General features: G+C 66.7%; 98 protein-coding genes and 3 tRNA genes (1 of these 101 only partly in view). 60 read left to right on the forward strand and 41 right to left on the reverse strand.

Annotated elements, in window-relative coordinates; all coding sequences use genetic code 11:
- From AB3347_RS04435 to AB3347_RS04445, 3 genes are all read left to right on the forward strand, one after another.
- Window positions 1-1,884 carry the 3' portion of a CHASE2 domain-containing protein gene (locus tag AB3347_RS04435; protein ID WP_369090577.1) on the forward strand. The gene continues 36 nt to the left of window position 1, outside the view, so only the last 1,884 of its 1,920 coding nucleotides appear in the window; the start codon falls outside the window, past its left edge; it ends in the stop codon at window positions 1,882-1,884.
- A complete protein-coding gene (locus tag AB3347_RS04440) occupies window positions 1,881-3,119 on the forward strand; it encodes a tetratricopeptide repeat protein (protein ID WP_369090578.1) in 1,239 nt (412 codons plus the stop codon). Before AB3347_RS04435 ends, AB3347_RS04440 begins: the two co-directional genes overlap by 4 nt.
- Before the next feature lie 169 nt (window positions 3,120-3,288).
- On the forward strand, window positions 3,289-4,398 hold the full coding sequence (locus tag AB3347_RS04445; RefSeq protein WP_369090579.1) for an acyltransferase family protein: 1,110 nt from the start codon (window positions 3,289-3,291) through the stop codon (window positions 4,396-4,398).
- 12 nt (window positions 4,399-4,410) lie between these two features.
- Here AB3347_RS04445 and AB3347_RS04450 read toward each other — a convergent pair whose 3' ends face one another.
- A complete protein-coding gene (locus AB3347_RS04450; protein ID WP_369090580.1) occupies window positions 4,411-5,373 on the reverse strand; it encodes a VirK/YbjX family protein in 963 nt (320 codons plus the stop codon).
- A 430-nt stretch (window positions 5,374-5,803) separates the two neighbouring features.
- On the opposite strand from AB3347_RS04450, the gene AB3347_RS04455 reads away from it, so the two are divergent.
- The 16 genes from AB3347_RS04455 (at window position 5,804) to AB3347_RS04530 (ending at window position 26,310) form a co-directional block, all read left to right on the forward strand.
- Entirely contained in the window at window positions 5,804-6,106 is a 303-nt protein-coding gene (locus AB3347_RS04455) for a VanZ family protein (RefSeq protein WP_369090581.1), read from the forward strand.
- Between the two features lie 22 nt (window positions 6,107-6,128).
- Entirely contained in the window at window positions 6,129-6,890 is a 762-nt protein-coding gene (locus AB3347_RS04460) for a Crp/Fnr family transcriptional regulator (protein ID WP_369090582.1), read from the forward strand.
- Between the two features lie 74 nt (window positions 6,891-6,964).
- Window positions 6,965-7,258 carry a hypothetical protein gene (locus AB3347_RS04465; RefSeq protein ID WP_369090583.1) on the forward strand — a complete coding sequence of 98 codons (294 nt, stop codon included), beginning with the start codon at window positions 6,965-6,967 and terminating at the stop codon, window positions 7,256-7,258.
- A gap of 179 nt (window positions 7,259-7,437) precedes the next feature.
- Entirely contained in the window at window positions 7,438-8,238 is an 801-nt protein-coding gene (locus AB3347_RS04470) for an ABC transporter permease (protein WP_369090584.1), read from the forward strand.
- On the forward strand, window positions 8,238-9,458 hold the full coding sequence (locus AB3347_RS04475; RefSeq protein WP_369090585.1) for an ABC transporter ATP-binding protein: 1,221 nt from the start codon (window positions 8,238-8,240) through the stop codon (window positions 9,456-9,458). The genes AB3347_RS04470 and AB3347_RS04475 overlap by 1 nt, the downstream gene beginning before the upstream one ends.
- On the forward strand, window positions 9,455-10,882 hold the full coding sequence (locus AB3347_RS04480) for an FkbM family methyltransferase (protein WP_369090586.1): 1,428 nt from the start codon (window positions 9,455-9,457) through the stop codon (window positions 10,880-10,882). Before AB3347_RS04475 ends, AB3347_RS04480 begins: the two co-directional genes overlap by 4 nt.
- A 1-nt stretch (window position 10,883) precedes the next feature.
- Window positions 10,884-13,778 carry a glycosyltransferase gene (locus AB3347_RS04485; RefSeq protein WP_369090587.1) on the forward strand — a complete coding sequence of 965 codons (2,895 nt, stop codon included), beginning with the start codon at window positions 10,884-10,886 and terminating at the stop codon, window positions 13,776-13,778.
- Entirely contained in the window at window positions 13,771-15,216 is a 1,446-nt protein-coding gene (locus AB3347_RS04490; protein ID WP_369090588.1) for a UbiA family prenyltransferase, read from the forward strand. Before AB3347_RS04485 ends, AB3347_RS04490 begins: the two co-directional genes overlap by 8 nt.
- 3 nt (window positions 15,217-15,219) lie before the next feature.
- Complete coding sequence (locus tag AB3347_RS04495; RefSeq protein ID WP_369090589.1) at window positions 15,220-17,142, forward strand: hypothetical protein; 1,923 nt, start codon at window positions 15,220-15,222, stop codon at window positions 17,140-17,142.
- Entirely contained in the window at window positions 17,139-18,185 is a 1,047-nt protein-coding gene (locus tag AB3347_RS04500) for a glycosyltransferase family 2 protein (protein ID WP_369090590.1), read from the forward strand. The genes AB3347_RS04495 and AB3347_RS04500 overlap by 4 nt, the downstream gene beginning before the upstream one ends.
- Window positions 18,186-18,187: 2 nt before the next feature.
- Window positions 18,188-18,571 (forward strand): GtrA family protein, encoded by a 384-nt coding sequence (locus tag AB3347_RS04505; protein ID WP_369090591.1) that lies wholly within the window; start codon window positions 18,188-18,190, stop codon window positions 18,569-18,571.
- Window positions 18,571-19,437 carry a GNAT family N-acetyltransferase gene (locus AB3347_RS04510; RefSeq protein ID WP_369090592.1) on the forward strand — a complete coding sequence of 289 codons (867 nt, stop codon included), beginning with the start codon at window positions 18,571-18,573 and terminating at the stop codon, window positions 19,435-19,437. The genes AB3347_RS04505 and AB3347_RS04510 overlap by 1 nt, the downstream gene beginning before the upstream one ends.
- Window positions 19,427-20,251, forward strand: coding sequence for a PIG-L deacetylase family protein (locus AB3347_RS04515; protein ID WP_369090593.1), 825 nt, complete (start codon window positions 19,427-19,429; stop codon window positions 20,249-20,251). Before AB3347_RS04510 ends, AB3347_RS04515 begins: the two co-directional genes overlap by 11 nt.
- Window positions 20,248-22,365: a glycosyltransferase family 39 protein gene (locus AB3347_RS04520; protein ID WP_369090594.1), complete on the forward strand. Its 2,118-nt coding sequence runs from the start codon at window positions 20,248-20,250 to the stop codon at window positions 22,363-22,365. The genes AB3347_RS04515 and AB3347_RS04520 overlap by 4 nt, the downstream gene beginning before the upstream one ends.
- Before the next feature lie 29 nt (window positions 22,366-22,394).
- A complete protein-coding gene (locus AB3347_RS04525; protein WP_369090595.1) occupies window positions 22,395-24,500 on the forward strand; it encodes a hypothetical protein in 2,106 nt (701 codons plus the stop codon).
- 121 nt (window positions 24,501-24,621) lie between these two features.
- Window positions 24,622-26,310 (forward strand): histidine kinase famiy protein, encoded by a 1,689-nt coding sequence (locus tag AB3347_RS04530; protein WP_369090596.1) that lies wholly within the window; start codon window positions 24,622-24,624, stop codon window positions 26,308-26,310.
- A 154-nt stretch (window positions 26,311-26,464) separates the two neighbouring features.
- Here AB3347_RS04530 and AB3347_RS04535 read toward each other — a convergent pair whose 3' ends face one another.
- The 4 genes from AB3347_RS04535 to AB3347_RS04550 all read right to left on the reverse strand — a co-directional run bounded on the left by AB3347_RS04535 (window position 26,465) and on the right by AB3347_RS04550 (window position 30,207).
- The gene (locus tag AB3347_RS04535) at window positions 26,465-27,988 is read right to left on the reverse strand and encodes a DEAD/DEAH box helicase (protein WP_369090597.1); all 1,524 of its coding nucleotides are present in this window, start codon (window positions 27,986-27,988) and stop codon (window positions 26,465-26,467) included.
- A 324-nt stretch (window positions 27,989-28,312) separates the two neighbouring features.
- Window positions 28,313-29,080: a hypothetical protein gene (locus tag AB3347_RS04540; RefSeq protein WP_369090598.1), complete on the reverse strand. Its 768-nt coding sequence runs from the start codon at window positions 29,078-29,080 to the stop codon at window positions 28,313-28,315.
- A 19-nt stretch (window positions 29,081-29,099) separates the two neighbouring features.
- A complete protein-coding gene (locus tag AB3347_RS04545) occupies window positions 29,100-29,720 on the reverse strand; it encodes an LON peptidase substrate-binding domain-containing protein (RefSeq protein ID WP_369090599.1) in 621 nt (206 codons plus the stop codon).
- Window positions 29,721-29,772: 52 nt separating this feature from the next.
- A complete protein-coding gene (locus AB3347_RS04550; protein ID WP_369090600.1) occupies window positions 29,773-30,207 on the reverse strand; it encodes a hypothetical protein in 435 nt (144 codons plus the stop codon).
- 208 nt (window positions 30,208-30,415) lie between these two features.
- On the opposite strand from AB3347_RS04550, the gene AB3347_RS04555 reads away from it, so the two are divergent.
- Entirely contained in the window at window positions 30,416-32,692 is a 2,277-nt protein-coding gene (locus AB3347_RS04555) for a CHASE domain-containing protein (RefSeq protein WP_369090601.1), read from the forward strand.
- A 16-nt stretch (window positions 32,693-32,708) separates the two neighbouring features.
- On the opposite strand, the gene AB3347_RS04560 is transcribed toward AB3347_RS04555, so the two are convergent.
- Together AB3347_RS04560 and AB3347_RS04565 are read right to left on the reverse strand one after the other, a co-directional pair.
- On the reverse strand, window positions 32,709-33,197 hold the full coding sequence (locus AB3347_RS04560) for a hypothetical protein (RefSeq protein WP_369090602.1): 489 nt from the start codon (window positions 33,195-33,197) through the stop codon (window positions 32,709-32,711).
- Window positions 33,198-33,304: 107 nt separating this feature from the next.
- On the reverse strand, window positions 33,305-35,221 hold the full coding sequence (locus tag AB3347_RS04565; protein WP_369090603.1) for a diguanylate cyclase: 1,917 nt from the start codon (window positions 35,219-35,221) through the stop codon (window positions 33,305-33,307).
- 265 nt (window positions 35,222-35,486) lie between these two features.
- Here AB3347_RS04565 and AB3347_RS04570 point away from each other — a divergent pair, with 265 nt between their 5' ends.
- The 9 genes from AB3347_RS04570 (at window position 35,487) to AB3347_RS04610 (ending at window position 45,454) form a co-directional block, all read left to right on the forward strand.
- Entirely contained in the window at window positions 35,487-35,867 is a 381-nt protein-coding gene (locus tag AB3347_RS04570) for a YbaN family protein (protein ID WP_369090604.1), read from the forward strand.
- 165 nt (window positions 35,868-36,032) lie between these two features.
- Window positions 36,033-37,007, forward strand: coding sequence for an MBL fold metallo-hydrolase (locus AB3347_RS04575; RefSeq protein ID WP_369090605.1), 975 nt, complete (start codon window positions 36,033-36,035; stop codon window positions 37,005-37,007).
- Window positions 37,008-37,027: 20 nt separating this feature from the next.
- Window positions 37,028-37,339: a hypothetical protein gene (locus AB3347_RS04580; RefSeq protein WP_369090606.1), complete on the forward strand. Its 312-nt coding sequence runs from the start codon at window positions 37,028-37,030 to the stop codon at window positions 37,337-37,339.
- A gap of 295 nt (window positions 37,340-37,634) precedes the next feature.
- Window positions 37,635-39,980, forward strand: coding sequence for a PAS domain S-box protein (locus tag AB3347_RS04585; RefSeq protein WP_369090607.1), 2,346 nt, complete (start codon window positions 37,635-37,637; stop codon window positions 39,978-39,980).
- Complete coding sequence (locus AB3347_RS04590) at window positions 39,977-40,612, forward strand: response regulator (RefSeq protein ID WP_369090608.1); 636 nt, start codon at window positions 39,977-39,979, stop codon at window positions 40,610-40,612. Before AB3347_RS04585 ends, AB3347_RS04590 begins: the two co-directional genes overlap by 4 nt.
- A gap of 417 nt (window positions 40,613-41,029) precedes the next feature.
- The gene (locus AB3347_RS04595; protein WP_369090609.1) at window positions 41,030-41,557 is read left to right on the forward strand and encodes a chemotaxis protein CheW; all 528 of its coding nucleotides are present in this window, start codon (window positions 41,030-41,032) and stop codon (window positions 41,555-41,557) included.
- A gap of 3 nt (window positions 41,558-41,560) precedes the next feature.
- Entirely contained in the window at window positions 41,561-43,264 is a 1,704-nt protein-coding gene (locus AB3347_RS04600) for a methyl-accepting chemotaxis protein (RefSeq protein ID WP_369090610.1), read from the forward strand.
- Between the two features lie 248 nt (window positions 43,265-43,512).
- Window positions 43,513-44,154, forward strand: coding sequence for a hypothetical protein (locus AB3347_RS04605; RefSeq protein ID WP_369090611.1), 642 nt, complete (start codon window positions 43,513-43,515; stop codon window positions 44,152-44,154).
- A gap of 205 nt (window positions 44,155-44,359) precedes the next feature.
- Window positions 44,360-45,454, forward strand: coding sequence for an HAF repeat-containing protein (locus tag AB3347_RS04610; RefSeq protein WP_369090612.1), 1,095 nt, complete (start codon window positions 44,360-44,362; stop codon window positions 45,452-45,454).
- A 101-nt stretch (window positions 45,455-45,555) separates the two neighbouring features.
- Here AB3347_RS04610 and AB3347_RS04615 read toward each other — a convergent pair.
- The 7 genes from AB3347_RS04615 to ybiB form a co-directional block, all read right to left on the reverse strand.
- Window positions 45,556-45,634 (reverse strand) — tRNA-Ile (locus AB3347_RS04615).
- A gap of 122 nt (window positions 45,635-45,756) precedes the next feature.
- The gene (gene rpoD, locus AB3347_RS04620) at window positions 45,757-48,009 is read right to left on the reverse strand and encodes an RNA polymerase sigma factor RpoD (RefSeq protein ID WP_369090613.1); all 2,253 of its coding nucleotides are present in this window, start codon (window positions 48,007-48,009) and stop codon (window positions 45,757-45,759) included.
- A gap of 228 nt (window positions 48,010-48,237) precedes the next feature.
- A complete protein-coding gene (dnaG, locus tag AB3347_RS04625; protein ID WP_369090614.1) occupies window positions 48,238-50,034 on the reverse strand; it encodes a DNA primase in 1,797 nt (598 codons plus the stop codon).
- A gap of 223 nt (window positions 50,035-50,257) precedes the next feature.
- Window positions 50,258-50,707 (reverse strand): GatB/YqeY domain-containing protein, encoded by a 450-nt coding sequence (locus tag AB3347_RS04630; protein ID WP_369090615.1) that lies wholly within the window; start codon window positions 50,705-50,707, stop codon window positions 50,258-50,260.
- Window positions 50,708-50,840: 133 nt separating this feature from the next.
- Complete coding sequence (gene rpsU / locus AB3347_RS04635) at window positions 50,841-51,053, reverse strand: 30S ribosomal protein S21 (protein WP_005665410.1); 213 nt, start codon at window positions 51,051-51,053, stop codon at window positions 50,841-50,843.
- 112 nt (window positions 51,054-51,165) lie between these two features.
- Window positions 51,166-52,389, reverse strand: a complete 1,224-nt coding sequence (locus AB3347_RS04640) for an NAD(P)/FAD-dependent oxidoreductase (RefSeq protein ID WP_369090616.1) — start codon at window positions 52,387-52,389, stop codon at window positions 51,166-51,168.
- Window positions 52,390-52,492: 103 nt separating this feature from the next.
- The gene (gene ybiB, locus AB3347_RS04645) at window positions 52,493-53,458 is read right to left on the reverse strand and encodes a DNA-binding protein YbiB (protein ID WP_369090617.1); all 966 of its coding nucleotides are present in this window, start codon (window positions 53,456-53,458) and stop codon (window positions 52,493-52,495) included.
- Between the two features lie 119 nt (window positions 53,459-53,577).
- Between ybiB and AB3347_RS04650 the strand changes: the two genes are divergently transcribed.
- The 3 genes from AB3347_RS04650 (at window position 53,578) to AB3347_RS04660 (ending at window position 56,820) form a co-directional block, all read left to right on the forward strand.
- Window positions 53,578-54,639 (forward strand): 3-deoxy-7-phosphoheptulonate synthase, encoded by a 1,062-nt coding sequence (locus tag AB3347_RS04650; RefSeq protein ID WP_369090618.1) that lies wholly within the window; start codon window positions 53,578-53,580, stop codon window positions 54,637-54,639.
- A 152-nt stretch (window positions 54,640-54,791) separates the two neighbouring features.
- On the forward strand, window positions 54,792-55,832 hold the full coding sequence (gene tsaD / locus AB3347_RS04655) for a tRNA (adenosine(37)-N6)-threonylcarbamoyltransferase complex transferase subunit TsaD (protein WP_369090619.1): 1,041 nt from the start codon (window positions 54,792-54,794) through the stop codon (window positions 55,830-55,832).
- 142 nt (window positions 55,833-55,974) lie between these two features.
- Window positions 55,975-56,820, forward strand: coding sequence for an endonuclease/exonuclease/phosphatase family protein (locus AB3347_RS04660; protein WP_369090620.1), 846 nt, complete (start codon window positions 55,975-55,977; stop codon window positions 56,818-56,820).
- Between the two features lie 3 nt (window positions 56,821-56,823).
- On the opposite strand, the gene AB3347_RS04665 is transcribed toward AB3347_RS04660, so the two are convergent.
- The 3 genes from AB3347_RS04665 to ybaK all read right to left on the reverse strand — a co-directional run bounded on the left by AB3347_RS04665 (window position 56,824) and on the right by ybaK (window position 58,836).
- Window positions 56,824-57,489, reverse strand: a complete 666-nt coding sequence (locus AB3347_RS04665) for a DsbA family oxidoreductase (protein WP_369090621.1) — start codon at window positions 57,487-57,489, stop codon at window positions 56,824-56,826.
- A gap of 140 nt (window positions 57,490-57,629) precedes the next feature.
- The gene (gene plsY, locus AB3347_RS04670) at window positions 57,630-58,250 is read right to left on the reverse strand and encodes a glycerol-3-phosphate 1-O-acyltransferase PlsY (RefSeq protein ID WP_369090622.1); all 621 of its coding nucleotides are present in this window, start codon (window positions 58,248-58,250) and stop codon (window positions 57,630-57,632) included.
- A 94-nt stretch (window positions 58,251-58,344) separates the two neighbouring features.
- Window positions 58,345-58,836 (reverse strand): Cys-tRNA(Pro) deacylase, encoded by a 492-nt coding sequence (gene ybaK, locus AB3347_RS04675; protein ID WP_369091066.1) that lies wholly within the window; start codon window positions 58,834-58,836, stop codon window positions 58,345-58,347.
- 38 nt (window positions 58,837-58,874) lie between these two features.
- Here ybaK and AB3347_RS04680 point away from each other — a divergent pair, with 38 nt between their 5' ends.
- Window positions 58,875-59,849: an endonuclease/exonuclease/phosphatase family protein gene (locus AB3347_RS04680; RefSeq protein WP_369090623.1), complete on the forward strand. Its 975-nt coding sequence runs from the start codon at window positions 58,875-58,877 to the stop codon at window positions 59,847-59,849.
- On the opposite strand, the gene AB3347_RS04685 is transcribed toward AB3347_RS04680, so the two are convergent.
- From AB3347_RS04685 to AB3347_RS04705, 5 genes are all read right to left on the reverse strand, one after another.
- A complete protein-coding gene (locus AB3347_RS04685) occupies window positions 59,830-62,034 on the reverse strand; it encodes a putative bifunctional diguanylate cyclase/phosphodiesterase (protein WP_369090624.1) in 2,205 nt (734 codons plus the stop codon). The genes AB3347_RS04680 and AB3347_RS04685 overlap by 20 nt on opposite strands.
- Window positions 62,035-62,323: 289 nt before the next feature.
- Window positions 62,324-62,503, reverse strand: coding sequence for a hypothetical protein (locus AB3347_RS04690; protein WP_369090625.1), 180 nt, complete (start codon window positions 62,501-62,503; stop codon window positions 62,324-62,326).
- Between the two features lie 82 nt (window positions 62,504-62,585).
- Complete coding sequence (gene xerD, locus AB3347_RS04695; RefSeq protein ID WP_369090626.1) at window positions 62,586-63,491, reverse strand: site-specific tyrosine recombinase XerD; 906 nt, start codon at window positions 63,489-63,491, stop codon at window positions 62,586-62,588.
- Complete coding sequence (locus tag AB3347_RS04700; RefSeq protein ID WP_369090627.1) at window positions 63,464-63,988, reverse strand: methylated-DNA--[protein]-cysteine S-methyltransferase; 525 nt, start codon at window positions 63,986-63,988, stop codon at window positions 63,464-63,466. Before AB3347_RS04700 ends, xerD begins: the two co-directional genes overlap by 28 nt.
- A gap of 379 nt (window positions 63,989-64,367) precedes the next feature.
- The gene (locus tag AB3347_RS04705) at window positions 64,368-65,354 is read right to left on the reverse strand and encodes a TRAP transporter substrate-binding protein (RefSeq protein WP_369090628.1); all 987 of its coding nucleotides are present in this window, start codon (window positions 65,352-65,354) and stop codon (window positions 64,368-64,370) included.
- Between the two features lie 126 nt (window positions 65,355-65,480).
- Between AB3347_RS04705 and AB3347_RS04710 the strand changes: the two genes are divergently transcribed.
- The 3 genes from AB3347_RS04710 (at window position 65,481) to AB3347_RS04720 (ending at window position 68,675) form a co-directional block, all read left to right on the forward strand.
- Window positions 65,481-67,484, forward strand: a complete 2,004-nt coding sequence (locus AB3347_RS04710) for a nitrogen regulation protein NR(II) (protein WP_369090629.1) — start codon at window positions 65,481-65,483, stop codon at window positions 67,482-67,484.
- Window positions 67,485-67,540: 56 nt separating this feature from the next.
- On the forward strand, window positions 67,541-68,140 hold the full coding sequence (locus AB3347_RS04715; RefSeq protein WP_369090630.1) for a response regulator transcription factor: 600 nt from the start codon (window positions 67,541-67,543) through the stop codon (window positions 68,138-68,140).
- 157 nt (window positions 68,141-68,297) lie between these two features.
- Window positions 68,298-68,675, forward strand: a complete 378-nt coding sequence (locus tag AB3347_RS04720) for a DUF3052 family protein (RefSeq protein WP_369090631.1) — start codon at window positions 68,298-68,300, stop codon at window positions 68,673-68,675.
- Between the two features lie 4 nt (window positions 68,676-68,679).
- On the opposite strand, the gene queG is transcribed toward AB3347_RS04720, so the two are convergent.
- On the reverse strand, window positions 68,680-69,777 hold the full coding sequence (queG, locus tag AB3347_RS04725) for a tRNA epoxyqueuosine(34) reductase QueG (RefSeq protein WP_369090632.1): 1,098 nt from the start codon (window positions 69,775-69,777) through the stop codon (window positions 68,680-68,682).
- Window positions 69,778-69,831: 54 nt separating this feature from the next.
- On the opposite strand from queG, the gene tsaE reads away from it, so the two are divergent.
- Genes tsaE through AB3347_RS04740 form a run of 3 tightly spaced genes read left to right on the forward strand, consistent with a single transcriptional unit; the run spans window position 69,832 to window position 72,529 of the window.
- On the forward strand, window positions 69,832-70,320 hold the full coding sequence (gene tsaE, locus AB3347_RS04730) for a tRNA (adenosine(37)-N6)-threonylcarbamoyltransferase complex ATPase subunit type 1 TsaE (protein ID WP_369090633.1): 489 nt from the start codon (window positions 69,832-69,834) through the stop codon (window positions 70,318-70,320).
- A complete protein-coding gene (locus AB3347_RS04735) occupies window positions 70,281-71,714 on the forward strand; it encodes an N-acetylmuramoyl-L-alanine amidase (protein ID WP_369090634.1) in 1,434 nt (477 codons plus the stop codon). The genes tsaE and AB3347_RS04735 overlap by 40 nt, the downstream gene beginning before the upstream one ends.
- A 17-nt stretch (window positions 71,715-71,731) precedes the next feature.
- Window positions 71,732-72,529 carry a D-hexose-6-phosphate mutarotase gene (locus tag AB3347_RS04740; protein ID WP_369090635.1) on the forward strand — a complete coding sequence of 266 codons (798 nt, stop codon included), beginning with the start codon at window positions 71,732-71,734 and terminating at the stop codon, window positions 72,527-72,529.
- An 88-nt stretch (window positions 72,530-72,617) separates the two neighbouring features.
- Here the strand turns inward: AB3347_RS04740 and AB3347_RS04745 are convergent, their stop codons facing one another.
- Together AB3347_RS04745 and AB3347_RS04750 are read right to left on the reverse strand one after the other, a co-directional pair.
- The gene (locus AB3347_RS04745; RefSeq protein WP_369090636.1) at window positions 72,618-73,688 is read right to left on the reverse strand and encodes a carbonic anhydrase; all 1,071 of its coding nucleotides are present in this window, start codon (window positions 73,686-73,688) and stop codon (window positions 72,618-72,620) included.
- A 125-nt stretch (window positions 73,689-73,813) separates the two neighbouring features.
- Entirely contained in the window at window positions 73,814-74,458 is a 645-nt protein-coding gene (locus tag AB3347_RS04750; RefSeq protein WP_369090637.1) for a VTT domain-containing protein, read from the reverse strand.
- A gap of 155 nt (window positions 74,459-74,613) precedes the next feature.
- Here AB3347_RS04750 and AB3347_RS04755 point away from each other — a divergent pair, with 155 nt between their 5' ends.
- From AB3347_RS04755 to AB3347_RS04775, 5 genes are all read left to right on the forward strand, one after another.
- A complete protein-coding gene (locus AB3347_RS04755; RefSeq protein ID WP_369090638.1) occupies window positions 74,614-75,543 on the forward strand; it encodes a peptidylprolyl isomerase in 930 nt (309 codons plus the stop codon).
- A gap of 18 nt (window positions 75,544-75,561) precedes the next feature.
- Window positions 75,562-77,478, forward strand: a complete 1,917-nt coding sequence (mutL, locus tag AB3347_RS04760; RefSeq protein ID WP_369090639.1) for a DNA mismatch repair endonuclease MutL — start codon at window positions 75,562-75,564, stop codon at window positions 77,476-77,478.
- A 5-nt stretch (window positions 77,479-77,483) separates the two neighbouring features.
- Complete coding sequence (gene miaA, locus AB3347_RS04765) at window positions 77,484-78,434, forward strand: tRNA (adenosine(37)-N6)-dimethylallyltransferase MiaA (protein ID WP_369090640.1); 951 nt, start codon at window positions 77,484-77,486, stop codon at window positions 78,432-78,434.
- Between the two features lie 82 nt (window positions 78,435-78,516).
- Window positions 78,517-78,593: transfer RNA gene (locus AB3347_RS04770), tRNA-Met, on the forward strand.
- A gap of 69 nt (window positions 78,594-78,662) precedes the next feature.
- Window positions 78,663-78,739 (forward strand) — tRNA-Met (locus AB3347_RS04775).
- A 45-nt stretch (window positions 78,740-78,784) separates the two neighbouring features.
- Here the strand turns inward: AB3347_RS04775 and AB3347_RS04780 are convergent.
- The 7 genes from AB3347_RS04780 to AB3347_RS04810 form a co-directional block, all read right to left on the reverse strand.
- Window positions 78,785-79,567 (reverse strand): hypothetical protein, encoded by a 783-nt coding sequence (locus AB3347_RS04780; RefSeq protein ID WP_369090641.1) that lies wholly within the window; start codon window positions 79,565-79,567, stop codon window positions 78,785-78,787.
- Window positions 79,568-79,703: 136 nt separating this feature from the next.
- The gene (locus AB3347_RS04785; protein WP_281910376.1) at window positions 79,704-79,862 is read right to left on the reverse strand and encodes a hypothetical protein; all 159 of its coding nucleotides are present in this window, start codon (window positions 79,860-79,862) and stop codon (window positions 79,704-79,706) included.
- A 94-nt stretch (window positions 79,863-79,956) separates the two neighbouring features.
- A complete protein-coding gene (locus AB3347_RS04790; protein ID WP_369090642.1) occupies window positions 79,957-80,271 on the reverse strand; it encodes a DUF2007 domain-containing protein in 315 nt (104 codons plus the stop codon).
- Window positions 80,272-80,304: 33 nt separating this feature from the next.
- Window positions 80,305-81,573, reverse strand: coding sequence for a DUF445 domain-containing protein (locus AB3347_RS04795; protein ID WP_369090643.1), 1,269 nt, complete (start codon window positions 81,571-81,573; stop codon window positions 80,305-80,307).
- Window positions 81,574-81,623: 50 nt separating this feature from the next.
- Window positions 81,624-82,781, reverse strand: coding sequence for a CaiB/BaiF CoA transferase family protein (locus tag AB3347_RS04800; protein ID WP_369090644.1), 1,158 nt, complete (start codon window positions 82,779-82,781; stop codon window positions 81,624-81,626).
- A 22-nt stretch (window positions 82,782-82,803) separates the two neighbouring features.
- Window positions 82,804-83,949: an acyl-CoA dehydrogenase family protein gene (locus AB3347_RS04805; RefSeq protein ID WP_369090645.1), complete on the reverse strand. Its 1,146-nt coding sequence runs from the start codon at window positions 83,947-83,949 to the stop codon at window positions 82,804-82,806.
- A gap of 8 nt (window positions 83,950-83,957) precedes the next feature.
- The gene (locus AB3347_RS04810) at window positions 83,958-85,139 is read right to left on the reverse strand and encodes a lipid-transfer protein (RefSeq protein WP_369090646.1); all 1,182 of its coding nucleotides are present in this window, start codon (window positions 85,137-85,139) and stop codon (window positions 83,958-83,960) included.
- 92 nt (window positions 85,140-85,231) lie between these two features.
- Here AB3347_RS04810 and AB3347_RS04815 point away from each other — a divergent pair, with 92 nt between their 5' ends.
- From AB3347_RS04815 to AB3347_RS04825, 3 genes are all read left to right on the forward strand, one after another.
- Window positions 85,232-85,879, forward strand: a complete 648-nt coding sequence (locus AB3347_RS04815) for a TetR/AcrR family transcriptional regulator (RefSeq protein ID WP_369090647.1) — start codon at window positions 85,232-85,234, stop codon at window positions 85,877-85,879.
- Window positions 85,880-85,981: 102 nt separating this feature from the next.
- A complete protein-coding gene (gene ybaL / locus AB3347_RS04820; protein ID WP_369090648.1) occupies window positions 85,982-87,676 on the forward strand; it encodes a YbaL family putative K(+) efflux transporter in 1,695 nt (564 codons plus the stop codon).
- A 249-nt stretch (window positions 87,677-87,925) separates the two neighbouring features.
- Window positions 87,926-90,739 carry a DUF4214 domain-containing protein gene (locus AB3347_RS04825; protein WP_369090649.1) on the forward strand — a complete coding sequence of 938 codons (2,814 nt, stop codon included), beginning with the start codon at window positions 87,926-87,928 and terminating at the stop codon, window positions 90,737-90,739.
- A 350-nt stretch (window positions 90,740-91,089) separates the two neighbouring features.
- Here the strand turns inward: AB3347_RS04825 and AB3347_RS04830 are convergent, their stop codons facing one another.
- Window positions 91,090-93,060, reverse strand: a complete 1,971-nt coding sequence (locus tag AB3347_RS04830) for an AAA family ATPase (protein ID WP_369090650.1) — start codon at window positions 93,058-93,060, stop codon at window positions 91,090-91,092.
- 573 nt (window positions 93,061-93,633) lie between these two features.
- Here AB3347_RS04830 and AB3347_RS04835 point away from each other — a divergent pair.
- Complete coding sequence (locus tag AB3347_RS04835; RefSeq protein ID WP_369090651.1) at window positions 93,634-93,903, forward strand: hypothetical protein; 270 nt, start codon at window positions 93,634-93,636, stop codon at window positions 93,901-93,903.
- 99 nt (window positions 93,904-94,002) lie between these two features.
- Here AB3347_RS04835 and AB3347_RS04840 read toward each other — a convergent pair whose 3' ends face one another.
- Entirely contained in the window at window positions 94,003-94,548 is a 546-nt protein-coding gene (locus AB3347_RS04840) for a DUF1697 domain-containing protein (protein ID WP_369090652.1), read from the reverse strand.
- A 58-nt stretch (window positions 94,549-94,606) separates the two neighbouring features.
- On the reverse strand, window positions 94,607-95,212 hold the full coding sequence (gene gstA, locus AB3347_RS04845) for a glutathione transferase GstA (RefSeq protein ID WP_369090653.1): 606 nt from the start codon (window positions 95,210-95,212) through the stop codon (window positions 94,607-94,609).
- 167 nt (window positions 95,213-95,379) lie between these two features.
- On the opposite strand from gstA, the gene AB3347_RS04850 reads away from it, so the two are divergent.
- A complete protein-coding gene (locus tag AB3347_RS04850) occupies window positions 95,380-95,709 on the forward strand; it encodes a hypothetical protein (RefSeq protein ID WP_369090654.1) in 330 nt (109 codons plus the stop codon).
- Entirely contained in the window at window positions 95,706-96,563 is an 858-nt protein-coding gene (locus AB3347_RS04855; RefSeq protein ID WP_369090655.1) for an HDOD domain-containing protein, read from the forward strand. The genes AB3347_RS04850 and AB3347_RS04855 overlap by 4 nt, the downstream gene beginning before the upstream one ends.
- A gap of 192 nt (window positions 96,564-96,755) precedes the next feature.
- On the opposite strand, the gene AB3347_RS04860 is transcribed toward AB3347_RS04855, so the two are convergent.
- Window positions 96,756-97,160, reverse strand: a complete 405-nt coding sequence (locus AB3347_RS04860) for a hypothetical protein (protein WP_369090656.1) — start codon at window positions 97,158-97,160, stop codon at window positions 96,756-96,758.
- A 613-nt stretch (window positions 97,161-97,773) separates the two neighbouring features.
- Between AB3347_RS04860 and miaB the strand changes: the two genes are divergently transcribed.
- From miaB to AB3347_RS04910, 10 genes are all read left to right on the forward strand, one after another.
- Window positions 97,774-99,132, forward strand: coding sequence for a tRNA (N6-isopentenyl adenosine(37)-C2)-methylthiotransferase MiaB (gene miaB, locus AB3347_RS04865; RefSeq protein ID WP_369090657.1), 1,359 nt, complete (start codon window positions 97,774-97,776; stop codon window positions 99,130-99,132).
- A complete protein-coding gene (locus AB3347_RS04870) occupies window positions 99,129-100,223 on the forward strand; it encodes a PhoH family protein (RefSeq protein ID WP_369090658.1) in 1,095 nt (364 codons plus the stop codon). The genes miaB and AB3347_RS04870 overlap by 4 nt, the downstream gene beginning before the upstream one ends.
- Entirely contained in the window at window positions 100,204-100,671 is a 468-nt protein-coding gene (gene ybeY, locus AB3347_RS04875) for an rRNA maturation RNase YbeY (protein ID WP_369090659.1), read from the forward strand. Before AB3347_RS04870 ends, ybeY begins: the two co-directional genes overlap by 20 nt.
- Window positions 100,672-100,795: 124 nt before the next feature.
- Window positions 100,796-101,674, forward strand: a complete 879-nt coding sequence (locus AB3347_RS04880) for an HlyC/CorC family transporter (RefSeq protein WP_369090660.1) — start codon at window positions 100,796-100,798, stop codon at window positions 101,672-101,674.
- Window positions 101,674-103,263 (forward strand): apolipoprotein N-acyltransferase, encoded by a 1,590-nt coding sequence (lnt, locus tag AB3347_RS04885; RefSeq protein WP_369090661.1) that lies wholly within the window; start codon window positions 101,674-101,676, stop codon window positions 103,261-103,263. The genes AB3347_RS04880 and lnt overlap by 1 nt, the downstream gene beginning before the upstream one ends.
- A gap of 111 nt (window positions 103,264-103,374) precedes the next feature.
- On the forward strand, window positions 103,375-104,304 hold the full coding sequence (glyQ, locus tag AB3347_RS04890; RefSeq protein ID WP_369090662.1) for a glycine--tRNA ligase subunit alpha: 930 nt from the start codon (window positions 103,375-103,377) through the stop codon (window positions 104,302-104,304).
- An 18-nt stretch (window positions 104,305-104,322) separates the two neighbouring features.
- Window positions 104,323-106,428: a glycine--tRNA ligase subunit beta gene (gene glyS, locus AB3347_RS04895; RefSeq protein ID WP_369090663.1), complete on the forward strand. Its 2,106-nt coding sequence runs from the start codon at window positions 104,323-104,325 to the stop codon at window positions 106,426-106,428.
- Between the two features lie 18 nt (window positions 106,429-106,446).
- Window positions 106,447-107,001, forward strand: a complete 555-nt coding sequence (gmhB, locus tag AB3347_RS04900) for a D-glycero-beta-D-manno-heptose 1,7-bisphosphate 7-phosphatase (protein WP_369090664.1) — start codon at window positions 106,447-106,449, stop codon at window positions 106,999-107,001.
- A gap of 54 nt (window positions 107,002-107,055) precedes the next feature.
- Window positions 107,056-107,796, forward strand: coding sequence for a lysophospholipid acyltransferase family protein (locus tag AB3347_RS04905; protein WP_369090665.1), 741 nt, complete (start codon window positions 107,056-107,058; stop codon window positions 107,794-107,796).
- A gap of 44 nt (window positions 107,797-107,840) precedes the next feature.
- Window positions 107,841-108,743 (forward strand): M48 family metallopeptidase, encoded by a 903-nt coding sequence (locus AB3347_RS04910; protein WP_369090666.1) that lies wholly within the window; start codon window positions 107,841-107,843, stop codon window positions 108,741-108,743.
- Window positions 108,744-108,896: 153 nt separating this feature from the next.
- Here AB3347_RS04910 and AB3347_RS04915 read toward each other — a convergent pair whose 3' ends face one another.
- The 5 genes from AB3347_RS04915 to AB3347_RS04935 form a co-directional block, all read right to left on the reverse strand.
- Window positions 108,897-109,469: a YcxB family protein gene (locus tag AB3347_RS04915; protein WP_369090667.1), complete on the reverse strand. Its 573-nt coding sequence runs from the start codon at window positions 109,467-109,469 to the stop codon at window positions 108,897-108,899.
- A gap of 50 nt (window positions 109,470-109,519) precedes the next feature.
- On the reverse strand, window positions 109,520-110,788 hold the full coding sequence (waaA, locus tag AB3347_RS04920; RefSeq protein WP_369090668.1) for a lipid IV(A) 3-deoxy-D-manno-octulosonic acid transferase: 1,269 nt from the start codon (window positions 110,786-110,788) through the stop codon (window positions 109,520-109,522).
- Window positions 110,785-111,765, reverse strand: coding sequence for a lipopolysaccharide heptosyltransferase I (gene waaC, locus AB3347_RS04925; protein WP_369090669.1), 981 nt, complete (start codon window positions 111,763-111,765; stop codon window positions 110,785-110,787). Before waaC ends, waaA begins: the two co-directional genes overlap by 4 nt.
- Before the next feature lie 10 nt (window positions 111,766-111,775).
- The gene (locus tag AB3347_RS04930) at window positions 111,776-113,158 is read right to left on the reverse strand and encodes a phosphomannomutase/phosphoglucomutase (protein WP_369091067.1); all 1,383 of its coding nucleotides are present in this window, start codon (window positions 113,156-113,158) and stop codon (window positions 111,776-111,778) included.
- Window positions 113,159-113,400: 242 nt separating this feature from the next.
- The gene (locus tag AB3347_RS04935; protein ID WP_369091068.1) at window positions 113,401-113,733 is read right to left on the reverse strand and encodes an H-NS family nucleoid-associated regulatory protein; all 333 of its coding nucleotides are present in this window, start codon (window positions 113,731-113,733) and stop codon (window positions 113,401-113,403) included.
- Between the last annotated feature and the right edge of the window lie 176 nt (window positions 113,734-113,909).

Consider the following 113,909-nt stretch of genomic DNA (forward strand, 5'->3'; position numbering starts at 1 on the left):
CTGGCGCCCCGCCGGCAGGCAAACTTTGCACGCGCGGCGATCGCCATCGCAGCCGTGCTGCTGACCGTGCTCGCGCAATGGGGTCCCTCCTCTGGCCTGTCGTATTTCGGCAACACTTCTTTTGGCAGCGAGATCCTGCGCGACGGATTCATCCGGTGGCGCGCAAGCACCGCGCCCGAACCCCGCATCCTGGTGGTCGATATCGACGAAGCGAGCCTGGCGGCAGTCGGCCCGTGGCCGTGGTCGAGCAGCCGCATCGCCGACCTGGTGGAGATCCTGCTTGGCCGCTACGAGGCACGCGGAGTGGCGCTCGACATCGTGCGCGAGAAGGCGGGCGACACCGAGGGCGACATGCGGCTCAGGGCACTGGCTACCCACGGGCCGCTGGTGCTGGGGCAGGTCTTCGATTTCGACTACGAGGGCAAGCGCCCCCAGCCCCTGCGCGAAGGCGTGCTGGCGGGCGCCCTGCCGCACCTGCAGCCGCGCGCGCGCCAGGCCGACGGCTACATCGCCAACCATGCCGGCCTGAAAGGCGCGCGCCACGTCGGCAACATGGGTTTCGTGCCCGGCAAGGACGGCGTGCTGCGCCACGTGCCGCTGGTGACCCGTTTCGAAGGACGCGACTATCCCGCGCTGACGCTGGCGCTGGTCGGCTGCTGCAGCGGCGCGCGCCTGCCGTCGATTCCCGACGCCGACCACATGCGCATTCCCTACAAGCGCGACTGGAACGCCTTCACCCTGGTGAGCGCGACCGACATCCTGGATGAAGCCATCGCGCCAAGCAGCGCCAAGGGCCGTCTGGTGCTGGTCGGGTCGTCGTCGCTCGGACTGGGCGACCGCGTCACCACGCCACATGCGGCGAAGCGCCCGGGCCTGGGCGTGCAGGCCGAGATCCTGTCCGCCCTGCTCGACCGCCAGGAGGGCAAGACGCCGGCGCCGTGGCCGGGCCGCCTGATCGCCTGCGCATTCGCGCTGGCGTCGGCGCTGCTGGCGACCTTCGCCTTCCCGCGCCTGCCGGCCTGGGCCAGCGTGGCGCTGCTGGCGGCGGCATCGCTGCTGTGGCTGGGCGCCGCCTACGCCATCGCTCCGCACGACCCGCTGTTCTCGACCACCGGGCCGTTCGCGACCAACCTGTTCCTGCTGGCGGTGGCCGTGCCCTACCAGTGGCAGATGGCGCAGCGCCGCTCGCGCCGCCTGCTCGGCACCCTGCAGCAGTACGTGGCGCCCTCGGTGGTGCGCGAACTGCTGCGCAGCGACCTGGAAGACCCGCTGGCGCCGCGCCTGCTCGACGTCACCACCCTGATCGCCGACATGGAGGGCTATACCACCCAGGTCGAAGCCCTGTCGATGGAAGAGTCGGCGCGCCTGACGCGCGAGTTCCTCGACTGCCTGACCGGTCCGGTGATCGCCGGCGGCGGCACCCTCGACAAGTACACCGGCGACGGCCTGGTGGCCTTCTGGGGCGCGCCGCTGCCGATCGAGCAGCACGCCGACCTGGCGCTGGACGCGGCGCGCGCCATCGTCGAGCGGGTCGCGGCGCTGTCGCGCGTGCGCGAGGCGCTCGGGCACCCGCCGCTGCGGGTGCGCATCGGCATCGAGAGCGGTCCGGCGGTCGCCGGCGACTTCGGCACCTCGTTCCGCAGTATCTATACCGCCGTCGGCGACAGCGTCAACACCGCCTCGCGCCTGGAACAGGCCGCGCGCGACTTCCCGCACGACGTGATCGTCGGCGCGGGCACGGTCGAGCGCGCACTGCGCCACCGCTTCCTTGCGCTGGGCGAACGCCGCCTGCGCGGCAAGGGCAAGCTGACGGCGCTGTTCACGCCGGCCCAATTCCCCCCTTCGCGGGTCGTCCCGGCCGCGGCAGTCGAAAGTCGTTCATGAGGCTGGCATCGCTGCGCGCCTGGTGCGTGCTATCCCTCCTGCTGCTGGGCGCCGGCGCGCGCGCCGGTGACGAGCCCCAGGCCGCGACCGGAGAAGACCTGTACCTACAGGCGCTGCAGTCGATATCGGAAGGCCGCCGCACAGATGCAACGGCCGAGCTGCGGCGCGCCATCGAGCAGTCGCCCAACCATGCCGGCGCCTGGCTCGAGCTGGCGCTGACTCACTGCGCGCTCGGCAACTCGGACGAGGCCGAGCGCCTGTTCGCCCTCATCGAGACGCGTTTCAATCCCTCGCCGGCGCTGCTCGAGCTGATCGCGCAAACGCGCGAGCAGGGCTGCTCGCGCTGGGACGTGTTTTCGAGCGCGGTGATCAGCGCCAGCCGCGGCTACGACCAGAACGTCAACCAGGGCGCGCGCACCACGCGCTACGTGGTCGATGCGCCGGGCGGCCAGGTGGAATACGAGCTGTCGGGCGACTTCACGCCGCGCAGCGACCGGTACACGCAGGTGGCCGGCGAATACCTGCGCGAAGTGACGTCCAACGGCGTGCTCGGCTTCGTGCAGTACCAGCTGCGCCACAACGACAGCCTGCACCAGTACGACACCAGCTCCCTGTTCGCCGGCCTGGAAGCGCCCTATCGCTGGGGGGGCTGGCGCCTGCGCGCCACCGGCACGCTGGGACTGGTGACGCTGGGCGGCCAGCTCTACCAGCGCCAGGGACAGCTGCAGGCGCGCGTGGTGCCGCCGCTGCACCTGCCCCAGGGCGCCCAGTTCAACCTGGTCGGCGCCATCACCTACAACAGCTTCCCCTCGCTGACGAATTTCGATTCGACCACCCAGGAGTTGCGCGGCCACCTGTCGTGGCGCGGCGGCGACAGCTACGCCAGCGCCACGCTCGGCTACCTGAACGACCATGCGCTGGCGCAGCGCCCGGGCGGCGACCGCAAGGGCTCGTTCGCCAACCTGCTGCTGCGCCGCCACCTGGGCTACGGCATCAACACCGAATTCGGCTATTCGCGCCAGACCTGGCACAGCAGCCGCGCCTATTCGCCAGGGCTGATCGAACAGGTGCGCGAACAGGTGACCCAGGTCGTGCGCGGCAACCTGAGCTACGCGATCAACAAGCAGCATTCGCTGGTGCTCGAGGCGCGCATGGTGCGCAATCGCGAGAACATTTCGATCTTCCAGTACAACAACCGTCAATTGCAGCTTAGCTGGCAATGGCAGTTGCCATGAATTGGCGGCGACACGTAGGGTGGGCGGGTTTCCCGCCCACGCGTTCAAATCACGGCAGCGGACCACGAACGCTTATAAATGCGCGTGAGCTGGTTGAACGCGTGGGCGGCCCAGCCGCCCACCCTACGAAAAGCCGACTGGCATCTGATATCTGACTTTGCAATCACCCATGGAAAATCAACAGCAAGGCCGCAGCCTCGAAGCGGCAATCGCTTCCCACGACAACGGCTTCAACCTGGTGCGCCTGGTGTGCGCGCTGCTGGTGGTAGCCTACCACACCTGGGTGATGAACCGGGCCGCGCCGCACGCCGATCCCGTGACCCGGCTGCTGGCGCCGAACGGCGACCTGGGCGCGCTCGCGGTCGGGGTGTTCTTCGTCATCAGCGGCATGTTCATCGCGCGCAGCTGGATGGGCGACCCGCACCTGGGGCGCTTTGCCCTGCGCCGCGTGGCCCGCATCGTGCCGGGCCTGTTCGCCTGTCTGCTCATCAGTACCGTGGCGGCGGTGGTGTTCTTCTCCGCACCCGGCTGGCGCGGCCTGTTCGACCCGGCGCCGTGGCGCTTCATCTTCGGCAACACGGTGCTGCACGGACTGGTCTACGACATCCCGGCCGCGGAACTGCGCATCGCCAGCGTGCTCGGCGGCCAGGACCTGAACGGCCCGCTGTGGACCCTGTACTGGGAAGGCCGCATGTACGTGATGGTGGCGCTGGTCGGCCTGGCCGCCGCTACGCCCCTGCGCAGCTGGATGCGCGGCGCCGCGCTGTTCCTGCTGCTGGCGGCCAACCTGTTCCCGCAAGTGGCCGGCGGCTATGTATGGGAAGTGCGGATGTGGTCGCTGTTCCTGGTCGGGATCGTGCTCCAGACCCTGGCCCCGGACTTGCGCATCGGCTGGCGCCACGTGGCCTGCGCGCTGGGCCTGCTGCTGCTCAACTGGACCCGCTCCGCCGCCCTCACCCCGAGCCCCCTGACCTGGTTCGGCATCGCCCTGCTCGCGGTCACGCTGGCCCTGTGCGTCGGCAGCCGGCAGCTGCCCTGGGCGGCGCACGTGCAGCGCCACGACTACTCGTATGGCATCTATATCTGGCACTGGCCGGCGATCATCATGCTGCGCGAAGTGCTGCCGCCGGTGGGCCCGGTGGCGCTCACGCTGGCGACGCTGGCGCTGGTGCTGCCGCTGGCCATGCTCAGCTGGCACCTGGTCGAGGCCCCCGCGCTGCGCGCTGCGCGCCGCTGGCTCGGGCGCGGGACGCCGCAGCCGGTGGCGCTCGCGGCCTGAGTTCCTTCCGTCTCAGGCAGCCATCGGCACCGGCGTACGGGCCGCTTCCAGCTGCTGCGCCACCGCGGCCGACAGCGATGCCAGCAGGGCATGGCGGCGGCGCGCTTCCGCGCGCTTCTTCGATGCCACCGCCTCGAAATCGGGCGCGGTCAAGGCTTCGCAAGGCAAGCTGTAGTCGCCGTCCGGCAGGCGGCGCGCCCCCAGCTCTTCCCACAACTGGTCGTAGTCGGCGTGCACGGTCCCGTTGCGGATCGCGCTGCGCACCACGCGGTTGGCGTTGGCGACCAGGCGCATCTCGCGGCAACCCAATGCCTGGCCCAGCGCGCGCACGATGCCGACCAGGAGCTGCTTGGGCCGCAGCCCGTGCAGCTGCCGGGTGGCGCGCCGGATCGCATCGCGCGTGCCCTCGTCCGCCGCTCCCTGGATGCAGCCGACATTCACCGCCAACTGCCCGTCGCGCCGGGCGAAGGTGAAGGCGACCGCATACAGCGCCACCCCGTCTTCGCGCAGCTGCAGCACCAGCTCGCCCTCCCGCTCCAGCAGGCCGATCGCGCGCAGCGCGATGTCGTAGTCACCGCCGTCGCGTCCCGCGAAGCGCACCAGCGACACCGGGCCGCGCGCGGCCCGGGCCACCAGCTCGCCCAGGCCATGCGCGAACACGGTCTGGTAATGCCCGGCCAGCGCCGCCAGGCGCTCGCCGATCGGCAGGTGCAGCGTCATGTAGGGACGATAGATCTTGTACAGCAGGCGCGGACAGTGGCTGACGTAGTCGGCAAAGGCCGGATGGGAGTTAAGCAGGCTGAGCCAGCGGCGCGTCGCACGCGGGTGCGCCAGCGAGCGCACCTTCAGCTTCACCAGCTCGCGCATGTAGGGAAGCCGGCCCTGCTTGCGTGAGATGCCCATCTGGATGGTCACGCGGGGAGAAGAGGCAAGGCGGCGGGGAAGCGCCGGGAACTTGAGGGTGAACTGGGTCATCGCTGTCACAACATCTGTCTGGGGCAAATGTGAAATTACCCAATTGACATATGTAAACCTTTGTAAATCAATGTAACATAGTGTATCAACGCCCTTTCCGCGACGTAAATACCGGCATTCATCTGTTTGCATTTTGTTGCAATCTAGATACAAAAGCTGCGTCACGGCAGCACTTGGCAACGCGGGCACGCGGATGACCCGGCCTTGATCTGAACCGGGCGGAAGATGGCCGGGGCAATGCCCAGCGGGGTGACAGGCATCCTCACCGGACGAGCTTGCCAGCCTGGCCACGCTTCGTTGCTGGCACGCGCCACACGGGCGCGGCGCCCTTCCTAATCCCACCGAAAGCAGGCTCGACCGTATACAATCACGGCTGTCGGAGATTCTGGAAGGCCGTTAGATCGTGGTGGAAGACATGATGTTGTTGGGCATGGTCGCAACTGCCGTCTGCGTGGGATGCCTGGTACCGAACCGCTGGCTTCCGCCGCTGCCGAACGACAAATTCCTTCACTTCGCCAGCTTTGCCGTGCTGGCCATGCTGGCGCTGCGCATCGCCCAGGGCCGTACCGAAGCGCTGCTCTGGCTGCTGGGCCTGCTCGTTGCGGGCTGGCTGATCGAATGCCTGCAGGCACTGGTGCCGGACCGCCGCTTCTGCTGGCGCGACATTGGCGCCAACGCGGCCGGGATCGCCTTTGCGGCCTTGTCCGCCCAACTCTACGTGACTTTTTTCTGAGGCCTTTCTTTCAGAACCCACCATGACCGCAACCGCCAAGACCGCCGCTGCCCGCCGGGCTCCCGCCGTGAACGATGCCGCAGCCGTGCCGGAAGAGCGCCAGGTGCAGATCCACCTGCGCAAGATCCCGCTGCTGTCCGAGCTGTCGGACGAGGAGATCATCCGGGTCAAGCAGGATTTGCGGATCCGCCAGTACGGCAAGCGCGACATCGTGCTGCAGAAAGGCGGCCATGGGGATGGCCTGATGTTCCTGCTGTCGGGCCAACTGCAGGTGATCGACGTGACCGAAGACGGCCGCGCGATCGGCCTGCGCATGCTGGCGCCGGGCGACTTCTTCGGCGAAATCGCGCTGATCAACAATTCGACCCGCTCGGCCTCGGTGGTGGCGATGTCGGACGCGCTGGTGGCCTTCCTGCCGGCGCCTACCGCCATGCACTTGTTCGCGCACTCGCCCTCGGTGGCGACCCAGATGCTCAAGCACCTGGCGCAGAAGATCCAGCGCGACTCGGAATTCCGCTCGCTGCTGAGCATTAACAACACCGCCAAGCGCATCTACACCTACCTGGTGCTGATGCAGAAGAACAAGCAGGCCGAACCGGGCGCCCCGGCCGTGGTGGAAAACCTGCCGACCCACCAGGACATCGCCAACATGATCAACACCAGCCGCGAGACCGTGACGCGCGCGCTGACCGCGCTGGCGCAGCAGGGGATCGTGCAGAAGGATGCGCATCGCCTGATCATCGTGAAGCCGGACGCGCTGCAGAAGCTGGTGCAGGGATCGTGAGGCGCCGCGTGCTACATTATTGTCCTACCCCTTCATTCAAGGAGACAACGATGGGCACGATGAGCAGCAAAGGCATGCACGTCCAACCCGGCCTGGGCAAGAGCCTGCTGGCGGTGGCCCTGGTGACGGCGGTGGTCCTCATGATCCCACTCGTCGCCATGCAGTTCACCGCCGAAGTCAACTGGACCGGCCTCGACTTCCTTGCCGCCGGCGCCCTGCTGGCGCTCGCCGGCCTGGTGCTGAGCTTCGCCCTGCGCAAGCTCCGCAGCAGGCAAGGCCGCCTGCTGGCCATCGGCTTGATCGGCCTGGGCTTCTTGTATTGCTGGGCAGAGATGGCCGTCGGGATTTTTACCAATCTCGGTAGCTGAATCCGCGTCGACGCAACACAAGTCATGACAAATCGACGTTGACTTGCGACAAGGTGTTACATCTGTAACAACGGATTGGCTGTTGGATGAAGTATAATTTTGGGCTCATCCGCCAAGCCAATCCAAATGAATTTTTCCCTGACGTACCCGAACGGGGCACTGCCAGCGCGGGCCGCCCCATGATTTCGCCAATGATGCTGCGAGGCCTGTGGGCCTATCGCGGTTTCGTGCTGGGCAGCGTCAAACGCGAATTCCAGTCGAAATACGTGAACGCGATGCTGGGCGCCGTCTGGTCGGTGCTCAGCCCGCTTGCCATGATCCTCGTGTACACCGTGATCTTTTCCGAGGTCATGCGTGCCAAACTGCCGGGCAACGATTCCGGCGCCGCCTACTCGATCTACCTGTGCGCCGGCATCCTGACTTGGGGCCTGTTCGCCGAGATCGTCTCCCGTGGGCAGAACATGTTCCTGGAGCAGGCCAACCTGATCAAGAAGATCAGCTTCCCGCGCATCTGCCTGCCGATCATCGTCGTCTGCAATGCCCTGGTGAACTTCGGCATCATCTTCGGCCTGTTCCTGGTCTACCTGCTGGTCTCCGGTCATTTCCCGGGCGCAGTGTTCTTCGCCATCATTCCGGTGCTGCTGCTGCAGATCCTGCTGGCCATCGGCCTGGGGATGGTGAGCGGCATCCTGAACGTGTTCTTCCGCGACGTCGGCCAGTTCGTGACCATCGCGATGCAGTTCTGGTTCTGGCTCACGCCGATCGTCTATCCGGCCAGCATCCTGCCGGAAGCGGTGCGCCCGATCCTGGTCTACAACCCGATGGCGGCGGTGGTGCAGGCGCACCAGTCGATCCTGGTCGAAGGCCGCCTGCCCGACTGGAACAGCCTGATCCCGGCGGGCCTGATGGCCCTGCTGCTGTGCATCCTGGGCCTGCGCCTGTTCCGCAAGCGCTCCGGCGAAATAGTGGATGAACTCTGATGGGCAGCATCGTCGTTTCCAATCTGGGCAAGGCCTATAAACAATACCCGACCCGCTGGTCGCGCCTGGGCGAATGGCTGCTGCCCGGCGGCCCGCGCCACAAGCTCAAGTGGGTGCTCACCGACATCAGCTTCCAGGTCTCGCCGGGCGAGGCCGTGGGCCTGATCGGCATCAACGGCGCCGGCAAAAGCACCCTGCTCAAGCTGATCACCGGCACCACCCAGCCGACCACCGGCGCGGTCTGGATGGAAGGCCGCGTGGCCGCCCTGCTCGAGCTGGGCATGGGCTTCCATCCGGATTTCACCGGCCGCCAGAACGTCTACATGGCGGGCCAGCTGCTGGGCATGACGGTGGACGAGATCACCCGCCTGATGCCGCAGATCGAGGACTTCGCCGGCATCGGCGAGTACATGGACCAGCCGGTGCGCGTGTACTCGAGCGGCATGCAGATGCGCGTGGCCTTCTCGGTGGCCACCGCGCGGCGCCCGGACATCCTGATCGTCGACGAGGCGCTGTCGGTGGGCGACGCCTACTTCCAGCACAAGTCCTTCGACCGCATCCGCCAGTTCCGCAAGGAGGGCACCACCCTGCTGCTGGTCTCGCACGACAAGCAGGCGATCCAGTCGGTATGCGACCGCGCCATCCTGCTCGATGGCGGGCGCCTGGCCAAGGAGGGCAAGCCCGAAGAGATCATGGACTATTACAATGCCATGATCGCGGAACGCGAAAACGAAACCGTGCGCGTCAACGCGCTCGACGACGGCAAGGTCCAGACCATCTCGGGCACCGGCGAAGCCACGGTCAGCGACATCGCCCTGCTCGACGAGCTGGGCGAGCGCGTCGAAGTGGTCGACGTGGGCGCGGCCGTCACGCTCGAGGTCAGGGTCAAGGTGAACGCGCCGATCCCGCGCATGGTGCTCGGCTACATGATCAAGGACCGCCTCGGCCAGCCGATGTACGGCACCAATACCCACCTCAAGCAGCTGCCGCTCGACGACGTCGCGGCCGGCGAAGAGGTGGTGTACCGTTTCGCCTTCCCGATGAATCTTGGTCCAGGCACGTATTCGGTCGCGACCGCGATCGTCAGCACCGAGACCCACCTGGTGAACAACTACGAATGGCGCGACCTGGCGCTGGTATTTACCGTGATGAACATGCGCCGTCCCCACTTCGAGGGTTCGGCCTGGCTCGACCCGGCCATCGACATTCAACGCTCATGACATTTATCTCTTATTCGCAGAATTCCGAGGACGTGCTGCTGTGGCGCGCGCTCGGCCACGTCAAGAACGGCTTCTACATCGACGTCGGCGCCAACGATCCGGAAGAGCATTCGGTCACCAAGGCCTTCTACGACGCCGGCTGGCGTGGCGTCAGCATCGAGCCGCTGCCCTCCTTTCACCAGGCTTTCCTCGCGCAGCGCCCGCGCGACGTCAACCTGGCGATCGCCGCCGGCAGCGCCAACGGCGAACTGACCCTGTACGACACCCCGCAGGTACGCGGCTGGGCCTCGCCGGAGCAATCCGTCGCCGAGCTGCACCGTGCGGAAGGCCACGAAGTCGTCGAACTGACCGTGCCGGTGCGCACCCTGGCCTCGGTGTGCGAAGAATACGTGCGGGGCGAGATCCACTTCCTGAAGATCGACGTCGAAGGTTTCGAGGGCGAAGTGCTGAAGGGCATGGACTTCGCGCGCTGGCGCCCGTGGGTGCTGGTCATCGAGGCGACGCTGCCGAACAGCCGCGAAACGAACCACGCCGCCTGGGAACACATGGTCACCGGCCAGCGCTACCGCTTCGCCTGGTTCGATGGCCTGAACCGCTATTACGTGGCGGAAGAACACGGCGAACTGCTGCCCCACTTCGGCATCCAGCCGAACGTGTTCGACGACTACATCTCGCACCACCTCGACAAGGCCTGGGCTTCGACCAGAAAACTGGGCCGCTCGCTGAGCGACTCCGAGCGCCACGCGGCCGAACTGTCGGCAGCCGTCGAACAGGCAGCGCGCCAGGCCGATGCATTGCGCACGGAGCTCGACTACGCGCTGGTGCGCGCCGACGCCGCCGAACAGGAACGCCGCATGGCCGACCAGGAACGCCGCGAAGCCGAGCTGGCGCGGCGCCAGGCCGAGCACGACCGCCGCACCGCCGAGCTGGGCCTGGCGCAGTCGGAACAGAGCCGCCTGGAAGCAGAAAAGTCGCTGCTGGTCGCGCAGCACGATCTCGGTACGGTGCGCGAGGCGCTGGCCGCAGCCCAGGCCAGCGGTCATCACCTGACCGTGTGGGCGCAGGACATCGAAGCGCGCCTGGCGGCCACCTACGCCAGCACCTCGTGGAAGATCACGGCGCCGCTGCGCGCGGTCGGCCGCGTGGCGCGCGCACTGCGCCGTCCCGGCCTGGCGCGCCGCGTCGTCACCCGGGTGACCAAGAACGAGCGCATGCGCCGCCTCCTGATTCCGGTGCTGCTGCGCTACCCGTCGCTGGGCCAGAAGGTCAGCACCTCGATCGCCGCCATCAAGCAGGCTGCGCCGGAGCCGCTGGCGCCGCTGGCCATGGCGGTTCCCGAAGAACTCAAGGGCTTGCCGCTGTCGGTACGCGCGGTGCTGGGCGACCTGCAGCGTGCCCGCGGCAACCAGGCAGGTAACTCATAGCATGCGTATCGTCATCGACTTACTCCATGCGCAGGACGGCGCCGCGCCGGCCGCGCTGAGCTTCACCAAGGCGCTCGCCGCCGCCGCGGGCACGCGCGAACTGCGGATCGCCGCGCCGCTGTCCAATCCGGCCCTGCTGGAAGACCTGCGCCTGGCCTTCGGCGCGCGCGTACGCGCGTTCGACCTGGGCGCACCCGAACACCTGCAGCCGGCACTGCGCGAACACGCGCTGGCCAGCCTGTCGCCCGACGTGGTGCTGGCGCCGCGCGAAGCGGACAGGCACGGCGCCGCCCTGCCCTTCCCGGTGCTGCATCGCGCGCCGCAGGAGCTCGACGCTGCCGCCCTGCTGGTCGAGCTGGACGCCACCGCCGCCGAGCGCGCGAGCCGTCCGCAGGCGTCCCGTCCGAAGCTGGCCTACGTCTCGCCGCTGCCGCCGGTCAAATCCGGCATCGCCGACTACAGCGCCGAGCTGGTGCCGGAGCTGGCCAAGCACTACGACATCACGCTGGTCGTGGACCAGGAACGCGTCGACGATGCGCGCCTGGACGGCCTGCCGCTGCGCGCGCCCGAGTGGCTGCGCCACCATGCGCACGAATTCGAGCGCGTGGTCTACCACGTCGGCAATTCGCACGCGCACCAGCACATGTTCGACCTGATCCGCGAGGTGCCGGGCATCGTGGTGCTGCACGACTTCTTCTTCTCGGGCGTGCTCGACAACCTGGAGCGCGAGGAATACCTGCCGCAGGGCTTTATCAAAGCGCTGTACGAATCGCACGGCTACACCGGCCTGCTCAGCCACCGCAAGGAAGGCCGCAACCCGTCGATCTGGAAATACCCGGTCAACAAGGGCGTGCTCGACAACGCGGCCGGCGTGATCGTCCATGCCGACTTCTCGAAGCAGCTGGCGACCGAGTGGTACGGACCCGGCGCCGCCGAGGGCTGGCGCACCATCCCGCTGCTGCGCGGCCGTCCGGAGGGCTCGGCCACGCCGGAAGCACGCGCGGCCGCGCGCCGGCGCCTGGGCATCGCGGACGGCGACTACCTGGTCACCACCTTCGGCATGCTGGGCCGCACCAAGCTCAACGAAGAGCTGCTCGATGCCTACCTTGCATCGAAGCTGGCGCAGGACAGCAAGTGCCGCCTGGTCTTCGTCGGCGAGAACGACCCCGGCCTGTATGGCGCCGGGCTGCTGCGCAAGATCGCCGCCAGCGAGGCCGCCGGCCGCATCACGATCGCCGGCTTCGTCGACGCCGCCACCTATGCCGACTACCTCGCCGCCAGCGACTGCGCGGTGCAGCTGCGCGCCTCGACCCGCGGCGAGACCTCGGCCTCGGTGCTCGACTGCCTGCTGTACGGCATCCCGACGATCGTCAACGCGCACGGTTCCACCGCCTCGATCCAGGACGACCTGCTGGTCAAGCTGCAGGATGGCTTCACGACGCCGGAACTGGCCGATGCGCTGGCGCGCCTGCGCCAGGACGACGCCCTGCGCACAAGCCTGTCGCAGCGCGCCCTGGCCCACATGGAGCGCGAGCATGCGCCGGCCCGGGTCGGCGAGCTGTACGTCGAGGCCATCGAAGCCTATGCCACGCGCAGCCCGCTCGCCGCCTACCGCAAGGTGGTGCGCGCCAGCGCGCCGCAGGCGGCGGACGCCGAGCTGCCGGCGCTGGCATCGGCGATTGCCTTCAACCGCGCCCCGGCCGCGCCGCGCCAGCTGCTGGTGGACGTCTCGGCCGTGGTGCAGTCCGACCTCAAGACCGGCATCCAGCGGGTGGTGCGCAGCATCCTGCTGTCGATGATCGCCGACCCGCCGCCGGGCTTCCGGATCGAGCCGGTGTACTCGCACGGGGGCAACCGCAGCTACCAGTATGCGCGCCAGTTCGGCCTGAACATGGTAGGGGAAACCGCGCTCGCGCTGGAAGACGCGCCGGTCGAGCTGCGCCCCGGCGACATCTTCTTCGGCCTCGACCTGTTCACCAACGGCACCTCGCAGAACGAGCAGCTGCTGCTGTCGATGCGCGACCGCGGGGTCGGCATCTATTTCGTGGTGTTCGACATCCTGCCGATGCTGCGCCCGGACGTCTTCCCCTTCGGTACCGAGCAGTACTTCGGCGACTTCCTGCGCACCGTGCACAAGGTCTCGGACGGCGTGCTGTGCATCTCGCGCGCCGTGGCCGACGAGCTGGCCAGCTGGATCGAGAGCCAGGGCCTGGCGCGCCGCGCCCCGCTGAAGCTGGGCCATTTCCACCTGGGCGCCGACATCGACGCCAGCGCACCGAGCTTCGGCCTGCCGCCCGACGCCGACGCGGTGCTGGCGGCGCTCAAGCAGCGCCCCAGCTTCATCATGGTCGGCACGGTGGAGCCGCGCAAGGGTCACACCCAGACGCTGGACGCCTTCGAGCTGCTGTGGGAACGCGGCGAGGACGTCAACCTCGTGGTGGTCGGCAAGCAGGGCTGGATGATGGAAAAGCTGTGCGAGCGCATGGCCGCGCATCCGAAAAAATCGAAGCGCCTGTTCTGGATGAACGGCATCTCGGACGAGATGCTGCTCAAGCTGTACGGCGCGTCCTCGGCCCTGCTGTCGCCGTCCGAAGGCGAAGGCTTCGGCCTGCCGCTGATCGAGGCGGCCCAGCACGGCATCCCGATCATCGCGCGCAGCCTGCCGGTGTTCCGCGAAGTGGCGGGCGAACACGCCTATTATTTCGACGGCCTGGCGCCGCAGGACCTGGCCGACGCCATTCACGCCTGGTTGCTGCTGCAGCGCGACGGCAAGGCGCCGCAGTCGACCGGCATGCCCTGGCTGACCTGGGACCAGAGCGCGCAACAGGTGCTCGACGGACTGGTGCGCCAGCACTGGTACCGGGTGCTGCCCGGCGCGGGAGACGGCCATGCATAAGGAAATTGGAACCGGCGTGGACGCGGCGGCCGCGGCGCGCCCGCTGGTCGTCGACCTCGACGGCACCCTGATCCATTCCGACCTGCTATGGGAATCGATCGTGCTGTTCTTGAAGAAGAACATCCTGCGCGCCTGGCTGTTGCCGTTCTGGCTGTTTGCGGGCAAGGCCGGCTTCAAGGAGCGGCTGGCGCACGAAGTCGAACTGGATCCGGCCGCCCTGCCCTACGACAAGCAGGTGCTGGCCCTGGTCGAGGCGGAACGCGCGCGTGGCCGCGCCATCGTGCTGGCCACCGGATCGCAGCGCCGCTTCGCCGAGCAGATCGCCGCCCACCTCGGCCTGTTCGACCTGGTGCTGGCCACCGGCGACGGCATCAACCTGACCTCGCACAACAAGGCACGCCGCCTGGCGGAGCTGTACGGCGAGCGCGGCTACGACTACATCGGCAATTCGCGCGCCGACCTGCCGGTATGGCTCGGCTGCGCCCATCCCTGGTCGGTCACCGCCAGGCCGTTCCGGCTGGACGACGGCCGCGACACCGTCCATTCCGGCAGCGTGCGCGGCAACACGGCGCGCGCCCTGTTCAAGGCACTGCGCCCGCGCCAGTGGCTGAAGAACCTGCTGGTGTTCGTGCCGATGCTGGCCGGCCATGCGCTCGACCTGCCCACCTTCACGGCCTCGCTGGTGGCCTTCGCCGCCTTCTCGCTGTGCGCCTCCAGCGCCTACCTGCTCAACGACGCGCTCGACGCCCAGGACGACCGCGTGCACCCGACCAAGCACACCCGCCCGATCGCCTCGGGCGCGCTGCCGCTGCCGCTGGCCCTGTTCGCCAGCCCGCTGCTGGCCCTGGCCGCGATCGTGCTGTGCGCCTCGTACAACGTGTTGCTGCTGGCGGCCGTGCTGGTGTACTTCGCCAGCACCGTGGCCTATTCGGTCTGGCTCAAGCGCCTGATGATGGTCGACATCGTGACGCTGGCGATCCTGTACAGCCTGCGCGTACTGGGCGGCGCCGCCGCGACCGGCATCCCGCCCTCGTTCTGGCTGCTGTCCTTTTCCTTCTTCGTCTTCCTGAGCCTGGCGCTGCTGAAGCGCCACAGCGAACTGATCAACTTGCACAAGCGCGGCAAGGACAAGACGCGCGGGCGCGGCTACACGGTCGAAGACCGGATGCCGGTCGGCGTCATGGGCGTCAACAGCGCCTTCCTGTCGGTGCTGGTGTTCATGTTGTACTTCAATTCCGACAATGTGCTGGACCTGTACCGCTCGCCGGCCTGGCTGGCCGGGATCCTGCCGCTGCTGGTGTTCTGGCTCGGCCGCCTGTGGGTGCTGTCGTTCCGCGGCCAGGTCAACGAAGACCCGGTCCTGTACGTGAGCAAGGACAAGGTCAGCCTGGTCGTGGTGGCCTGCTGCCTGGCGCTTGCCACCCTCGCCGCCCTCTGACCCATGCAGACCGCTCCCATCTCCCGCCTGCCGTCCTGGCGCTTTCCCCTGCTGGTGGCGCTGGCGCTGTGCGCGCTGCTGGCCATGTACAAGCCCTTCTACGGCGGCGACGTGGTCGAGTACACGCTCGCCACCGTGGCCATCGCCGACCATGGTTCGCCCGACATCCGCCTGGAAGACATCGCGCGCGTGCGCGCCCTGTTGCCAGGCATGTTCGCCGAACCCTTCGACCTGCTGGAGCGCGGCATGCGCGCGGGCGACCAGCAGCTGTACGCGGCCTTCGTGCGCGGACGCGATGGCGACGTGTTCCCGGTGCACTACTTCGGCTATTCGCTGCTGGCGGCGGCGCCGTTCAAGCTGTTCGAGGCGCTCGGCATCCCGCCCTTCAAGACCTTCCAGGCGGTCAACCTGATGGCGGTGTTCGCGCTGGCGCTGGCACTGCGCCGCTTCTTCCGGTCCGAGACCGCGGCCTGGCTCGGCCTCGGCCTGTTCATGCTGTGCGGCGGCGCCCTCTACCTGCACTGGACCAGTCCCGAGTGCGTTAGCGCGGCCCTGCTGCTGGCGGGCCTGCTGTTCTACGTCAGCGGCGCGCCGCTGGCCGGCAGCCTGCTGGCCGGGCTGGCCGGGCAGCAGAACCCGACCATCGTGTTCTTCTTCGCCTTCGCGCCGCTGTTCAAGCTGTGGCTCGACTACGATCGCCAGCTGGGCTTCGGCAGCAACCTGCGCGCCCAGCTCACGCGCCGCAACGTCCTCGGCCTGGCGGCCGGCATGGCGGTGTTCGCGCTGCCGCCGCTGTTCAACCTGTGGCAGTTCGGCGTCCCCAACATCATCGCCAAGCTGTTCTCCGACCCGGGCCTGATCGGCGCGACCCGCCTGGCCTCGTTCTACTTCGACCTGAACCAGGGCATGATCATCGGCGTGCCGGGCCTGCTGCTGGTCCTGCTCCTGCTGCTGCCGCGTGCGGACCGGCGCGCGCGCGGCACGCTGCTGCTGGCCGCGCTGCTGACGCTGGCGCTGGCGGTGCCCGCGCTGGCGGTGCTGAACTGGAATTCCGGGGCGGCCGGCGTGATGCGCTACGCCTTCTGGGCCGCAATGCCCCTGGCGTTCGCGCTGCTGGTGCTGCTGCGCCGCCTGCCGCGCTGGCCGGCGGCGCTGGTAGTGGGCCTGGCCGCGATCCAGGCCGTCGCCATGCTGCACGCCCAGCGCTACGACTACGTGCATTTCAGCCCGGCCGCGGTACGCATGCTGGCCTGGGCGCCGCAGTACTACCATCCGGAACCCGAAATCTTCGCCGAGCGCGCGGGCAACCACGACAACTACATCCAGCCCGACAAGCTGTACACGCTGCAGCGCGACGGCGTCGTGGTCAAGACCCTGGTCCATGCCGCCAACGCGCATGCCGACGAACAGCTGTGCGGCAAGGGCGCGAGCCTGGCGCCCGACATGCCGACCGTGCCGAGCGCGCGCGGCTGGCGCTACCTCGACGGCCCGCTGCGCTGCGCCGCCGGCGGCTACCTGCAGCGCAGCTTCCAGTTCGACGCGCTGCGCGCCGGCAAGCCGGTGGCGCTGGTCTCGGGCTGGTACCCGCTGGAGGCCAACGGTCCCGGCTGGGACGGCGCCTGGTCGCACGGCCCGCGTTCGCGCGTGCGCATCCAGCTCGACGGCGGCGCGGCTGAATCGCTGCTCATCGCCGGCAACTACCTGGCCCCCAACCGCGAGACCCGGGTGCTGGTGAACGGCGTCGACCTTGGCTGGCACGCGCTCGACCAGGCAGGCCAGCTGGCGCTGCCAGCCGGCGCACGCTCCGCCACCCTCGACATCGAATTCGAACACGCGTCGCCAACGGCCCCCGGCCCTGGCGACCCGCGCCCGCTCGCCTTCTTCCTGCGCGAGATCAGCGTACGACAAACCCCAAGCAAGCCATGAACGCCCCTGACGCCGTGAACCGTCCCATCACTTCCACTTCGCCGCACGCGCCCGAGGCATCGAATGCCGTCGCGGTCGTGATCCCGAGCTTCAGGGTGACTCGCCACATCCTGGGCGTGATCGCGGGCATCGGCCCCGAGGTCGCGCGCATCTACGTCGTCGACGACAAGTGCCCCGACGGCAGCGGCGCCTTTGTCCGCGAACACTGCCGCGATCCGCGCGTCGTGGTGCTCGAACACGCCGAGAACCAGGGCGTCGGCGGCGCCGTGATGACCGGCTACCGCGCGGCGATCGCCGACGGCGCCAAGGTCATGGTCAAGATCGACGGCGACGGCCAGATGGACGGCAGCCTGATCCCGAATTTCATCGCGCCGATCCTGGCCGGCGAAGCCGACTACACCAAGGGCAACCGCTTCTTCAACCTGGAACGCCTGGGCGCGATGCCGCCGCTGCGCCTGTTCGGTAACGCGGTGCTGTCGCTGATGACCAAGCTGTCCTCGGGCTACTGGGACCTGTTCGACCCGACCAACGGCTTCACCGCGATCCACGCCGACTGCGCGCGCTACCTCCCCTTCGAGAAGATCAGCAAGCGCTACTTCTTCGAATCGGACATGCTGTTCCGCCTGAACATCCTGGGCGCGGTGGTGGCCGACGTGCCGATGGACGCCGTCTACGGCGACGAGGTCAGCAACCTCAGGATCTCGAAGATCGTCACCGAATTCCTGAGCAAGCACGTGCGCAACTTCGGCAAGCGCATCTTCTACAACTACTACCTGCGCAACATGTCGGTGGCCTCGATCGAGCTGCCGCTGGGGCTCCTGCTGGCGAGCTTCGGCACGGTCTACGGCATCTCGCACTGGATCGCCTCGGCGCGTTCCGGCACCGAAACCCCGGCCGGCACCGTGATGCTGGCGGCGCTGCCGGTGATCATGGGCGTGCAGCTGGTGCTGGCCTTCCTGGCGTACGACGTCGCCTCGGTGCCGCGCAATCCGCTGCACAAGAAGACCCTGTTCCGCCATAAGCCCGCGGCCCCCGGCGCATGAGCGTGTCCGCACTCGCTGCGCGCCTGTTCAGCCGCCAGTTCGCGGTCTTCGTCACGGGCGGCCTGATCTGCGCGCTGGCCGACATCGGCCTGATGCAGCTGCTACTGCAGGCCGGCGTGCAGGCCACCGCCGCCGCCAGCGCCGGCTTCGCGGCCGGGCTGCTGGTCAACTACGCCTTCCACAGCCGTGTTACCTTCAACGCCGCGGCCAATCCTGCGAATTTCGCGCGCTACCTGTGCGTGGTTGGGGTCAACTACCTCCTGACCATTGCCTGCGTCGCAGCGGCGAGCGCCGTCCTCGACAACCCGCTGGCCGGGAAGCTGCTGTCGCTGCCGCTGGTGGCGGTGAACGGCTACCTGCTCAGCAAATACTGGATCTTCAAGTGATGCACGACTTGCAAACAGCGCTGCGTTTTGCGCCCGTCCAGAACGACCCCGCCACCCTCGCGCAGTACGGCGCGCTGTTCGCCGCCTGCTTCCCCGGCACCGACAAGTTCACCCCAAGCTACCTCGACTGGCTGTACGTGGCCAACCCGGACGGCGCCGCGGTCGGCTACGACGCCTGGGACGGCGAGCGCCTGGCGGCGCACTACGTGTGCGTGCCGGCGCGCGCCTGGGTCGAAGGACAAGAGGTGCGGGTGCTGCTGTCGCTGAACACCGCCACCCACCCCGACTACCAGGGCAAGGGCCTGTTCACGAAACTGGCCGCGATGACCTACGAAGCGGGGGCCGGGGCCGGCTTCGACGGCTGCTACGGCGTGGCCAATGCCAACAGCACCCCGGGCTTCGTGCGCAAGCTCGGCTTCCAGCTGGTGCGCCCGCTGGAAGCGCGCGTCGGCCTGGGCCGCCTGCGCCACGCGCCGAAACCGGCCGCGGCCAGCCTGTCGTTCGAACGCAGCTGGAGCCTTGATGCCCTGGCCTGGCGCTGCGCCAACCCGCACAACCGGGTGCACGGACGCAAGGCCGGCGGGCGGCTGCAGTTCCATGCCGCCGCCCTGGGCCACATCCCGGCCTATGCCGAGCTGGAAGCGGACCGCCTGCCGGTCGTGCCGGACGGCGGTGCGCCTTCGCCGCTGCGCCTGTTCATCGGCCTGACCCCGGACGCCACCAGCCGCTACTGGAATTACGCCAGCATCTCGATGCGGCTGCGCCCCTCGCCGCTGAACCTGATCTGGCGCGCCTTCACGCCGCGCGTGCCGCAGCTCGACGCATCCCGCATCCAGTTCACCTTCCTCGACTTCGATGCCTACTGACGCCGGGCCGGACGCCGACGCGCACGGCAGGCAGGAGGGGGGCCATGCCGCCCTGTTCCTGTTCGCCCACCAGGACGACGAATTCGGCGTCTACCAGCGCATCCTCGACTGCCGCCGGCGCGGGCTGCGCGTGGCCTGCGCCTACCTGACCGACGGCCAGACCGCGACCGCGTCGGCCGCGCAGCGCAACCGAGAGTCGCTCGGCGTGCTGGCGCGCCTGGGAGTCGCACCGGAAGACGTGTTCTTCGCCGGCGGCGAACTCGGCATCGGCGACGGCCGCCTGCCCCAGCACCTGGCGCCTGCCGCCGACTGGATCAGGCGCTGGCTCGCGCGCTATCCCCTGGTCGACGCCCTGTACGTCACCGCCTGGGAAGGCGGCCACCACGATCACGACGCGCTGCACGCGCTGGCGGTCGTGCTGGCGGCCGAACGCGGCCTGTTGCAGCGCACCTGGCAGTTCTCGCTGTACCAGGCCAGGAGTCTGCCCGGCCCGCTGTTCCGGGTGCTGGCGCCGGTGCCGGAGAACGGCCCGGCGATCGCCACCCGCATCCCCTGGCGCGGCCGCCTGCGGCACCTGCGCGCCTGCCTGTCCTACCCCTCGCAGCGCAACACCTGGATCGGCCTGTTCCCCTTCGTGCTGCTGCACTACCTGCTGCGCGGCGTGGAACAGCTGCAGCCGGTCGCCCTGGCGCGCCTGGACGAACGCCCGCACGCGGGCGCGCTGTACTACGAAAAGCGCCGGTTCTTCACCTGGCCGCAGATGCAGGCGGCGCTGGCCGGCTGGCGCGCGGCCTCCCGCCACTCGACGACATGATCCTTTCTTCGCCCCCCGCACATGCATTCGGGCGCGCACGCGCGCGCTCCCTCGTTCCCGCGCTCCTGCTCGGCGCCGGCATGGCCCTGATCGGCTGGTACCTGGTCCAGCGCACGCTCGGCCTCTATCCCGGCGTCTTCATGGACGAGTGGTACTACAGCAAAATGGCGCGCCTGGCGCCGCTGTCAGAAGCCGCCGTGCCCTCCTATCTCTACCTGCTGGTGTTCGGCGCCGGCAGCAGCTGCGGCCCGGGCTTCCTCGACTGCGTCCGCATCGGCAACGTCCTGTTCCACGTCGGCGCCGCCCCCTTCCTCTACCTGGTCGCGCGCCGCGTGCTGCCCGCGCCGCTGGCCTGCACGGTGGCGCTGCTGGCGCTGCTGCTGCCGCTGAACCTGTACACCAGCTACTTCATGCCCGAGTCGATGTATTTCTTCGGCTTCGCGCTGCTGGCCTGGGTGGCGCTGGCCGGCGTCGCCTGGCGCGCCTGGCTGCATGCGCTGCTGGCGGGCGCGGTGCTGGGTCTGATGAGCCTGGTGAAGGTGCATGCCGTGTTCCTGCTGCCTGCGCTCTGCCTCTACCTCGTGTATGCGAGCCGCTTCCGCGATCCCGCTGCGACTGCCCGCACCTGGATCGTGCGCGGGCTGGGCGCGGCGCTGCTCGCCGCCCTCGCCACCGCCGCGGTCAAGCTGCTGCTTGGCTGGCTGCTGGCGGGCGACGCCGGCCTGACCCTGTTCGGCAGCTTCTACGCGGCCGGCGCCAGCTCGGCCTCGCAGCAGGGTTTACTGTCGCGCCTGCTGCCGGCCTCGCTCAGTGCGCGCGGCCATGCGATGGGCCTGGCGGTGCTGCTGGGCTTCCCGCTGGCGGCGCTGCTGCACGCCCTGGTGCGCCGGGACACCCACCGCGCCGGCAATCCGCTTGGCCTGCTCACCGTGTTCACCGCGCTCATGCTCGGTTCGGCGCTCGGCCTGGCGGTGCTGTACACGGCCTCGATCGCCTCCGACGGGCCGCTGGAAGGCTTCCGCCTGCACTCGCGCTACTACAGCTTTGCCCTGCCCCTGCTGCTGGTCGCCGCCGCCGCCGCCACCCGCGATTGGCGCGATGCCGCTGCGCGCCCCGGCGTCGCGCAGATCCTGATCGCCCTGGCGCTGGCCGGCCTGCTGGCATTGGCCTGGACACGCCTGCCGGGCTTCGACCCGCGCATCACCGACGGGCCGGAATTCACGCCCCTGATCAAGCATGACAACCCGGTCATCGCCCTGTTCGCGCTCCAGGCGCTGTTGCTGGCGCTGTGGCTGCGCTACCGCCGCGCCGCGGCCTGGGGCTTCCTGCTGGTCGCGCTGCCGCTGGCGCTGTTCCTCACCGACGCCGACGTGCGCACCTACCTCGGCCACCTGCGCACGGCGCCGCCGGCCGACCGCGCCGGCATCGCCGCACGCGACCTGATTCCGCCTGCCGAGCGCAGCGCCACGATCATCGTCGCCAATGGCGCCGACCTGTTCCGCACCCAGTTCCACATCGACCATCCGGACATGATCCTGCTCGACCTGCCCGACGGCGCCCCGATCGAGGCCTACCGCCTGCCCTCGACGGCGCGCTGGCTGGTCGCGGTGGGCCGCCATCCGCTGCCGCCGGGGATGGCGCCGGCGCTCGCCAACGACGCCTTCGCGATCGTCAAGCTGCCGCGCCCCGAACGCAGCCTGGTCGGCGAGTTCGCCTTCCACGTCGCGCCCGGCCCGGGACGGCTGGTCGACCATGCCGAAGGCTTGTCGAACGTGGAAGCCTGGGGACGCTGGTCGGACGGCAAGCGGGTGACGCTGCGTTTCGCCCGGCCGCTGCCGGCGCGCCTGACGGTGGTGCTGACCGCCGGCGCCTTCGGCCCGAATACCGCCGAGCCCTTCACCCTGCGCGCCGGGGAAGCCGCGGCACAGTTCCGCCTGGCCTGGGAAGCGCGCGAAGTGGTGCTCGATCTCGACACCGACGGCCGCCAGCAGACCCTCGTCATCGAGGTGCCGCGGCCGACGCGGCCGAGCGATCTCGGCAACTCCACCGACACGCGCCTGCTGGGTATTTCGCTGACACGCCTGCGCATCGAGGAGCGCAAGCCCAAGGATTGATTCACGCGGTTCACCTATAACAACACATAATGAACACGATCCCCGCCAAACCGCAGCGCTTCGCCTGGCCGCTGCTCCTGACCGTCGCCCTGGCCTGCATTGCCTGGCTCCTGTACCAGCGTAATGCCGGCCTGCAGCCCAGCGTCTTCGCCGACGAGTGGTATTACAGCAAGATGGCGCGCCTGCTGCCGCTGGCGGAAGCCATCGTGCCGTCCTACCTCTACCTGTGGCTGTCTGGCGCGAGCAGCGCCTGCGGCGACGGTTTCCTCGACTGCGTCCGGATCGGCAACCTGGCCTTTTTTGTTGGCGCCGCCCCCTTCGTGTACCTGATCGCGCGCCGCTTCTGCAGCGCGCCGGTGGCCTGCGCGGTCGCGGTGCTGAGCACGCTGGCGCCGCTGAACTCCTTCACCGCCTATTTCATGCCCGAGGCCATGTATTACTTCGGCTTCTGCGTGCTGAGCTGGGTGGCCCTGCAGGGCAGCGACTGGCACCCGGCGCTTCACGGCCTGGCCGGCGGCGCCGTCCTTGGCCTGATGAGCCTGGTGAAGGTGCATGCGCTGTTCCTGCTGCCCTCGCTCGTCCTGTTCCTGGTGCTGGCCAGCCGCCAGCGCGGCGGCGCGTGGGGCGCGCGCGGCCTGGCCATGGCGGCCCTGGCGGTGCTGGCCGCCCTGGCGCTCAAGTTCGGCCTCGGCTGGCTGCTCGCCGGGCAGGCCGGCCTGAGCCTGTTCGGCCCCTTCTATGAATCGACGCGGATGGGCAGCGACAGGCTGGCGCTGCTGGTGGCGGCTTCGGTCAGCGCGCGCGGCCACCTGATGACGCTGACCCTGGTGTACGGACTGCCGCTGGCCATCCTTGCCTACGAGCTGTGCACGCGCGCGCTGCCCGGACCGGGCGACCCGGCCACCGACCGCCGCAAGCTGCTGCACCTGTACGTGCTGCTGATGCTGGGCGCGGCCGCCGGCGTGACGATCCTGTACACCGCGGGCCTGCACGCTCCGGGCAGCCACGAAGGCTTCCGCCTGCACCTGCGCTACTACAGCTTCGTGTTCCCGCTGCTGGCGGTCGTGGCGGCGGCCGCGATCGCGCCGCCGGCGCCGCGCGAGCGCGCCGCGCCGGAGCGCCCATGGCTGCGCTGGGCGCTGGCCCTGTCGCTGGGGGCGGTGCTGCTGTTATCGATGTCCAGGTTGCAGGGCTATACGATGAATGTGGTGGACGGCCCCGACATCCATGGCATCGACCTCCAGGGAAAATCCTTCCGTATCCTGGTCGGGCTCCAGCTGTTGCTGCTGCTGGCGTGGGCGGCGCGCCTGCGCGCGGCGCCGCTGCTGTTCGTGTGCCTCGCCCTGCCCGCCGCCCATGCGGCCAGCAACCAGGGGGTGCACCGGCACCTCGAGGCGCACCGCCCGGCAACCCAGGCCGACCTGGCGTCCCGCTTCGTCCACGACTTCGTGCCGCCGGCCGAGCGCAGCGAGGTGGTGGTCGCGGGCGTCGACCTGAGCCTGATGATGCGCGCGCAGTTCCACATCGACCACCCGGACACCACCACGATGATGCTCGACTTCGGCCCGGTCGCCGAATACCAGCTGCCCTTGAAGAAGAAGTGGATGCTGCTGCTGGGCGACTACCAGCTGCCCGGGAACGTCACCGTCGTCCGCCAGACGCCCCACTACGCGGTGGTGCGCCTGCCGGAGCCGGAGCCGACGCTGCACCATGTGAAACTGTCGGCGCCGCCCGACCCGCAGGTCGTCACCGGCGTCGAGGGCCTGTCGCACATCGAAGCCTGGGGCCGCTGGTCGGACGGGAAGCAGGTCGTGATCCGCTTCGCGCAAGCGCTGCCGCGCCGCGTCGGCCTGGTGCTTGCCGCGCGCGCCTACGACGTCAACGCGAATCTGCCCTTCAAGGTCCACCTGGGCGGCCAGACCCGGGAATTCCGGGTCGGCTGGCAGCTGCGGGAGATCGGCCTGCATTTCGACCTCGACGAGGATGCGCGTACGCTGGTGATCGAGGTGCCGCAACCGGTGTCGCCGGCCGAGCGCGGCAACCCCGGCGACACCCGCAAGCTCGGCATCGGCATCGGCGAGATCGTCATTACCCAGGGCGCCGACGCCACCCGCCCGGCCCAGGCCGCGCGTTGATCCAGCGCAAACCTGCCCGTTTGCTGGGGGCGCTGTGTGAAGTCACGTACGGAATGGCGACCCCGGCCCCGATAGAGTGAATCCCACACCGGTCGACCTGACGGCCGGGCTCGGGGTACACATGGCAACTGGATCGGACAAGCAAGAACACCTCAACAAACCACTGGACGTCCAGGGTGGCGGCCAGAGCGTGGGCGTGCAGGCGGTCGGCGAGGTCGAGGGCAACGCCGTCAATCCGTCCGGCGGCCCCGGCGTCAATCACTGGCAGGCCAGCTACATCGGACGCGGCGGGCTGGAAGACCGCGGCAACATCTTCTTTGCCGCGGTCGAGATGACGCGCATGCCCATGATCGTCACCGACCCCAACCAGCAAGACAATCCGATCGTGTTCGCCAACGGCGCCTTCTTCGACCTCACCGGGTATGCGGAAAAGGAGGTCCTCGGCCGCAACTGCCGCTTGCTGCAGGGGCCGGACACCGACCGCGGCACGGTGGCCGAAGTCCGCAACGCCCTGCGCGAACAGCGCGCGGTGGCGGTCGACATCCTCAACTACAAGGCCGACGGCGAACCCTTCTGGAACGCCCTGTTCATCGGCCCGATCTTCGGCCAGGACGGCAAGCTGCTGTACTTCTTCGCCTCGCAGATGGACATCACCGAGCGCCGCAGCATGCTCGAGTCGAACCTGCAGGCGCAGAAGATGGAAGCGATCGGCCAGCTGTCGGCCGGCATGGCGCACGATTTCAACAACCTGCTGCAGGTGATTAACGGCAACCTCGAGCTGGCCCTGCTGACGGCCGGGAAGACCCCGGCGGCGGCCGAGCCGATCCGGCGAGCCCAGCGCGCGACCATGCAGGCCGGCAAGCTCACCCAGCAACTGCTGAGCTTTGCACGCAAGCAGCGCCTCGAGCACAGGCGCGTCAGCCTGAACACCCTGGTGGTCGAGTTTTCCGACATGCTGGTGCGCACCCTCGGCGACCAGGTCGAGCTGCGGCTCGACCTGCGCCCCGGCCTGCCCTCGTGCTCGATCGACCCGACCTACCTGGAAATGGCCCTGCTCAACGTGGTCATCAATGCGCGCGACGCCATGCCCCAGGGCGGCGTGGTGACGGTGGGGACGGCGGTGCTCGAGGATGGGCGGCGCATCGCCAACCGGCTGCCGCCGGGCGATTACGTGGCCATCTGCGTCAACGACCAGGGCGAAGGCATGCCGGCCGACGTGCTCAAGCGCGCCACCGAGCCGTTCTTCACCACCAAGGGCCTGGGCACCGGCCTGGGCCTGGCGATGGTGCACGGCTACGTGCAGCAGTCGCACGGCCGGCTCGACATCGAGAGCGAGCCGGGACGCGGCACGCAGGTGCGCATGATCTTCCCGGCGGCGCAGCAGTCGCGCCACGACGAAGGCGACAGCGACGCCGGCATGGCGCGCGAGGCCGGCCGCAAGCACCGCATCCTGGTGGTGGAAGACAACGAGGACGTGCGCGACCTGGCCGAGGCCATGCTGGAGGCGGCCGACTACGAGGTGCTGTCGGCGCCGAGCGGCGAACGCGCGCTCGAGCTGCTGGAAAAGGAACAGGTGGACCTGGTGTTCACCGACGTGATCATGCCGGGCGGGATGAACGGGCTGCAGCTGGTCGAACAGGTCCATGCCAGCAAGCCGGGGATGCCGGTGCTGGTCACCACCGGCTACATGGACGAACTGCCGGCGCGCGGGGCGCGCGACAAGTCGCTGGAGGTGCTGGCCAAGCCCTACCAGCATCAGGATCTATTGGATCGGGTGCATGCGGCGCTGCATGCGCGGCGCGCGGCTTGAACTCTCGAACAGATGCTGTTCGTAGGGTGGGCGGGTCTCCCGCCCACGCGTTCAACTACAGCCAGTATGGCCGCGATATATCAAAGTGAGGCAATCACCGCGTGGGGTGTATCGCGCCAGTGGCCCGATACACGAGCCGCCCACCCTACGAAAATCAGTTGCTACGCGGTCCGCCGCCCAGCAGGAAGGCCAGCTTCTGCTTGCCCGGCTTGCCCTGGGCCGGCGCCGGCGTGACGACTTCCCTGCTGGCCGCGCTCGACGGCTCGTAGGGCTTGAGGAACCACGGATCGACCTTTTCGCGGCGCGGCGCCGGGCTGTAGCCGCTGCTGCGCGGCGGACGCTCGCTGCGCTCGGCACGCGCACCCGCCTCGTCGCGGCGCCCACGGCGTTCGCCGTCGCGGGCGAATTCGCCGCGTCCGCCTTCGCGCGGACGGCTCGACGGCGCCACGAAGCCGGGCAGCTCGCCACGCGGGACGGTCTGCTTGATCAGCTTCTCGATGTCGGCCAGCAGGCGCTCGTCCTTGTCCGAGAACACCGACAGCGCATCGCCCGAGGCGCCGGCGCGGCCGGTACGGCCGATGCGGTGCACGTAGTCTTCGGCGTTGTACGGCAGGTCGTAGTTGATCACGCAGGGCAGGTCCGAGATGTCGAGGCCGCGCGCGGCCACGTCGGTCGCCACCAGCACTTCGATCGAGCCCTGCTTGAAGGCCTCGAGGGCGGCCATGCGCTCCTGCTGGGTCTTGTCGCCGTGGATCGCCGAGGCCTTGATGCCCTTCTTCTCGAGATGGGACGACAGGCGCGAGGCGCCGATCTTGGTGTTCGAGAACACGATCACCTGCTTCAGGTTGCGCTCGCGGATGATGTGCTCGACCACGTCGCGCTTGAGCTCCTCGTCGACCTTGTACACGATCTGCGTGACCCGGTCGGCGGTGGCGTTGCTGCGCGCCACTTCGATCAGCACCGGCTTGTTCAGGAAGCTGCCCGCCAGCTTCTTGATCTCGGGCGAGAAGGTGGCCGAGAACATCAGGTTCTGGCGCTGCTTCGGCAGCAGGTTGATGATGCGCTGCAGGTCGGGCAGGAAGCCCATGTCGAGCATGCGGTCGGCTTCGTCCATGACCAGCATCTGCACCTGGCCCAGGCTGATGTTCTTCTGTTCGACGTGGTCGAGCAGGCGGCCCGGGGTGGCGATGACGATCTCGACACCGCCCTTCAGGATGGTGGTCTGGCCCTTCATGTCCATGCCGCCGAACACCACGGTGGAACGCAGCGGCGTGTGGCGCGAATACGCCTTGACGTTGTCGGCCACCTGCACCGCCAGTTCGCGGGTCGGCGTCAGGACCAGGGCGCGCACCGGATGGCGCGCCGGCGACATGCTGCTGTTGGCGTGCGCCATCAGGAGCTGGATGATCGGCAGCGAGAAGCCGGCGGTCTTGCCGGTGCCGGTCTGGGCGGCGCCCATGACGTCGCGGCCCTGCAGCACCAGCGGGATCGCCTTGGCCTGGATCGGGGTCGGGTGTTCGTAGCCCTGGTCAGTCAGCGCGCGCAGGATTTCCGGCGCCAGGCCGAGGTCGGTGAAGCGCACGGTCGGCGCTTCGTCGGCCTTCACTTGTTCGACCGGCGCGGCCAGGGTAATGTCGGCAGGTTCGGCGTTGGCGGAAGTATTCTGGATATCAGACATATTCTTGTTGGACAGTATTTCGTTAGCTCTACGGCTGCGCCTGCGGGCAAGGATCGGCCTGCGCGGGTAGCTTCCAGAGGGGCGGCGGGCCGGCAAACCGGTCCGCATGGGCCGCGAAGCGCCCAGGCAACAAGCCTGGACTGGGCGGACGTAGAGGCACTTTAGCGGGCTACACGATACCTCAAATCTACTCCACTGTATATAAGGTCTTGTTTTTGTAGGGCGGTCAACGGCATGGGCAAGCCACGACGCGTCGATTCAAACGTGATCTGCACGCGCGGTCGGGCAAGCCGACCACCCTCGGTGAAACCAGGCAATGGGTGCTCAAGGCGTCCAGCCGCGCTGCTGGGCCGCGCGCTCGGCCGTCGGGTCGAGGGTGGCGCCGACGATACGGGCGTCGATCGCGGCCTGCACCGACGGCGGCAGGGTGCTGCCGTCGAGCCAGGCGGTGCCCGGCTGCGACTGGGCCAGCACCGGAATGGTCCAGCGGCCGTTGCCGCGGCAGGCCAGGCCGGCCGTGGTATCGACCACGAAGCTGCGGCAATAGCTGCCGTCTTTCGAGACGAAGGTGACGCCGATGCGCACCCCGGTTTCCGACGGCCCCGGGCTGGCCAGCTGGCCGCCGAGGGCGTCGACCAGGCGCCCGCGCGCCACCAGGGCGCCGTCGCTGGCTTCGAGCATCACCAGGCCCGGGTCGGGCCGCAGCTGCTGCCAGCCGAAGGCGCCGCCGACGGCCCCGAGCGCGAGCGCGGCGGCCAGCGCCAGCCAGTGGCGCGGCGTCCAGTCGGGGCGCAGCGGCTGGGGCGGCGCCGGGGGGGCGCCGCGGCCGGGGCGGACGGCGTCGAGGTGGACCACCTTGGCGCCGCCCGGGGGCAGCGGACGCTGCTGGCGGCCGCCGCCATGGCCGTTGGACACGCTGAAGATGTGCGAGCGGCCGGCGTCGCGGCCGGCGCCGCTGCTCTCGCGCCGATGCTGGGCGATGCGCGCGGCCAGTACCGGGTCGGCGCCCATGGCCCGCTCGACCGCCGCGCGCGCCGGCTCGGCCAGCTCACCTTTGATGTATGCGATCAGGAGGTCGTCCGAGAATTTCATGCCAGAACGCCAGCTTGGGCTAGGAAGTGATCAATCCGTGTTCGTCCAGGACGTCGTGCAGCAGTTCCAGCCGGATCACGGGGTTGTCGAGCATGAGCATACGGTGCTTCTGCTGGTTGGGCAACGGCAGCAGTTCGCACCAGCGGTTCGCCACCCAGCCGCAGTCGTCGAGACGGAACGGCGGCTGCACCGGCCAGCGGTGGCGTGGTACGTCGTGCAGCGAGGACAGCACGCGGTCGAGCGCATCGGAGGCCCCCTGCAGTTCGGACGGCACCTTGACGTCGTGGTCGTCCTCGACCAGTTCGGCCTCGGCCATCCACAGCCCGTTCAGGCGCTGTTCGGCGGTGACCACCGTGAAGCGCGAACCGCCGCGGCACAGCACGTGCAGCACGCCGGGCGTGGTGGTGGTCAGTTCGGTAACGGAAGCGATGGTGCCGGCGGCGGCGAAGCGCTCCGACTCGGCATCGGGCTGCCGTACTTCATGCCCCTGCGTGAGCAGCACCACGCCGAACGGCGCGTCGTCCGTGAGGCAGCGGCTGACCATGTCGAGGTAGCGGGCCTCGAACACCTGCAGCGGCAGCACCCCGTGCGGGAACAGCACCGTACTGAGCGGGAACAAGGGCATCGAAATCGTGGACATAATCCCATCATGACAGAATCGCCGCCGAAACGGGAGCACGATTGGGACCTCCTTACGGCCCCTGCAGCGGCATGGTTCGCAGGGCGTGGCCGAAGTTGCCCAGGCGCCAGCGCAGCCGCTCCATGCCCGGGTCCGGCATCGGCACCACGCGCACCCGCAGCACCCCGCCGGGCAACGCCGGGCACGGGATATCCTGCACCCCGGCCTCCTCCACCGGCAGGCGGAATTCGCCGCCCGGGGCCAGCTGCACCGGGCCGAACACCAGCGGCTTGCGGGTGGCGTTGCGCAGCAGCAGCACGTCCTGCACGCCCAGGGTCAGGCGCACCGCAGCGGGCGCATCCGGGCCGCGCACTTCCAGCAGCAGCTCGTGGCTGGCGCCACGCAGCGGCGCCAGCATGCCCCACAGCAGGACCAGCAGCAGCGCGCCGCCGAGGGCCGCGAGCGGCCAGTGCAGGCGCAGCAGAGAAGGCAAGGGCGGCCGCTTCATGGATGGGCTGCGCCCGCCTCATGCAGCAAGGGTGACGGCGCGCCGATACGAAGGATACGATGTTGCATTGAGTCAATTTTAAGAGATAATGCTGTTTCCGTACGCGCATGGTGGCGTGCGCCCCAACACAGCAAGGATGCGTATCCTACCGTCTTCCGCGCGTTTCCGATCAACCATGCCCCATGGCGCCCCTCGCGCGTACGACACGATGCCGCAGTCCCAACCATCCGCCCAGCCCAGCCGCATCCCCCTGCCCGGTTCCGGACAGATGCCGCTGCTGCTGGCGATGCTGGTGCTGCTGGTAACCCTGCTGGTGACCTTCAGCGCCTGGACCGGCGCCAAGCGCACCGCCGAGACCCAGCTGCTCGAGACCTTCGACTACCGCACCCGCGACATGGTGTTCAGCATCAGCCGCCGCATGGCGGTGTACGAGCAGGTGCTGCGCGGGGCGCGCGGCTACCTGCGCGGTTCGGTCGATCTCGACCGGCGCGACTGGGACGAATACTACCGCCTGCTGCGCCTGGACCAGTCCTTCCCCGGCATGGAAGGGCTCGCCATTTCCACCATCGTCCCGGCGGCGCGGCTTGCCGAGCACGAGGCCGCCATGCGGCGCAAGGGGTATGCCGACTACCGGATCCATCCGCCGGGGCCGCGCGACATGTATACCTCGATTACCCACATCGAACCCTTTGGCGGGCGCAACCTGCGCGCCTTCGGCTACGACATGTTCAGCGAACCGGTGCGGCGCGCCGCGATGGAGCGCGCGCGCGACAGCGGCCAGGCGGCCCTGAGCGGCAAGGTGGTGCTGGTGCAGGAAGGCACGGCGCACGAAGGCCCGGCGCGCCAGCAGGCCGGCGCCCTGATGTACCTGCCGGTCTACCGCGCCGGCGAGCTGACCGGCACCGTCGAGCAGCGCCGCAAGGCCATCGTCGGCTGGGTGTACGCGCCCTTCCGCATGAACGACCTGATGCGCGGACTGGGCGGCGCCCATTCGACCGACCTCGACATCGAGATCCATGACGGCGACCCGGCCGGCGAAGTGACCCTGCTGTACCGTTCGCAGGCCGCCGCCAACGCCAGGGCGCAGCTGCGCGCCAGCGCCCAGATCGTGCCCGGCGGGCGTACCTGGACCATCACGATGCGCTCCAGCGCCGCCCTCGAGAACAGCCTCGACACCACGCGCCCGCAGCTGGTCGCGGTCACCGGCATCGGACTGAGCGTCCTGATCAGCCTGGTGGTGTGGCTGCTGGCCAGCGAGCGCCGCCGCGCGCTGCAGCTGGCGCATGGCATGACGCTCGAACTGCGCCAGTCGCACGACCAGGTCGCCAGCGAGCAGAAGCGCATCCAGGTGATCCTCGAGACCGCCCCCGACGCCTTCGTCACGGTCGACGCCGAAGGCCGCATCACCGACTGGAACGCGCAGGCCAGCCGCCTGTTCGGCTGGAGCGCGGCCCAGGCCATCGGCCGCGACGTGCGCGAGCTGCTGCCGGAAGATCGGCGCGCCGCCTTCGGCGCCGGCTTCGCCGTGTTCGCGCGCGGCGGCGGCTGCCCGATGCTGGGCGCGCCGACCGAACTGACGGTGGTGGACAGCAACGGGCGCCGCATCCCGGCCGAGGTGACGGTGGCCCAGCTGGCCCTCGGCGAGGGCTTCGGCGCCACCGCCTTCGTGCGCGACATCTCGCAGCGCAAGGAGACCGAAGCGCGCGAACAGCAGCGCCAGCAGGGCCTGGACCAGGCGCGCCAGCTGCTCGCGCGGGCCCAGAAGCTGGAAGCGGTGGGCAAGCTCACCGGCGGCGTGGCGCACGACTTCAACAACATCCTGCACATCATCAGCGCCAACGTGCAGCTGATGCTGCGCGCCGACAGCAGCCAGCGCAAGCGCCTGCTCAGCATCCTCGACGCGGTCGAGCGCGGCGCCAAGCTGGCCGGCCAGCTGCTCGCCTTCGCGCGGCGCCAGCCGCTGCATCCGCTCGAAGTCCACGTGGGCCAGCTGCTGGAACGCATGGACAGCCTGGTGCTGCGCGCCGCCGGCGACCAGATCGCGCTGGACAAGCGCGTCCCGCCCGAGCTCTGGCCCACGCTGGTGGACCCGAACCAGCTCGAGAACGTGCTGCTCAACCTGGTGATCAACGCGCGCGACGCGATGGAAGGCAACGGCCGCATCGTGCTGGCCCTCGAGAACGTCCACGTCGCCGACGATGCGGTGCTGGCGCCGGGCGACTATGTCGCGGTGGCGGTGACCGACACCGGCCACGGCATGCCGCAGGACGTCGCGGAACGCGCCTTCGAGCCCTTCTTCACCACCAAGCCCGAAGGCAAGGGCACCGGCCTGGGCCTGTCGATGGCGCACGGCTTCGCGCGCCAGAGCGGCGGCGACATCCGCATTGCGAGCGAACCCGGCAAGGGGACGACGGTGACGATCTATTTGCCGCGGCATAGTGCGGCGGCGCCAACGGCCGCCATTGGCGCCGCCGCCGTGTCTTGAGACGGCCCCCGGCGCGCTACCTGTCGACGTTCGAGATCGGGTCCATGCGCAGGCCTGGTTTCACCAGACGTTCGCGCGTTTCGTGCGGCGGCAGGCGCAGCAGCCGCTCCTTGCCGTCGGCACTGGGTTCCAGCTTCCATGCGCAGATGCTGCGCGCAACGCATGCCATCAGCATCGCGTCGTTGATGCCCCGGCTTGCCAGGACCGATACCTGGGTCACCTCGCCGGCCGGAGACACCCGCGCGCCATACTGGATGCCGGCGGCACTCGGCAAGCTGCCCTCGCGCTCGACGAATTTCGTGAAACACCGGCCGCTTGCGCGCTTGTCCTGGACCAGCAGGCGCTCGACGTGCGCGCCGGTGCGCGGATCGGCATCGAATGCCTGCACCTTCCCCGCCACGAAATCCCCGGTCGGATCCTTCTGGACGTAACAGGCCGCGGGTTCATCGGCAAAGGCGGTACCGGCGCACAGGGCGGCCGCGGCAAGGGCAAGGGCGTAGCGCATGGGATCGCTCGGCAAGCGTGGCTGGGAGGGGCATCCTAGCAAAACGAGTTCCCACATGAAACAGTGCCCCATATCATGCGGCCGGCATGCAGGCGGGTGGCGCCGACTTAATTTGTCCGGCCCGACACCCGGCTGCGCCCATGCGACTTGGCGTCGTACATCGCCAGGTCGGCGGCGCGCAGCAGGGCTTCGGCATCCATGGCGTCGTCCGGGAACAGCGCCACGCCCAGGCTGCCCGAGATGCGGTGCACCAGTGCGCCATCCTCGAAAGGCAGGTTCAGCTGGACCAGGATGTTCTCCGCCACCTTGGACGCCTGCTGCAGGCTGTCGCAGCGCGGCAGCAGCACCACGAACTCGTCGCCGCCGATGCGCGCCAGCGTATCGGACTCGCGCAGGCCGGCGCGCAGGCGCCGCGCCACCAGCTGCAGCAGGCGGTCGCCGGCCGCATGGCCGTAGGTATCGTTGACCGGCTTGAACTTGTCGAGGTCGAAGTAGACCAGCGCCACCTTGTGGCCGTCGCGGCTGGCCGAGCGGATCGCCTGGCGCAGGCGGTCGCCCAGCAGCACGCGGTTCGGCAGCCCGGTCAATGCATCCTCGTGCGCCATGCGGCGCATGCGCGCCTCCTCGTGCTTGCGGGCGTCGATGCTGGCGAAGGTGCCGACCATGCGCAAGGGCATGCCCACGTCGTCGCGCTCGCTGATGGTGCCGCGCGCATCGATCCAGCGCCAGTCGCCGTTGCGCAGGCGCACGCGGAACTCGGCCGCGAGGTCGCCGGTGCGTCCTGCCAGGTGCTTGCGCAGCTGGGTGCGCAGTTGCGGCAGGTCGTCGGGATGGACCATGGTGTCGAGCGCGCTGCCGTACCACGAGATCATCGCGCGCTCGGTGTCGAGGATGCGCTGGGCGCGCGGCGACAGCGTGGCCAGGCCGGTGACCAGGTCGCAATCCCAGACGCCATCGCCGCTGGCGGTGAGCGCCAGCTTCCAGCGCGCCTCGGCGGCGCCCAGGGCTTTCAGGGCGCGGCGGCGGCGGTCGGTGGCGCCCAGTGCGGCCCAGCCGAGCAGCGCCAGCACCACCGACACGGCGGCGCCCGCCCAGCTGAGCACCGCGCGCTGCCGGACGAAGCGCGCCTCGGCGTCGAGCACGGCTTCGCCCACGGACACCACCAGGCCGTACTCGGGAATCCTGTGCCAGGCATACTGGCGCTCGACGCCGTCGACCTGGCCGGCGCGGCGGAAGCTGCCGGTCAGGGTGCTGTGTTCGCCGAACGGATTGTCCTTCAGGACGATGCCCATGCCGTGGTTCTTGCTGCCGCGCCGGCTGCGGGCGATGAGGGCGCCATCCTGGCGCACCAGCGCCACCACGGCCCGGGGGCCAAGGTCGATGTCCTCGTAGAAGCGCACGAAATAGTCGGGCGAGACGGTGGCGACGATCACGCCCTGCAGCCGCCCGCGCGCATCGCGGATCGAACGGCTGAACTGGACCGTCCAGGCATCCGTGAGCGGGCAGATCACCGGACGGCCGACGTAGATGCGGTCGTCGCCGATGCCGAGGTGGGCGCGGTAGCCGGCCATCGTGCCCAGGTCCAGCCCCACGTGCGCGGGACCGGTATTGGTGTAGGCCACCCTGCCCCTGGCGTCCAGTACCGTCACCTGGATCGGCAGCCGGTGGCGCAGCTGGCGCGCATGTTCGCCGACGACTTCGGGGAAGTCGGCGCGGTCGCGCTGCCAGGTGGCGCGCAACTGCAGCAGCGACAGGTCGACGATGCCGACCGTGGCGCGCACCTCCTCGGTGAACACGCGTGCATAGTTACGCAGGTCGCGGCTGCTGCCCGACTTGGCGAGCGCGGCGAAACGCGCCTGCTCGACCGCCACCAGCCCCCATACGATCGGCAGCATCAAGGCAAGATAGATGGCCAGGTCGCGCAGCACCCGCGGCCGGAAAAAGCTGAGCAGGCGGCCGTGCTGCGAGGGCTTGGGGGCCGGCGACGCGGACGAGGGGGTGGACGACGGGATGGACGAAGACATGGGCGACGGGTGCGCGGCAACCGGAAAGTGCAAACCAGGCGAAGCCGGGCGTCATGCCTGCGCCTGCAAGATGGTGGAGCGCGCCCTTCGTGAACGCATCCATTATACATATAGTTTCCTCCTGGAACTTATTGTTGCCTAGAATTTGATGGATTTGATGCCGATGAGCAACAGCGAAAGAATATTTCATATTTGATTAATTGATGAAATATTATTTCACTACCGCGCCTGCGCCAGCCGTCATGACGCATGCTAGAGTGACATCATGAAACCGTTCTATAACCTCGTCGGCGCCCTGGCGGTCTTGCTGGGAATCCTCGGCCTGTTCCTGCCGCTGCTGCCCACCACGCCCTTCCTGCTGCTGGCGTCCTGGTGCTTCGCGCGCGGGTCGGAGCGCCTGCACGGCTGGCTGCTGTCGCACCGGGTCTTCGGCGAGTACCTGCGCAACTTCGAAGCCGGACGCGGCATCCCGCTGAAGGCCAAGATCGTGGCCACGCTGATGTTGTGGGCCTCGCTGCTGGTCACGATGCAGCGCCTGTACGAGACCCGCGGCCCGGCCCTGCCCGCCCTGCTGGCGCTGGTCGGCGCCGGCGTCAGCCTCTACCTGTGGCGCTTCCTGCCGACGCTGCGCCTGGAGCGCCGCTGAGCGCACTCAGGAACAGCCGCGCCGCAGGCGTCGCGACAAGTGCATGCAGGCGCCTTCGCTTGCGATACCCATTGAGCGCGATCAAATCGACGCCTCGTTGTAGGGATGGCGGATAATGGCTTACCGACCAGTTCATCTCCGTCCACCCCAGCAGCGGCACAGTACATGGAAATCCAGTTCCTCGGCACCTCTTCCGGCACCCCGACCAGGACCCGCAACATGACCGCGATCGCGGTCCGCACCCGCGGCGCGCGGCACTGGTCGCTGGTCGACTGCGCCGAAGGCACGCAGCACCGGCTGCTGCGGACGAACCTGTCGCCGGTGAGCCTGCGCGCCATCTTCATCACACACCTGCACGGCGACCACTGCTACGGCCTGCCCGGCCTGCTGGCCAGCGCCGGCATGCTCAACCGCACGGAACCGATGACGATCGTCGGCCCGCCGGCGCTGCGCGGCATGATCGAATGCATCATGGCAGCCTCGGAGCTGAGCCTGCCCTACCCGATCGCATGGGTGGCGATCGAGGACCTGGCGCATACCGACATCCTGCCCGACCTGCGGGTGCGCGCCACCCGGCTGTCGCACCGCATCGATTCGCACGCCTACAGCTTCACCGAGGCGCAGGTGGAACGCAAGCTCGACATCGACAAGCTGAAGCTTGGGGGCATCCCGTCCGGGCCGGCCTGGGGCGAGATCCAGCAGGGCCGCAACGTGGTGCTGGCCGACGGCCGCGCCGTGGTGGCCGAACACTACCTGGCGCCGCCGCGCCGCGCGCGCAAGCTGATCGTCGCCGGCGACAACGACACGCCGGAACTGCTGGCGCCCGAGGCCGCCCACGCGGACCTGCTGGTGCACGAAGCCACGTACACGGAAGCGATCCTGCACAAGGTCGGGCCCGGGCCGCAGCACAGTTCGGCCGCGATGGTGGCGCGCATGGCGCAGCGGGTGGCGCTGCCGCACCTGATCCTGACCCACTTCAGCCCGCGCTACCTCGACCCCACGCCCCACCGCGAAGGCGCCCTGAGCCTGGACGACATCGAGCGCGAAGCGCGCGAACACTACCGCGGCAGCCTGGCGCTGGCGCGCGACCTGGCCAGCTACGAGCTCAGGAAGGACGGCAGCCTGCATCTGTTGCCGTAAGCTCGGGCTACAATCCCGGCATGCCCAAGAAAACCCCCATCTTCCCCGGACCGAACACCGCACGCGGCGCCGTGCTCGCCGTGCTGCTGTCGAACGAAGACCAGCTGGGCGCCGAACCGCTGCGCGGCCGCATCACCCTCGCCGCCATCGTCCGCGCGCTCAAGCGCAAGTACCACTGGCCGATCGAGACCGAGAGCTTCCCTTCCAACAGCGCGGACGGCCGCGCCACCTGGGCCACCGTATACAGCCTGCCGCCGGAAGTCATCGCGCGCGCCCTGAACGCCGGCGGACGCGACTGGCTCAAGAGCCGCAAGGCGGGCGGCGCAGCCTGACATCCGGCCCGCACGCGCCTTGCAGCGGCGCATTGCGATTCCCATTTGGCAACAAACATGGTTATTTCGCAATTTTTGATGTAAATCAATTTTTGTTTAGTAGTTATGATGCATAGTCGCGTCCGAGCTGCATTGCACCGGCAGGTGCATCGCTCGACGCAAGCATGCCTCGCCCCTGTGCCTGGCCATCGCATACTCTCACCGCTGAGCCATTCGGTTGCCGTAGCCGCCATCCACCATCGTCGTGCCCACACCTGCGTTCCCCCGTTTTGCTCGCGAGCACATCGCACGCCTGATGTTCACGTCCGCGACCTTGCTCGCTGCGGGACTCGCCGTCGTCGCGCTCCCTGGCTACCATGTAGCGGCGCTCCTGCCGATCGGGACGGGAGCCTGGCTGATCCATCGGCACGTGCGCGCGCTCCGTGGCCGCCTGGCGCGCGCGCATGCGCGCCTGGACGCCATCCTCGACAATGTACCGAGCGGTGTCATCCTGCTCGACAGCGAAGAGCGGATCATGCTGGCCAACCGTACGGCCGCCGGCCTGTTCCGCCACGGCGACGCCAGCCTGGAGGGCATGCATGCCGGGCGGCTGTTGTCCGGCCCCGGCGGCGGCGCAGGCACGATCCGCAGCGGAACGCAGGAACTGTCCGTACGGCGTGCCGAGGGCGAAGCCCGCCAGCTGCAGGTGACGGCCAGCGATGTCCTGCCGAAGCTTGCATCCGGGAGAATCCTGATCGTCCAGGACCTCACCCAGCGCAGTGCCGGCAAGCGGCTGGAGCAGGAACTGCGCCACAACGAAAAACTGCTGCGCGACATTCTCGATGCCTTGCCGGTCGGCGTTTGGGTAGCCGATGCCGGAGGCCGCATCCTCATGGCCAATCCGGCAAGCGCGGTCATCTGGGGGAGCGAAGTCCCCGGCAAGTTCTGTGTCCAGGAAAGCGGCGGGCGCTGTCACGCCAGCTGGCAAACGCCCCTTGCGGCAGGCGGCCGGCCGGGTTTCATGCCGGCCCCGGGCGACGGCGACAGCCTGCACCCGCAGATCGTCACGCTGGACTGCTTCCACGGCAGGCGCAAGACCATCCGTTACTCGGTGCTCCCGTTGCAGCAGGGAGACGACGGCCATGCCGGTGCGGTGCTCGTCAGCGAAGACATTTCGGTAGCGCGCGAGGCGGAACTGGCCTTGCGACGCAGCGAGGCCAGCCTGGCCAATGCCCAGCGCCTGGCACGCATCGGCAACTGGGAACGCGATATCGCAACGGGCAGGCAGTTCTGGTCCGACGAAATGTTTCGCATCTGCGACATGGAACCCGGCGGCACGCCGCCGGATTTCCTGTCCCAGCTCGCGTTCATTCCGGAAGAAGACAGGCAACGGGTCAGGCGGCTGGCCGAGGAAGCGAGCCTGGGCACGAAGCCCTACGACATCACTTACCAGGCAATCCTGCCGAGTGGGGCCCGCAAGGTGTTCCACTCGCTCGCCCAGGTGGAGCGCGACGGGCTGGGCAGGATCGTCCGCGTGCGCGGCACCTTGCAGGACATCTCCGAGAAGAAGCAGGCCGAAGAACTGCTGCGCAAGCGCGAACAGGAATTCCGGGCGCTGGTCGAACATTCGCCGGACGTGATTGCCCGCTTCGACCGCGAGCTGCGCTGCGTGTACGTCAACCCGGCGCTCAAGCGGGCGACGGGTTTGCGCCCCGAGCACCTGATCGGCAAGGCGCTGCAGGACAGCCCGGTCTTCGATGCCGCCGCGACGCAATGGCGCGCCGCGATCAGCCGCGTCTTCGGCAGCGCCATGCGCGATTCGTTCGAGTTCGCCTTTACGCGGGCCGCGCGCGTGCGCCATTTCCAGGTGATGCTGGTGCCCGAGTTCCGGAACGACGGAATGGTTGCCAGCGTGCTTGCCATGGCGCGCGACGTGTCGGCGCTCAAGCGCGACGCGGAAGCGCTGCGGCAGTCCAGGCAGCAGCTGCGTGACTTGTCCGCGCATATGGAACAGGTGCGGGAAGAAGAACGGAAATCCGTCGCCCGTGAAGTGCACGACGAACTGGGCCAGGCGCTGACGGTGCTGCGCATGGAGGTGTCGCTGCTGCGCGTCCATCATGGGCAGGATAATGCGCCCCTGCTGGAACGGATCGAATCGATCAAGCAGGGGATCGACCGGACCATCCATATCGTGCGCCACGTGTCGGCGACGCTGCGGCCGGTCGCGCTGGACCTGGGCCTGACCGCCGCCCTCGAATGGCTCACCGAGGATTTCCGGAATCGCTCCGGAATCGATTGCCGGCTGCATGCCGGGGCGCGCGACGTCGTCCTGGGCGAGAGCGAGGCCACGGCACTGTTCCGGATCGCCCAGGAGTCGCTCACCAACATCCTGAAACATGCAGGGGCGACCGAAGTCAGGCTGTCCTTGCGCATGGCGAAAGGCCGGGTGCGCCTGGAAGTGCGCGACAACGGCATCGGCTTTTCGCCGGCGGCGCCAACGGCCGCCCCGACCTATGGCCTGGTCGGCATACGCGAACGCGCGGCGATGCTGGGCGCAAGCGTGGACATCCGGAGCGCCCCCGGAAACGGCACGCGCGTCATCGTACGCCTGCCACTCAGTAACACGACAACAGGACAAGCCATGGGAGCTCAGCATTCATGATCAGGATTCTCATCGCCGATGACCACAAGATCGTGCGCCAGGGCCTGAAGCAGTTCATCGCCCTCGCACCGGATCTGCAGGTGGTAGCCGAAGCAGCAACCGGCCAGGAGGTCGTGGAAAGCCTGGCGCGCAGCACCTGCGACGTGCTGCTGCTCGACCTGGCGATGCCCGGCCTCAGCGGCGTCGAGCTGATCAAGAAGATCAGGCAGGCGTCGGCGCCGCCGCACATCCTGGTACTCAGCATGCACAACGAAGGGCAGGCGGTTTCCCGGACGCTCAAAGCGGGCGCGGCCGGCTATCTGACGAAAGACAGCGATCCCGAAATGCTGATCACCGCCATCCGCAAGGTGGCCGGCGGCGGCCGCTATATCGATCCGTCGCTGGTCGACAGGATCGTGTTCGACCAGGCCCTGGGCGACGACCGGCCGCCGCATAGCCGGCTGTCCGACCGCGAGTTCCATGTCTTCCAGCGGCTGTTGGCCGGCGACTCGATCAATACCATTGCCGACAACCTGTCGATCAGCGCCAAGACCGTCAGCACGCACAAGCTGCGGCTGATGCAGAAAATGCAGATGGAAAGCATGACGGAACTGATTCGCTATGCTGTGCAGCATCAGCTCATGACGGTGTAGGCCAACGCGGCCTTGGCGGTGTCCACTGCCCTGGTCGCAGCCTGCCTGTGAAAAGTGATTTACCTAAGGAAATCCTTACAGCCAGGACTGCCCTATCCCGACATGAAAATCATTTCAGGCTGACTGCGTTCCCGAGCCGGAACCGTCAAGATAACAGCCAATCGCGACCACCGGTTACCCGCCGGTCGAGGGCACGCATGCCTGGTCCAACCGTGGCCGGCATCGCCCGCATGCAGGGAGCGCACCGCCGCATACCGCATTCCTGCCGCACACAATCATACGAAGACGGAACGACTCGCCTTATCCGCTGCGGTACGGCGATACGCGTCCGCACACGGGGCACGGTCGATCCCGATCATACTCAACCGGAGACTGTCTTGAATTTCATGGCAAAGCAGGATTGCAGCGAGGGCGCCGATGGATAGCACCGCCGCCCAGGATAGAAAAACAGAGGTGCTCGCGTTCAAGCTCGGGAGCGAAGAATATGGCATCGACATCCTGAAGGTGCAGGAAATACGCGGTTACGAACGGGTAACGCGGCTCGCCAGCAGCCCCGCTTTCGTCAAGGGTGTCATCAACCTGCGTGGCGTGATCGTGCCGATCTTCGACATGCGGATCCGCTTCGGCCTCGGCACGCCGTCCTACGACGAGTTGACGGTGGTGATCATCCTGCATCTCGGCCATCGCATCATGGGCATGGTGGTGGACAGCGTATCCGACGTCATCTCACTGTCGCCAGAGCAGATCAAGCCGCCGCCTCCGGGCGCCCACCTGCATGGAGAGCACCTTACCGGCATCGCTACCGTGGATCAGCGCATGCTGATCCTGGTCGATATCGACGCCCTCATGTCCTCCTCCCAGGAGTTCTCCAGCGACACCTCCGCTCCCGCCTCGCCTGCGGCCGGCGACAACCGTGAACACGCAACCGCCCTTACCTCGAGCTAAGACATGTTAAACAACCTGACGATCAAGACCCGCCTCGTTATCCTGACCGGCTTCCTGTCCCTGCAACTGATTCTCGGCGGCGTCATCGGCCTGGTCAGCCTGGGCCAGGCGAATGGCGCCCTGGAATCCGTGTACGACGACCGCCTCGTTCCGCTCGGCCAACTGGACCAGGTCATCCGCCTGCTGAACATCAACCAATTGAACATCGCGAAGTCGCTGGCGAGCGATCCGGCCGGCGTCGAGCACAACCTGGCCGAGATCGAGTCCAATGTCCAGATAAATTCCAGGATCTGGGACGAGTACATGGCAACGCGCCTGACCCCGGATGAAAAACGGCTGGCCGAGGCCTTCGCCCAGCACCGCAAGGCCTTCGTGACGGAAGGACTGCTGCCGGCCATGGCCGCACTGCGCGCCCAGGACGCCAGGCTTGCCGCCGACATCATGAATGGCAAGATGTCCGTCCTGTTCCAGCCCGTGCGTAAAAGCATCGACGAACTGATCAAGCTCCAGCTCGATGTCGCCAAGACCAATTACGAAAATGCGCAGAGCGTGTACCGGGTGGTACTGGTGGCCTGCAGCCTCGGCATCCTGTTCGGGCTCGTCGTGGCGGTCGCCCTCGGCGCCTGGATCATCCGCTCGATTTCCAGGCCCCTGGAGTCGGCCGTCCAGATCGCCGGCGCAGTGGCTGCCGGCGACCTCACCCGCGAGATCCGGGTGGAATCGACCAACGAGATCGGCCGGCTCATGCAAGCCCTGAAGGGCATGAACGACGGACTGGTGACCATCGTGGCGCAGGTACGCGCCGGCACCGACACGATTGCCACCGCGTCCGGCCAGATCGCCGCGGGCAACCTCGACCTGTCGTCGCGTACCGAAGAGCAGGCCTCCTCGCTGGAGGAAACCGCCGCCTCCATGGAGGAGCTGACCTCCACGGTGAAACAGAATGCCGACAACGCAAGGCAGGCCAACCAGCTGGTGGCCTCCGCATCGGGCATCGCCCTCAAGGGCGGCGAGGTCGTCGCCGAGGTCGTGAACACGATGGAAGACATCAACGAATCGTCGCGCCAGATCGTCAACATCATTTCGGTCATCGACGGCATCGCCTTCCAGACCAACATCCTGGCCCTGAACGCGGCGGTGGAGGCGGCGCGGGCGGGCGAGCAGGGCCGCGGCTTCGCCGTGGTGGCCTCGGAGGTGCGCAACCTGGCCCAGCGCTCCGCATCGGCGGCCAAGGAAATCAAGGAGCTGATCGGCAGCTCGGTCGAGAAAGTGGATGCGGGCAGCAAACTGGTGGAACAGGCGGGCGCCACGATGAACGAGATCGTGGACAGCGTGCGCCGCGTCAGCGACATCATGGGTGAGATCACCGCGGCCAGCCAGGAGCAGAGCGCCGGTATCGAACAGGTCAACCAGGCCATTGCGCAGATGGACCAGGTGACCCAGCAGAATGCCGCCCTGGTCGAGGAAGCGGCCAGTGCGGCGGACTCGATGCAGCACCAGGCCGCAAGCCTGGCGCAGGTCGTCAGTGTCTTCAAGGTCGGACAGGACGCCGCCGCGCGGCATGCCCCAGCGCCGCTGAGCGCGCCCGCGGAGGCAAGCGCCAGGCCGGCTCCGGCGCGGGTGGCGCCCAGCACCCGCAAGGCCCTCCCGGCGGCGTTGCGCACCAGCGCCGCCAGGGAAGACAGCGAGGAATGGACGAGCTTCTAAGCGCACACGGCAGCGGCGGGCACGCGCATGGCCAGTCGGCCTTGTCGATCGTTCACCCGCCGCTGCGCGCTTTCTTTCATGACATTCGGCGCCCATGCTGATCGAATCGGCATGCGTCGCCCGCTGTGCCCGATGTGCCTTGTGCGGCGCCAAACCGGCAAGAGCTCGACGGCGTAGCTTGATCGATGGGCGCGCTGGCCGGCGCAAGCCTTTTCGTCAAGGAGATTGCCGTGAGGATGCAAAAATGCTTGAGCCTTGTCCTGCCTGCGCGCGCCGAACGGCAGCTACCCGCTGATCGCCGCGCTGCCTACCCGAACCCGACCACCCAGGTGGAGGCGCTCAACAACCGCAACCAGGTCACCGGAGAATCCGGCGAACTCATCCTTCCGGAAATCCAGTTCCACGCTTTCGTGTGGAGCAAGGGCGTGACGCGCCAGCTGGGCGACTTCGGCTACGCCCCCAACGATGGCCTGGACATCAACGACCGCGGACAGGTGGCCGGCTACACCTCGACGCCGACCTTCCGCGAGGCGCTCGCCACCGTCTGGACCCATGGCCGCCCCACCCTGATCGACACGCGCCCGGCCAGCAGCTACCGGTTCAGCTCGGCCGAGGGCATCAACAACCATGGCCACGTGGTCGGCAACGCCAACCAGATCGGCCCCTTCGTCTACCGCGGCAGGCGCATGGAGAGCCTGAACGCGCTGATCGACCCGAAGTCGGGCTGGAACATCACCTTCTCGCGGGCGATCAACGACGCCGGGCAGATCGCGGCCGACGCGGTGCGCAACGGCGTGCAGTACGCGGTACGGCTGGACCTGATTCACCCGCATGCGCTGGGAACGCCGCTCATCGAGGCCGACGACCAGGCAGAGAACGAGACGCAGTGAGCCGGCGCCGCCTGCCGCAGCATCGAACCCCACACGCGCCGTGGCGGTCCGAGTGTGTCAGGCGCTGTGGCCACATGCGTCTGCGGTCGGGTGGCAGCCCTGGCGGCGGGCTCCATCCGGCCTCGGGCAGCCATCGCTTGCCCTTTGCCGCCGATTCGTGGAGCTCGTCATGGACACACGCGCTCGTATATCACGCATGCCGGGCATGTCCCGCATGTCCCTGCTCCTGCTCTCGTTCACCCTGGGCCTGGCCAATGCCGCCCCAGCGTGCCCCGAATACCGGGTAACCATCGTCGGCCCGGCGGGCAGCGACCCTACCGACATGAACCAGGCCGGCGCCGTGGTCGGCTTTACCCCGGCCGGCGACACCAGCTCGCGCGCTTTCGTCAACTATGGCCACGGCCCGCGCGACCTGGGCCTGCTGGGCGGCACCAGCAACCGGGCGGCGGTCATCAACGACAAGGGCGAGGTGCTCGGCAACTGGCGCACCAGCGCCGGCCAGGTCCGCGGCTACGTCTACTTCCGGGGCAGCTTCCGCCTGCTCAATCCGATCCCCGGCCGCCTCACCAGCTACGTGGACATCAACAACGCCGGCTACATCCTCGCGCACGGCAGCCTGCCGGCCGGCGACGGCCCCCTCACCTACCTGCGCGCACCGAACGGCAGCTACCGCAACATCGGCACGCGGCCCTTCGAAAACGCCATCACCCAGGGCGAGGCACTCAACAACCGCAACCAGGTCACCGGCGAGTCCGGCACCTTCATCCTTCCGGAGATCCCCTACCACGCCTTCATCTGGAGCCGCGGCACGATGCGCCAGCTGGACGACTACGGCGACACGCCCAACTACGGCCTGGACATCAACGACCGCGGCCAGGTGACCGGCACGGCGGCGGTGTCCGGCGGGATCCACTCCCGGGTGGCCACCCTGTACAGCAACGGCCGCCTGATCGACATCGACCGGCGCCCGGCCACCGCGGAGCGCTTCAGCACCGGCCAGGCCCTCAACAGCCACGGCCACGTCGTCGGCAACAGCAACCACCTGGGCGCCTTCGTTTACCGCGGCAGGCGCATGGAAAGCCTGAACGCGCTGATCGACCGCAGCACGGGCTGGGACATCAGCTTTCCGGTGGCGATCAACGATGGCGGGCAAATTGCGGCGCGCGGCGTGCGCAAGGGGGTGAAGTACGCGGTCAGGCTGGATTTGATACGGCCGCATGGGTTGGCGGCGCCGGCTATCGAGGCGGATGAGGGGGAGGAGCCGGCGGGTGATGCCCAGGTAGGGGAGCCGACGCAGTGAAGAAGTGAAGCCGAGTTGGCGCGGTGGCAGGCTGTGCGCCGCGCCAATCGATGGCTTGGGTGTTGGCTAGATACGGTGCTATACGGCTTGCTGGAGAAAAGTGGTAGGCCTCCCCGGAGTCGAACCGGGCACCAACGGATTATGAGTCCGCTGCTCTAACCAGGCATGAGCTAGAGGCCCAGAAATCGGGACAGTGGCTAGAAAGAACGTTCGCCACCCGCTTCAGCGGCGCGGAACCGTGAAGCAGAGTGGCGAGAGGATATTGCTTTTAGTACAGGTCCGTCAAGGATAGCTTACAACAATCAGCTGCTGCCCTCGAGGAAGCTCTTCAGCTTGTCCGAGCGCGACGGGTGGCGCAGCTTGCGCAGGGCCTTCGCCTCGATCTGGCGGATGCGCTCGCGGGTCACGTCGAACTGCTTGCCGACCTCTTCCAGCGTGTGGTCGGTGGACATCTCGATGCCGAAGCGCATGCGCAGCACCTTGGCTTCGCGCGGGGTCAGCGAATCGAGCACGTCCTTCACCACACCGCGCATCGAGGCGTGCAGCGCGGCGTCCGAAGGAGCCAGCGTGTTGTTGTCCTCGATGAAGTCGCCCAGGTGCGAATCGTCGTCGTCGCCGATTGGCGTCTCCATCGAAATCGGCTCCTTCGCGATCTTCATGATCTTGCGAATCTTATCTTCCGGCATCTCCATCTTGATGGCGAGGGTGGCCGGATCCGGTTCGGCGCCGGTTTCCTGCAGGATCTGGCGCGAGATGCGGTTCATCTTGTTGATGGTCTCGATCATGTGCACCGGAATACGGATGGTGCGCGCCTGGTCGGCGATCGAGCGGGTGATGGCCTGGCGGATCCACCACGTTGCATAGGTCGAGAATTTGTAGCCGCGGCGGTATTCGAACTTGTCCACCGCCTTCATCAGGCCGATGTTGCCTTCCTGGATCAGGTCGAGGAACTGCAGGCCGCGGTTGGTGTACTTCTTGGCGATCGAGATCACCAGGCGCAGGTTGGCCTCGGTCATCTCGCGCTTGGCCTTGCGCGCCTTCATTTCGCCGGCGGCCATCTGCCGGTTGATGTTGCGCAGGTCCGGTAGCGGCAGCACGACGCGGGCCTGCAGGTCGATCAGGCGTTGCTGCAGTTCCTTGATGGTCGGGATGTTACGGCCCAGGATGGCGCTGTAGGCGTGGCCGGCGTTCACTTCGCCGTCCACCCAGTCCAGGTTGGTTTCGTTGCCCGGGAAGACCTTGATGAAGTGGGCGCGCGGCATGCCGCAGCGGTTCACGGCCACGTCCAGGATCTGCTTCTCGATGTGGCGCACTTCGTCGACCTGGCCGCGCAGCGTGTCGCACAGCTTCTCGACCACCTTGGCGGTGAAGCGGATGCCCAGCAGCTCGTTGGAGATCGCGTCCTGCGCCTTGACGTAGGCCTTGCTGTTGTAGCCGTCCTTCTCGAAGGCCTTGCGCATCTTGTCGAACTGGTCGGCAATGTTGCCGAACTTGCCGAGGGCGGACTGCTTCAGGGCTTCGAGCTGCTCGGCCGAGTAGCCGGCCGCGCCCGAGGCGCTGCTGCTCTCTTCTTCCTCTTCCTCGGCGTCTTCCTCGTCGTCGCTGTCCTCGTCCTCGTCGTCGGTCGCGGTCGGGGCCACGGCGGTCGGCGAGGTCTGCTCTTCTTCTGCCGGGTCGACCATGCCGTCGACGATCTCGTCGATCTTGATCTCGTCGCGCTCGATCTTGCTGGCGGCGTCGATGATCTCGGCGATGGTCACCGGGCAGGCCGAGATGGCCTGGATCATGTCCTTCAGGCCGTCTTCGATGCGCTTGGCGATCTCGATCTCGCCCTCGCGCGTGAGCAGCTCGACCGAGCCCATTTCGCGCATGTACATGCGGACCGGGTCGGTGGTGCGGCCGAAGTCGGAGTCGACGGTGGACAGCGCCGCTTCGGCGGCGGCCTCGGCTTCGTCGTCGCTGGTGACGTTGGGGACGGCGTCGGACAGCAGCAGGGTTTCGGCGTCAGGGGCGTGCTCGTAGACGGCAATGCCCATGTCGTTGAAGGTGCCGATGATGCCTTCGATCGCTTCCGGATCGACGATATTGTCCGGCAGGTGGTCGTTGATCTCGGAATACGTGAGGAAACCGCGCTCCTTGCCCGACTTGATCAGGGCCTTGAGCTTGTTGCGGCGGATCTCGAGCTCTTCTTCGCTCGCTTCGGTATCCGACGAGAACGCATCCTTGAGCAGTGCTTTTTCCTTGGCCTTGCGGTCCTTGGCCTTGGCCTTGTCCGCGGCTTTCAGTTCGGCGCGCTCGACCGCGTTCAGCGCGGCGATCTCGTCGTTCTCGGGCGTGAATTCTTTGGGCTTGCGACCACGGCGCCCTGGCACCTTGACGGATGGCAGGACGTAGCCGGACGTGTCGATGGCGGCCAGTGCGGCCGCATCGGTCGTCGCGTTGACCGGTGCCGGGCTCGCCGTACGAACCTCGGCCGTGTCTTGACCTTTGTCCACCTTGGCGGACGCTCTCGTGGTTTTTGCAGCCACTTTGGTTTCGGGTTTCTTGGTTGGCACAGGCGCTTTCGAAGTCACAACGACTAACTTTACGATGGTTAAAGATAAAGTTTTGTTACCTTACATCACCCTGCAGACAACATTCTGTTGCCTCGCTAACTGAAACTCCACGCCGCGATTGAAACGAAAAATGGTTTCAACAGTTGCAATAGTTAGCGTTTTATTATAGCACGCACCCCTGTTTTTCCAAGTTGCACAAATGACCACAATCGTGCTGCGTGGCCAGCATTAACGGGGCGTCATTGCCGCTGCATCTTCCCGGTCCAGGATGTCCTGCTGGGCAACGATCTCGCGATAGCGAGTACTCACCTGATCTGGGGGCAGGCCAGAGGAAAACAACTGGTTAAGTTCTTGTTTTAAAGCGTCCTTCTTGATTTGGCGCACAGCGCTGAGCAGCCAGATTCGATCTGCCTCAAGGTCCGATTCCGGCTCGGCGGCGATTTCCGAGATCAAACTGTCGTATTCTCCCGTCACTTCTTTTAACTGTTGTGACAAGGCGGCGAAAGTACCGTACTCGCCCAGGCTTTGCGCCAGTTGCACTAAGTGGCGCAGGGCATCGGCGGCCTCCTGGCCGAAGTAGTCGAACGAGGCCTGGGCCGCGTCGTCCAGCAGGTTCGCCAGTTGCGGATGCGACACCAGGATGCGCAGCATCTGCAGTTCCAGCCCGACCGGCTTGGGCCGGCCCTGGCGCGGCGGGGCGCGGCGCACCACCGATACCGGCTTGGACAGTTCAAACAGCGATTCGATCTCGGCCGGCGTCGATTGGGTCAGGCTGGCCAGGCCGCGCACGATCTGCAGGCGCAGCGAGGTCGGCGCCATCGCCTGCAGCATGGGCTTGGCCTCGTGCTGGGCGTGGGCGCGGCCCTCCGGCGTGTCCAGGTCGTGCTCGGTGGTGACTTCGCGCAGCAGGAACTGCGACAGCGGCATCGCTTCGTGGATTTCTTGCTCGAAGGCATCGGCGCCGCGCTCTCGCACGAAGCTGTCCGGGTCGTGCTCTTGCGGCAGGAACAGGAACTTGATGGTCTTGTCGTCCGTCACCTGCGGCAGGCAGGCCTCCAGGGCGCGGCGGGCGGCGCGGCGGCCGGCCTTGTCGCCGTCGAAGCTGAAGATCACGGTGTCGGTCTGGCGCAGCAGTTTTTGCACGTGGGTGCTGGTGCAGGCGGTGCCGAGCGTCGCCACGGCCTGCGGGAAGCCCAACTGGGCCAGGGCGACCACGTCCATGTAGCCTTCGGTCACCAGCACGTAGCCGGCGTCGCGGATCGGCTGGCGCGCCTCGAACAGGCCGTACAGCTCCAGTCCCTTCTGGAACAGCGGCGTTTCCGGCGAGTTCAGGTACTTCGGTTCGCCGCCGTCGAGCACGCGGCCGCCGAAGCCGATCACCTGCCCTTTGGTGTTGCGGATCGGGAACATGATCCGCTCGCGGAAGCGGTCGTAGCGTTTCTTGTTGTTGCCGTCTTCGTCGACCTTGTCGATCACCAGGCCGGATTCCACCAGGGCCAGGGCATCGTAGTCGGGGAAGACCGAGCGCAGGTTGTCCCAGCCGCCGGGGGCGTAGCCCATGCCGAAGCGGGCCGCCACTTCGCCGGTCAGGCCGCGGTTCTTCAGGTAGGCGATGGCATTCGGCGCTTCGCGCAGCTGGGCGCGGTAGTAGGCGCAGGCCTGGGCCAGCGCGTCGGTCATCGCCAGCGATTGCGCCTGCTGGGCGGCGCGCTGCTGCGGCGGGATCTTGTCGTCCTGGTCCGGGACCACCATGCCCACGCCCTGGGCCAGGTCCTTGACGGCATCGACGAAGCCCATGCCGGAATATTCGATCAGGAAGCCGATCGCGGTGCCGTGGGCGCCGCAGCCGAAGCAGTGATAGAACTGCTTGGTCGGGCTGACGGTGAAGCTGGGGGACTTTTCGTTGTGGAACGGGCACAGGCCCATGTAGTTGGCCCCGCCCTTTTTCAGCTGGACGTAGCGGCCAACGATGTCGACGATGTCGACACGATTGAGCAAATCGGTAATGAAGGATTGCGGAATCACTAGAAGGTACTCAGTGTTTGTCTCAACTCAGACTATACCGCAGTGGTGACTGCAAATTGATCTACGACAAGGCATCCGTTTGGATGGGGTCGGCTGTGGGGCGCACGCGTCGCGATCATGTTAAAGCTGGTTGAACGCGTGGGCAGGAAACCTGCCCACCCTACAATCCACCGCTCTCTGTAGGGTGGTCGGCCATGCCGACCGCGCGTTCGACCAAAGGCGATCAGCCGCCGCTCAGCGCTTTCTTCACCAGGCCGGACACCACGGTCATGTCGGCACGGCCAGCCAGCTTCGGCTTGAGCACGCCCATCACCTTGCCCATGTCCTGCGGGCCTGCGGCGCCGCTCGCGGCCACGGCGGCGGCCACTTCGGCGGCGATTTCCTCGTCCGACAAGCCGGCCGGCATGTAGGCCGACAGGATCGCCAGTTCCGATTTCTCGATGTCGGCCAGGTCGGCGCGGCCGCCGGCTTCGAACTGGGTGATCGAGTCCTTGCGCTGCTTGATCATCTTTTCGACGATGGCCAGGATCTGGGCGTCGTTCAGTTCGATCTGCTCGTCGACTTCCTTGCGCTTGATGTCGGCAAGGATCAGGCGGATGGTAGCCAGGCGGGCGCTTTCCTTGGCGCGCATCGCGGCTTTCATGTCCTCGGTGATTTGTGCTTTCAGGCTCATGGTCGCTCTAGAGTAAAGGTGAATGGGTATAAACGACAAAACCCGCCGCGGTAACAACCGGAGCGGGCTTGCGGACGCTCAGCGGCTCGCCGGGACAGTGATGTCGCCGGAACAAGCCGTCAATGCCGTCTAATTAGTACAGCTTCTTCGGCAGCTGTTGGCTGCGGATACGCTTGTAGTGACGCTTCACTGCGGCAGCCAGCTTGCGCTTGCGCTCTGCAGTTGGCTTTTCGTAGAACTCGCGAGCGCGCAGTTCAGTCAGCAGACCGGTTTTTTCGATAGTGCGCTTGAAGCGACGCATAGCGACTTCGAACGGCTCGTTTTCTTTAAGGCGGATAGTGGTCATGTAAAAATCAAACCGTTGGATTTAGGGAAGAACGAAATTCTAGCACCATTTATCGATCAGTGGAAGGGTTTATCAGGATGTGCCCGAATTGCCACAACGCTCATTTGTCGCGTTATACGCTCTGTCCGGCCGCATAGCCCGAGGCCCAGGCCCACTGGAAGTTGTAGCCGCCCAGCCAGCCTGTCACGTCCACGGTCTCGCCGATGAAGTACAGGCCCGGCACCTTGTTGGCCATCATGGTCTGCTGCGACAGCTCGCGCGTGTCCACGCCGCCCAGGGTCACCTCGGCCTTCTTGTAGCCTTCCGAACCGGTCGGGACGATGGCCCAGCGGTTGATGGCGTCGCCCAGCTTGCGCAGTTTGGCGTCGGCCAGGTCGGCCAGGCGCGCGTCCGGCGCGAAGCCGTTGGCGACCAGCAAGCCGTCGACGAGGCGCGCCGGCAGCCACTGGGCCAGCACGTTGCCGAGCTGCTTCTTGACCGTGGTTTTCGACGAAATCAATTCCTCGACCACGTCCATGTCGGGCAACAGGTTCAGCACGATGGGCGTGCCCGGCTGCCAGTAGCTCGAGATCTGCAGGATCGCCGGGCCGGACAGGCCGCGGTGGGTGAACAGCAGGTCTTCGCGGAAGTGGCCGCCGGCATTCCCCTTGCCGCCCTTCCCCTTGCCCTTGCCGCCGCCGGTGCTGACGTCCACTTCCAGCGCGATGCCGGCCAGCGGCGCGAAGGCTTCCCAGCTGGGGCCGTCGAAGGTGAGCGGCACCAGGCCCGGACGCGGCTCGACCACCTGCAGGTCGAACTGCTTCGCGATGCGGTAGCCGAGGTCGGTGGCGCCGATCTTCGGGATCGACAGGCCGCCGGTGGCGATCACCACGCTGTCGCAGTCGATGTCGCCGCCTTCCGCGGTGATGTGAAAACCGGTGTCGCTCTTTTCGATGCTGCCGATCTTGCAGGGCATGCGCCAGCTGACCTCGCCCAGCTTGCATTCGGCGCGCAGCATGCCGATGATCTGTTCCGACGAATCGTCGCAGAACAGCTGGCCCTTGTGTTTCTCGTGGTAGGCGATGCGGTATTTCTTGACCAGCGCGAGGAAATCCTGCGGCGTGTAGCGCGACAGCGCGCTGCGGCAGAAGTGCGGGTTCTCCGACAGGAAGTTGGCCGGGCCGGCGTTGATATTCGTGAAATTACAGCGTCCGCCGCCGGAAATGCGGATCTTCTCCGCCAGGCGCTCGGCATGGTCGAGCAGCACCACGCGCCTGCCGCGCTGGGCTGCGATTGCCGCGCACATCATGCCGGCCGCGCCCGCGCCGATTACCGCTACATCATAGTGTTTTGCCATGCCTTGCTACCGTGTCCTCGCCGTGGCGCTGAATTCGCCAAAACCGGCCATTGTATACGGTTCGGCGCATCTCCACAGCGGCAAGTCAGGGCTAGAGCTAGGGCTAGGGCTGGGCGCGCAGCCCCCGCGCCACCGCCACGCAATGCGCCACCTGGGCCACGATCGGCGCCGGGATGGGCGCCTCGCCGCGCAGCGCGGCCGCGATCCAGGCCGCCGTGGTGGCCGCATCGCGCGCCTCCGGCACCTCGGCCAGCAGGTCGGTGGGGGCGTCGCGCTCCACCAGCACGGTGCGCTCGCCGCCATGGAACCAGTCGATGCGCGGGGTGCGGTGCGGGTTGGCGACGGTCTCGCCCTCGGTGCCGCGCATCAGGAAGGCGTCGCCGCGCGCGGGCGGAGCGGCCGTGCTGAAGTACTCGCCCAGCGTCTCCAGGTATTCGGGGTGCGTATACGACACCAGGCGCAGCGCCGGGCCCTCGAAGGGTTGCAGGATTTTTACCAGGGTGTGCGTGGAATTGCGCACCCCGAGGATGCGGCGCAGCGACAGCATGTGGGCCAGGCTCGGGGCCAGCTGCTCGATCGGGATGAAGGCGGGACGGCGCTGGGCGAAGGCGGCGCCGATGTCGGCGCTCGACCCGGTTTCGGCAAAGCCGAGTTCGGCCAGGATCTCGGCGGTGGTGATGCGTCCCGGATCGCTGCGCACGCCATGCACCAGGGTCGGCACGCCTTCGCGCGCCAGCAGCAGCGCCAGCAGCGGGGTCAGGTTGGCCAGCTTGCGCGCGCCGTTGTAGCTCGGTATGAGCACCGGGGCGAACTCGCCCGGCGGCGACGGCAGCGGCGCGAACGAACTTTCCGCCGCATCCATGAAGCCGGCCAGCTCGTCCACGGACTCGCCCTTGATGCGCATCGCCAGCAGGATCGCGCCCAGCTCGAGGTCGGACACGCGCCCGTCGAGCATGGCGGCATACAGCGCGCGGGCATCCTCGCGCGACATGCTGCGCGCGCCTTTGACGCCGCGGCCGATTTCCTTGATGAAGGGGGCGGCGGCGAATCCTTCGGTGTTCTTGTCCATGGCGCAAGCATACAACGCCTGCGCGCCCCTCGTGAGCGCGGCGTGAGTTTTTGGGCGCTTGTGTGCAAGTGCAGCATTTTCGGTCTACACTGGATATTCCCACTAGAAACCACAGCACCATGATCAACACGCCCGCCATCGAAAATACCAATGTCAGTTCGTTCGCGCAGATGCCGACGCCGACCGAACTCCACACCACCCTGCCCCTGAGCGACCGCGCCTTCACCACCGTGATGCAGGGCCGCGAAACCCTGCGCAACATCCTGGACCGCAAGGACAAGCGCCTGTTCGTGGTGGTCGGGCCTTGCTCGATCCACGATCCGGAAGCCGGCCTCGACTATGCACGCCGCCTCAAGGCGCTGCAGGCCGACGTGGCGGACACCATGGTGCTGGTGATGCGCGTGTATTTCGAAAAGCCGCGCACCACCACCGGCTGGAAGGGCTACATCAACGACCCGTTCATGGACGACTCCTTCCGCGTCGACGTCGGCATGGAACGCGCGCGCCGCTTCCTGCTGGATGTGTGCGAACTGGGCCTGCCCACCGCCACCGAGGCGCTGGACCCGATCTCGCCGCAGTACCTGGGCGACCTGATCGCCTGGACCGCGATCGGCGCGCGGACCACCGAGTCGCAGACCCACCGCGAGATGTCGTCCGGCCTGTCGACCCCGGTCGGCTTCAAGAACGGCACCGACGGCGACGTCTCCATCGCGGTCAATGCCGTGCTGTCCTCGTCCAACCCGCATGCCTTCCTGGGCATCAACGGCCAGGGCACGGTGGCGATCGTGCGCACCAGCGGCAACGCCTACGGCCATGTGGTGCTGCGCGGCGGCGGCGGCCGTCCGAACTACGATTCGGTGTCGGTGGCGATCGCCGAACAGGCGCTCCAGAAAGCCGGGCTGCCGGCCAACCTGGTAGTGGATTGCTCGCATGCCAACAGCTACAAGAAACCGGAACTGCAGCCCCTGGTGATGTCGGACGTGATCCAGCAGATCAAGCACGGCAATCGCTCGCTGGTGGGCGTGATGATCGAATCGAACATCGTCAGCGGCGCCCAGGCGATTCCGGAAGACCTGTCGCAGCTGAAGTACGGCTGCTCGGTGACCGACGGCTGCATTGGCTGGGAAGAGACCGAGGCGATGCTGCGCAGCGCGCACAAGGAACTTCTCCAGCGTCCTTGACGCTTTCGTAGGGCGGGCGGGTCCTCCCCCTCACGCGCTCAACCGGACTATGAATATCGGCGCGTCGTTTCATACGTGATTTGAACGCGTGGGCGGGAAACCCGCCCACCCTACTGTAAAATCTCCGTTTTTCCTCCCTGCTGTTTCCCCCCATGATTGTTCTCGGCGTCGAATCCTCCTGCGATGAAACCGGCCTGGCTCTGTACGACACCGAGCGCGGCCTGCTGTCCCATGCCCTGCATTCGCAGGTGGCCATGCACGAAGAGTACGGCGGCGTGGTGCCGGAACTCGCCTCGCGCGACCATATCCGGCGCGCCCTGCCGCTGCTGGAAGAGGTCTTGAAACGCGCCGACATGCCGGCCTCGAACATCGACGCCATCGCCTACACCCAGGGCCCGGGCCTGGCCGGCGCGCTGCTGGTCGGTTCCTCGGTGGCCTGTTCGCTGGCCCTCGCCCTCGACAAGCCGGTGCTGGGCGTGCACCACCTCGAGGGCCACCTGCTGTCGCCGCTGCTGGCCAGCGAGCGTCCCGAGTTCCCCTTCATCGCGCTGCTGGTTTCGGGCGGCCACACCCAGCTGATGCGGGTCGACGGCGTCGGCCGCTACACCCTGCTGGGCGAGACCCTCGACGATGCCGCCGGCGAAGCCTTCGACAAGTCGGCCAAGCTGCTGGGCCTGGGCTATCCGGGCGGTCCGGCGATTTCGCGCCTGGCCGAGTTCGGCGATCCGAACGCCTATACGCTGCCGCGGCCGATGCTGCACTCGAAGGACTTCAACTTCAGCTTCTCGGGCCTGAAGACCGCGGTGCTCACGGTGGTCAAGAACCACGAAGAGAAAGTGGTGGCGAACATCTGCGAGCAGGACAAGGCCAACATCGCGCGCGGCTTCGTCGACGCGATCGTGGAGGTGCTCACCGCCAAGTGCGTGAACGCGCTGCGCCATACCGGCCTGAGCCGCCTGGTGATCGCCGGCGGCGTCGGCGCCAACCGCCAGCTGCGCGAATCGCTCAACGCGGCAGCCGCCAAGCGCAAGTTCAAGGTCTATTATCCGGAGCTGGAATTTTGCACCGACAACGGCGCGATGATCGCGTTTGCCGGCGCCCTGCGCCTCGAACGCAACCCGGATCTGGCGCAGCGCGACTACGCTTTCAATGTGCGTCCGCGCTGGCCGCTGGACGAACTGGAAGCCGCCTGAGCGTCCGACGCAGCCCACTTGCCACGTCCTTTTACCCTTGTTTTCAACATTGAACTTGCAAGGCTGACATTGATCCTACCGTGTGACCGCCCCTTGCCAAACGATGGCAATATCCGACGGTTAAGTTTTACGGAGGTATGCGATGCGTGTTGTTAGCTGGAACATTCATTGGGGTTGTGGCAAGGACGGCAGGATCCGCATTCATGCGATCATCGACGTCCTGCGCCGGCTGAATCCGGATGTAGTGTGCCTGCAAGAAGTAGCAGCCAATCACCCGGAACTGGACGGCAGCGCCAGCGCCAACCAGTTCAAGCAGCTGGGCGGCGCCTTCGGCGGCTACCACATGATGGAGCATGCCCCAAGCGAACTCTACAAGAACAACTCGCCCCGCCTGTTCGGCAACCTGATCCTCTCGAAGTACCGCATCTCGCAGGTGCACCGCCACCTGCTGCCCTGGCCGGTCGACCCGGAACATCCCGCCGGCATGCCGCGCGGCCTGATGGAAACCGTGATCGACGCGCCCGCCGGCAAGCTGCGCCTGATGACCACCCACCTCGAATACTATTCGCCGCTGCAGCGCTTGGCGCAGGTGCGGCGTATCCGCGAGCTGCATGCGGAAGCCAGCGCCAGGTCGCGCATCTTCCAGCCCGATCCGAACCTGGACGCGCCCTTCCAGCTGGGCTTCCGGCCGGCATCGGCGATCCTGTGCGGTGATTTCAACTTTGCGCCGGACACCGAGGACTACCGCACCCTGCTGGCGCCGATGGAAGACGGCGCCCCCGCCTTGCTGGACGCCTGGCGCGTCGCCCACGGCAATGTGGCGCGCGCGCCGACCACCGGCCTGCACGGCTACCCGTGGCCGGACCGGCCGGAATGCTACGACTTCTTCTTCGTCACCGAAGACCTGGCGCCGCGCGTGGCAACCGTGGACGTGCAGTCCGAGACCGCGGCTTCGGACCACCAGCCCGTGGTGCTGGACCTTAAATAAAGTTTATTGCTGAGGAGCCTCGTCGCCCCGCGCCGCGATCTCGCGCAGCGCCTGCTCGAACACTTCTGGCGGCTGGCCGCCCGAGATCAGGTGGCGCTGGTTGATGATGATGGCCGGTACCGAATGGATGCCGGCGCGCTGGAAGAACTGCTCGCGCTCGCGCACCTCGTCGGCGTAGTCCTCGGATGCCAGGATGCGCTGGGCCCGCTCGCGGTCCAGGCCCACGCGCTCGACCGCGCGCAGCAGCGCCTGGTGGTTGCTCGGGTCTTCGCAGTGGGTGAAATAGGCCTCGAACAGGGCCATCTTGAGGTCGCGCTGGCGGCCCTCCTCTTCGGCCCAGCACAGCAGGCGATGCGCATCGAAGGTGTTGTAGATGCGGCCGCGCCGTTCCATGTCGAAGGTAAAGCCGACGTCCGCGCCGCGCTGGCGGATCATCTCGCGGCTGTTGGCCTGCTGCTCGGCGGTGGCGCCGTATTTCTCGGTGATGTGCTCGACGATATCCTGGCCGTCCGGTCCCATGTTCGGGTTCAGCTCGAAGGGCTGGAAGTGCACGTCGGCCGCGACTTCTCCCTTGACGCGGGCCAGCGCCAGTTCCAGCGAGCTCAGGCCGATGGCGCACCACGGGCAGGAGACGTCCGAGACGAAGTCGATGCGGAGTTGTTGAGTCATGGGGTGCCACCTTTCATGTTCGTTGCGGCACCGCAGGTGCCTGATGGCGATATGGTAACGCGATGCGGCATTTTCGGTGCGCCATGAAAAAAGGGACAATGCTTTTGGCATTGCCCCCTGTGCCGATGCGGACCGCCGGCTTACTTCTTGGCCGCGCCCTTGGCCTTGCTGCCGATCTTCGATTCCTTCCCCGCCATCAGGTTTGCGATATTGCCACTGTGGCGCCACAGGAGCAGCGCGCTCATCGCCGCCACCGCGAACAGGATCTCGTCGGCGCCGAACAGCAGGCCGTAATAGAACGGGGCGAAGACCGAGGCGATCAGGGCCGCCAGCGAGGAGTAGCGGAAGGCGTAGGCGACGATCAGCCAGGTCGCCAGCGTCGCCAGCCCCAGCCACACGTTAATCCCCAGCAGCACGCCGAGCGCGGTCGCCACGCCCTTGCCGCCCACGAACTTGAAGAACACCGGCCACAGGTGGCCCAGGAACACGGCGATCGCGACCAGTGCGATGCCGCCGTCCTCGATGCCGAACTGCGGGCCGAAGTGGACCGCCAGCCAGACCGCCAGCCAGCCCTTGGCGGCGTCGCCGACCAGGGTGGCGATCGCGGCCTTCTTGCTGCCGCTGCGCAGCACGTTGGTGGCGCCCGGGTTCTTGGAGCCGTAGGTGCGCGGGTCGGACAGGCCGAAGACGCGGCTCATCACGACCGCGAAGGAAATCGAGCCGATCAGATAGGCGGCGATGGTGGCAATCAGGGTGTTCATGGGTGTGTGCTTGCTTCCTGCTTTGTTGTCGGTACAGATGGCCGGGCGCTGGGACTATACACCATCGGGCATGCTCATTGGCAATAGAAACCGCTCATTCCGCCAGGGCGCACTGCACGACTTTCGCGCCCAGCACGTCGATCAGGACCGACGGGGCGATGCCGATCAGGTAGCCGCGGCGGCCGCCGTTGATATAAATCTTGTCGAGCGCCAGGATCGATTCCTCGACATAGACCGGCATCGCCTTGCGCACGCCGAAGGGCGAGGTGCCGCCCACCAGATAGCCCGAATGGCGCTGCGCCACCTCGGGGCGGCAGGGCTCGACCGACTTGCAGGGAATCGCACGCGCCAGGTTCTTGGTGGAGACCTTGCAGTCGCCGTGCATCAGCACGATCAGCGGACGCGCCGCTTCGTCCTGCATCACCAGGGTCTTGACCACGTCGTGCTCGGGCACGCCGAGTGCGCGCGAAGAAACGGCGGTGCCGCCGTGCTCTTCGTACTCGTAGGGATGTTCGGTAAATGTCACGCCATGCTTGCGCAGGAACTGGGTCGCGGGTGTCTCTGAAACGTGCTCTTTCTTGGCCATGCGTGGTACGCTAAAGACGAACATAAGGGGTTTCTATTATGCAGCAAGAAATTCGCTTTGCCACCTTTAACACCTTCAACCTGGCCCCGCCCGGCGTGCGCTGCTACGAGAACCTGGCGCCCTGCACGCCCGAGGAATACGAGGCCAAGCTGGACTGGACCGCGCACCAGATCGACCTGCTCAATGCCGACGTGATCGGCTTCCAGGAAATCTTCTCGCAGGCCACGCTGAGGGAAGTGCTGGCGCGCACCCGTCGCTTCCGCGAAGCGACCCACCTGGGCTTCGATCCGGAGCCGGACGCGCCGCGCCTGACGCCGAGCGTGGCGCTGGTCTCGCGCCTGCCGGTGCTGAGCCGCGCCCACGCCATGAGCATGTTCCCCGACAGCGTGGCCATGCCGCCGGGCAGCCGCGATCCGGACCGCTTCACGCGCGCGCCGCTACACGCCGAGATCGAGCTGGCGCCCGGCATCGTCATCGACGTCGTGGTCGTGCACCTGAAGTCGCGCCGCCCCGACTACCGCAGCAGCGACACCGGCGAAGACCCGAACCTGTACGCCCTGGCCTGCCTGCGCTCGCTGATAAGGCGCGGCACCGAGGCCACCGCGCTGCGCGTGCTGCTCACCGACATGGCGCGCGACAAGCAGCGCCCGCGCATCGTGCTGGGCGACTTCAACGACGTCGCCGATTCGGTCACCACCGAGATCGTGCTCGGCGAAGGCGCGCCGCTGGCCGAGCGCATGTTCGACGCCGCACGGCTGCGCCTGCACCAGGACAACCTGCGCAACGTCGGGTTCTCGATCGTGCACGAAAGCCGCCACTCGACCATCGACCACATCCTGGTGTCGCAGGAGTTCAATCCCCTGCTGCCGAATGCGATCGGCGAAGTGGTGGACGTGGTCTACCTGAACGACCACCTGAACCTGGGCCTGCCGGAAGCCTCGGACCACGGGCAGGTGCTGGCGCGGATTCGCTTGTATCCGCAGGCCGCCCCGTTCAGCGGCGGGCGGGATTGAATTCGGGCCGGCTGCTCGCCCCGGCCGCGTAGTAGCCCTGGTATTCGTCGCAGCCGTGCTGGCGCAGGAAGCGCAGCTGCGCCTCGGTTTCCACGCCTTCGGCGACTACCCGCAGCTGCAGGCTGCGCGCCACCGCGATGATGGCCGGGATCAGGGCCGCGTCGACCGGGTCGTGCCCGATGTCGCCCACGAAGCTGCGGTCGATCTTCAGCTTCGACAGCGGGAAACGGCGCAGCGAGGACAGGCTGGCCATGCCGGTGCCGAAGCGGTCGACGGTCAGCTGCACGCCGCGGCTGCGCAGCGCCGCCACGGCGCCGTCGAGCCCGGCATCGCCGCGCATCAGCGCGCCTTCGGTGACCTCCAGGTCGAGGCAGGCCGGCGCCAGCCCCGCTTGCGCCAGCGCCTCGTCGACGGTGTCGAGCAGCCGGCCGTGCAGGAACTGCATGTCGGACAGGTTCACGGCCACCGTCACCGCATGTCCGGCGTCGCGCCAGGCACGCGCCCGGGCGCAGGCCTCGCGCAGCACCCACTCGCCGATCGGCACGATCAGCCCGCATTCTTCCGCCACCGGCAGGAACGCGTGCGGCAGCAGCAGGCCGCGTTCCGGATGGCGCCAGCGGATCAGCGCTTCCATGCCGATCACCTTGCCTGAGCCGACCTCGAGCTCGGGCTGGTACTCGAGCACGAATTCGTTGCGCTCGAGCGCCTGGCGCAGGCGCTGTTCGAGTTCGCCGCGCTCGACCACGCGCGCGTTCATCTCGGGACTGAAGAAACGGAAGCTGCTGCGCCCACTCTGCTTGGCGTGGTACATGGCCACGTCGGCATGGTGCATCAGGGTGTCGACGTCGGCGCCGTCGGTGGGGCAGATGGCGCCCCCGATCGAGGCCGACAGCACGACCGCGTGCCCGGCCACGTCGAACGGGCGGGACACGGCCTGCATCACCGAATTGGCGACGTGGGCGGCCTGGTCGGCCCCGCCGATGTCGGCCAGCAGCACCACGAATTCGTCGCCGCCGAGGCGGCTGATGGTATCGACCCGGCGCACGCAGCCGCGCAGGCGCGCCGCGACTTCGCGCAGCACCGCGTCGCCGGTCTGGTGGCCGTTGTTGTCGTTGATCGCCTTGAAGCGGTCGAGGTCGAGGAACAGCACGGCGAAACTGTCGCGCTGGCGGCGCCAGGTGGCCAGCGCATGGTGCATGCGGTCGAGGAACAGGGTGCGGTTCGGCAGGCCGGTGAGCGGATCGTGCTCGGCCTGGTGGCGCACCTGCTCTTCGACCCGCTTGCGTTCGCTGATGTCGGACAGCATGGCCATGTGGGCGCTGGCCTCGCCGTGCGGATCGCGGATGGTGGTCAGGGCCACCGAGGCGGTGTAGTGCTCGCCATTCTTGCGGATGGCCGGCAGTTCGCCCTGCCAGCGATCGTTGCCGTCGAGCTGGGACCAGATGCTTTCGTAGAAGCCGGTTTGGTCGTTACCCCAGGGCAGGCTGGCCAGCGTCGACCCGACGATGTCGGCGGCATCGAAGCCGGTGACGTCGGTGAAGGCCGGGTTGACCGCCTGCACCCGGTATTCGGCATCCATCATGATAATGGCCTCGTGCGCGTTCTCGAACACGCGCGCCGCGTGCGCCAGATTATCTTCGACCTGCTTGCGCGCGGTGATGTCGACCTCCATGCAGAACACCTGCTGGGTGGCGCCGTCGCGCTTGACCGGAAAATGGTTCGAGTGCAGCCACAGGCGCCGCCCGGCCGCGGTCTGGACCTGCCAGTCGCGCGGCGCCGGCGCCGCGCCGCTGCGCCAGATGGCGGCGATGGCGCCGTCGAACTCGGGCTGGCGGTCGAGGTGGGAAACCAGGTCGCGGAAGGGCTTGCCCAGCGCATGGCTGGCGGGGATGCCGAACAGCTGGGCGCAGGCGTGGTTCCAGAAGCGCACCACGCCGGCCGCATCCATCGAATGGACGGCCACCGCCGGCGCCAGTTCGATCGCGGTCACGAAACGGTAGAGCCAGTCGAGCGCCTGGCGGCCCGGCCCGTCGGTGGCGCTCCCCTCGGGCAGGGCGCCGGGCGCCGGGGCGTGCGGCACGTGTGGCGGGGCGTCCGGCGGCGCGTGAGGGACAGGATCGGGGGGCAAGTCCAGGCCGCGCGGCCCACTGGGCCAGCCGGTCGGGTCTCGCGCTTGTTCGCTCACGGAAGAATCCTTTGCAGACGGAAACAATCATGAATTCCATGACAATCCCATCATTCTTCCGCGCCCCATCGATGCCCCGTTTGCGGGTACGCAAAAAGCAGGACAATCTGCATTTCGTCGCGCCCATCCGCAGTCCGGACCCACGGGGCGACCGCCCGTCGCATCCGGCTGGATGCAACAGGACTGGCTGTTTATATTGGCAACATGCGCAAGGAGCTCCACCCTGCCGCCAGGACGGAGACCGAGCGCGAACCAACCCTGTGTGCCGGTGTTCCCGCGGACCTCGCCGTCAGGCGGCGTCCTGCGGGGCCGGCTCGTCCTGCGGGGCGTCAGTCTGCTCCGCCCCGGCAGCGGCGCCGTCAGGCCCCTCGCGCTTCGCTTCCTGCTTGCGCTTTGCCTTTTCTTCCGCCTTGCGCTTCTTTTCGAGTTCTCGTTGCCGCTTTTCGTACTGGAAGTTCGTCCGTGCCATGTTCACCTCGTTGACAGTGGATGGGATGGATACCGCGATGCTACCGGATCATTATGGCCGACCCGCGGCCGCGCGGCTTGAATTAACCACGCGGATGGTGCTGGGCGTGCAGGTGCTTGAGGCGCTCGCGCGCAACATGGGTATAGATCTGTGTGGTCGAAATGTCGGCGTGTCCAAGCAGCAGTTGTACCACGCGCAGGTCGGCCCCGTGGTTCAACAGGTGGGTGGCGAAGGCATGGCGCAGGGTATGCGGTGAGAGCGGCCCCTGGATGCCGGCCTTTTGTGCATGCTTCTTGATCAGGATCCAGAACATCTGCCGCGTCATCGCGCCGCCGCGGCCGGTAACGAACAGTGCGTCGTCGACCTGCCCGTTCAGGATGATGCCGCGCGCATCCTTCAGGTAGCGCTCCAGCCAGCTGCGCGCTTCCTGCCCGAAGGGCACCAGCCGGGTCTTGCTGCCCTTGCCGGTGATGCGCAGCACGCCGTCGTTCAGGCTGACTTCGACCAGCTTCAGCTCCACCAGTTCCGATACCCGCAGCCCGCTGGCATACATCAGCTCCAGCATGGTGCGTTCGCGCAGGCCCAGCGGCGTGGACACGTCCGGCGCCCCCAGCAGGGCCTCGACCTGGCTTTCGCTCAGGGTATGGACGAAACGCACCGGCTGCTTGGCCGAGGCCATCTTGAGGCAGGGGTCGTGCGGAATCTGGTTGCGGCGCAACGCCAGCTGGTAGAAGCGCTTGAGCACCGACAGGCGCCGGTTGGCCGAGCTGGGCCGGGTGTCGGCGTGGCGTTCGGCGAAATAGGCGGCGATGTCGTCCGGCTGGACCGCGAGCAGGCCGGCGCGCTGCGGGCGTTTTACCTGCAGCCAGCCGGCGAACAGCTTCAGGTCGCGGCGGTAGGCGTCGAGCGAATTTTTGGCCAGCCCCTGTTCCAGCCAGAGGGTGTCGCAGAACTCGTCGATCAGTCCCAGATCGATTGCTGCTGCCATGGGGATGCGGTGGCGCCTTCGTGGCGCAGCAGCCAGCGCTTGACCGAAAGATGGAAGCCGTTCTCGTCGTCCTGGTTCGAGAAGCCGCCCAGGCCGCCGGAAGCAGTCACGCGGTGGCAGGGAATGATGAGCGGGAACCAGTTGGCGCCGCAGGCCTGGCCGACCGCGCGCGGCGCCGAACCGATCATCTTGGCCACTTGCCCATAGGTCTTGACGTTGCCGCGCGGGATGGCCGAAATTTCGCTCCAGACGCGGCGCTGGAATTCGGTGCCGGCCTCGACAAGCGGCAGATCGAAGCGGAAATCGGCGTCCTGCAGGTAGTGCGCGACCTGGCGGGCGGCCTGCTCGGCCACCTCGCTGTCGCCGGCCTTCTCTTCGAACGAGGGCGGCAGGTAGACCAGTTCGCGCACCCGGCCTTCCATGGTGCGGATGCCGATGGCGCCGAATGCCGCCGGAACGATGGCGTTGAACAGGGTGCTTGCCGGGTCAGTCTTCATCCCGCCATCTTACTCGCTGGGATGGCGCCCGGCCAGTCCCGGGCAGCAAACCGGGCGGCAATTTGGGCAAAAAAAAGCGCACTCGAAAGTGCGCTCCAATTCGGGTCACGTCCCCGGCCGTTTAGCTGTGCTAACGGCTTCTGTAAAACGTGTGTCTCCTCGATAGTTCTCCGGTATGGATTACCGTGATTTTCTCTATGCTCCCCAAAACCGTGTGTGTTCTGTTCGCGTACGCACCATGTGGGTGCGAGAAGGCCCCATCATAACGCAAGCTCCCTACGCCTGCGTATCTTTTTGACCACATGAGAAAAATTATTTTAGTTATGAAGAAAACGCATGACCGTTCGCATGTGTGTCATTTGTGTGTCATCCGGCGCGCTTAATGACCGACTTCGCGGCGGATGGCCTGCACCACGTCCTTGCCGATGCGCGTTTCCATCTGTGTATACACCGGCTGCATGGCGCGGCGCCAATCGGCCTGCTGCTGCGGGCTGAGCGTGTGGATGGTGGTGGTGCCGGCGCGCCGGATCGATTCCAAGGCGGCGTCGTTGGTGCGCTGGGCAATGGTTTTCTCATAGGCGGTAGCCTCGGCCATGGCGCGCTCCAGCTGCCTGCGGATGGCGCCCGGCAGGCCGTCCCAGAACTTCTTGTTGACGATGACCGCATAGCCCAGGTAACCGTGGTTCGATACCGTCAGGTGCTTCTGCGATTCGTGCATGCGCTGGGTGAACATGTTCGAGGGCGTGTTCTCGGTGCCCTCCACCACGCCGTCGCGCAACGCCGGGGCGGTTTCCGAAAAGGCCAGCGCCAGCGGCTGGGCGCCGAGCACGCGCATCTGGACGTCCAGCACCTTCGAGGCCTGGATGCGCATGCGCAGGCCGCGGAAGTCGGCCGGTTCCAGCAGCGGCTTGTTGGCCGACATCACCTTGAAGCCGTTGTCCCAGTAGGCCAGGCCGGTGATGCCCTTCGGTTCGAGCTTGCGCAGCAGGCCGCGCCCGATGCGCCCTTCGGTCACCGCGTACAGCGCCTGCTTCGACGGGAAGATGTAGGGCAGGTCGAAGGCCTCGAATTCCTTCACGCCCAGCGGCGAGAACTTGGCCAGCGACGGGGCCAGCATCTGCACCGCGCCCAGCTGCAGGGCCTCGAGCTCCTCGCGGTCCTTGTAGAGCTGGCTGTTCGGGTAGACTTCCACCTTGACCCGGCCGCCGGTCATCTGCTCGGCAAGCAGCTTGAAGCGCTCGGCGGCGCGCCCTTTCGGCGTGTCCGGCGCGACCACGTGGCTGAACTTGATGACGATCGGCGCCTGCGCCCATGCGCCATTGGCTGCGCAGGCGAGGAGCACTGCGGCGATCGTTTTGATCTGCATGGCGGTTCGGTTCATCCTGAAGACAACGAGAATATGATGGGTGGATCCAGTCTGCGCGGCATGCGCCCGGCGCGCCATCGTGGACTTCCACAATAACCCGACAGTGTAACGAAATACGGAGCATCGATGAAACTTCCGTTCGCCCAGCAGGCGGACCCGCTGCCGGCCAACGAGCGCGCACGCTCCTGGCGCTGGCTGGTGCCGGTGCTGCTGGTGCTGCTGTTCCTGGCCGTCCTGATCTGGCTGCCCTGGCAAGCGCGCCAGATGGAAGCGACCGAACGCCAGGAACAGCTGATCGCCGATACGCTCTGGGTCGAGCAGACCCTGCGCTTCGAGCTGGCGCGCAGCGAAGAGGCGCTGGCCGGGCTGGGCGCCGACCTGGTGGCGCGCCCGCCCTCGCCCGCGGCGTTGCAGGCGCGCTTCCGGCAGATGTTCAACAATGGCCACGAACTGGTGCGCATCGTCTGGTACGACGCGAACGGCGCGATCGCGGCCAGCCATGGCCTGGAAGCGCCCGCCGCCCTGCCCGCGCCCACCCGGCTGGCCGCCAGCGTGGCCGGCGCCACCCGGCGCGGCCGCTACAGCGAGCCCTACGGCGCAAGCCAGGCCACGCCCGGGATGATCGATTACTACCTGCCCTTGTATGCCGAGGGCAAGCCGGCAGGCAGCCTGGTCGCCACCTACAGCCTGCAGGTGCTGCTCGACGAGACCGTGCCATGGTGGTTCGCCCAGGACAACGCCCTCACCCTGCTCGACCGCGACGAGCACGCCGTGGCGCGCCGCGCGGCCGGCGGTCCGGGACGCGGCATCTACACCCACCGCCGCGAGCTCGACCTGCCGGGCGCGCTGGTGGTGCTGTCCACCGACAGCACCAAGCGCGCGCCCCAGCTGCTGCCGAACCTGCTGGTGGGCTCGGTGATCGTGCTGGCCCTGGGCCTGGTGCTGAGCCTGGGTTCGCTGTGGCGCCACATCTCGCGCACGCTGGCGGCCGAGCGCGCGCTGCGCCAGCAGATGGCCTTCCGCACCGCGATGGAGAATTCCCTGATCACCGGCCTGCGCGCGCGCGACCTCGAGGGACGCGTCACCTACGTGAACCGCGCCTTCTGCGAGATCGTCGGCCTGCCGCGCGAGGAACTGGTGGGCAAGAAGCCGCCCATGCCCTACTGGGCGCCGGAAGTGATGCTCGAGTACGAAGAGCGCTTCCGCGGCGTCCTGTCGGGGAACATCACGCCGCAGTTCGAGACCGTGTTCCAGCGCCCCGACGGCACCCGCGTGCCGGTGCTGGTGTACGAGGCGCCGCTGGTCGATGCCGACGGCCGCCAGACCGGCTGGATGAGTTCGGTCCAGGACATCACCGACCGCAAGCGCGCCGAAGAACTCAACCGCCAGCAGCAGGAAAAGCTGGAGACCAGCGCGCGCCTGGCGACGATGGGCGAGATGTCTTCGATGCTGGCGCACGAGCTGAACCAGCCGCTGGCGGCGATCTCCAGCTACACGGCCGGCGCGCTCAACGTGCTGGAGCGCACCGGCAAGGCGGGCGAGCCGGTCAATGCGGGCATGCTCAGGCACGCGCTGGAACAGGCCAGGCAGCAGGCCCAGCGCGCCGGCCAGATCATCCGCAGCGTGCACGAATTCGTGAAGAAGCGCGAGCCGCGCCGCGAACCGGTCACGATCCACAGCGTGGTCGAAGGCGTGCACGCGCTCATCGAACTGCAGGCGCGCCAGGCCGGCGTGATCCTGCGGGTCGAGCTGCCGCCGCGCCTGCCGCGGGTCGAGGCCGACCGCGTGATGCTGGAGCAGGTGCTGCTCAACCTCACCCGCAATGCGATCGAGGCGATGCACGCCACGCCCTTGGAGCAGCGCGTGCTGCGCATCACCGCGGCCCACGACGAGGGCACGGTCTCGGTCTCGGTGATCGACCGCGGCCACGGCATCCCGCCCGAGGTGGCGGCCGGCCTGTTCTCGCCCTTCTTCTCGACCAAGCTCGACGGCATGGGCATGGGCCTGTCGATCTGCCGCACCGCGATCGAGTTCCACGGCGGGACGCTCACGCATGCGCCGAACCCGGCCGGCGGCACCATCTTCAGCTTCGCCTTGCCGGCGCAAGCGGCGAACCGGGCGCTGGGCTAAAATCCGCCTGCGGCCCTTGCCGCTGACAAAACAAGAAAACGCACGGAGACCCTCACATGCTGCACATCGTCGACGATGAAGACGTCATCCGCGACGCGCTCGCCTGGCTGGCGCAGTCGCGCGGCCTGGAAGCGCGCGGCTACGCCAGCGGCGAGGCATTCCTCGCCGCCGTCGGCGCGCCGCACGCCATCGGCACGGGCGGCGCGCGCGGCGACTGCGTGCTGCTGGACGTGCGCATGCCCGGCATGAACGGCATCGCGGTGTTTGACCAACTGGTAAAAAACGGCCTGATCGGGCGCCTGCCGGTAATCTTCCTGACCGGCCACGGCGACGTGCCGATGGCGGTCGATTCGCTCAAGCGCGGCGCCTTCGACTTCTTCGAAAAGCCCTTCAACGACAACGTGCTGATGGACCGCGTCGAGGAAGCCTTGGCCGCGTCGCGCAAGGCGGCCGAGGCGGCCGTGGTGCAGGCGCGCCTGGCCACGCTGTCGGCGCGCGAGCGCGAGGTGCTCGACCTGATCCTGGCCGGCATGATGAACAAGGTGGTCGCCGACAAGCTCGGCATCAGCATGCGCACGGTCGAGGTGCACCGGGCGCATATCTTCGACAAGATGCATGTGAAGACGGCGGTCGAGCTGGCCGGTCTGCTGAAATAAACCCGCTCCTTGGAAGTTCCTGAACCGCCCTCAATTGCTCTCCGTTCTCCTTCTTTTGCGCGCGGCAAGCGTCCCAGCCGATTGAAGGAAGCCTTGTAAAATGAACCGGAACGCCGCGACCGTTCATGTCGCGGAGCTATTGCATTTAGGAATTCTCATGAGCGAAAAAACAGTTGCAGACAAAATGTTCCTGAGGACGGCGAAATCGATGCTGATCCTCAACGGCCAGGCCAACCCGGGCGTTGCGGCGCAGATGCCGGCGCAGCTGGTCAAGGAAGGCGACGGCCCCTTCGACGTGATCCTGATGTTCGCGCTCAACCGCAAGGAGCTCGAGCACTACCTGCCGGTCGCCAAGGAACGCCTGGGCGAAAAAGGTTCGCTCTGGATCGCCTACCTGAAGCAGACCGCCTCCAAGGCCACCGACATCAACCGCGATTCGATCAACGCCTATGCCAAGGAGAACGGCATCACCGCGGTGGCCATGATCTCGATCGACGGCGACTGGTCAGGCCTGCGCCTCAAGCGTATTGACTGAAGCCTCAGATTGCCTGTGCGTGCCGGGCGAGCGCCCAGGCCACATGCTCGCGCACCAGGGCGGACGGATGCGCCGCCCGCGCCGATAGCGCCGCGACGATCGCCGCGTCGCCCCTGAGGCCCTCGGCGGCGGCATTCCCCAGCCCCACCGCCAGGTTGCGCAGCCAGCGCTCGTGGCCGATGCGCCGGATCGGACTCCCTTCCATCCGGCGATTGAATTCCTCCTCTTCCCAACCGAACAGTTCGACCATGCCGGCATCGCCCAGGCCGTTGCGCTCGTCGAAGTCGGGCAAGGCCGCGCGCTGCGCGAACTTGTTCCAGGGGCAGGCCAGCTGGCAGTCGTCGCAGCCGTAGATGCGGTTGCCGATCAGCGGGCGGAATTCTTCCGGGATGCTGCCCTTCAGTTCGATGGTCAGATAGGAAATGCAGCGCCGCGCGTCCAGCCGGCCCGGGCCCAGAATGGCCTGGGTCGGGCAGACCTCGATGCAGGCCTGGCATTGGCCGCAATGGGCGCCGGTGGGCGGGTCGCTAGGCAGCGGCAGGTCGACCAGGATCTCGCCGATGAAGAAGGTGGAACCGGCCGCGCGCGACAGCAGCAGGGTGTGCTTGCCGCGCCAGCCCAGGCCCGATTTTTCGGCCAGCGGCAGCTCCATCACGGGCGCGGAATCGGTGAACACGCGGTAGCCCAGCTCGCCCACCGCCGCCTTGACCTTCTCGGCCAAGGCCTGCAGGCGGTTGCGCAGCACCTTGTGGTAGTCGCGGCCGCGTGCATACACCGAGACCACGGCGGCGCCGGGTTCCAGCTGGCGCCGCGTTTCCTCGGCACGCCAGTCGCCGCCGCGTGTCATGGGCAGGTAGTCCATGCGCGCGACGATGGCGCGCACCGTGCCGGGCACCAGTTCGCCGGGCCGGGCACGCTTCATGCCGTGGCTTGCCATATAATCCATCTCGCCATGGCAACCGGCATCCAGCCAGGCCTGCAGGCCGGCTTCCGCATGCGCCAGGTCGACGTCCGCGATGCGCACGTCGGCAAAACCGAGTTCCGCGCCCCATGTCTTGATGGTGCGTGCGAGCTCGTGCAGGTCGGGAGGGGATGTCAACATGGCAGGATGGAACAACGTGGCGCGTGTGCGCTGATCAACATAGTATTTTATTCGATGCAGCCCTTCAAAGCCTACTTGCCCGACGAATCCGCCACCATCGCCCTGGGCCAGGCGCTCGCCAGCGCGCTCCAACCCGGACTGGTGATCTACCTGCACGGCGACCTCGGCGCGGGCAAGACGGCGCTCACGCGCGCCCTGATCCAGGCCGCCGGGCACCGCGGCACCGTCAAGAGCCCGACCTACACGCTGTCCGAGCCCTACCGCGTGGAGCTGGACGGCCAGGCCGTCAACATCATCCATTACGACCTGTACCGCATGTCCAGCCCCGAGGAATTCCTCGATGCGGGCTTCCGCGAAGACTTCGACGGCCGTAACATCTGCATCGTCGAATGGCCCGAAAAAGGCGCGCCGGTGTTGCCCCCACCCGACGTCCGGGTATTGCTTAACGTCAGCGGTCTCGGGCGTGAGGTAGAATTGCAGGCGTTGTCTCAACTAGGCCAGCTATGCCTCGACCGTCTCGCCTACACCCCGCCGACTCCCTGATCGCCGCGCAGCCCGCGTCCGCGCGCCGCCGCACCCTGCTCAAGGCCGGCGGCACGCTGCTGCTGTCCGTGGTGGCGCCGCTGCCGGCCAACGCCGCCCAGATCCTGGCCGTCCGCGTCTGGCCCGCGCCCGACTACACCCGCGTGACGCTGGAAAACGACAGCGAACTCAAGACCCAGCACTTCCTCGTGCCCGATCCGCCGCGGCTGGTCGTGGACATCGACGGGCTGGGCCTGAACGATACGCTCAAAAGCCTGGTCGCCAAGATCGAGTCGAACGACCCCTACATCAAGCAGGTGCGCGTGGGCCAGAACCGGCCGAACGTGGTGCGCCTGGTGTTCGACCTCAAGGAAGAGATCAAGCCGCAGGTGTTTACGCTCGCGCCGGTGGCCGGCTACAAGCACCGCCTGATCTTCGACCTGTATCCGACCAGGCCGGTGGACCCGATCGCCGCGCTGATCGAAAAGGGCGACTGGATGACCGAAGACGCGGCCGAGGCGGTGGCGAACAGCGCCAATCCGGCCTCGCCCCTGCCCGCCACGCCGCCGGCCCAGACCGGCGCCGGCCCCGACGCCATCGCCAAGCTCGAATCCGAGATGTCGGGCCTGGACGGCACCCCGCCGCAGCACGCGGTGCAGCCGACGCCTTCGAAAGGCGGCGCGAAAGCGCCGGCGCAGAAGGTGGTGCGCATGGTCACCATCGCGCTCGACCCCGGCCACGGCGGCGAAGACCCGGGCGCGATCGGCGCCAACGGCAGCCGCGAAAAGGACATCGTGCTGGCCGTGGCCAAGCGCCTGAAGGGCAAGCTGGAACAGTTGCCGAACACCCGCGTGATGCTCACCCGCGACGGCGACTACTTCGTGCCGCTGGGCCAGCGCGTGCAGAAGGCGCGCAAGGTGCAGGCCGACCTGTTCGTGTCGATCCATGCCGACGCCTGGATCTCGCCCACCGCGCGCGGGTCCTCGGTCTTCGTCCTGTCCGAGAAAGGCGCCAGCTCGAGCGCGGCGCGCTGGCTGGCGAACGACCAGAACAAGGCCGACCTGATCGGCGGCGCGAATTTCGCGGTGCAGGACAAGCAGATCGCCAGCGTGCTGTTCGACCTGTCCACCACGGCCCAGATCAACGACAGCCTCAAGCTCGGCAAGGCCGTGCTGAGCGAGATCGGCGGCATCAACCGCCTGCACAAGGCCGCGGTCGAACAGGCCGGCTTCGCAGTGCTGAAGGCGCCTGACATTCCATCGATTCTGGTGGAAACTGCATTCATCTCGAACCCCGACGAAGAAGCCAGGCTGCGCGACGACGGCTACCAGAACCAGCTGGCCGACGCCATCGCCAAGGGCATCAAGCGCTACTTCGCCGACAACCCGCCAATGGCCAAGAGCCGCCAGACCTGACCCTCGACCCTTTTGCCATGACCCTTGCCACCCATACCAGCTTCGGGCAACTGCCCGCGATCCGCGTCCAGGCCCCGGACGGCGCGCAAGCCACCATCACCCTGTACGGCGCCCACCTGGTCTCGTGGAAGGGGGCGGACGGCCGGGAGCGCATGTTCCTGAGCGAGAAATCGACGCTCGACGGCAGCAAGGCGATCCGCGGCGGGGTGCCGGTGATCTTCCCGCAGTTCGCGGAGCGCGGCAAGGGCATGCGCCACGGCTTCGCGCGCGTGAACAACTGGCGCCTGGACGACAGCGGGCTGGACGAGGACGGCGCGGCCTGGGCCGTGTTCGACCTGGCCGCGGGCGACCTGCCGACCAGCGTGGCCGACGCCTGGCCGCACACCTTCGCCCTGTCGCTGCGGGTGGCGGTGCGCGCCAACGAATTGCGCATGCACTTCACCGTGCGCAACCTGGGCGCCGAGCCCTTCCCGTTCTCGGCCGCGCTGCATACCTACCACCTGGTGCCGGACGTGTGCGAGGTGCGCATCGAAGGCATTTCCTCGGACGAGATCTCGATCGTCGACAAGCTCGATGCGGTCTATCCGCACGTGACGGGACGCGCCCAGCTGGCCACCAGCGCCGGCGTGACGCTGCTGGAGCAGTCCGGCTTTACCGACGCCGTGGTCTGGAACCCGGGGGCGGTCGATGCGGCGGCGCTGTCGGACATGGAGAACGACGACTACAAGCGCTTCGTGTGCATCGAGCCGGCGCTGCTCGATCCGGTGACGCTGGAGGCGGGGCAAAGCTGGACCGGGACGTATCGCGTCGGTTAACGACTAAGCCGGGCGGAGCCCGGCTTTTTTTACGCCAGCGATTCGCTTCGAGCCTGGGTCCCTGCCTGCGCCGTCAGTACCAGGACCGTCAGTTCGACTCCTTGATCATCCTGCCGTTACTCGGCTGTACCGGCCGCGCATTGAGCGGATACAGGCGCGAGAACAGCGCCATCTGCGCCGGCGAGGCCTGCATCGGCTGCTTCATCACGATCCACAGCACGTCTTCGGTGCAGGGCGGCTCGGTTAGCGAGCCCATGTAGGTGAAGTATTCGCGCTTTTCCGGCAGCGCCTCGTTCGGGTCGATCACGATCGAAGGCGACACGGCCTGCTTCTTCTCCAGCGGCAGGTGGTTCCACACGGTCTGGATCATCGGATTGGCCCGGCCGCGCTCGAGCAGCACGGCCAGCACCAGCAGCTTGCCTTCGAAGCTGCGGTGCACGAAGTGGATCACCATCTCGGTGCCCTTGCCGTTGATCTTCTCTTCCGACGGGCGGTGGAAGTGGAACTGCTGCAGCTCGTAGGTCTGGTTGCCGACCGTGAGGAAGTTGCCGCCGCCGACCGTCACCTGGATGGTGTGGCCGTTGTCGATTTCGCTGAACGAGCTCGGGTGGTAATCGAAGGCGATCTGCTCGAGGTCGACCTTGATGCCGTCGCGCAGGTCGATCGGCGACTGGCGATTGCCGGTGCTGCACTTGGCCCAGCCCGAGTTGATGTTGGACCAGTTGGCCGGGCCGTACTCGCCCTCGTAGGACCAGTGGGTGCCGGTCTTCGGCTTGTTGGCGGCGGCGATCGCGGCCTCGGCTTCCTTGCGGCGCTTGGCTTCGGCGGCGCGTTTCGCCTTCGCGGCCGCGGCGGCGCGCGCGGCCTGCTGCTCGCGCAACTGGGCCAGGCGCTCGGCGATGCGCACCGACAGGTCGACCTCGGACTGTTCTTCATTGGCGGCAGGCGCGGCCGGCGCCGGGCGGGCCGCGGCCGGGCGTGCATCCGCGGCCGCGACCAGGGCCTTGATATCAGCCTTGGCTGCGCCGGCGGCGGGTTTGCCTTCGAGGATGGCCTTGACGTCGGCCGTCTTGCCGTCGGCCGGCTTGGGAGCAGGTTCGCGCGCGCTTGCGCAAGCCATGGCGAGGCTGCAAGCGAACAGGGCGATAAGGTGGCGCATGAGAATCCAGGGAATGAGGCTGTCCTCATGCTTATCGGCAATAAGCGGCTGAAACTTGAGTGCGCTAAAACAACAAGGCCCCGAGAATCTCGGGGCCCTGTAGAAAGATGGCAAGAGGTCGACGCTTATCGGCTCAGCATGCGGCGGCCGAATTTGTAGAGCCCCCCGATCGCCAGCGGCACGATCGCCGCCGACACGCCGACCAGCACGATCTCGGTCAGGTGGTCCTTGATGATCGGGATGTTACCGAAGAAGTAGCCCGCGGTGACCAGGCTCGCCACCCACAGCACCGCGCCGGTCACGTTGAACATCTGGAAGCGCGCATGGGTCATTTCCGAAACACCCGCCACGAAGGGCGCGAAGGTGCGCACCACCGGCACGAAGCGCGCCAGGATGATGGTCTTGCCGCCATGCTTCTCGAAGAAGTCGTGGGTGCGCCGCAGCGCGTCCTTGTTGATCCATCGGTAGTGATGGGTGAACACCCGGTGGCCGATCGCCTGCCCGATGTAGTAATTCAGGGTATTGCCGGTGACCGCCGCCGTGACGAGCAGCGCCATCAGGAGCGGATAGTTCATCTGGCCGGTGGCGCAAAAGGCGCCGGCAATGAACAGGAGGGTGTCGCCGGGGAAGAAAAACAGGAGCACCAGGCCGGTTTCGCAGAACACGATGGCGAACAGCACGATGTACACATAGGTTCCGTACTGGGCCAGCAGCGTGCCCAGCGTCTTATCGACATGCAGGAGCATGGCGAACAGTTGCATCAGATCCATAATTTTCCTAAGAGGTAGCCAAACATCATACCATTTCCGTCATTACCGCCGGCCGGAAAGCGCACTCTTCCAACGGATATTTCTGCCCACGATCGCTTTACCTGATGACCACATTCCCTCAAAATCGTTGGGATAACAACACCCCAGGAGACCGCATGTTTGCAGCCCGTACCACGATCCGCCTTGCCGCGGCCGCACTGGCCTGGCTGGCCGCCGGCGCCGCCTGCGCCGCGCCCGCCAAGGCCGCACAGGAACTGCCGCCCAAGGCCTCGCTGGCCGACGTGATCAAGGCGTCCAAACCGTCCGACTGGCGCCCGCTCGATCCGGAAAACACGATCTACATGGACCTGCCGACCGGCCGCGTGGTCATCGAACTGGCGCCGGGCTTTGCACCCAGGACCGCCGCCAACATCCGTGCGCTGGTGCGCGAAAAGTATTTCGACGACCTGTTCATCATCCGCTCGCAGGACGGCTTCGTGGTGCAGTGGGGCGACCCGGACGAGGAAAAGCCGAAGCCCTTCAAGGCCGCCAAGACCATCCAGGCCGAGTTCACCGCGCCGATGGCGTCGGTGGGCGGCTTTACCCGCCTGAAGGATGGCGACGTGTACGCGCCGCAGGTCGGCCACGTGAATGGTTTCCCGGTCGCGCGCGACCCGAGCAGCGGGCGGGCCTGGCTGGCCCACTGCCCGGCCATGGTGGGCGTGGCGCGCGACACCGGCGCCGACACCGGCAATGGTTCGCAGTTGTACGTCGTCACCGGCCATGCGCCGCGCCACCTCGACCGCAACATCACCGTGGTCGGGCGCGTGGTCTCGGGCATGCCGCTGCTGTCGGTACAGCCGCGCGGCCTTGGCGCCGCCGGCTTCTACGAGAAGCCCGAGCAGCGCATGCCGCTCAGGCTGGTGCGCATGGCGGCCGACGTGCCGGAAGCCGAGCGCAGCAGGTTCGAAGTGATGCGCACCGACAGCGCCACCTACCAGGCCGCGGTCGAAGCCCAGCGCAACCGCGGCGGGCCCTGGGCCAAGTTCGCGACCGGCAAGATCGACCTGTGCAATGCGCCGATTCCGGTGCGGGAGCAGAAATAGGCGAGCTATAATTTGCGCATGAACGCCCCCGTCCCCAACGCTGCCACTGCGCATCGCCCGATCCAGCAACTGCCCGACCAGCTCATCTCCCAGATCGCCGCCGGCGAAGTGGTCGAGCGGCCCTCCGCCGTGGTCAAGGAACTGCTGGAAAACGCGCTCGATGCGGGCGCGACCCAGATCACCGTGCGCCTCGAAGAAGGCGGCGTCAAGCGCATCGCCATCACCGACAACGGCCGCGGCATCGAGCCGGAGCAGCTGCCGCTGGCGCTGGCGCGCCACGCCACCTCCAAGATCGCTTCGCTGCACGACCTCGAGCACGTCGGCACCCTGGGCTTTCGCGGCGAGGCGCTGGCCTCGATCGCCTCGGTGGCCGCGGTGCGCATCACCTCGCGCACGCCGAACGCCGCCCACGCCTGGGAAATCGTCGGCTCGCACGAGGGCACCGTGGCGCCCTCGTCGGGCGCCTTCGGCACCACCATCGACGTCCAGGACCTGTACTTCAACACCCCGGCGCGCCGCAAGTTCCTGAAGTCCGAGCAGACCGAATACGGCCACTGCGCCGAGATCGTGCGCCGGATTGCCTTGTCGCGTCCGGACGTGTCGTTCAGCCTGACGCACAACGGCCGCACCATCGACCACTGGAACGTGAGCGAGGCGGCCAAGCGCAGCGCCCATATCCTCGGCAACGACTTCGCCGACGCGCGCCTGGCGCTCGACGAAGCGGCCGGACCGCTGCGCCTGCACGGCTACGTCGGCCTGCCGACCGCCTCCAAGGCGCGCGCCGACGGCCAGTTCTTCTACGTGAACGGGCGCTTCGTGCGCGACAAGCTGCTGGTGCACGCGGTGCGCGCGGCCTACCAGGACGTGCTGCACGGCGACCGCTTCCCCTGCTACGTGCTGTCGCTCGACCTCGACCCGGCGCTGGTCGACGTCAACGTGCACCCGTCCAAGATCGAAGTGCGCTTCCGCGACAGCCGCGCCGTGCACCAGTTCGTGTTCCACGCGGTGCAGCGCACGCTGGCCCAGACTTCCGCCACCGCCCACGGCAGCGCGCCGGCGCCGATCACGGCCGCCGAAGTAAAGCCGAGCGGCACGCCGGTATGGGCGCCGCGTCCGCACGAGCAGACCTCGTTCGGTGCGCAACTGGCGCCGAGCTTCTCGCCCTCGCCGTTCGCGCCGGGCAGCCGCTGGGACGATGCGCGCCCCGCCCCATCCACCGGCGGCGTGGCGCAGCGTCTCGAGTCCTACGGCGCCCTGTTCGCGGCCGGCGAGCCGGCCAAGGCGACGGCGCCGGTGGGCGTGCCGCTGTCGAGCGGCGAGCGTCCGCTGTCGAACGAGGACTTCCCGCTCGGCTTCGCGCTGGCCCAGCTGCACGGCATCTACATCCTGGCCCAGAACACCAGGGGCCTGGTGCTGGTCGACATGCACGCGGCCCACGAGCGCATCCTCTACGAGCAGATCAAGAACGCGCTCGACGCCCGCGTCGAGGGCGAAGAGCTGCAGGTGCAGCAGCTCCTGATCCCGGTGACCTTCTACGCCGACGCCGTCGAGGTGGCGACCGCGCAGGACCATGGCGAGACCCTGAAAACGCTCGGCTTCGACATCGCCGCGCTCTCGCCCACCACCCTGGCGGTGCGCACCGTGCCGGTCCTGCTGAAGAACGCCGACGCGCAGACGCTGGCGCGCGACGTGCTGCGCGACGTGCGCGAATACGGCGGCTCGCGCGTGCTGATCGAGCGCCGCAACGAGCTGCTCGGCACCCTCGCCTGCCACACGGCGGTGCGCGCCAACCGCATCCTCTCGGTGCAGGAGATGAACGCCCTGCTGCGCCAGATGGAAATCACCGAACGTTCAGACCAGTGCAACCACGGCCGTCCCACCTGGGTCCAGCTCGAGATCTCGGCGCTCGACAAACTCTTCCTGCGCGGCCAGTAAACAACATGAGCGAGAAAAAACCGATGGCCGTGGCCATCATGGGCCCGACCGCGTCCGGCAAGACTGCCGCCGCGCTGGCGATCGCCAGGACCCGTCCGGTCGAGATCATCTCGGTCGATTCGGCCCTGGTCTACCGCGAGATGGACATCGGCACCGCCAAGCCGACGCCTGATGAACTGGCGAGCGTGCCGCACCACCTGATCGACATCATCGACCCGCTGGAAAGCTATTCGGTGATGCAGTTCCGCGAGGACGCGATCCGCCTGGCGGGCGAGATCAGCGCCCGCGGCGCGCTGCCGCTGCTGGTGGGCGGCACCATGATGTACTTTAAGGGCCTGACCGACAGCCTGGACGAGCTGCCGACCGCCGACGCGGCCGTGCGCGCCGATATCGAAGCCGAGGCCGCGCGGGTCGGCTGGTCCGCGATGCACGCGAAACTGCGCAGGCTCGACCCGGTCACGGCCGAGCGCCTGAAACCCAACGACGCCCAGCGCATCAACCGCGCCCTCGAGATCATCGCCCTGACCGGCAAGCCGATGTCCGAACTGCTGGGCAAGCGCGAGAAGCCCGAACTGCCCTTCGAGCTGGTCTCGTTCGGACTGGAGCCCTCGGACCGCGCCGTGCTGCACCAGCGCATCGCGCTGCGCTTCGACCAGATGCTGGGCACGCGCGACGACGAAGGCCTGGTGGCCGAAGTGGCGCGCCTGCGCGCCCGTGGGGACTTGAGCCCAAGCCTGCCCTCGATCCGCTGCGTCGGCTACCGCCAGACCTGGGACTACCTGGAGGGCAAGATCGACCGCACCGAGCTGCGCGAACTGGGCATCATCGCCACCCGCCAACTGGCCAAGCGCCAGATCACCTGGCTGCGCGCGATGCCGGAGCGGATCGTGATAGACTGCCTGGGTACGGACCCGACCGGGGAGCTGATGCACAAGCTGGCCCAGTTGGAAAAATGACATTGGCGCGAGATTTTTGCGCGCAGGGCGCTGGTGCAGCCTTGACAGGCGGCCCGCCGCCCCCGATAATGCCTGCCGTTGCGGTGATATAGCTCAGTTGGTTAGAGCACAGCACTCATAATGCTGGGGTCGGTGGTTCAAGTCCACCTATCACCACCACAGAATTCCAAGCGGATGGCTTGACTCCCAAGGGTCAAGCCATTTTGCTTTACCCGCAGTACAAGTTTCGGTGATATAGCTCAGCTGGTTAGAGCACAGCACTCATAATGCTGGGGTCGGTGGTTCAAGTCCACCTATCACCACCAGACAGCAGCCCGCCTTCTCTTTCGAGATGGCGGGCTTTTGTTTTTTCAGCGTTGTGCGAAGCGACCGTCGAGGCCAAATGCCACCATTTTCGGATGGCTGGAAATGTAGGCCCATACCTCCTCGCGGGATTTGAGCGGCGCATGGCCATACACCTTGTCGAGCGCTTCGAGGGTAACCACGACCAACTGATTCTTGCAATAGGTCTGGATCGTGGGCGAAGCCAGGTAGCGCTCGCGCTGCAGTTGCCCCAGCAGCCACAGCACGGGGCGCCACCAGTCGTAAGCAAAGTCGCAATGCTTGATCACCGTCGCCGACGATTCGCGCTGGGCCAGCATGGCAAAGAAATTCAACATATTGTCGAGCATGAGGCGGTCGGCCCGGTCGGCATGGACGATGTCGTCGTCGGACTTGCCGCGCTTGCTCTCGTCCAGCTCACGCAGGACCGGCAAGCTGGTGGCGGGAAGCGCCAGCTGCTCGACCACGAAAAGGCGGCTGGCCAGGAATTCCGCATACTCCCTGCTCTTCACTGCAGCCAGAAGACAGCGGAAGGAACTGTCCTTCACATGCTGGAAGTCCAGGCTGGTAAAAGTCTGGAACAACTCGAATATCGAGCGCTCCACTTCCTCGCGCCGCGCGATGCCTGACTCCTCGGCCTGGAACAGCAGCGTGACCACCACACCGCCAAAGGCCAGTGCGGTGAACAGGACGTTCAAGCCGTTGTACACCTTTTCGAGCGGATCCTGGAACGTTCCTTGCGGCAGGTGCTTTGCAAGAGGGTATGCGGTTAGCCAGACCAGCACAATCAGCAGCATGATGGCGAATGCCAAGCGCCCTGGGCGAGAAAGCCTCATCGTCGATCCTTGGTATGTTGACAAGAATCGATCATAGGCAGATCTGTCGAAATTTGCTATGCGTAAAAATTAAAAGGCCAGCGCATGGCTGGCCTTCGAGATGCCGGGTTGCTCAGTGCTTCTTGCCACCACCCGAAATCTTGTTCTCGGTGGCCCAGGCGCGCCGCTCGGCTTCCTTCTTCGGCACGCCCTTCTTCTCGTAGCCCTGCTCGATGTGCTCGGCCTGGCGTTTCTGCTTGTCCGTGTAGGACGATTTATCACCTTGAGGCATGATGATTCTCCTGTCGACGGTGGGATAGTCCACGCCCACAGGCTACGCTCCGGCTCGCCCTTGCAACGTTCGCCACCTCACGCAAGAACGCGTTCTACTCATCCGTAAACGACTCGTCCAGCGCATAGTCGCCGCGCGCCAGGCCCTCCAGCACCGCGCCGGCCTGCTGCAGGTAGTCGGAGGGCACCAGGATGCGCACGCCGCCCAGCGCCGGCGCCAGCAGCAGGTCGGTCTGCATCAGGTGGGCGTCCGCCAGCACGGCCGGGATGCCGGCCGCGACCAGGCAGCCCTGGGCCAGGGTCGCTTCGATCGGTATCAGGTACTTGGCGATGACGAACAGGTCGCGCCCCGGAATCTGCACGACGTCCGGATTCGCCGCCAGCCATGCATTGAGTGCGAGTTGCTCCATATGCCTCTCCCCGTTGATCAGACTATCTTACCCTTACTGCAATAGCGGCGGCAGCTGCGACAGCAGGTACAGCGTCACGCCGATCAGGCCACCGACGATGGTGCCGTTGATGCGGATGTACTGCAGGTCCTTGCCGATGTTGAGTTCGATCTGTTCCGACATCTCGCGGTCGTCCCACTGCTTGACGGTATCGGCGATGTGCCGCGTGAGAAAGCCCGCGAATTCGGGAGCGACGCCGCGCGCGGCCGATTCCAGGTTCTCGCTGAGCGAGGCGCGCAGTTGCGGGTCTTCGGCCAGCACCTTGCCGACCCAGGCGCCGGTGGCCACCAGGCGCCGGCGCAGGCTCGAGTCCTCGCTCTGCAGGTCCTGCTTGACCCAGCCTTTGAGCTCGCCCCACAGCGTGGCCAGGTAGCCGTTCAGCGTCTCGTCGCCCAGCAGGTAGGCCTTGATCTCGTCGGCCCTGGCCGCGAACGCGGGATCGGCCTTGAGGCGCTCGATGAACTCCTGGGTGAAGCTGTCGAAACGCCCGCGCAGCGGGTGCGCCGGGTCGGCCGCCACCTTGTTCAGGATGCCGGAAGCCAGACGCACCGCAAGCCCGGCGCCCTTGCGGCCGATGAGTTCCGAAGGCAGCATGGTTTCGATGAAGGCATAGTCTTCCTTGAGCCAGTCGACGATGCCCTGGGCGATGGTGGCCTGGGTGTCGGCGTTGTCGAGCAGGTGGGCGAGCTGCTTGACACCTTCGTCGAGCAGTTCCTGGTGGCGGCCGTCGCGGGTCAGGCTTTCCAGGATGGTGCCGGCCGACTTCGACAGGTCGACGCTGTTCACCATCGCGTGCACCGCGCGCCGGATGAAACCCTGCACCGCGCCGTCTTCGATGAAGTCGAGCATCCAGATGCCGACCCGCACCAGGTGCTGGCCCAGCAGCTCGGTATTGGCGGGCCTGACCAGCCACTCGGCCACCTTCTGCACCGGATCGTGGCGCTGGATCAGGCCGACGATGGAATCGGTGTCGAGGAATTTTTCGTGCACGAAGCGCGCCAGGTTGTCGGCGATGCGCTCCTTGTTCTTGGGGATGATCTCGGTATGGCGCGAGACGATCGGGATCGGCACGCGCCGGAACAGCGCCACCACCGCGAACCAGTCGGCCAGCGCGCCCACCATGGCGGCTTCGGAAAAGGCGCGCAGCAGGCCGGTCCACCAGTTCTGGGGCAGGAACAGGGTCAGCACGAACAGCGAAGCCGCGCCCGCGAAAAACGCGAGCGCGAGCATTTTCGATTGTCGCAGTTCGGCTTCCTTGGTCATAGGCTCCTGGATTTCGTAGGGTGGGCAAGTCCCTTGCCCACCCTACAATGCTATATGACTTCGCCCGCCTTCAGCGCTTCGATTGACTGCCGGCTGAATCCCCACTCGGCCAGGATCGCGTCGCTGTCCGCCCCGGGGCTGCTTGGTGCGCTCGGCGTCGCCGGCGCCGTGCGGCTGAATCGTGGCGCCGGCGCCGGCTGGGTGACGCCGTCGATCTCGACGAACGTGCGGCGTGCGGCGTTGTGCGGGTGGCGCGGCGCTTCTTCCAGGTCGAGGACGGGCGCGAAGCACACGTCGGTGCCCTCGAGCAGGCGGCACCAGTCCGCGCGCGGCTTGGTCGCAAACAGCGCCGCGAGGCGATCCTTCAGCTCGGGCCAGTGCGCCTTGTTCCAGCGTTTGGTGAAAATGGGGTCGTTCTGGCCGGTGAGCGTGAGCAGCGTGGCGAAGAACTGCGGCTCGATGGCGCCGATCGAAATGAACTTGCCGTCCTGGCAGGCATAGGTATCGTAGAACGGGGCGCCGCCGTCGAGCAGGTTGCCCTCGCGCTGGCCGCTCCAGGCGCCGAAGCCGCGCAGGCCGTACATCATGGCGCCGAGCAGCGCGGCGCCGTCGGTCATGGCGGCATCGACCACCTGGCCCTGGCCCGACCTGCGCGCTTCCAGCACCGCGCACACCACGCCGAAGGCCAGCATCATGCCGCCCCCGCCGAAGTCGCCCACCAGGTTGAGCGGCGGCGGCGGCGGGCTGTCGCCGCGCCCCATCGAATACAGCATGCCCGACAAGGCCACGTAGTTGATGTCGTGCCCGGCCGCCTGCGCCAGCGGCCCGTTCTGGCCCCAGCCGGTGACGCGGCCGTACACCAGCTTCGGGTTGCGCTCCAGGCAGGCGTCCGGCCCCAGCCCGAGGCGCTCCATCACGCCCGGCCGGAAGCCTTCGAGCAGCACGTCGGCCCGTTCGATCAGCCGCAGCGCGGCAGTGCGTCCGGCCGCCTGCTTGAGGTCGAGCGCCAGCGAGCGGCGTCCGCGCGCCATCACGTCGTGGCGCGTGCCGAGCACCGGGTAGGGACTATCCTCGCCGGCGCCGGCCCCAGCCTTCCTGTCGATGCGGATCACTTCCGCCCCCATGTCCGCCAGCATCATCGCGGCGAACGGACAGGGGCCGATGCCCACCATTTCGATGACCCGCAGTCCTGACAATGGTCCTGCCATGTGAGAATCTCCTTTCCCACCCTCAGAGCGAACGGGCGATGATCTCTTTCATGATTTCGTTGGCGCCGCCGTAGATGCGCTGCACCCGGGCGTCCACGTACATCTGGGCGATCGGGTATTCCAGCATGTAGCCGTAGCCGCCGAACAGCTGCAGGCACTGGTCCACCACCTTGCACTGCAGGTCCGAGATCCAGTACTTGGCCATCGAGGCGCGCACGGTGTCCATGCGCCCCGCCAGCATGTCCTCGATGCAGCGGTCTATGAAGATGCGCGCAACCGTCGCCTCGGTCTTGATCTCGGCCAGCACGAAGCGGGTGTTCTGCATCTCGATGAGGGCCTGGCCGAAGGCCTTGCGCTCGCGCGTGTGCTCGACCGTGAGAGCAAGCGCGCGCTCGATGGCGGCCACGCCGCATACCCCCAGGATGGTGCGTTCGTAGGGCAGTTCGGTCATCAGCTGGGCGAAGCCCTTGCCCTCCTCCCCGCCCAGCACGTTCGCCAAGGGAACGTGGGCCTCGTCGAAGAACAGCTCGCAGGTGTCCTGGCCCTTTTGCCCGACCTTGTCCAGGAAGCGGCCGACCCGGAACCCGGGGTTGTCCTTCGTTTCCAGCAGCAGCAGGGACACGCCTTTGGCGCCAGCCGCCGGATCGGTCTTGGCCACCACCAGGATCAGGTCGGCCAGGTAGCCGTTCGAGATGAAGGTCTTGGAGCCGCTCACGCGGTAGCCGTCCGGACTCCGCACGGCGGTAGTGCGGATGCCCTTCAGGTCCGAACCGGCGCCCGGCTCGCTCATGGCGATCGCCGCGATCGTCTCGCCGCTGGCCAGGCGCGGCAGGTATTTCCTTTTTTGCTCCTCGGTGCCCTGGTTCAGCAGGTAGTGGGCGACGATGGCGTGCACGTGGATGCCGAAGGCGGTATCGCCGCCGTACGAGAGCTCCCCGAACACCACCGCCATGTGGGCGAAGCTGCCGCCGGCGCCGCCGTAGTCTTCCGGGATGTCGGCCAGCAGCAGGCCCATCTCGCCGGCCTTGCGCCACAGGTCACGGTCGACGTGCTGCTGCGCGCGCCAGCGGTCCTGGTGCGGGGCGATCTCGCCGGCCACGAAGCGGCGCACGGCGTCGCGGAAAGCGGCCAGTTCCTCGTTCATCCAGGGGGATGCCAGTTGTTCCATGCTTCGCCTCAGCCGTTGCGGTACATGGTGACGACGCAGGCGCCGCCCAGGCCCAGGTTGTGCTGCAGCGCCACGCGCGCGCCGGCAACCTGGCGCGCCTCGGCACTGCCGCGCAGCTGGTGGGTCAGCTCGTAGCACTGGGCCAGGCCGGTGGCGCCGAGCGGGTGGCCTTTCGAGAGCAGGCCGCCGGACGGGTTGGTGACCACCTTGCCGCCGTAGGTGTTGTCGCCCTCGACGATGAACTTGTCGGCGCCGCCTTCCGGGCACAGGCCCAGGGCTTCGTAGGTGATCAGCTCGTTGTGCGCGAAGCAGTCGTGCAGCTCGACCACGTCGAGGTCTTCCGGGCCCAGGCCCGACTGCTCGTAGACCTTGTGCGCCGCGGCGCGGCTCATGTCGTAGCCGACCAGGCGCATCATGTCGCCGGCATCGAAGGTGCCCGGCGTGTCGGTGGTCATCGCCTGGGCGGCGATGTGGACGTCGCGGCGCAGGCCGTGGCGCGCGGCGAAATCTTCCGATACCAGCAGGGCTGCCGCCGCGCCGCAGGTCGGCGGGCAGGCCATCAGGCGGGTCATCACGCCCGGCCAGATCGCAGGGGCGTCGAGCACGTCCTGGGCGCTGACCTCCTTGCGGAACAGGGCCAGCGGATTGTTCACGGCGTGGCGGCTGGCCTTGGCGCGGATGCGGGCGAAGGCTTCCAAGGGCGTGCCGTACTTTTCCATGTGGGCCAGGCCGGCGCCGCCGAAGTAGCGCAGCGCCAGCGGGATCTCGGGCTTGCCCACCAGGCGGTCGGTCACTTCGTCGAAGGCGTCGAAGGGGGTCGGGCGGTCGGTGAAGACCGAGCCGAGCGCGCCAGGACTCATCTGCTCGAAACCGAGCACCAGCACGCACTCGGCGGCGCCGCTGGCGATCGCCTGGCGGCCCAGGAACAGCGCGGTCGAACCGGTCGAACAATTGTTGTTGACGTTGACGATCGGGATGCCGGTCATGCCCACCGCGTACAGGGCTTTCTGGCCGCTGGTGGAGTCGCCGTAGACGTAGCCCGCGTAGGCCTGCTCCACCAGGTCGTAGCTGACGCCGGCATCCTGCAGCGCCGCGCGCGCGGCCTGCGCGCCCATCTCGTGATAGGGGCTGCTCGCGCCCGGCTTGGCGAAAGGGATCATTCCGACGCCGCTGACATACACCTTCTTCATACCATCTCCTATCGATTAGGTCGCGCGACCTACTGTTGGTCGATTATAGGTCAGTCGTACTATTTTTTGTATGCCTCTGCGATAATTGGGACATGGCCCTCGCTTCCGACAATTCCAACGGCAACGCCTTGCGCAACAAGGCCTCGACCACCACCGAAAAAGGACTGGGCCGGGTGCACGACATCCTGCAGGTGGCGCGCCGCCTGCTGGCGTCGGAGGGTTACGCCGGGCTGTCGATGCGGCGCGTGGCCCAGGAGGCCGGCATGAGCCTGTCGAACCTGCAGCACTACTACGGCAGCAAGGAACAGCTGCTCGAAGCCCTGCTCCTGACCACGATGGACGAGTTCCAGGCCAAGATGGACCGGATCGCGGTGGCAATGGCGGGCCGCCCGCAGGTGGAGCGTTTCCTGAGCACGGTCGACATGTTCCTCGACGAGATCACCGACCCGACCATGCATGCGATCTTCTTCGAGATCTGGGCGCTGGCCTCGCGCCATCCTTTCGCTTCCAGCCTGATGGGCAAGATGATCGGCCGCGAACGCAAGGCGGTATACGGCCTGGTCCACGGCCTGAATCCGGCCATCGACGAGGCGCAATGCATGGAGCGCGCGGTGCTGATCGTGGCGCAGATCCAGGGGCTGATGCTGTTCCGGCTGGACCGCCATGCGCGTCCCGAGCAATACGCGGCGGTGCGCGCATCTCTGCACAAAGTGCTGCTATCGCTCGCGACCGTGCCGTGATCGGCGCGTAATTACCGCAAAACCGGCAATAAAAAGTGCCGATGGGCAGCTTTCCGTCGCGTATACTCGTACGCTTGTCAATCTGCCACGGAGGCCGCACGGATGCACCATGAACTCAGCCTGATCACCACCATTGCCGCCGCACTCGGCTTCGGCCTCATGTTCGGCATGCTCGCCATCCGCCTGAAACTGCCCGCGCTGGTCGGCTACCTCGCCGCCGGCGTCCTGATCGGCCCGGCCACACCGGGTTTCGTCGCAGACGTGGCGCTGGCTTCGCAACTGGCGGAGATCGGGGTGATGTTGCTGATGTTCGGGGTCGGCCTGCACTTTTCGCTGGGTGACCTGCTCGACGTGAAGAAGATCGCCCTGCCCGGCGCGCTGCTGCAGATCGGCGTGGCCACGGCGATGGGCATCGGCCTGGCCCACTGGTGGGGCTGGGGGCTGGGAGCGGGACTGGTGTTCGGCCTGGCGCTGTCGGTGGCCAGTACCGTGGTGCTGCTGCGGGCGCTGGAGGCGCGCGGCGTGCTCGATTCCATGAACGGCCGCATCGCGGTCGGCTGGCTGGTGGTGGAAGACCTGGTGATGGTGCTGGTGCTGGTGATGCTGCCCGCCCTCGCCGGTCCGCTCGGCGGCAAGGGCGACGCGGGCGCCGAGCTGTGGCCGGCGCTGGGCAAGACCCTGCTGCAGGTCGGCGCCTTCGTCGCCTTCATGCTGATCGTCGGCCGGAAGATTTTCCCGTGGTTCCTCTGGCGGGTGGCGAAGACCAATTCCCGCGAGCTGTTCACCCTGTCGGTCATCGCCGCGGCGGTCGGCATCGCCTTCGCTTCCTCGGCGCTGTTCGGCGTGTCGTTCGCGCTGGGCGCCTTCTTCGCCGGCATGGTGCTGCGCGAGTCGGAGCTGAGCCACCGCGCCGCCGAAGAATCGCTGCCGCTGCGCGACGCGTTCTCGGTGCTGTTCTTCGTCTCGGTCGGCATGCTGTTCGACCCGATGGTGCTGGTCGAGTACCCGCTGCAGGTGCTGGCGACCGTGGCGATCATCCTGTTCGGCAAGTCGATCGCCGCCTTCGTGCTGGTGCTGGCGCTGCGCTACCCGATCAATACCGCCGTCACGGTCTCGGCCAGCCTGGCGCAGATCGGCGAATTCTCCTTCATCCTGGCCGCGCTGGGCATGCAGCTCGAGCTGCTGCCGGCGCTGGGCCAGAACCTGATCCTGGCCGGCGCCATCATCTCGATCGCGGTCAACCCGCTGATGTTCAGCCTGGCCGCGCCGCTGGAAAAATGGCTGCAATCGAAGCCCGAGCTGGCGCGCAAGCTGGAACGTCCGGCCGACCCGCTGGCCGAGCTGCCGATGGAAACGGCGCAAGAAAAGCTCAGCGGCCAGGTGGTGCTGGTGGGCTTCGGCCGCGTCGGTCGCCGCATCGCCGACGACCTGCTGGCGCGCGGCACGCACTTCGTGGTGGCGGAGCAGAACCGCGAGGTCGTCGAGCAACTGCGCGCCCGCGGTATCCCGGCGGTGGTCGGCAACGCGGCCGAGCCGGCGGTGCTGATCCAGGCCCACATCACCCATGCGGCGTTGCTGGTGATCGCGACGCCGGATACCTTCCACGTGCGCCGCATGGTGGAAATCGCGCGCATGCTCACCCCCTCGGTGCAGGTGGTGGTGCGCAGCCATAACGAGCACGAGGCAGCGCTGCTGCGCCAGGAGACCGGCGGCAAGGTCTTCGTCGGCGAAGAAGAGCTGGCCAGCAGCATGACGCGCTACGTCTTCGACATCCTGCGCATCGGGGCCACGCACTAAGCGCGCCGCACGCCTTTCAGCATCTCGCCGCCCCGCCCATGTCGAATCATCGACATGGGCGCGTCGACGACGCACCGGTTTTCCCGGCGCAATCGCCCAGAATGTTTGCCAGCCGGCGCGAAAGATATGCGTGCCGCGTAATCTGCATGCCAGGTCATGGTTTTACCCCAAAGAAACAGTTTCAATGTGGAAATATTAGTTACAATCCGGCTTCGTTTTTTGTAACTTTACTTTGGTGGAACACAAGACATGGCAACGACCAATGGCATTTTCGGCACTCCGCTGCAGGGCACCCTGCTCAGTAACGCCACGGACACCATCAAACTGAACGCCGGCTCGGCCGGCGTGGTCAGCATCAACTTCGTGCATCCGGACGGTCCGGGCACCGCAGGCGCCTCGTTCACCCTGCAGCTCGTCGACAGCCTCGGCAACGTGCTGATCGAACGCACCGCCGGCGGCAACCTGGCCATGGTCACGACGGTGGCCGGCGCCGGCGATTACTACCTGAAGGTGATCGACCCCACCAGCAATGGCAGCGGCCCCGGCGCGTACACGATCAGCGCGAATCTGTCGGCCAAGGCCGGCACCACCTATGACGGCGCCATCAACAACAATACGGTGAACGCGATCGCCACCGCGCTGGATACACCGATCGTCGGAAGCCTGAACTCGCGCGACGTCGACGTCTTCAAGATCAAGGCCGCCGCGGGCGGCGTAGTGACGCTCGACTTCGTCCATCCGAACGGCCCGGGCAAGGAAGGCGTCCAGATCGCGATCGAGCTGGTCGACGCCGCCGGCAACGTGGTGGTCAAGACCACCACGTCGGGCAACACCGTACTGACCTCCACGGTGGCCGCCGCCGGCGACTATTTCATCCGCGTCCTGGACGGTAACGAATACCAGAGCGGCGACGGCGGCCTGTACACGCTGACTCCGAGCATCGCGAGCACCGCCAGCACCACCTACGACGGCGCGGCCAACAACACCAATGCCACGGCCATCGCCACCGTCATGGGCCGCGCCATCGTCGGCAGCGTCAATGCCAACGACGTCGACGTGTTCAAGCTGCGCGCGGACGCTGGCGGCGAGCTGACGCTGGACTTCGTCCACCCCGCGGGCGCGGGCACCGGAGGCGCGCAGGTCGGGATCGAACTGTATGACGCGGCCGGCAACCTGGTGATCAGAACCACGGTCGGCGGCAACACCGTCCTGAACACGACCATCGCCGGCGCCGGCGACTACTACGTCAAGGTCATGGACGGCAACGAGTACCAGAGCGGCGACGGCGGCATCTATACCCTGACGCCCAAGCTGGTCACGGCGGCCGGCACCACCTACGACGGCGCCGCCAACAACGCCAACGCCAGCGCCATCGTCGGCGCCTTCGGCACCCCGATCGTCGGCAGCCTGAACAGCAAGGACAGCGACGTCTTCAAACTGCACGCCGACGCCGGCGGCGTCGTGACCCTCGACTTCACCCACCCGAACGGACCGGGCAAGGATGGCGCCCAGATCACCATCGAACTGGTCGACGGCGCCGGCAACCTCGTGATCCAGAATACGACCAGCGGCAACACGGTGCTGAAGACCACGGTGGCCGCCGCCGGCGACTACTACGTCAAGATCATGGACGGCAACGAGTACCAGAGCGGCGACGGCGGTATCTACAGGCTGGTGCCGAGCATTGCCACGGCTCCTGCCACCACCTACGACGGCGCCGCCAACAATGCCAACGCCAGCGCCATCGTCGGCGCCTTCGGTACCCCGATCGTCGGCAGCCTGAACAGCAAGGACAGCGACGTCTTCAAGCTGCGCGCCGACGCCGGCGGCGTGGTGACGCTCGACTTCACCCACCCGAACGGGCCGGGCAAGGAAGGCGCGCAGATCGCCATCGAACTGTACGACGGCGCCGGCAACCTCGTGATCAAGAACACGACCAGCGGCAACACGGTGCTGAAGACCACGGTGGCCGCCGCCGGCGACTACTACGTCAAGGTCATGGACGGAAACGAGTACCAGAGCGGCGACGGCGGCATCTACAAGCTGGTGCCGAGCATTGCCACGGCCGCCAACACTGTCTACGACGGCGCCGCCAACAACACCAGCGCGGCCGCGCTCAAGGCCGCAGCGGGCATGGCCATCGTCGGCAGCATCAACGACAGCGACACCGACTACTTCAGCTTCAGCGCGGCGGCCAGCGGCACCCTCTCGCTCAACGTCACCCATCCGGGCGGCGCCGGCAGCAGCGGATCGGCCATCTCGGTAACCGTGCTCGACGCCAACGGCGCCACGGTCTTCAGCAAGAACCTGAGCGGCAGCGAGCTGCTCAGCGCCAACCTGCCCTCGGCCGGCGACTACCTTCTGAAGGTCGCCGACGGCAACGTGTACAACAACACCGACGGCGGCCTGTACACCATCATGGCGGGCGTGGCCAGCAACGGCGGCAGCACCCAGACCGGCACCGCCGCCTCCGAGCAGCTGACCGGCACGGCCGGCAACGACGTCATCAACGGCGCAGGCGGCATCGATATCGTCAGCTACGGGGGCAACGCGGCCGACTACCGCATCGCGATCTCGGCGGCCGGCGTGAGCGTGGTCGACACCACCGGCAAGGCCGGCAGCGACCTGCTGTTCAACGTGGAGCGCCTGCAGTTCGCCGACCGCACCGTGTCGCTCGAGGTGACCGGCGTCGCGGCGCAGGCCTACCGCGTGTACCAGGCGGCCTTCGACCGTACGCCGGATGCGGGCGGACTCGGCTACTGGATCGCGAACATGGAAAAGGGAAGCAGCCTGACGGCGGTGGCCAAGGCCTTCATCGATTCGCAGGAGTTCCGCGACGTCTACGGGGTGCAGCCTTCGCACCGCGACATGGTCGCCAAGTTCTACACCAACGTGCTGCACCGCGCGCCCGACGAGGCCGGCCTGGAATTCTGGGTAAAGGCGCTCGACAGCGGGGCGATCGACGCCGCCACCGCGTTGACCGGTTTCAGCGAAAGTGCGGAAAACGTCGCCCAGCTGACCGGCATCATCTCCCAGGGCATTGGCTACCTGCCGTTCGGCTGAGCCCCTTCCCCTCGGGCCGGCACGCGCGCCGGCCCGCCTGCCACTTCGCGGGGGCGCCAGACCGCGCGAGAAGGTCGTGGTGTTGCCGGCGCCGGGCTGTGGCCGGAATTGCGCGCATGCTCAACCCAGCCGTCAAGGTGGTGGTGCGCTCCCATGACGAGCACGAGGCGGCCCTGCTGTGCGAGGAAACCGGCGGCAAGGTGTTCGTCGGCGAGCAGGAGAGCCTGCCATAAAAAAACCCGCCGGCTTGCGCACGGCGGGTTGAATAACAGCAAGGAAAAACACAGGGCGTCTGACAAGCCCCCAGGGCAAGACGATCCAACGCCGCCAAAGGGGAATTGTCAGGCGCTTCAAGCGGCGACGACTTCTTCGACGCACAGCTTGAGATTGGCGTGGCGGCCGTGCAGCTGCGAGTGGATCAGCTCGCTGCGTTCCTCGAGCAGCGCGAACACCGCGTCCTTCGACAGCACGTACTCTTCCATCAGGGTGTCCTTGAGCGACTCGATCACCAGCTTGTAGTCGCGGATCGCGTTCAGGGTGTAGCTGTACAGCTCGTCGGCCTTTTCTTCGACCAGGCGCAGCGTGTGCTCGCCGCCCACTTCCTTCGACAGCTGGCTGTAGTCGAGCTTCGAGCGCGAGTACATCGACAGGCGGCCCACCATCAGGTTGAGCATCTTGGTGATCTTCTCGATGTCGTTCTGGCTGCCCACCGAGATGCCGCGCGGGCCGTAGAACAGCTCTTCGGCCGCCACGCCGCCGTACAGGCCGATCACGTCGCGCTCCAGCTCTTCCAGGGTGCGCAGCGACATGTCTTCGCCCGACTGCAGCACATAGCCCAGCGCGCCGATCTTCGACACCGCTTCGGTGCTGATCTTCAGCAGGTGCGACTTTTCCTTCACTTCGGCCAGGCTCATGCCGGCGCGCAGCCAGGGATCGATCTGCATGAAGAAGTGGCCCAGTTCGTGCAGGGCGATGCGCTCGCGCTGCTTGGTCTTTTCAGCCGTGGTGGCGCGGTCGGTCAGGCCGATGGTGGCGCGCTCGTAGGCACGGAACAGCAAATTGGTGTTGATGATCGTCTTTTCCTGGATCGACAGCATCGAAGCGCGCTCGACCACGGTTTCCAGCAAGGCCGGGCTCAGGTTCTGGGTGATTTCCGCCACCTGGTCCAGGTTGGTGTCGTTCCAGTCCACCAGGCCGTCCTTCTTGCGCGCCAGGAAGCTGCGCAGCAATTCCTTGCGCTCGCCCTTGTTCGGCAGGCGGAAGTTGATCTTCACCGAGAAGCGGCGCAGCATCGCTTCGTCCATCTCGGTGTTCGAGTCGTCGAAGTTCGAGGCGACCACCCAGATCACGCCCTGGCCCTTGTCGCTCTTCACGCCGTCCAGCAGGCCCAGCAGGGTGTTGGCGGTATCGTCCTCCCATTTCTTTTCGCTGCGGCCGCGCGGCATGAACAGGGTCTGGGCCTCGTCCAGGAAGATGATGCACTTGCCCTTGGCGCAAGCTTTCTTGTACAGCGCGTTCAGCGCCTTGGAGCCGCCGCCGACGTAGCCCGACTCCAGGGCCGAACCCGAGGCCGAGATCAGCGGCATGTCCAGGCGCTTGGCCAGGTAGCCGACCAGCTTGGTCTTGCCGGTACCGGCCGGACCGGTCAGCATCACGTTGAACGGCTTGTCGATGTTGTGCGACTGGTATTCGTCGCGGTTGCGGATCATGTCTTCCAGGTGCAGGACTTCCTGCTTGATGTCCTCCATGCCGATCAGGTCGTCCATGCTGCCCTTGAGCTTGTCCGGGGTGATGATCGCGGCGCTGGCGTTCATGCCCGGCAGGCCGAATTTCAGCAGGTAGAGCACCAGCAGCACCAGGCCGATCTGCAGGCCATAGTTCTTGAGGAAAGTGCCGGTCTTCTCGAGGAAGCTCTCGCCCTCGTCCATCACGGCCTTGTGGCTGGCCAGGTAGTCGTCCTTGGCGATCGAGTACGGGATCGCGTTCTTCAGCAGCACTTCACGCTCGAGCGAGAGGTGCGAAGTGCTGGGCACCTTGACCACGTGGATGGCGTCCGCGTCCTTGAACTTGTAGACGTAGCGCGGCGATTCCGACAGCGGCTTGGCGATCAGGAGGTATTCCAGGCGGCCCTTGTGCGCGGCCAGTTCGGTAATCTCGGCAATATTCTGCGAATGCACGACCGGATTCGCATCCTGCGGTACATTCGATTTCCAGATTGCCACAGCCGCGATCACGCCGAGCAGCGCCGCAATGGCGATGCGCACGTAGATATTCTTGAACGCGTTCTTGAAGGCAAGCTGAAGCTGGGCGAAATTGGGCATCGTTTGATCTCTTGCAAAGTTTTGGGTCGACAGCGGTACTGCTTGTGGTGCCGTGCCGGCGTGGTCTCGCGGGATCGGCGTGCGGCGCATGCTGGCCGCTTGGTCTCCAAACGTGTACGTTTGGTATTGTTTTGATGCCCGAAGGCAATGGGATAAGAAGACTATACCTGCAAAAAAAAGCGAGGTGTATACCGTGTGGCGAAAAAAATGGCGATCACAACGATAGTAGATAAATGAATAATCGAATTGATTAGCAAACTATCAGCAAAAATTATCGAACATTTAAATTTATTACTTACTTTTGCTAAAGCGACATTACAAGCACAGCAATCACTTGCAATAATGACAGGATTGCACGAGGTGAATTCGCGACAGTGGAAGAATCTTTGATTGAGCGCAACATGTGCTCATCTGTCAGCATCCTGATGACTTCTTTGTACAACTCAGCAATTCAATTGAGCGCAGCTATTCGTCGGGTTTTGATATGCTGATTCCATGACCTGCGGCTCTTTTTACATGGGGCCGCATGGACCGGATGCAAGTCAAGGCTCGGGTAACACAAGAGGAACGGCTATGAAAAGATATGCATTGGCGGCAGCACTGGTGACCTGCCTCGGCAGTCCCGCGCACGCCGCCGTTATCGATCTCGCTACCATCAACGGGGCAACAGTGCGGGTGCAGGCGCCGGTACGCAACCTGTCCGTCACGCAGCGCCAGGACGTCGTCACACCGCCGGCGAACATGTCCGAACTGCCAGAACCGGAAGTGTTCGCGATGATGCTGCTGGGGCTGATCCTGATCGGCTACAAGGCCGGGCGCGACAGCAGCGAGAAGTTCAAGTAAGGATGCAGCTTGTTCGTCAAGCAGTGCAGGTAGTCTGCCCGGCCGGCCGCCCTTCCCGGGCGCTGCCGGCCGGGCTGCGGCATGCGGTAGTATGCCGCCTCAGCCCTCGCCGCACAGCGTGTGCAGCTTCATGAGGGTGTTCCAGTTACGGGACGTGGTCCCATCCCCAAGCAGTTTTCCCAAAGTTGTCGCCGCAGTGCTATCCAACATCCCTTCCGGACACCAGACGTAGGCCGCGCGTTCGCCCAGCACCAGCCGTTCGCAGCCCCAGTCGCGGCCGTCGAGCGCGGCCAGCCGGTCGCGCTGCGCAGCGTCGCCCAGCAGGAAGACGATCAGCCGCGCATGGTCGGTGGCCACCTCGAGCAAGGGATTGCCGTCGACGATGGCGGACAGTTCGGCTTGCTCAAGCACGAACACGCGCGCCGCCACGCCGAGCTTGAGCACCAGCGCTTCCTCGATTGCCGCAGCGGCGTCCTGGGCAGTGGTGTCCGCGGCGCGGAACACCAGGTTGCCGCTGTTGAGCACGCTGCGCACGCCGGTAAAGCCCAGGCCCTCGACTACTGCGCGCAGGTCGGCCATGGCGATCCGCTTGGCGCGCCCGACGTTAATTCCCCGCAAGAAGGCGACGTAGCATTGGCTGTTCATGGGCGCGATCCTACCCGAGGCCGATCCGGCGTGGCGCATCCGTGCGCCGCACACATGCTCAGGCCAGGCCTTCGGCGCGCATCGCTTCCTGCACCGCCGGGATGGCGGCGACACGGGCCTGGTAGGCCTGCAGGGCGGGCCAGTCGTTCAGGTCGAACTTGGCGAACTGGGTCCAGTTCAGCACGGTGAACAGGTAGGCGTCGGCGATGGTGAACTCGCTGCCGGTCAGGAATGCGCCGCCTTCCAGCTTGCCGGCAAGGTAGTCCAGCGAGCGCGCGAGTGCCGTCCATGCGGCGGCGCGGCCTTCCTCGGTGCAGCCCGGCGTAAACAGCGGCGTGAAGCGCTTGTGCACTTCGGTGGCGATGAAGTTCAGCCATTCCATCACCTGGTAGCGCGCGAAGCTCCCGTAGGCCGGCGCCAGGTTCGCACCCGGGGCCTGGTCGGCGATGTACTGGAGCAGCACCGCGGCTTCGGTCAGCAGCTTGCCGTCGTCGAGTTGCAGGGCCGGCACCGATCCCTTGTCGTTGATCTCGCGGAAGTCGCCGCCGCCGGCGATGGCCTTGGTCCTCAGGTTGACGCGCTCGACCGTGAACGGCAGGCCGGAGATGATCAGGGCGATATGCGGGGCCAGCGAGCAGGCGCCTGGGCTGACGTACAGTTTCATGGGAATCCTCTCAATAGAAATAGGTGCGACAGGGTCGCGAATTGCAAGCGTACAACATTTTTATCGCCTGCTGTTTCGACGCCACAGTTCTGCGCCAGCCCATCCGGTAGGCAAATCCGGGTGTTAAGATCGCGACGTAATTAATGCGAAGAAATGAGCGGAAGAACATGAGCGATAGCTACGAACTGGTGCCGCTGGCGCATCTGTATCCAGGCATGGTGCTCGCCGATGCGCTGCTCGACGCGCAGGGCCATGTGCTGCTGGCCGAAGGCGTCAGCCTGAGCGAGGCAAGCATCCTGTCGCTGGCCCGGCATGGCGTCGGCGCCGTCCCGATCCGGCGCACGCTGTCCCCAGGCCAGGCAAACCCGGCCGCGATTCACGCCCGCCTCGACCGGCTGTTCCGTCGCAACGATCGCGACGACCACGCCGACTGGGCGACCGGCCTGCTGCGCCGCTATGTCGAGGATTACCGCTTGCGGCCCGAGGTGAACCCATGAGCGCCGCCGATACCAGCAGGCTCGACAGCGCAGGCATCCTGGGCGGCGTGGACGACCTGCCGTCGCTGCCGGCCGTCGTCATGGAATTGCTCGGCAGCATAGACGAGGACGACATCGACCTCGGCATGCTGGCGAAGAAGGTGGCGAACGACCCGGCTCTGACTGCCAAGACCTTGCGCCTGGCGAATTCCTCGGCCTTCGGCCTGCAGGTAAAAGCCACCACGATCCAGCAGGCCATGACCTTCCTCGGTTTCCAGGCCACGCGCAAGCTGATCACGGCTGCAGCCCTGACCGGCTGTTTCCCGAGCGGCCGTTGCCCCGGCTTCAACGACAAGGCCTTCTGGCGCCATTCGATTGCGACCGCCGCCTGTGCCCGCGCACTGGCCCGCCGGGTGCGTTTCAATGCCGACTATGCCTTCACTGCCGGCCTGCTGCACGACATCGGGCGGCTGGTGCTGGTGGCGCGCTTCCCCGAGCGTTACCAGGCCGTGCTGTCGCTGCGCGACAAGAACGACGGCGAACTGATCGATGCGGAGCGCGCCCTGCTCGGCATGGACCATGTCGACGCCGGCGTGGCCCTGGCCGAGCACTGGCATTTTTCCGACACCATGCGCCAGGCCATCGCTTTCCACCACACGCCGGAAGCGCCCGGCGCCGGTTTCCTGGCGACCATCGTGCACGTGGCCAGCGCGGTCGTGCACGCGCTGGACCTGGCCGGCAATCCGGACGAACTGGTGCCGCGCGTATCGGCGGTGGCCTGGACGGCCCTGGGCTTGACGGAAGAGGCGTGGCTGCAGGTCTTCCACGAGACCGAGCTGCAGTACGAGGAGATGTCGGCCATCCTGATGGCCTGAGAACGAAAAACTGCAGAAAAAGCTGCGCCGCAAGATATGCAGGGCAGTGTGAAGGGAAGGATGCGCAGGAAGTCGGCCGGAGCGGCGCTGCGCAGAAAAACCGCCGGGCCGGCGCGGCACTGCGCTCAGGGCGCGGTGCCGCAGCCCGCTGGCGCCGAAGGCATGACAGGCGCGGCTGTCATGCCCACGGCATCAGTGAGCATAATTGCCGGTCGACGGATTTGCTTCGTTACCTTGCTGTTGTTGCGGCTGCTGCTGTTGCTGCTGGGCTGCCGCTGCGGCGGCTGCCTGGGCTGCCTTCTCTTCTGGCTTCGGGCGGCCTTGGGCATCCGACAGGCGGTATTTGGTGCGACGGTCGCCCATCAGGTCGCGCAGGTCGCGGATGCTCATCCCGGTGACCTCGTGCATGCGGATCAGCAGCGAGGCGCCGACCGGCAGGCGGTGGTGGCGGATCTTGCTGATGACTGGCGGCGCAACTTCGAGCATGCGCGACAGCGCGGCGTCGTTCTTCAGCTGCATTTTACCGAGCAGGATGTCGAGCAGGTGGTTCGGGTTGTAGCTTTCCTGCGAAGACAGAGCATGATGTTGTTGTGCCATGATGTTTACCTCGTAAGTTGGTTAAAATAGTTCCTTTACGAACTTTTGTTAAAGACTACATTTCGTCAACATAAGTTCCCGGACTACCTTGGGGAAATTAAACAGGTTGAGCCTGAAGAACTCCTTAAGACAGCGTCCGGCTTGCATGCCCCCGCATACCCTCTCCGCATGCGCACTTGTCTTTCAAACAAATTATCAGGCTCATACGCCCACAGTACATCCGAGCGGCGCATGTGACTCCTTGTCGGAAATCAAGCTATCGTGCGGAAAGCTTGTCACATAGGCATTTCAGCACATGGGGATTATTTGTGGCGCACGCAAGAGATTTCCGCAATAAATTTTCCTAATTAAAAGTTAGAGCAAAGCTATTGATTTACAAGAAGAAATACTCGTATTCGGTATGACTCTTTTCAAGTAATTTACACGATTCCAAGCAAACTCGACATTTAACAATCTGAGCAGCATTGCAACGACTTTAGGTTAAGAAACTTATCGTTCCTGACAGCACGAAAATTTGTCTCACACACCGCGTTTCCGGGGGCTGTCGGCGATTTACGGTAAACTGGACACCTCTTTTGCCGAGGCACTCGCTTCTCTTTCAACACAGCACTCCATGCAGAAAAAAGTATTCATCAAGACCTTCGGCTGCCAGATGAACGAATACGATTCGGACAAGATGGCGGACGTCCTCGGCGCTTCCGATGGCCTGGTCCGTACCGACTCGCCCGAAGACGCCGACGTCATCCTGCTGAACACCTGCTCGGTGCGCGAAAAAGCGCAAGAGAAAGTGTTCTCTGACCTGGGCCGCTTCAAGGCGCTCAAGCGCGCCAAGCCGGAACTGGTAATCGGCGTGGGCGGCTGCGTGGCTTCGCAGGAAGGCGACGCCATCGTCAAGCGCGCCCCGCACGTGGACGTGGTGTTCGGCCCGCAGACCCTGCACCGCCTGCCGCAGCTGATCCGCGAACGGCGCAACAGCGGCACGGCCCAGGTCGACATCACCTTCCCGGAGATCGAGAAGTTCGACCACCTGCCCCCGGCCAAGGTCGAGGGTCCGGTGGCCTACGTCTCGATCATGGAAGGCTGCAGCAAATATTGCAGCTACTGCGTGGTGCCCTATACCCGCGGCGAGGAAGTCTCGCGTCCCTTCGACGACGTGCTGACCGAATGCGCCGGCCTGGCCGCCCAGGGCGTGAAGGAAATCATGCTGCTGGGCCAGAACGTGAATGCGTTCCGCGGCGCCATGGCAAACGGCGAGGTGGCCGACTTTGCCCTGCTGCTCGAATACATTGCCGACATTCCCGGCGTCGAGCGCCTGCGCTACGTCACCAGCCACCCGAAGGAATTTACCCAGCGCCTGATCGACGCCTACGCCAGGATCCCGCAGCTGGTGAACCACATCTACCTGCCGGTGCAGCACGGCTCGGACCGCGTGCTCGGCGCCATGAAGCGCGGCTACACGGCCCTCGAATACAAGTCGATCATCCGCCGCATCCGCGCGGTGCGCCCGGAGATGGCCTTCTCGTCCGACTTCATCGTCGGCTTCCCCGGCGAAACCGATGCCGATTTCGACGCCATGATGAAACTGGTGCAAGACGTCGGTTTCGACAACAGCTTCAGCTTCATCTTCAGCAAGCGCCCGGGCACCCCGGCCGCCAACCTGGACGACGACACGCCGCACGAGGTCAAGCTGGCGCGCCTGCAGCGCCTGCAAGCCCTGATCGACGCCAATACCCGCAAGTACAGCGCCGCCATGGTCGGCAGCGTGCAGCGCGTGCTGGTCGAGGGGCCCTCCAGGAAAAACCCGGAACAGATGCAGGGCCGTACCGAAAACAACCGCGTGGTCAACTTCAGTGCCGACGCCGGCCCGTCCCTGGTGGGCCAGCTGGTCGACGTGCGCATCGTGGCCAGCCACGACTACTTCCTCAGCGGCGAACTCGTCGCCAACCTAGACACGATTGCCAAAGCCAGTTGAAAAACACATCTACCCAGCCTTCGTACTTCATTCCCGAGCCGCTCGACAACACGCGGCTTGCCCACCTGTGCGGTCCGCTGGACGAGAACCTGCGCCAGATCTCGGCCGCGCTCGACGTCACCATCTTCCGGCGCGGTGAAAAATTCATCGTCAGCGGCAGCAATGCCGAACGCGCGGTCGAATTGCTGGAACGCTTCTACGCGGTCGCCAACAAGGTCGTGCCGATCGAGGAAGTGCAGCTGGCCCTGGTGGAACAGCGTTCCGGCCTGAAGCCCAAGTCGCACGCGCCGGGCGAAGCCGAAGCGCCGGAGCCGGCCGCCGCCAAGGACAAGGGAGACGAGGCCGACGGCGGCCAGGAGCCGTCCGACCTGGTCAGCCCCACCCTCAAGACCCGCCGCAGCGACCTGCGCGGCCGTACCCCGCACCAGATCCAGTACCTGAAGGCCGTGCTCGAGCACGACATCAGCTTCGGCGTCGGCCCGGCCGGCACCGGCAAGACCTATCTTGCCGTGGCCTGCGCGGTCGATGCGCTGGAGCGCGACGCGGTCAAGCGCATCATCCTGACCCGTCCGGCGGTGGAGGCGGGCGAGCGCCTCGGCTTCCTGCCGGGCGACCTGAGCCAGAAAGTCGACCCTTACCTGCGCCCCCTGTACGACGCGCTGTACGACCTGCTCGGCTTCGACCGCACCCAGAAGCTGTTCGAGAAGCAGGTGATCGAGATCGCCCCGCTGGCCTACATGCGCGGCCGTACGCTGAACCATGCCTTCGTGATCCTGGACGAAGCCCAGAACACGACGGTCGAGCAGATGAAGATGTTCCTGACCCGCATCGGCTTCGGCAGCAAGGCCGTGATCACCGGCGACGTCACCCAGGTCGACCTGCACAAATCCCAGCGCTCCGGCCTGGTGGACGCCATCCACGTGCTGAAGAACGTGCGCGGCATCGCCTTTACCCATTTCGCCAGCGAAGACGTGGTGCGCCACCCGGTGGTGGCGCGTATCATCGACGCCTACGAAAAGAACTCCTCGATCGAGGAACTGGCCGCCTTACCCAAACCGACCCCTGTGAAAAATGCAAGAAAAAAAACATAAGCTCGACCTCGAAGTCCAGTACGCCGACACCCGCCTCGAACAGGAGCTGACCGAAGCGATGCTGCAGCGCTGGGTCGAAGCCGCCCTGCTCGGCCCGGCCGAGCTGTCGATCCGCTTCGTCGATGCCGAGGAAGGCCTGGCGCTGAACCGCCAGTACCGCGGCAAGGACTACGCCACCAACGTGCTGACCTTTGCCTACAACGAAGGCGAGGAACTGGGCGAGGACGACCCGACCCAGGCCGACATCGTCCTGTGCACCGACGTCCTGATGCGCGAGGCCGAGGAGCAGGGCAAGACGGTCGAGGAACACGCGGCCCACCTGGTGGTGCACGGCGTCCTGCATGCCCAGGGCTACGACCACGAACACGACGAGGAAGCCGAGGAAATGGAACAGTTCGAGCGCGACATCATGGAAGTGCTCGGCTACCCGGATCCGTATTCCGACTGAGGTGCAGGGTGGTCGGCGAAGCCGGCCACCCGACGTATGTCACTACAGCAACGGCACGCAAAATTGGGGCATCTGCCCTTTTCGTGTATCCTATACCCATCGTAACAACGGCTTCACGCCAACTATGCCCGAGTATCCCAGTGACGTCCGATCGGACGCCAAACCCCACCGGTCGCTGTTCGAACGGCTGACCGCACTCATCTCCCCCGAGCCTGAAAACCGCGCAGAACTCCTCGAAGTCCTGCACGAAGCCCACGAGCGCAATCTGATCGATGCCGACGCACTCTCGATGATCGAGGGCGTGTTCCAGGTGTCCGACCTGTCGGTGCGCGACATCATGGTGCCGCGTTCGCAAATGGACGTGATCGACATCACCGACCCCATCGAGCAGTGGCTGCCGATCGTGCTCGAGACCCAGCACTCGCGTTTCCCCGCCATCGAGGGCGAGCGCGACAAGGTGGTCGGCATCCTGCTGGCCAAGGACCTGCTGCGCTACTACGCCGAGGAATCCTTCGACGTGCGCAAGATGCTGCGCCCGGCGATCTTCATCCCGGAGTCGAAGCGCCTGAACGTGCTGCTGCGCGACTTCCGCGCCAACCACAACCACATGGCCATCGTCGTCGACGAGTACAGCGGCGTGGCCGGCCTGATCACCATCGAGGACGTGCTCGAGCAGATCGTCGGCGACATCGAGGACGAGTACGACTTCGACGAAGACGAAGACAACGTCCTGTCGATCAAGGAAGGCCAGCTCGGCCCGCGCTGGCGCGTCAAGGCCCTGACCGAGATCGAACAGTTCAACGAAGAGATCGGCGCCGACCTGCCCGAGATCGATGCCGACACCATCGGCGGCCTGGTCGCCAGCCACCTCGGGCGCATGCCGCACAAGGGCGAGGTGTTCGACCTGCAGAACCTGCGCTTCGAGGTGCTGCGCGCCGACGCGCGCCAGATCCACGTGCTGCTGGTCGAGAAGCTGCCGCTGGCAGAGACCGACCACGACTGATGCTGCGCCGCCGTTCCCAGCCCGGATCGCCGGACCGCAGCACCGCCCCTGACCCGCTACTCCGTGGCACCCGGCCTTCACCGAAGGCGCTGGTGGCGATGGCGCTGGCGGGCGCTACCAGCCTGCTGTCCTTCCAGCCCTTCGGCTGGTGGCCGCTGCAATTCCTGGCCCTCGCCTACTTCTTCTACCAGGTCGGCATGGGCAGCTCGGCGCGCCGCGGCGTGTGGCTCGGCTGGGCCTTCGGCTTCGGCTGGTCGGTGGCCGGCATGCACTGGCTGTACATCGCGGTCACCCGTTTCGGCGGCCTGCCCGCCATCCTGGGCGCGATCGCGATCGCCCTGCTCGGCCTGTACATGGGCCTGTTCGGCGCCTTCGCCGGCGGCGTCGCCAGCTGGCTGCGTCGCAAGTGGGCGCTGCCGGTGTCCGCCTTCGTGCTGCTGGTGCTGCCCGCCGTGTGGGGTGTGTCGGAATGGATGCGCGGCTGGGTCTTCACCGGCTTCCCGTGGGCAGCCTCGGGCTATGCCCACAACGTCTCGCCGCTTGGCGGCTACGCGCCGCTCGTCGGCGTGTACGGCCTCGGCGTGCTGGCGGCCCTGTGCGCCGGCTGCATCGTGATGCTGACCCAGCGCGCGCGCTGGCCGGCCCTGGGCCTGTTCGCGGCCGTGATGGCGCTCGGCTTCGGCCTGAAGCAGGTCGCCTGGACCGAGGAAACCGGACAGCCGGTGACGGTGCGCCTGCTGCAGGGCGACGTCAGGCAGGACCAGAAATTCGATACCGCCTACCTGGTCGACATCGTCAGGCGCTACCAGGGCATGATCACGGCGGCCCCGGCCGACCTGATCGCCACGCCGGAGACCGCGATCCCGGTCGCGCCGCAGCAGCTGCCGCCCGACTACCTGGGCGCCCTGCAGGCCTTCGCCGCGCAGACCCGCAGCCACCTCATGATCGGGATCCCGACCATGGACAGCCCGACCCGGTATTCGAACAGCGTCATCGCCTTCGGCCCAGGTGCCGCACCCTACCGCTACGACAAGCACCACCTGGTGCCCTTCGGCGAATTCATCCCGCCGGGCTTCCGCTGGTTCACCGACCTGATGCACATTCCGCTGGGCGACCAGACCCGCGGCCCGGCCCTGCAGGCGCCCTTCCCGGTGAAGGACCAGCTGGTGCTGCCGAATATCTGCTACGAGGACGCCTTCGGCGAAGAGATCGCGGCCCAGCTGCGCAATGCGCCGCGCCCGGCCACGCTGCTGCTGAACGTGTCGAACCTGGCCTGGTATGGCGAATCGGTGGCGATTCCGCAGCACCTGCAGATTTCGCAGATGCGCTCCATCGAGACCGGCCGTCCGATGCTGCGCTCGACCAACAACGGCGCCACCGCCGTCATCGACGGCCGCGGCAATGTCGTGCAGCGCCTGCCCTTCTACGAACGCGGCGTGCTGGCGGCCACCGTGCGCGGGACCGCAGGCCTGACTCCCTACGTCCGCTTCGGCAACCTCGCTTTCCTGCTGCTGGGCGGCCTGATGCTGCTGGGCGCGTGGCTGGCCGGCCACCGCTATAAAAATAAGGCCGCCAAATCGAACGGCTGAGCTGAATCGGCCCCAGAGGGCCGTGAAAATTCAGTAGAATTGGTCATTTGGCAAATTTACCGTGACCGCGGCGCATAGCGCCGCGGCACCCCACATGTCGCTCACATTCCGATGCTCACATTCCAACAAATTATCCTGACCCTGCAGACCTACTGGGACAAGCAGGGCTGCGCACTGCTGCAACCGTACGACATGGAAGTCGGCGCAGGCACCTTCCACACCGGTACCTTCCTGCGTGCGATCGGCCCGGAGCCCTGGCGCGCCGCCTACGTGCAGCCTTCGCGCCGCCCGAAGGATGGCCGCTACGGCGAGAACCCGAACCGCCTGCAGCACTACTACCAGTACCAGGTGGTGCTCAAGCCGGCGCCGGAAAACATCCTCGACCTCTACCTCGGCTCGCTCGAAGCCCTGGGCCTGGACCTGAAGAAGAACGACGTGCGCTTCGTCGAGGACGACTGGGAAAGCCCGACCCTGGGCGCCTGGGGCCTGGGCTGGGAAGTCTGGCTGAACGGCATGGAAGTCACCCAGTTCACCTACTTCCAGCAGGTCGGCGGCCTCGATTGCAAGCCGGTGCTGGGCGAGATCACCTACGGCATCGAGCGCCTGGCGATGTACCTGCAGGGCGTCGAGAACGTCTACGACCTGGTCTGGACCGAGTGGGAAGAGAATGGTGCGGCCGGCGCTCCGGTAAAGAAGACGCTGAGCTACGGCGACGTCTTCCACCAGAACGAAGTCGAGCAGTCGACCTACAACTTCGAGCACGCGAATACCGAACTGCTGTTCCAGGCCTTCGCCAACCACGAAGCCGAAGCCAAGCGCCTGGTCGAGCTGCAACTGACCCTGCCGGCCTACGAGCAGATCATGAAGGCCTCGCACAGCTTCAACATGCTGGACGCGCGCGGCGCCATCTCCGTGACCGAACGCGCCGCCTACATCGGCCGCGTGCGCACCCTGTCGCGCCTGGTGGCGCAGGCCTACTACGACTCGCGCGAGAAGCTCGGCTTCCCGATGCTGCCCGGTGCCGACAAGGCTGCTGCTTAAAGAAGAACAGAACACATCATGAACCAGACTCTCCTCGTCGAAATCCAGACCGAAGAACTGCCGCCGAAGGCGCTCGTCAAGCTCGGCACGGCATTCGCCAACGGCATCGCCAACGGCCTCAAGGCGCGCGACTTCCTCAATGCCGACAATGTCGACAGCGTCGTCACCGCCCACGCCACCCCGCGCCGCCTGGCGGTCACGATCACCAATGTGCGCGCCACCTCGCCCGACAAGTCCATCCGCGAGAAGGTGCTGCCGGTCTCGGTTGCGCTGGACAAGGACGGCAATCCGAGCGCACCGCTGGCCAAGAAGCTGGCCGCGCTGGGCTTCCCGGGCCTGGAGATCGGCGACCTCGAACGCGCCCAGGACGGCAAGGCCGAATCCTTCTTCTACACCTATACCGCAGCGGGAAGCGCGCTGGCCGGCGCCCTGCAGGACGTGCTGCAGGACAGCATCGCCAAGCTGCCGATCCCGAAGGTCATGAGCTACCAGCGCCCCGACGGCGCCACCGTGCAGTTCGTGCGCCCGGTGCACTTGCTGCTCGCCCTGCACGGCGAACAGGTGCTGCCGCTCTCGTTGCTGGGCCTCGAGGCCGGCCGCCACACCATGGGCCACCGCTTCCTGTCGCACGGCCAGCCGATCGCCATTCCGCACGCCGACCACTACGCCGCGGTGCTGGAAAGCGAAGGCAAGGTGCTCTCCAGCGCGCAAGCGCGCAAGGAAAGCATCCGTCGCCAGTTGCTGGAAAAGGCAGGCGCCGACCAGGTGCTGATGCCGGAATCGCTGCTCGACGAGGTGGCCGCGCTGGTCGAATGGCCGGTGGTGTACGAATGCCGCTTCGAAGAGGAATTCCTGGCCGTGCCGCAGGAATGCCTGATCCTGACCATGCAGACCAACCAGAAATACTTCGCGCTGACCGATGCCTCGGGCAAGCTGCGCTCGCGCTTCCTGATCGTCTCGAACCTGGAGACCGACGACCCGTCCGCCATCGTCGGCGGCAACGAGCGCGTGGTGCGTCCGCGCCTGTCGGACGCCAAGTTCTTCTTCGAGCAGGACAAGAAGAAGACGCTGGAGTCGCGCCTGCCGCTGCTGGCCAACGTGGTCTACCACAACAAGCTGGGCACCCAGCTTGATCGCAGCGAACGCGTCACCATCCTGGCGAGCAGCATCGCCAAGCGCCTCGGCTTCGACGTGCCGCTGGCCGAACGCGGCGCGCGCGTGGCCAAGGCCGACCTGCTGACCGACATGGTCGGCGAGTTCCCGGAACTGCAGGGCATCATGGGCACCTATTACGCGCGCCACGACGGCGAGCACGAGGAAGTCGCCCTGGCCGCCTCCGAGCACTACCAGCCGCGCTTCGCCGGCGACGCCCTGCCGTCGACCAATACCGGCCTGGTGGCCGCGCTGGCCGACAAGCTGGAAACCCTGGTCGGCATCTGGGCCATCGGCCTGCAGCCGACCGGCGAAAAGGACCCGTTCGCGCTGCGCCGCCACGCCCTGGGCGTGATGCGCATGCTGGTCGAGAAGCGCCTGCCGCTGTCGCTTTCCAGCCTGCTGGGCGATGCCGTGGCGGTGTTCGAAGGCCAGGCCGCGTTCAAGGATCCGAGCGCCGAAGTGAAGGACTTCATGCTCGACCGCCTGCGCGGCATGCTGCGCGAGCGCGGCTTCTCGCCGAACGAGGTCGAGGCCGTGCTGGCCCAGAACCCGGACCGCGTCGACGACGTCGTCCAGCGCCTGGAAGCGGTGCAGGCCTTTGCGGCCCTGCCGGAATCGAGCTCGCTGGCGGCCGCCAACAAGCGCATCACCAACATCCTCAAGAAGAACGAGAACGCCCTGCCGCAGGATGCGTCGGTGAAGCAGGAGCTGCTGGTCGAGCCGGCGGAGAACGCACTGGCTGCCAAGATGACCTCGCTCGAGGGCGAGGTCAACGGCGCTTTCGAGCGCAGCGATTTCACCGGCGCGCTCAAGACGCTGGCGCTGATGAAGGACGAAGTCGACGCCTTCTTCACCGACGTGATGGTGATGGCCGAGGATGTCGCCCTGCGCAACAACCGCCTGGCGCTGCTGTCGCAGCTGCACGGCATGATGAACCGCGTCGCCGACATCTCGAAGCTGGCGACCTGACGCACTGAAGGTAGTCCCATGAAACTGATCATCCTCGACCGGGATGGGGTCATCAACCACGACTCGCCGGACTTCATCAAGAGTCCGGCGGAGTGGATCCCCATTCCCGGCTCGCTGGAAGCGATCGCCCGCCTGAACCAGGCGGGTTACCGGGTCGTGATCGCCTCGAACCAGTCGGGCATCGCGCGCGAACTGTTCGACATCACGACCCTGAACGCGATCCACCAGAAACTGCACGCCAGCGCCCAGCTGGTCGGCGCCGACATCGACGCCATCTTCTTCTGCCCGCACGCGGCCAGCGACAACTGCGACTGCCGCAAGCCCAAGTCCGGCATGTTCGAAGAGATCAGCAAGCGCTTCAAGCTGAGCCTGAAGGGCGTGCCGACCGTGGGCGACTCGCTGCGCGACCTGCAGGCCGGCTTCAAGATGGGCTGCGTGCCCTACCTGGTCCTGACCGGCAAGGGCGAGAAGACCCGCGAGACCGGCGGCCTGCCGCCCGGCACCCAGGTATTCCCCGACCTGGCGTCGATGGTGAACGCCTTCCTCAAGACCGCGGCACAGCGGCCCGAATAAGCATTCGACAACAAGCAACCACTATCCAGAACCAGTCCATTGTCCGGAGACCCTTTGCGTAATTTCAGCCTGTTCCTGCGTTCCCTGCTCTTTACGATCGTGATGATCGTGGCCACCGTGGTGTGGGCCTGCGTCTGCTTCCTGGCGGCGCCCCTGCCCTACAACAAGCGCTTCTGGGTGACCTCGCGCTGGAACGTCTTCATCATCTGGTGCGCAAAAGTCATCTGCGGTATCCGTTACCAGTTCAAGGGCTACGAGAACCTGCCCGACGCGCCGGCCATCGTCCTGTCGAAGCACCAGTCGGCGTGGGAGACCATCTTCCTGCTGCCCAACCTCACCCGCCCGCTGGTCTACGTCTTCAAGAAAGAGATCCTGTATATCCCCTTCTTCGGCTGGGGCATGGCGCTGTTGCGCATGATCCCGATCGACCGCAAGCAGGGCAAGAACGCGTTCTCCCACGTGGTCCGGCACGGCAAGCGCAGGCTGGCCGACGGCCAGTGGATCATCATGTTCCCCGAAGGGACGCGCATCCCGGTGGGCCAGAAGGGCAAGTACAAGAGCGGCGGCACGCGCCTTGCTGTCGAAACCCAAACGGTGGTCGTCCCGATCGCGCATAATTCAGGTGAGTGCTGGCCGAAGAATTCGTTCATCAAGCGTCCCGGCCTGATCACGGTCTCGATCGGCAAACCGATTTCGCCGGAAAACCACACACCCGACAGCATGATGCAAGAGGTCGAAAATTGGATAGAATCCGAAATGCGCGTTATCTCGCCCCACGTCTACAGAGGTGGCTGAGCGACGTCAGCGCCCAGATCAGGAATTCGAAACCGCAGCACGACATGAGCTCCACCAAGATCGACGGGCACCAGCTGGAACTGTTTGCACAGGATTTTTTCGCGGCGCTCAGGCCCTCGGATAAACCCGCGTCGCCCTCGCAGCCTCTCTTCAAGGCGCCGCCTCCGGCGCCGCGCCACCTGATACCCGTCCCTCCGGTCGCCGAGGGCGAGCCGCCGCTCAAGCGCATCGTGCTCGGCGCCCACACCATCGATTACGCCCTGCGCCGCTCGACGCGCCGCTCGATCGGCTTCATGATCGACGACGACGGCCTGCGCGTCACCGCGCCGCGCCGCTGCACCCAGGCCGACATCGACAACGCGATCCGCGCCAAGCAGCGCTGGATCCTCACCAAGCTGCTCGAACGCGGCGAGCGCCGCGTCCTGCGCCAGGAACGTGCGCCGCTCGAATGGAAGGACGGCGCGCGCCTGCCCTACCTGGGCGGCGAGATCACGCTGCGCCTGGAAGACGCCGCGCGCAGCCACTGCCAGTTCGACGTGGACAATCGCGAACTGTGGATCGGCGTGGTGCCCGGGCTGTCGGAATGGCAGCTCAAGGAGCGCGTCAAGCTGTGGTTCCAGGCCGAGGCCAAGAAGCTGTTCAAGGAGCGCCTGGAGTTCTTCGCGCCGCAGCTGAACGTGAACTACCGTGCCTTCGCGCTGTCGTCGGCGGGCACGCGCTGGGGCTCGTGCACGATCGACGGGAATATCCGGCTGAACTGGCGCCTGGTCCACTATCCGCCCTCGCTGGTGGACTACGTGGTGGTGCACGAACTGGCGCACCTGCGCGAAATGAACCACAGCCCGCGTTTCTGGGCGACCGTGGCCGAGGCGTATCCGGATTACGACGGGGCGCGGCTGGCGCTCAAGAAGCGTTCGCTGGAGATGCCGGTGCTGTTCGCGGATTGACCCGCGGCCTTGCATTCGTCGTGAATCGTAGGGTGGGCGGGTCTCCCGCCCACGCGTTCAGCCGGCCTCACGATCATCTGGCACGAGAGCGGAGCTGATAACGCTCAGCGCGTGGGCGTCATTCCGGGCATTGCCCGAAATTACCCTGCCACCCTACAGAAGCGAATCTCTCCTGGCGGCCGCCAGTTCCTTCATCGCCCCCATCTGCGCATCGGACAAAGCCCGGTATGGAATCGGCAAGGTGCCGCGCTTGAGCACCATCATGAAGCCGCGCGTATAGGTGCGCACGCCGATCACGTCTTCCCAGCCGATCAGGGTTACGCCCCCGCTGCTGCGCACGATGCCGTGCTGGTCGATGGTGAATTCGTAGGTGCGGCGGCCGCGCCCCAGCATGACGAAATGGAGGGCCGCGCCCAGCGTGCTCTTGAGGCGCAGGTAGAAGCTGGCCGGCCAGCGGATGCGCCGGCGGCGGATGAGGAAACCGCCGTGCTGCCACATGAAGCTGACGTATTCGCCCAGCGTGTAGCGCACGAAAAAATGCAGTTCGGATAAGGGCACTGGAGGGGCGGCGGATACGCTGGCCGCCGGTACAGCAACCGGACCATCTGCCGTACCGGCGCCGGCATGCATATGCATGGGCAGCACCTTGTCGTCGGCCTGCTGCTGGACCAGCGTGGCAACGGGTTTACGACTGTTGACCGGTCTCGGGTGATTAAACGACAACATTGCGCATCCCCTGGTTATTATCCGAGCTCGAAACGGAATGGTAACAAAACCTACCGGATAAGTCGTCGCAGGAGTTCAACAGTGCGCAGGGTGGCGCCGCGGTGGCGGCCCGCGAACGCGAGCGCGTGCGCGCCCATGCCGGCGCGTGCGCCCTCGTCCTCGAGCAGGCGCAGCGCCGCCGCCATCAGGGCGCCGGCGTCGGGCACGCGCAGGGCCGCGCCGCTTGCTACCGCTTCCTCGGTCGCCTGGGCGAAATTGAAGGTGTGCTCGCCCACCAGCACCGGCTTGCCGAGCGCGCAGGCCTCGATCAGGTTCTGGCCGCCCAGCGGCATCAGGCTGCCGCCGATGAAGGCGCAGTCGCAGGCGGCGTAATAGGCGAACATCTCGCCCATCGAATCTCCCAGCAGGACGTCGGCATTGCCGATGCCATGCTCGAGCCGCGAACGGCGCTGCACCGCCAGGCCGCGCGCCGCGGCCAGCTTCTCGACCTCGTCGAAACGCTGCGGGTGGCGCGGCACGATGGCCAGCAAGGCCGCGGGCGGCTTGTCGGCCTCGCGCTGCCAGGCGTCCAGGATCAGCGCCTCTTCGCCTTCGCGCGTGCTGGCGCACAGGAATACGGGACGCCCACCGAACTGCCCACGCAGCCAGGCGCCCTTCTCCAGCGCGGCCTGCGGCGGCACCACGTCGAACTTGATGCTGCCGGTGACCTCGACCCGCGGCGCGCCGAGCGAGCGGATGCGCGCGGCGTCCGCCTCGGTCTGGGCCGCCACCAGGCCGATGGCGCCTGCCGCGTCGCGCATCAGGGCGCCCATCTTGCGACCGCGCCGCAAGGAGCGTTCCGACAGGCGCGCGTTCACCAGCGCCACCGGCACCCCGGCCGACGCGCAGCCGGCGATCAGGTTCGGCCACACCTCGGTCTCCATCAGGATGCACACGCGCGGCTGGAACCGGCGCAGGAAGCGCCCCACCATGAAGCCGGTGTCGTACGGCAGGTAGGACTGCACCAGGCGCTCGCCATGGTGGCCGAACAGCGACTTGCCGGTGGCGCGGCCGGTCGGCGTCATGTGGGTGAGCAGGATGCGGGAATCGGGATAGGCCGCGAGCAGCGCCTCGACCAGCGGTTCGCTAGCGCGGGTCTCGCCGACCGACACCGCATGCACCCACAGGGTCGGGCGCGCCGACGCGGCGGCGCCGGGAAAGCCGAGCCGCTCGGCCCAGTGGGCGCGGTAGCCGGGCTCCTTGCGGCCGCGCCACCACAGGCGTGCGAGCACCAGCGGCAGCGCCAGCCACCAGGCCAGCGAATACGGCCAACGATTCACGCGGCCTCCAGCAGGCGGCGCGCGGCGGCGATGACCTCGGGCGCGGACGGCGGCGTGCCCAGGTCGCCGAGATTGACGATCTTGTCCGACCAGTTGCCCTCGGTCTTCCACTTCGGCGAATCGCAATAGATCTCGACCGTGGGGCGGACGAAGGCGGCGGCGATGTGGGTCAGGCCGGTGTCCACGCCCACGGCCAGGCGCGCATGCCGGGCCAGGGCGACGGCGTCCATCATCGACAGTTTCGGCAGCACGCGCGCGTTCGGCAGGCCGGCGGCGAGCTGCTCCGCTTCCTGCAGTTCGCCCGGCGAGCCCCAGGGCAGCAGCACCGGCATCGGCGCCAGCGCCCGTCCAAGTTCGATCCAGTTCGCGCGCGACCACTTCTTGGCTTCGCGCGCGGTGCCGTGGAAGAACACGGCGTAGTCTTCAGGCGGCAGGAAAGCCGGGCGCGAATCCGCTTGCGGCGCCGGCAGGCCGAAATCGGGCGGATAGTCGACCGCATAGCCGAGCGCCGCCCCGGCCACCATGCGGCCCCGCGCCACCGCATGGGTACGTGGGTTCAGGGGAATGCTGTCGGTATGGAAGATGCGCGAGATGCCTTCGTAGCCGGAGCCCTCGCTGCCGTTGGCCAGGCCGACCTTCCTGCCGCCCTTGCGCACGCGCGCGGCGCCCATGATGATGCCGGTCTTGAGCAGGCCCTGGGTGTCGAACACATAGTCGTACGCTTCCTCGCGCAAGGTAGAGAAGAAGGCCTTGATCTCGGCCCGGGTCTCGGGCTTGCCGAGGCTCTTGCGCCAGCGCCGCAGCGCCCACGGGATGATCTTGCGTACGTGCGGGTTCAGGCGCACCAGGCTGGTGTAGCCCTCTTCGACCACCCAGTCGATGGTCGCATCCGGATGGTGGCGCAGGATGTCGGCCACCATCGGCAGGTTGTGCAGCACGTCGCCCAGCGACGACACGCGCACCAGCAGGATCTTCAAGCGCAGGTCCTCAGAACGGCAGTTCGGCGTCCGGCTTGGCGGCCAGGATCACCTGCTTGAACTCGGCCTGGATGCGCGCCAGGGCTTCCGGGTTCTCGCCCTCGAAACGCAGCACCACCACCGGGGTCGTGTTCGAGGAACGGGCCAGGCCGAAACCGTCCGGGTATTCCACGCGCAGGCCGTCGATGCCGTTGATCTTCTCGGAAGTCGGGAAGGTGGCGTTGGCGCGCAGGCTGTCGATCAGGGTGAAGTTCTCGCCTTCCTTCAGGTGCAGGTGCAGCTCCGGGGTGCTGCTGGCGATCGGCAGGCTGTTCAGCAGTTTCGACGGATCGGCTTCCTTGGTCAGGATCTCGAGCATGCGCGCGCCGGCGTACAGGCCGTCGTCGAAGCCGTACCAGCGGTCCTTGAAGAAGATGTGGCCGCTCATTTCGCCGCCCAGCGGGGCGCCGGTTTCCTTCAGCTTGGCCTTGACCAGCGAGTGGCCGGTCTTCCACATCAGCGGCTTGCCGCCGGCCTTCTCGATCCAGGGCGCGAGGTGGCGGGTGCACTTGACGTCGTACAGGATCTCGGCGCCCGGGTTGCGCGACAGGACGTCGCTGGCGAACAGCATCATCTGGCGGTCCGGGAAAATGATCTGGCCGTCCTTGGTGACGATGCCGAGGCGGTCGCCGTCGCCGTCGAAGGCCAGGCCGATCTCGGCGTCGGTGTCCTGCAGTGCCTTGATGAGGTCCTGCAGGTTTTCCGGGTGCGCCGGGTCCGGGTGGTGATTCGGGAAGTGGCCGTCCACCTCGCAGAACAGTTCGACCACTTCGCAACCCATGCCGCGATACAGGTCGCCGGCGAAGGCGCCGGCCACGCCGTTGCCGCAGTCGACCGCGATCTTGATCGGGCGCGCGATCTTGACGTCGCCGACGATGCGCTCGACGTAGGCGGCGCGGATGTCATGGGTGGCGTAGCCGCCGCGCTGTTCGGCGACCTTGCCGTCATACGCTGCGATGCTGTCGTGCAGGGCCAGGATGGCGTCGCCGTAAATGGCCTCGCCCGCCATCACCATCTTGAAACCGTTGTAGTCCGGCGGATTGTGGCTGCCGGTGACCATGATGCCCGAACGGGTATCGAGCACGTTGGTGGCGAAGTAGACCATCGGGGTGGCGACCATGCCGAGGTCGATCACGTCCACGCCGGCGTCGCGCAGGCCTTCGCCCAGCGCCGCGGTCAGGCCCGGGCCCGACAGGCGGCCGTCGCGGCCGATCACGACCTTGCGCTCTCCCTTCGCCAGGGCGGCGGCGCCGAATGCGCGGCCGATGTGGCGAGCGATGCCTTCGTCCAGCGTCTTGTCGATGACGCCGCGAATGTCATAAGCCTTGAAGATCGTTTTCGAGAGAGCAACCATGGTGTCCTTGGAAAGCTGGGGCGCGGGCATGCGGAAGCAGCCGGGAGGACGCGGCCAAGCAGAGCCGGGCGTCGGCGCCGAATTATCGGGATAACAATTAAGGAAGCACGTAAAACGTGCCTACTTAGAGGAATGACAAATGCGAGTATTGTAGCGGCAAGCGGCGTCCTGTGGGAATCGGACGGACCGCTTGCGCAGGTGCACTGATTGCTTCAGCCCGGCTCAGCCGGCCGGGAAAGGGCTCAGACGCGCAGCTTGTCGAGCGACTTGCCGCCCTCGACCCATTCCTTGACCCATTTCGGTTGGCGGCCACGGCCGGTCCACTGCTGCGAAGCATTGTCCGGATGGCGATAACGCACGGCCACGGTATTGCCCTTGGTCGCATTGCCTTTGGACGCGGCGCCGCGGCCACCGGTTGCCAGCAGATCCTTGAGGGGCACGCCCACGCTTTGCGCGATCGCCAGAATCTGTTCGCGCGCCTTTTGCACTTCTTGTGCTTCGCGCGCTTTCATTTCCTGCTTGATTTGTTCTTGCAGGTTGCGCAAATCGCCTACGGACATATTAGACAGGTCCATCTTATTCCCTCGTGAATGAAAGGTTGAAACCAGAGCGCCCAACAAAACGCTCAGTGCAGACTTGTATCGTGTTGCCATGGCAGTGTACTGCTGCGGCGATACTCCTGCGCTGAACGCTTTGTCAGACGCTCTAATGTTTGAAACAGCAAGGCGAGATACTCACCAAATGTCGCAAT

Origin of the sequence: Massilia sp. X63 (assembly GCF_041023745.1) — a bacterium.
Taxonomy (GTDB): Bacteria; Pseudomonadota; Gammaproteobacteria; order Burkholderiales; family Burkholderiaceae_D; genus Telluria.

What these genes read in the sequence shown, in the direction of transcription:
- AB3347_RS04440 (WP_369090578.1), top strand. Translation starts at nt 1,881, where the DNA reads ATGAGGCTGGCATCGCTGCGCGCCTGGTGCGTGCTATCCCTCCTGCTG.
- AB3347_RS04445 (WP_369090579.1), top strand. Translation starts at nt 3,289, where the DNA reads ATGGAAAATCAACAGCAAGGCCGCAGCCTCGAAGCGGCAATCGCTTCC.
- AB3347_RS04450 (WP_369090580.1), bottom strand. Translation starts at nt 5,373, where the DNA reads ATGACCCAGTTCACCCTCAAGTTCCCGGCGCTTCCCCGCCGCCTTGCC.
- AB3347_RS04455 (WP_369090581.1), top strand. Translation starts at nt 5,804, where the DNA reads ATGGTCGCAACTGCCGTCTGCGTGGGATGCCTGGTACCGAACCGCTGG.
- AB3347_RS04460 (WP_369090582.1), top strand. Translation starts at nt 6,129, where the DNA reads ATGACCGCAACCGCCAAGACCGCCGCTGCCCGCCGGGCTCCCGCCGTG.
- AB3347_RS04465 (WP_369090583.1), top strand. Translation starts at nt 6,965, where the DNA reads ATGCACGTCCAACCCGGCCTGGGCAAGAGCCTGCTGGCGGTGGCCCTG.
- AB3347_RS04470 (WP_369090584.1), top strand. Translation starts at nt 7,438, where the DNA reads ATGATTTCGCCAATGATGCTGCGAGGCCTGTGGGCCTATCGCGGTTTC.
- AB3347_RS04475 (WP_369090585.1), top strand. Translation starts at nt 8,238, where the DNA reads ATGGGCAGCATCGTCGTTTCCAATCTGGGCAAGGCCTATAAACAATAC.
- AB3347_RS04480 (WP_369090586.1), top strand. Translation starts at nt 9,455, where the DNA reads ATGACATTTATCTCTTATTCGCAGAATTCCGAGGACGTGCTGCTGTGG.
- AB3347_RS04485 (WP_369090587.1), top strand. Translation starts at nt 10,884, where the DNA reads ATGCGTATCGTCATCGACTTACTCCATGCGCAGGACGGCGCCGCGCCG.
- AB3347_RS04490 (WP_369090588.1), top strand. Translation starts at nt 13,771, where the DNA reads ATGCATAAGGAAATTGGAACCGGCGTGGACGCGGCGGCCGCGGCGCGC.
- AB3347_RS04495 (WP_369090589.1), top strand. Translation starts at nt 15,220, where the DNA reads ATGCAGACCGCTCCCATCTCCCGCCTGCCGTCCTGGCGCTTTCCCCTG.
- AB3347_RS04500 (WP_369090590.1), top strand. Translation starts at nt 17,139, where the DNA reads ATGAACGCCCCTGACGCCGTGAACCGTCCCATCACTTCCACTTCGCCG.
- AB3347_RS04510 (WP_369090592.1), top strand. Translation starts at nt 18,571, where the DNA reads ATGCACGACTTGCAAACAGCGCTGCGTTTTGCGCCCGTCCAGAACGAC.
- AB3347_RS04515 (WP_369090593.1), top strand. Translation starts at nt 19,427, where the DNA reads ATGCCTACTGACGCCGGGCCGGACGCCGACGCGCACGGCAGGCAGGAG.
- AB3347_RS04520 (WP_369090594.1), top strand. Translation starts at nt 20,248, where the DNA reads ATGATCCTTTCTTCGCCCCCCGCACATGCATTCGGGCGCGCACGCGCG.
- AB3347_RS04525 (WP_369090595.1), top strand. Translation starts at nt 22,395, where the DNA reads ATGAACACGATCCCCGCCAAACCGCAGCGCTTCGCCTGGCCGCTGCTC.
- AB3347_RS04530 (WP_369090596.1), top strand. Translation starts at nt 24,622, where the DNA reads ATGGCAACTGGATCGGACAAGCAAGAACACCTCAACAAACCACTGGAC.
- AB3347_RS04535 (WP_369090597.1), bottom strand. Translation starts at nt 27,988, where the DNA reads ATGTCTGATATCCAGAATACTTCCGCCAACGCCGAACCTGCCGACATT.
- AB3347_RS04540 (WP_369090598.1), bottom strand. Translation starts at nt 29,080, where the DNA reads ATGAAATTCTCGGACGACCTCCTGATCGCATACATCAAAGGTGAGCTG.
- AB3347_RS04545 (WP_369090599.1), bottom strand. Translation starts at nt 29,720, where the DNA reads ATGTCCACGATTTCGATGCCCTTGTTCCCGCTCAGTACGGTGCTGTTC.
- AB3347_RS04550 (WP_369090600.1), bottom strand. Translation starts at nt 30,207, where the DNA reads ATGAAGCGGCCGCCCTTGCCTTCTCTGCTGCGCCTGCACTGGCCGCTC.
- AB3347_RS04555 (WP_369090601.1), top strand. Translation starts at nt 30,416, where the DNA reads ATGCCGCAGTCCCAACCATCCGCCCAGCCCAGCCGCATCCCCCTGCCC.
- AB3347_RS04560 (WP_369090602.1), bottom strand. Translation starts at nt 33,197, where the DNA reads ATGCGCTACGCCCTTGCCCTTGCCGCGGCCGCCCTGTGCGCCGGTACC.
- AB3347_RS04565 (WP_369090603.1), bottom strand. Translation starts at nt 35,221, where the DNA reads ATGTCTTCGTCCATCCCGTCGTCCACCCCCTCGTCCGCGTCGCCGGCC.
- AB3347_RS04570 (WP_369090604.1), top strand. Translation starts at nt 35,487, where the DNA reads ATGAAACCGTTCTATAACCTCGTCGGCGCCCTGGCGGTCTTGCTGGGA.
- AB3347_RS04575 (WP_369090605.1), top strand. Translation starts at nt 36,033, where the DNA reads ATGGAAATCCAGTTCCTCGGCACCTCTTCCGGCACCCCGACCAGGACC.
- AB3347_RS04580 (WP_369090606.1), top strand. Translation starts at nt 37,028, where the DNA reads ATGCCCAAGAAAACCCCCATCTTCCCCGGACCGAACACCGCACGCGGC.
- AB3347_RS04585 (WP_369090607.1), top strand. Translation starts at nt 37,635, where the DNA reads ATGTTCACGTCCGCGACCTTGCTCGCTGCGGGACTCGCCGTCGTCGCG.
- AB3347_RS04590 (WP_369090608.1), top strand. Translation starts at nt 39,977, where the DNA reads ATGATCAGGATTCTCATCGCCGATGACCACAAGATCGTGCGCCAGGGC.
- AB3347_RS04595 (WP_369090609.1), top strand. Translation starts at nt 41,030, where the DNA reads ATGGATAGCACCGCCGCCCAGGATAGAAAAACAGAGGTGCTCGCGTTC.
- AB3347_RS04600 (WP_369090610.1), top strand. Translation starts at nt 41,561, where the DNA reads ATGTTAAACAACCTGACGATCAAGACCCGCCTCGTTATCCTGACCGGC.
- AB3347_RS04610 (WP_369090612.1), top strand. Translation starts at nt 44,360, where the DNA reads ATGTCCCGCATGTCCCTGCTCCTGCTCTCGTTCACCCTGGGCCTGGCC.
- AB3347_RS04630 (WP_369090615.1), bottom strand. Translation starts at nt 50,707, where the DNA reads ATGAGCCTGAAAGCACAAATCACCGAGGACATGAAAGCCGCGATGCGC.
- rpsU (WP_005665410.1), bottom strand. Translation starts at nt 51,053, where the DNA reads ATGACCACTATCCGCCTTAAAGAAAACGAGCCGTTCGAAGTCGCTATG.
- AB3347_RS04640 (WP_369090616.1), bottom strand. Translation starts at nt 52,389, where the DNA reads ATGGCAAAACACTATGATGTAGCGGTAATCGGCGCGGGCGCGGCCGGC.
- ybiB (WP_369090617.1), bottom strand. Translation starts at nt 53,458, where the DNA reads ATGGACAAGAACACCGAAGGATTCGCCGCCGCCCCCTTCATCAAGGAA.
- AB3347_RS04650 (WP_369090618.1), top strand. Translation starts at nt 53,578, where the DNA reads ATGATCAACACGCCCGCCATCGAAAATACCAATGTCAGTTCGTTCGCG.
- tsaD (WP_369090619.1), top strand. Translation starts at nt 54,792, where the DNA reads ATGATTGTTCTCGGCGTCGAATCCTCCTGCGATGAAACCGGCCTGGCT.
- AB3347_RS04660 (WP_369090620.1), top strand. Translation starts at nt 55,975, where the DNA reads ATGCGTGTTGTTAGCTGGAACATTCATTGGGGTTGTGGCAAGGACGGC.
- AB3347_RS04665 (WP_369090621.1), bottom strand. Translation starts at nt 57,489, where the DNA reads ATGACTCAACAACTCCGCATCGACTTCGTCTCGGACGTCTCCTGCCCG.
- plsY (WP_369090622.1), bottom strand. Translation starts at nt 58,250, where the DNA reads ATGAACACCCTGATTGCCACCATCGCCGCCTATCTGATCGGCTCGATT.
- ybaK (WP_369091066.1), bottom strand. Translation starts at nt 58,836, where the DNA reads ATGGCCAAGAAAGAGCACGTTTCAGAGACACCCGCGACCCAGTTCCTG.
- AB3347_RS04680 (WP_369090623.1), top strand. Translation starts at nt 58,875, where the DNA reads ATGCAGCAAGAAATTCGCTTTGCCACCTTTAACACCTTCAACCTGGCC.
- AB3347_RS04690 (WP_369090625.1), bottom strand. Translation starts at nt 62,503, where the DNA reads ATGGCACGGACGAACTTCCAGTACGAAAAGCGGCAACGAGAACTCGAA.
- xerD (WP_369090626.1), bottom strand. Translation starts at nt 63,491, where the DNA reads ATGGCAGCAGCAATCGATCTGGGACTGATCGACGAGTTCTGCGACACC.
- AB3347_RS04700 (WP_369090627.1), bottom strand. Translation starts at nt 63,988, where the DNA reads ATGAAGACTGACCCGGCAAGCACCCTGTTCAACGCCATCGTTCCGGCG.
- AB3347_RS04705 (WP_369090628.1), bottom strand. Translation starts at nt 65,354, where the DNA reads ATGCAGATCAAAACGATCGCCGCAGTGCTCCTCGCCTGCGCAGCCAAT.
- AB3347_RS04710 (WP_369090629.1), top strand. Translation starts at nt 65,481, where the DNA reads ATGAAACTTCCGTTCGCCCAGCAGGCGGACCCGCTGCCGGCCAACGAG.
- AB3347_RS04715 (WP_369090630.1), top strand. Translation starts at nt 67,541, where the DNA reads ATGCTGCACATCGTCGACGATGAAGACGTCATCCGCGACGCGCTCGCC.
- AB3347_RS04720 (WP_369090631.1), top strand. Translation starts at nt 68,298, where the DNA reads ATGAGCGAAAAAACAGTTGCAGACAAAATGTTCCTGAGGACGGCGAAA.
- queG (WP_369090632.1), bottom strand. Translation starts at nt 69,777, where the DNA reads ATGTTGACATCCCCTCCCGACCTGCACGAGCTCGCACGCACCATCAAG.
- tsaE (WP_369090633.1), top strand. Translation starts at nt 69,832, where the DNA reads ATGCAGCCCTTCAAAGCCTACTTGCCCGACGAATCCGCCACCATCGCC.
- AB3347_RS04735 (WP_369090634.1), top strand. Translation starts at nt 70,281, where the DNA reads ATGCCTCGACCGTCTCGCCTACACCCCGCCGACTCCCTGATCGCCGCG.
- AB3347_RS04740 (WP_369090635.1), top strand. Translation starts at nt 71,732, where the DNA reads ATGACCCTTGCCACCCATACCAGCTTCGGGCAACTGCCCGCGATCCGC.
- AB3347_RS04745 (WP_369090636.1), bottom strand. Translation starts at nt 73,688, where the DNA reads ATGCGCCACCTTATCGCCCTGTTCGCTTGCAGCCTCGCCATGGCTTGC.
- AB3347_RS04750 (WP_369090637.1), bottom strand. Translation starts at nt 74,458, where the DNA reads ATGGATCTGATGCAACTGTTCGCCATGCTCCTGCATGTCGATAAGACG.
- AB3347_RS04755 (WP_369090638.1), top strand. Translation starts at nt 74,614, where the DNA reads ATGTTTGCAGCCCGTACCACGATCCGCCTTGCCGCGGCCGCACTGGCC.
- mutL (WP_369090639.1), top strand. Translation starts at nt 75,562, where the DNA reads ATGAACGCCCCCGTCCCCAACGCTGCCACTGCGCATCGCCCGATCCAG.
- miaA (WP_369090640.1), top strand. Translation starts at nt 77,484, where the DNA reads ATGAGCGAGAAAAAACCGATGGCCGTGGCCATCATGGGCCCGACCGCG.
- AB3347_RS04785 (WP_281910376.1), bottom strand. Translation starts at nt 79,862, where the DNA reads ATGCCTCAAGGTGATAAATCGTCCTACACGGACAAGCAGAAACGCCAG.
- AB3347_RS04790 (WP_369090642.1), bottom strand. Translation starts at nt 80,271, where the DNA reads ATGGAGCAACTCGCACTCAATGCATGGCTGGCGGCGAATCCGGACGTC.
- AB3347_RS04795 (WP_369090643.1), bottom strand. Translation starts at nt 81,573, where the DNA reads ATGACCAAGGAAGCCGAACTGCGACAATCGAAAATGCTCGCGCTCGCG.
- AB3347_RS04800 (WP_369090644.1), bottom strand. Translation starts at nt 82,781, where the DNA reads ATGGCAGGACCATTGTCAGGACTGCGGGTCATCGAAATGGTGGGCATC.
- AB3347_RS04805 (WP_369090645.1), bottom strand. Translation starts at nt 83,949, where the DNA reads ATGGAACAACTGGCATCCCCCTGGATGAACGAGGAACTGGCCGCTTTC.
- AB3347_RS04810 (WP_369090646.1), bottom strand. Translation starts at nt 85,139, where the DNA reads ATGAAGAAGGTGTATGTCAGCGGCGTCGGAATGATCCCTTTCGCCAAG.
- AB3347_RS04815 (WP_369090647.1), top strand. Translation starts at nt 85,232, where the DNA reads ATGGCCCTCGCTTCCGACAATTCCAACGGCAACGCCTTGCGCAACAAG.
- ybaL (WP_369090648.1), top strand. Translation starts at nt 85,982, where the DNA reads ATGCACCATGAACTCAGCCTGATCACCACCATTGCCGCCGCACTCGGC.
- AB3347_RS04825 (WP_369090649.1), top strand. Translation starts at nt 87,926, where the DNA reads ATGGCAACGACCAATGGCATTTTCGGCACTCCGCTGCAGGGCACCCTG.
- AB3347_RS04830 (WP_369090650.1), bottom strand. Translation starts at nt 93,060, where the DNA reads ATGCCCAATTTCGCCCAGCTTCAGCTTGCCTTCAAGAACGCGTTCAAG.
- AB3347_RS04835 (WP_369090651.1), top strand. Translation starts at nt 93,634, where the DNA reads ATGAAAAGATATGCATTGGCGGCAGCACTGGTGACCTGCCTCGGCAGT.
- AB3347_RS04840 (WP_369090652.1), bottom strand. Translation starts at nt 94,548, where the DNA reads ATGAACAGCCAATGCTACGTCGCCTTCTTGCGGGGAATTAACGTCGGG.
- gstA (WP_369090653.1), bottom strand. Translation starts at nt 95,212, where the DNA reads ATGAAACTGTACGTCAGCCCAGGCGCCTGCTCGCTGGCCCCGCATATC.
- AB3347_RS04850 (WP_369090654.1), top strand. Translation starts at nt 95,380, where the DNA reads ATGAGCGATAGCTACGAACTGGTGCCGCTGGCGCATCTGTATCCAGGC.
- AB3347_RS04855 (WP_369090655.1), top strand. Translation starts at nt 95,706, where the DNA reads ATGAGCGCCGCCGATACCAGCAGGCTCGACAGCGCAGGCATCCTGGGC.
- AB3347_RS04860 (WP_369090656.1), bottom strand. Translation starts at nt 97,160, where the DNA reads ATGGCACAACAACATCATGCTCTGTCTTCGCAGGAAAGCTACAACCCG.
- miaB (WP_369090657.1), top strand. Translation starts at nt 97,774, where the DNA reads ATGCAGAAAAAAGTATTCATCAAGACCTTCGGCTGCCAGATGAACGAA.
- ybeY (WP_369090659.1), top strand. Translation starts at nt 100,204, where the DNA reads ATGCAAGAAAAAAAACATAAGCTCGACCTCGAAGTCCAGTACGCCGAC.
- AB3347_RS04880 (WP_369090660.1), top strand. Translation starts at nt 100,796, where the DNA reads ATGCCCGAGTATCCCAGTGACGTCCGATCGGACGCCAAACCCCACCGG.
- lnt (WP_369090661.1), top strand. Translation starts at nt 101,674, where the DNA reads ATGCTGCGCCGCCGTTCCCAGCCCGGATCGCCGGACCGCAGCACCGCC.
- glyQ (WP_369090662.1), top strand. Translation starts at nt 103,375, where the DNA reads ATGCTCACATTCCAACAAATTATCCTGACCCTGCAGACCTACTGGGAC.
- glyS (WP_369090663.1), top strand. Translation starts at nt 104,323, where the DNA reads ATGAACCAGACTCTCCTCGTCGAAATCCAGACCGAAGAACTGCCGCCG.
- gmhB (WP_369090664.1), top strand. Translation starts at nt 106,447, where the DNA reads ATGAAACTGATCATCCTCGACCGGGATGGGGTCATCAACCACGACTCG.
- AB3347_RS04910 (WP_369090666.1), top strand. Translation starts at nt 107,841, where the DNA reads ATGAGCTCCACCAAGATCGACGGGCACCAGCTGGAACTGTTTGCACAG.
- AB3347_RS04915 (WP_369090667.1), bottom strand. Translation starts at nt 109,469, where the DNA reads ATGTTGTCGTTTAATCACCCGAGACCGGTCAACAGTCGTAAACCCGTT.
- AB3347_RS04930 (WP_369091067.1), bottom strand. Translation starts at nt 113,158, where the DNA reads ATGGTTGCTCTCTCGAAAACGATCTTCAAGGCTTATGACATTCGCGGC.
- AB3347_RS04935 (WP_369091068.1), bottom strand. Translation starts at nt 113,733, where the DNA reads ATGGACCTGTCTAATATGTCCGTAGGCGATTTGCGCAACCTGCAAGAA.